At 58.1% G+C, this 115,343-nt stretch carries 102 protein-coding genes (1 of these 102 running past the window's edge); 44 read left to right on the forward strand and 58 right to left on the reverse strand.

Annotated features, from left to right (window positions below; all coding sequences use genetic code 11):
• From ABJT94_RS06910 to ABJT94_RS06935, 6 genes are all read right to left on the reverse strand, one after another.
• On the reverse strand, nucleotides 1–247 hold a 247-nt coding region (locus ABJT94_RS06910), incomplete at its 3' end, for a hypothetical protein (protein ID WP_348483223.1).
• Between the two features lie 89 nt (nucleotides 248–336).
• Entirely contained in the window at nucleotides 337–711 is a 375-nt protein-coding gene (locus tag ABJT94_RS06915; protein ID WP_348474500.1) for a hypothetical protein, read from the reverse strand.
• 100 nt (nucleotides 712–811) lie between these two features.
• On the reverse strand, nucleotides 812–1,180 hold the full coding sequence (locus ABJT94_RS06920) for a VOC family protein (RefSeq protein WP_348474501.1): 369 nt from the start codon (nucleotides 1,178–1,180) through the stop codon (nucleotides 812–814).
• An 85-nt stretch (nucleotides 1,181–1,265) separates the two neighbouring features.
• Complete coding sequence (locus ABJT94_RS06925; RefSeq protein ID WP_348474502.1) at nucleotides 1,266–2,147, reverse strand: hypothetical protein; 882 nt, start codon at nucleotides 2,145–2,147, stop codon at nucleotides 1,266–1,268.
• Between the two features lie 636 nt (nucleotides 2,148–2,783).
• A complete protein-coding gene (locus ABJT94_RS06930) occupies nucleotides 2,784–3,905 on the reverse strand; it encodes a Gfo/Idh/MocA family oxidoreductase (protein ID WP_348474503.1) in 1,122 nt (373 codons plus the stop codon).
• Nucleotides 3,906–4,021: 116 nt separating this feature from the next.
• Nucleotides 4,022–4,774 (reverse strand): GntR family transcriptional regulator, encoded by a 753-nt coding sequence (locus ABJT94_RS06935; RefSeq protein ID WP_348474504.1) that lies wholly within the window; start codon nucleotides 4,772–4,774, stop codon nucleotides 4,022–4,024.
• Nucleotides 4,775–4,905: 131 nt separating this feature from the next.
• Between ABJT94_RS06935 and ABJT94_RS06940 the strand changes: the two genes are divergently transcribed.
• Entirely contained in the window at nucleotides 4,906–5,811 is a 906-nt protein-coding gene (locus ABJT94_RS06940) for an aldo/keto reductase (RefSeq protein ID WP_348474505.1), read from the forward strand.
• Nucleotides 5,812–6,289: 478 nt separating this feature from the next.
• Here the strand turns inward: ABJT94_RS06940 and ABJT94_RS06945 are convergent, their stop codons facing one another.
• Nucleotides 6,290–7,270 carry a TauD/TfdA family dioxygenase gene (locus ABJT94_RS06945; RefSeq protein ID WP_348474506.1) on the reverse strand — a complete coding sequence of 327 codons (981 nt, stop codon included), beginning with the start codon at nucleotides 7,268–7,270 and terminating at the stop codon, nucleotides 6,290–6,292.
• Between the two features lie 261 nt (nucleotides 7,271–7,531).
• On the opposite strand from ABJT94_RS06945, the gene ABJT94_RS06950 reads away from it, so the two are divergent.
• From ABJT94_RS06950 to dctP, 3 genes are all read left to right on the forward strand, one after another.
• Nucleotides 7,532–8,095, forward strand: coding sequence for a TRAP transporter small permease (locus ABJT94_RS06950; RefSeq protein WP_348474507.1), 564 nt, complete (start codon nucleotides 7,532–7,534; stop codon nucleotides 8,093–8,095).
• Nucleotides 8,096–8,100: 5 nt separating this feature from the next.
• Entirely contained in the window at nucleotides 8,101–9,399 is a 1,299-nt protein-coding gene (locus ABJT94_RS06955) for a TRAP transporter large permease (protein ID WP_348474508.1), read from the forward strand.
• 95 nt (nucleotides 9,400–9,494) lie between these two features.
• On the forward strand, nucleotides 9,495–10,574 hold the full coding sequence (dctP, locus tag ABJT94_RS06960; RefSeq protein WP_348474509.1) for a TRAP transporter substrate-binding protein DctP: 1,080 nt from the start codon (nucleotides 9,495–9,497) through the stop codon (nucleotides 10,572–10,574).
• Nucleotides 10,575–10,901: 327 nt separating this feature from the next.
• Here the strand turns inward: dctP and ABJT94_RS06965 are convergent, their stop codons facing one another.
• Nucleotides 10,902–11,780 carry a LysR family transcriptional regulator gene (locus tag ABJT94_RS06965; protein ID WP_348474510.1) on the reverse strand — a complete coding sequence of 293 codons (879 nt, stop codon included), beginning with the start codon at nucleotides 11,778–11,780 and terminating at the stop codon, nucleotides 10,902–10,904.
• A gap of 90 nt (nucleotides 11,781–11,870) precedes the next feature.
• Between ABJT94_RS06965 and ABJT94_RS06970 the strand changes: the two genes are divergently transcribed.
• Complete coding sequence (locus tag ABJT94_RS06970) at nucleotides 11,871–12,866, forward strand: putative sulfate exporter family transporter (protein WP_348474511.1); 996 nt, start codon at nucleotides 11,871–11,873, stop codon at nucleotides 12,864–12,866.
• Between the two features lie 98 nt (nucleotides 12,867–12,964).
• On the forward strand, nucleotides 12,965–13,675 hold the full coding sequence (locus tag ABJT94_RS06975; protein ID WP_348474512.1) for a cupin domain-containing protein: 711 nt from the start codon (nucleotides 12,965–12,967) through the stop codon (nucleotides 13,673–13,675).
• Nucleotides 13,676–13,683: 8 nt separating this feature from the next.
• On the opposite strand, the gene cydB is transcribed toward ABJT94_RS06975, so the two are convergent.
• From cydB to ABJT94_RS07000, 5 genes are all read right to left on the reverse strand, one after another.
• Nucleotides 13,684–14,682 carry a cytochrome d ubiquinol oxidase subunit II gene (gene cydB / locus ABJT94_RS06980; RefSeq protein WP_348474513.1) on the reverse strand — a complete coding sequence of 333 codons (999 nt, stop codon included), beginning with the start codon at nucleotides 14,680–14,682 and terminating at the stop codon, nucleotides 13,684–13,686.
• Nucleotides 14,682–16,088, reverse strand: a complete 1,407-nt coding sequence (locus ABJT94_RS06985) for a cytochrome ubiquinol oxidase subunit I (RefSeq protein WP_348474514.1) — start codon at nucleotides 16,086–16,088, stop codon at nucleotides 14,682–14,684. The genes cydB and ABJT94_RS06985 overlap by 1 nt, the downstream gene beginning before the upstream one ends.
• Before the next feature lie 27 nt (nucleotides 16,089–16,115).
• On the reverse strand, nucleotides 16,116–16,685 hold the full coding sequence (locus ABJT94_RS06990; protein WP_348474515.1) for a MarR family transcriptional regulator: 570 nt from the start codon (nucleotides 16,683–16,685) through the stop codon (nucleotides 16,116–16,118).
• Nucleotides 16,686–17,038: 353 nt separating this feature from the next.
• Nucleotides 17,039–18,784 (reverse strand): ABC transporter transmembrane domain-containing protein, encoded by a 1,746-nt coding sequence (locus ABJT94_RS06995; protein ID WP_348474516.1) that lies wholly within the window; start codon nucleotides 18,782–18,784, stop codon nucleotides 17,039–17,041.
• Nucleotides 18,781–20,577 (reverse strand): ABC transporter transmembrane domain-containing protein, encoded by a 1,797-nt coding sequence (locus ABJT94_RS07000; RefSeq protein ID WP_348474517.1) that lies wholly within the window; start codon nucleotides 20,575–20,577, stop codon nucleotides 18,781–18,783. Before ABJT94_RS07000 ends, ABJT94_RS06995 begins: the two co-directional genes overlap by 4 nt.
• 282 nt (nucleotides 20,578–20,859) lie before the next feature.
• On the opposite strand from ABJT94_RS07000, the gene ABJT94_RS07005 reads away from it, so the two are divergent.
• Nucleotides 20,860–21,057 carry a hypothetical protein gene (locus tag ABJT94_RS07005; RefSeq protein ID WP_348474518.1) on the forward strand — a complete coding sequence of 66 codons (198 nt, stop codon included), beginning with the start codon at nucleotides 20,860–20,862 and terminating at the stop codon, nucleotides 21,055–21,057.
• Between the two features lie 96 nt (nucleotides 21,058–21,153).
• On the opposite strand, the gene ABJT94_RS07010 is transcribed toward ABJT94_RS07005, so the two are convergent.
• The gene (locus ABJT94_RS07010; protein ID WP_348474519.1) at nucleotides 21,154–25,833 is read right to left on the reverse strand and encodes a translocation/assembly module TamB domain-containing protein; all 4,680 of its coding nucleotides are present in this window, start codon (nucleotides 25,831–25,833) and stop codon (nucleotides 21,154–21,156) included.
• The gene (locus ABJT94_RS07015; RefSeq protein WP_348474520.1) at nucleotides 25,833–27,572 is read right to left on the reverse strand and encodes a BamA/TamA family outer membrane protein; all 1,740 of its coding nucleotides are present in this window, start codon (nucleotides 27,570–27,572) and stop codon (nucleotides 25,833–25,835) included. Before ABJT94_RS07015 ends, ABJT94_RS07010 begins: the two co-directional genes overlap by 1 nt.
• Before the next feature lie 357 nt (nucleotides 27,573–27,929).
• On the opposite strand from ABJT94_RS07015, the gene ABJT94_RS07020 reads away from it, so the two are divergent.
• Nucleotides 27,930–28,211 (forward strand): PA4642 family protein, encoded by a 282-nt coding sequence (locus ABJT94_RS07020; protein WP_127557513.1) that lies wholly within the window; start codon nucleotides 27,930–27,932, stop codon nucleotides 28,209–28,211.
• A 5-nt stretch (nucleotides 28,212–28,216) separates the two neighbouring features.
• Here ABJT94_RS07020 and radA read toward each other — a convergent pair whose 3' ends face one another.
• Entirely contained in the window at nucleotides 28,217–29,602 is a 1,386-nt protein-coding gene (radA, locus tag ABJT94_RS07025; RefSeq protein WP_348474521.1) for a DNA repair protein RadA, read from the reverse strand.
• A gap of 39 nt (nucleotides 29,603–29,641) precedes the next feature.
• Here radA and ABJT94_RS07030 point away from each other — a divergent pair, with 39 nt between their 5' ends.
• Nucleotides 29,642–31,054 (forward strand): deoxyguanosinetriphosphate triphosphohydrolase, encoded by a 1,413-nt coding sequence (locus tag ABJT94_RS07030; RefSeq protein ID WP_348474522.1) that lies wholly within the window; start codon nucleotides 29,642–29,644, stop codon nucleotides 31,052–31,054.
• Nucleotides 31,055–31,394: 340 nt separating this feature from the next.
• On the opposite strand, the gene ABJT94_RS07035 is transcribed toward ABJT94_RS07030, so the two are convergent.
• Both ABJT94_RS07035 and ABJT94_RS07040 read right to left on the reverse strand, forming a co-directional pair.
• Nucleotides 31,395–32,327, reverse strand: coding sequence for a stomatin-like protein (locus tag ABJT94_RS07035; RefSeq protein WP_127557516.1), 933 nt, complete (start codon nucleotides 32,325–32,327; stop codon nucleotides 31,395–31,397).
• A 51-nt stretch (nucleotides 32,328–32,378) separates the two neighbouring features.
• Nucleotides 32,379–32,828 (reverse strand): NfeD family protein, encoded by a 450-nt coding sequence (locus tag ABJT94_RS07040; RefSeq protein WP_348474523.1) that lies wholly within the window; start codon nucleotides 32,826–32,828, stop codon nucleotides 32,379–32,381.
• A 264-nt stretch (nucleotides 32,829–33,092) separates the two neighbouring features.
• On the opposite strand from ABJT94_RS07040, the gene ABJT94_RS07045 reads away from it, so the two are divergent.
• Entirely contained in the window at nucleotides 33,093–33,953 is an 861-nt protein-coding gene (locus ABJT94_RS07045) for a helix-turn-helix transcriptional regulator (protein ID WP_348474524.1), read from the forward strand.
• A gap of 15 nt (nucleotides 33,954–33,968) precedes the next feature.
• Here the strand turns inward: ABJT94_RS07045 and ABJT94_RS07050 are convergent, their stop codons facing one another.
• The 7 genes from ABJT94_RS07050 to ABJT94_RS07080 form a co-directional block, all read right to left on the reverse strand.
• Nucleotides 33,969–34,850, reverse strand: coding sequence for a hypothetical protein (locus ABJT94_RS07050; protein ID WP_348474525.1), 882 nt, complete (start codon nucleotides 34,848–34,850; stop codon nucleotides 33,969–33,971).
• The gene (locus ABJT94_RS07055) at nucleotides 34,847–35,560 is read right to left on the reverse strand and encodes an iron-containing redox enzyme family protein (RefSeq protein WP_348474526.1); all 714 of its coding nucleotides are present in this window, start codon (nucleotides 35,558–35,560) and stop codon (nucleotides 34,847–34,849) included. The genes ABJT94_RS07050 and ABJT94_RS07055 overlap by 4 nt, the downstream gene beginning before the upstream one ends.
• 14 nt (nucleotides 35,561–35,574) lie before the next feature.
• Nucleotides 35,575–36,687: a 3-oxoacyl-[acyl-carrier-protein] synthase III C-terminal domain-containing protein gene (locus ABJT94_RS07060; RefSeq protein ID WP_348474527.1), complete on the reverse strand. Its 1,113-nt coding sequence runs from the start codon at nucleotides 36,685–36,687 to the stop codon at nucleotides 35,575–35,577.
• Nucleotides 36,688–36,823: 136 nt separating this feature from the next.
• Nucleotides 36,824–37,300, reverse strand: a complete 477-nt coding sequence (gene greA, locus ABJT94_RS07065) for a transcription elongation factor GreA (RefSeq protein WP_127557528.1) — start codon at nucleotides 37,298–37,300, stop codon at nucleotides 36,824–36,826.
• A gap of 147 nt (nucleotides 37,301–37,447) precedes the next feature.
• Nucleotides 37,448–40,675, reverse strand: a complete 3,228-nt coding sequence (gene carB / locus ABJT94_RS07070) for a carbamoyl-phosphate synthase large subunit (protein WP_348474528.1) — start codon at nucleotides 40,673–40,675, stop codon at nucleotides 37,448–37,450.
• Nucleotides 40,676–40,746: 71 nt separating this feature from the next.
• A complete protein-coding gene (gene carA, locus ABJT94_RS07075; RefSeq protein ID WP_348474529.1) occupies nucleotides 40,747–41,883 on the reverse strand; it encodes a glutamine-hydrolyzing carbamoyl-phosphate synthase small subunit in 1,137 nt (378 codons plus the stop codon).
• 413 nt (nucleotides 41,884–42,296) lie between these two features.
• The gene (locus ABJT94_RS07080) at nucleotides 42,297–43,289 is read right to left on the reverse strand and encodes a hypothetical protein (protein WP_348474530.1); all 993 of its coding nucleotides are present in this window, start codon (nucleotides 43,287–43,289) and stop codon (nucleotides 42,297–42,299) included.
• 204 nt (nucleotides 43,290–43,493) lie between these two features.
• On the opposite strand from ABJT94_RS07080, the gene ABJT94_RS07085 reads away from it, so the two are divergent.
• Complete coding sequence (locus tag ABJT94_RS07085) at nucleotides 43,494–44,249, forward strand: helix-turn-helix transcriptional regulator (protein ID WP_348474531.1); 756 nt, start codon at nucleotides 43,494–43,496, stop codon at nucleotides 44,247–44,249.
• A 22-nt stretch (nucleotides 44,250–44,271) separates the two neighbouring features.
• On the opposite strand, the gene ABJT94_RS07090 is transcribed toward ABJT94_RS07085, so the two are convergent.
• Together ABJT94_RS07090 and ABJT94_RS07095 are read right to left on the reverse strand one after the other, a co-directional pair.
• Nucleotides 44,272–45,222 carry a putative metalloprotease CJM1_0395 family protein gene (locus tag ABJT94_RS07090; protein WP_348474532.1) on the reverse strand — a complete coding sequence of 317 codons (951 nt, stop codon included), beginning with the start codon at nucleotides 45,220–45,222 and terminating at the stop codon, nucleotides 44,272–44,274.
• A gap of 18 nt (nucleotides 45,223–45,240) precedes the next feature.
• On the reverse strand, nucleotides 45,241–45,477 hold the full coding sequence (locus ABJT94_RS07095; RefSeq protein ID WP_348474533.1) for a hypothetical protein: 237 nt from the start codon (nucleotides 45,475–45,477) through the stop codon (nucleotides 45,241–45,243).
• Nucleotides 45,478–45,717: 240 nt separating this feature from the next.
• On the opposite strand from ABJT94_RS07095, the gene ABJT94_RS07100 reads away from it, so the two are divergent.
• The 3 genes from ABJT94_RS07100 to ABJT94_RS07110 all read left to right on the forward strand — a co-directional run bounded on the left by ABJT94_RS07100 (nucleotide 45,718) and on the right by ABJT94_RS07110 (nucleotide 49,709).
• A complete protein-coding gene (locus ABJT94_RS07100; protein ID WP_348474534.1) occupies nucleotides 45,718–46,344 on the forward strand; it encodes a ComF family protein in 627 nt (208 codons plus the stop codon).
• A gap of 184 nt (nucleotides 46,345–46,528) precedes the next feature.
• Nucleotides 46,529–47,500, forward strand: a complete 972-nt coding sequence (locus ABJT94_RS07105) for a serine/threonine protein kinase (protein ID WP_348474535.1) — start codon at nucleotides 46,529–46,531, stop codon at nucleotides 47,498–47,500.
• Nucleotides 47,501–47,912: 412 nt separating this feature from the next.
• Nucleotides 47,913–49,709 (forward strand): hypothetical protein, encoded by a 1,797-nt coding sequence (locus ABJT94_RS07110; RefSeq protein ID WP_348474536.1) that lies wholly within the window; start codon nucleotides 47,913–47,915, stop codon nucleotides 49,707–49,709.
• Nucleotides 49,710–49,843: 134 nt separating this feature from the next.
• Here ABJT94_RS07110 and nusB read toward each other — a convergent pair whose 3' ends face one another.
• The 6 genes from nusB to ABJT94_RS07140 all read right to left on the reverse strand — a co-directional run bounded on the left by nusB (nucleotide 49,844) and on the right by ABJT94_RS07140 (nucleotide 54,521).
• Nucleotides 49,844–50,299: a transcription antitermination factor NusB gene (gene nusB / locus ABJT94_RS07115; RefSeq protein WP_348474537.1), complete on the reverse strand. Its 456-nt coding sequence runs from the start codon at nucleotides 50,297–50,299 to the stop codon at nucleotides 49,844–49,846.
• A gap of 3 nt (nucleotides 50,300–50,302) precedes the next feature.
• A complete protein-coding gene (gene ribE / locus ABJT94_RS07120) occupies nucleotides 50,303–50,782 on the reverse strand; it encodes a 6,7-dimethyl-8-ribityllumazine synthase (RefSeq protein WP_348474632.1) in 480 nt (159 codons plus the stop codon).
• Between the two features lie 90 nt (nucleotides 50,783–50,872).
• A complete protein-coding gene (gene ribBA / locus ABJT94_RS07125) occupies nucleotides 50,873–52,006 on the reverse strand; it encodes a bifunctional 3,4-dihydroxy-2-butanone-4-phosphate synthase/GTP cyclohydrolase II (RefSeq protein ID WP_348474633.1) in 1,134 nt (377 codons plus the stop codon).
• Between the two features lie 127 nt (nucleotides 52,007–52,133).
• Entirely contained in the window at nucleotides 52,134–53,240 is a 1,107-nt protein-coding gene (gene ribD / locus ABJT94_RS07130; RefSeq protein WP_348474538.1) for a bifunctional diaminohydroxyphosphoribosylaminopyrimidine deaminase/5-amino-6-(5-phosphoribosylamino)uracil reductase RibD, read from the reverse strand.
• Nucleotides 53,241–53,247: 7 nt separating this feature from the next.
• Entirely contained in the window at nucleotides 53,248–53,709 is a 462-nt protein-coding gene (nrdR, locus tag ABJT94_RS07135; protein WP_127557551.1) for a transcriptional regulator NrdR, read from the reverse strand.
• Between the two features lie 485 nt (nucleotides 53,710–54,194).
• Nucleotides 54,195–54,521 (reverse strand): cytochrome c, encoded by a 327-nt coding sequence (locus tag ABJT94_RS07140; protein ID WP_348474539.1) that lies wholly within the window; start codon nucleotides 54,519–54,521, stop codon nucleotides 54,195–54,197.
• A gap of 346 nt (nucleotides 54,522–54,867) precedes the next feature.
• Between ABJT94_RS07140 and ABJT94_RS07145 the strand changes: the two genes are divergently transcribed.
• The gene (locus ABJT94_RS07145) at nucleotides 54,868–55,740 is read left to right on the forward strand and encodes a hypothetical protein (protein ID WP_348474540.1); all 873 of its coding nucleotides are present in this window, start codon (nucleotides 54,868–54,870) and stop codon (nucleotides 55,738–55,740) included.
• Between the two features lie 159 nt (nucleotides 55,741–55,899).
• On the opposite strand, the gene ABJT94_RS07150 is transcribed toward ABJT94_RS07145, so the two are convergent.
• From ABJT94_RS07150 to ABJT94_RS07175, 6 genes are all read right to left on the reverse strand, one after another.
• Nucleotides 55,900–57,285, reverse strand: a complete 1,386-nt coding sequence (locus ABJT94_RS07150) for an L-serine ammonia-lyase (protein ID WP_348474541.1) — start codon at nucleotides 57,283–57,285, stop codon at nucleotides 55,900–55,902.
• A 143-nt stretch (nucleotides 57,286–57,428) separates the two neighbouring features.
• Nucleotides 57,429–58,340, reverse strand: a complete 912-nt coding sequence (locus ABJT94_RS07155) for a DMT family transporter (RefSeq protein WP_348474542.1) — start codon at nucleotides 58,338–58,340, stop codon at nucleotides 57,429–57,431.
• A 137-nt stretch (nucleotides 58,341–58,477) separates the two neighbouring features.
• Nucleotides 58,478–59,740 (reverse strand): serine hydroxymethyltransferase, encoded by a 1,263-nt coding sequence (glyA, locus tag ABJT94_RS07160; protein WP_348474543.1) that lies wholly within the window; start codon nucleotides 59,738–59,740, stop codon nucleotides 58,478–58,480.
• 244 nt (nucleotides 59,741–59,984) lie between these two features.
• On the reverse strand, nucleotides 59,985–60,362 hold the full coding sequence (locus tag ABJT94_RS07165) for a DUF2750 domain-containing protein (protein WP_348474544.1): 378 nt from the start codon (nucleotides 60,360–60,362) through the stop codon (nucleotides 59,985–59,987).
• Between the two features lie 172 nt (nucleotides 60,363–60,534).
• The gene (gene ushA, locus ABJT94_RS07170; protein ID WP_348474545.1) at nucleotides 60,535–62,097 is read right to left on the reverse strand and encodes a bifunctional UDP-sugar hydrolase/5'-nucleotidase UshA; all 1,563 of its coding nucleotides are present in this window, start codon (nucleotides 62,095–62,097) and stop codon (nucleotides 60,535–60,537) included.
• A 386-nt stretch (nucleotides 62,098–62,483) separates the two neighbouring features.
• A complete protein-coding gene (locus ABJT94_RS07175) occupies nucleotides 62,484–62,771 on the reverse strand; it encodes a GIY-YIG nuclease family protein (protein ID WP_348474546.1) in 288 nt (95 codons plus the stop codon).
• A gap of 235 nt (nucleotides 62,772–63,006) precedes the next feature.
• On the opposite strand from ABJT94_RS07175, the gene ABJT94_RS07180 reads away from it, so the two are divergent.
• Nucleotides 63,007–65,595, forward strand: coding sequence for an EAL domain-containing protein (locus ABJT94_RS07180; RefSeq protein WP_348493908.1), 2,589 nt, complete (start codon nucleotides 63,007–63,009; stop codon nucleotides 65,593–65,595).
• Nucleotides 65,592–66,278: an NAD-dependent epimerase/dehydratase family protein gene (locus ABJT94_RS07185; protein WP_348474548.1), complete on the forward strand. Its 687-nt coding sequence runs from the start codon at nucleotides 65,592–65,594 to the stop codon at nucleotides 66,276–66,278. Before ABJT94_RS07180 ends, ABJT94_RS07185 begins: the two co-directional genes overlap by 4 nt.
• On the opposite strand, the gene ABJT94_RS07190 is transcribed toward ABJT94_RS07185, so the two are convergent.
• Nucleotides 66,256–66,768, reverse strand: a complete 513-nt coding sequence (locus ABJT94_RS07190; protein WP_348474549.1) for a hypothetical protein — start codon at nucleotides 66,766–66,768, stop codon at nucleotides 66,256–66,258. The genes ABJT94_RS07185 and ABJT94_RS07190 overlap by 23 nt on opposite strands.
• A gap of 171 nt (nucleotides 66,769–66,939) precedes the next feature.
• Between ABJT94_RS07190 and ABJT94_RS07195 the strand changes: the two genes are divergently transcribed.
• Entirely contained in the window at nucleotides 66,940–68,436 is a 1,497-nt protein-coding gene (locus ABJT94_RS07195) for a YifB family Mg chelatase-like AAA ATPase (protein ID WP_348474550.1), read from the forward strand.
• Between the two features lie 474 nt (nucleotides 68,437–68,910).
• Here ABJT94_RS07195 and ABJT94_RS07200 read toward each other — a convergent pair whose 3' ends face one another.
• Complete coding sequence (locus ABJT94_RS07200) at nucleotides 68,911–69,672, reverse strand: exodeoxyribonuclease III (protein ID WP_213679701.1); 762 nt, start codon at nucleotides 69,670–69,672, stop codon at nucleotides 68,911–68,913.
• 326 nt (nucleotides 69,673–69,998) lie between these two features.
• Between ABJT94_RS07200 and pyrE the strand changes: the two genes are divergently transcribed.
• Entirely contained in the window at nucleotides 69,999–70,685 is a 687-nt protein-coding gene (gene pyrE, locus ABJT94_RS07205) for an orotate phosphoribosyltransferase (protein ID WP_348474551.1), read from the forward strand.
• 212 nt (nucleotides 70,686–70,897) lie between these two features.
• Entirely contained in the window at nucleotides 70,898–71,527 is a 630-nt protein-coding gene (locus tag ABJT94_RS07210; RefSeq protein ID WP_348474552.1) for a hypothetical protein, read from the forward strand.
• Between the two features lie 19 nt (nucleotides 71,528–71,546).
• On the opposite strand, the gene ABJT94_RS07215 is transcribed toward ABJT94_RS07210, so the two are convergent.
• Entirely contained in the window at nucleotides 71,547–72,143 is a 597-nt protein-coding gene (locus ABJT94_RS07215; protein WP_348474553.1) for an acyloxyacyl hydrolase, read from the reverse strand.
• Between the two features lie 187 nt (nucleotides 72,144–72,330).
• Between ABJT94_RS07215 and ABJT94_RS07220 the strand changes: the two genes are divergently transcribed.
• The 5 genes from ABJT94_RS07220 (at nucleotide 72,331) to ABJT94_RS07240 (ending at nucleotide 76,914) form a co-directional block, all read left to right on the forward strand.
• Nucleotides 72,331–72,480, forward strand: a complete 150-nt coding sequence (locus ABJT94_RS07220) for a lipoprotein (RefSeq protein WP_348474554.1) — start codon at nucleotides 72,331–72,333, stop codon at nucleotides 72,478–72,480.
• Nucleotides 72,477–73,757, forward strand: a complete 1,281-nt coding sequence (gene lysA / locus ABJT94_RS07225; protein WP_348474555.1) for a diaminopimelate decarboxylase — start codon at nucleotides 72,477–72,479, stop codon at nucleotides 73,755–73,757. Before ABJT94_RS07220 ends, lysA begins: the two co-directional genes overlap by 4 nt.
• Nucleotides 73,758–73,763: 6 nt before the next feature.
• Nucleotides 73,764–74,591, forward strand: a complete 828-nt coding sequence (dapF, locus tag ABJT94_RS07230) for a diaminopimelate epimerase (protein ID WP_348474556.1) — start codon at nucleotides 73,764–73,766, stop codon at nucleotides 74,589–74,591.
• Nucleotides 74,588–75,262, forward strand: coding sequence for a DUF484 family protein (locus tag ABJT94_RS07235; protein WP_348474557.1), 675 nt, complete (start codon nucleotides 74,588–74,590; stop codon nucleotides 75,260–75,262). Before dapF ends, ABJT94_RS07235 begins: the two co-directional genes overlap by 4 nt.
• Before the next feature lie 134 nt (nucleotides 75,263–75,396).
• A complete protein-coding gene (locus ABJT94_RS07240; RefSeq protein ID WP_348474558.1) occupies nucleotides 75,397–76,914 on the forward strand; it encodes a bifunctional diguanylate cyclase/phosphodiesterase in 1,518 nt (505 codons plus the stop codon).
• Here the strand turns inward: ABJT94_RS07240 and rimI are convergent.
• The 4 genes from rimI to ABJT94_RS07260 all read right to left on the reverse strand — a co-directional run bounded on the left by rimI (nucleotide 76,900) and on the right by ABJT94_RS07260 (nucleotide 80,660).
• On the reverse strand, nucleotides 76,900–77,358 hold the full coding sequence (gene rimI / locus ABJT94_RS07245) for a ribosomal protein S18-alanine N-acetyltransferase (RefSeq protein ID WP_348474559.1): 459 nt from the start codon (nucleotides 77,356–77,358) through the stop codon (nucleotides 76,900–76,902). The genes ABJT94_RS07240 and rimI overlap by 15 nt on opposite strands.
• A complete protein-coding gene (locus tag ABJT94_RS07250) occupies nucleotides 77,358–78,119 on the reverse strand; it encodes a hypothetical protein (RefSeq protein ID WP_348474560.1) in 762 nt (253 codons plus the stop codon). Before ABJT94_RS07250 ends, rimI begins: the two co-directional genes overlap by 1 nt.
• Nucleotides 78,116–79,669, reverse strand: coding sequence for a 2-isopropylmalate synthase (locus tag ABJT94_RS07255; protein ID WP_348474561.1), 1,554 nt, complete (start codon nucleotides 79,667–79,669; stop codon nucleotides 78,116–78,118). The genes ABJT94_RS07250 and ABJT94_RS07255 overlap by 4 nt, the downstream gene beginning before the upstream one ends.
• 79 nt (nucleotides 79,670–79,748) lie before the next feature.
• On the reverse strand, nucleotides 79,749–80,660 hold the full coding sequence (locus ABJT94_RS07260; RefSeq protein ID WP_348474562.1) for an SDR family NAD(P)-dependent oxidoreductase: 912 nt from the start codon (nucleotides 80,658–80,660) through the stop codon (nucleotides 79,749–79,751).
• A 148-nt stretch (nucleotides 80,661–80,808) separates the two neighbouring features.
• Here ABJT94_RS07260 and ABJT94_RS07265 point away from each other — a divergent pair, with 148 nt between their 5' ends.
• Nucleotides 80,809–81,117, forward strand: a complete 309-nt coding sequence (locus ABJT94_RS07265; RefSeq protein ID WP_348474563.1) for a 4a-hydroxytetrahydrobiopterin dehydratase — start codon at nucleotides 80,809–80,811, stop codon at nucleotides 81,115–81,117.
• A 1-nt stretch (nucleotide 81,118) separates the two neighbouring features.
• Nucleotides 81,119–81,349 carry a hypothetical protein gene (locus tag ABJT94_RS07270; protein ID WP_348474564.1) on the forward strand — a complete coding sequence of 77 codons (231 nt, stop codon included), beginning with the start codon at nucleotides 81,119–81,121 and terminating at the stop codon, nucleotides 81,347–81,349.
• On the opposite strand, the gene ABJT94_RS07275 is transcribed toward ABJT94_RS07270, so the two are convergent.
• The gene (locus ABJT94_RS07275; RefSeq protein WP_348474565.1) at nucleotides 81,300–82,460 is read right to left on the reverse strand and encodes a hypothetical protein; all 1,161 of its coding nucleotides are present in this window, start codon (nucleotides 82,458–82,460) and stop codon (nucleotides 81,300–81,302) included. The two genes, ABJT94_RS07270 and ABJT94_RS07275, sit on opposite strands and share 50 nt — an antisense overlap.
• A gap of 159 nt (nucleotides 82,461–82,619) precedes the next feature.
• On the reverse strand, nucleotides 82,620–83,696 hold the full coding sequence (locus tag ABJT94_RS07280) for a fibronectin type III domain-containing protein (protein WP_348474566.1): 1,077 nt from the start codon (nucleotides 83,694–83,696) through the stop codon (nucleotides 82,620–82,622).
• Nucleotides 83,697–84,352: 656 nt separating this feature from the next.
• Here ABJT94_RS07280 and ABJT94_RS07285 point away from each other — a divergent pair.
• Entirely contained in the window at nucleotides 84,353–87,442 is a 3,090-nt protein-coding gene (locus ABJT94_RS07285; protein WP_348474567.1) for a beta-galactosidase, read from the forward strand.
• 260 nt (nucleotides 87,443–87,702) lie between these two features.
• Here ABJT94_RS07285 and ABJT94_RS07290 read toward each other — a convergent pair whose 3' ends face one another.
• The 5 genes from ABJT94_RS07290 to ABJT94_RS07310 form a co-directional block, all read right to left on the reverse strand.
• The gene (locus ABJT94_RS07290; protein ID WP_348474568.1) at nucleotides 87,703–89,088 is read right to left on the reverse strand and encodes a cytochrome P450; all 1,386 of its coding nucleotides are present in this window, start codon (nucleotides 89,086–89,088) and stop codon (nucleotides 87,703–87,705) included.
• Nucleotides 89,089–89,236: 148 nt separating this feature from the next.
• The gene (locus tag ABJT94_RS07295) at nucleotides 89,237–89,998 is read right to left on the reverse strand and encodes an ABC transporter permease (RefSeq protein WP_348474569.1); all 762 of its coding nucleotides are present in this window, start codon (nucleotides 89,996–89,998) and stop codon (nucleotides 89,237–89,239) included.
• Nucleotides 89,999–90,012: 14 nt separating this feature from the next.
• The gene (locus tag ABJT94_RS07300; RefSeq protein ID WP_348474570.1) at nucleotides 90,013–90,936 is read right to left on the reverse strand and encodes an ABC transporter ATP-binding protein; all 924 of its coding nucleotides are present in this window, start codon (nucleotides 90,934–90,936) and stop codon (nucleotides 90,013–90,015) included.
• 220 nt (nucleotides 90,937–91,156) lie between these two features.
• Nucleotides 91,157–92,125, reverse strand: coding sequence for a TAXI family TRAP transporter solute-binding subunit (locus tag ABJT94_RS07305; protein WP_348474571.1), 969 nt, complete (start codon nucleotides 92,123–92,125; stop codon nucleotides 91,157–91,159).
• Nucleotides 92,126–92,176: 51 nt separating this feature from the next.
• Nucleotides 92,177–93,196, reverse strand: coding sequence for a pirin family protein (locus ABJT94_RS07310; protein ID WP_348474572.1), 1,020 nt, complete (start codon nucleotides 93,194–93,196; stop codon nucleotides 92,177–92,179).
• A gap of 337 nt (nucleotides 93,197–93,533) precedes the next feature.
• Here ABJT94_RS07310 and ABJT94_RS07315 point away from each other — a divergent pair, with 337 nt between their 5' ends.
• From ABJT94_RS07315 to ABJT94_RS07325, 3 genes are all read left to right on the forward strand, one after another.
• Nucleotides 93,534–93,974 carry a universal stress protein gene (locus ABJT94_RS07315; protein ID WP_348474573.1) on the forward strand — a complete coding sequence of 147 codons (441 nt, stop codon included), beginning with the start codon at nucleotides 93,534–93,536 and terminating at the stop codon, nucleotides 93,972–93,974.
• A gap of 91 nt (nucleotides 93,975–94,065) precedes the next feature.
• A complete protein-coding gene (locus tag ABJT94_RS07320; RefSeq protein WP_348474574.1) occupies nucleotides 94,066–94,764 on the forward strand; it encodes a VWA domain-containing protein in 699 nt (232 codons plus the stop codon).
• A gap of 2 nt (nucleotides 94,765–94,766) precedes the next feature.
• Nucleotides 94,767–95,507 carry a DnaJ domain-containing protein gene (locus ABJT94_RS07325; protein ID WP_348474575.1) on the forward strand — a complete coding sequence of 247 codons (741 nt, stop codon included), beginning with the start codon at nucleotides 94,767–94,769 and terminating at the stop codon, nucleotides 95,505–95,507.
• A gap of 97 nt (nucleotides 95,508–95,604) precedes the next feature.
• Here the strand turns inward: ABJT94_RS07325 and ABJT94_RS07330 are convergent, their stop codons facing one another.
• On the reverse strand, nucleotides 95,605–96,132 hold the full coding sequence (locus tag ABJT94_RS07330; protein WP_348474576.1) for a hypothetical protein: 528 nt from the start codon (nucleotides 96,130–96,132) through the stop codon (nucleotides 95,605–95,607).
• Between the two features lie 245 nt (nucleotides 96,133–96,377).
• Here ABJT94_RS07330 and ABJT94_RS07335 point away from each other — a divergent pair, with 245 nt between their 5' ends.
• Nucleotides 96,378–97,196, forward strand: coding sequence for a hypothetical protein (locus ABJT94_RS07335; protein ID WP_348474577.1), 819 nt, complete (start codon nucleotides 96,378–96,380; stop codon nucleotides 97,194–97,196).
• Nucleotides 97,197–97,214: 18 nt separating this feature from the next.
• Here ABJT94_RS07335 and ABJT94_RS07340 read toward each other — a convergent pair whose 3' ends face one another.
• Nucleotides 97,215–98,561 (reverse strand): methyltransferase, encoded by a 1,347-nt coding sequence (locus ABJT94_RS07340; RefSeq protein ID WP_348474578.1) that lies wholly within the window; start codon nucleotides 98,559–98,561, stop codon nucleotides 97,215–97,217.
• Between the two features lie 308 nt (nucleotides 98,562–98,869).
• Here ABJT94_RS07340 and ABJT94_RS07345 point away from each other — a divergent pair, with 308 nt between their 5' ends.
• Nucleotides 98,870–99,487, forward strand: coding sequence for a rhomboid family intramembrane serine protease (locus ABJT94_RS07345; protein WP_348474579.1), 618 nt, complete (start codon nucleotides 98,870–98,872; stop codon nucleotides 99,485–99,487).
• A gap of 7 nt (nucleotides 99,488–99,494) precedes the next feature.
• On the opposite strand, the gene trxC is transcribed toward ABJT94_RS07345, so the two are convergent.
• Entirely contained in the window at nucleotides 99,495–99,929 is a 435-nt protein-coding gene (gene trxC, locus ABJT94_RS07350) for a thioredoxin TrxC (RefSeq protein ID WP_348474580.1), read from the reverse strand.
• A 284-nt stretch (nucleotides 99,930–100,213) separates the two neighbouring features.
• On the opposite strand from trxC, the gene ABJT94_RS07355 reads away from it, so the two are divergent.
• Nucleotides 100,214–101,425 carry an MFS transporter gene (locus ABJT94_RS07355; protein WP_348474581.1) on the forward strand — a complete coding sequence of 404 codons (1,212 nt, stop codon included), beginning with the start codon at nucleotides 100,214–100,216 and terminating at the stop codon, nucleotides 101,423–101,425.
• A gap of 265 nt (nucleotides 101,426–101,690) precedes the next feature.
• On the opposite strand, the gene recQ is transcribed toward ABJT94_RS07355, so the two are convergent.
• Nucleotides 101,691–103,499 (reverse strand): DNA helicase RecQ, encoded by a 1,809-nt coding sequence (gene recQ / locus ABJT94_RS07360; RefSeq protein WP_348474582.1) that lies wholly within the window; start codon nucleotides 103,497–103,499, stop codon nucleotides 101,691–101,693.
• Between the two features lie 305 nt (nucleotides 103,500–103,804).
• On the opposite strand from recQ, the gene ABJT94_RS07365 reads away from it, so the two are divergent.
• The 9 genes from ABJT94_RS07365 (at nucleotide 103,805) to ABJT94_RS07405 (ending at nucleotide 113,889) form a co-directional block, all read left to right on the forward strand.
• On the forward strand, nucleotides 103,805–104,068 hold the full coding sequence (locus tag ABJT94_RS07365; RefSeq protein ID WP_348474583.1) for a hypothetical protein: 264 nt from the start codon (nucleotides 103,805–103,807) through the stop codon (nucleotides 104,066–104,068).
• A 64-nt stretch (nucleotides 104,069–104,132) separates the two neighbouring features.
• Nucleotides 104,133–105,722 (forward strand): AAA family ATPase, encoded by a 1,590-nt coding sequence (locus ABJT94_RS07370; protein ID WP_348474584.1) that lies wholly within the window; start codon nucleotides 104,133–104,135, stop codon nucleotides 105,720–105,722.
• A 70-nt stretch (nucleotides 105,723–105,792) separates the two neighbouring features.
• The gene (locus ABJT94_RS07375) at nucleotides 105,793–106,725 is read left to right on the forward strand and encodes a hypothetical protein (RefSeq protein ID WP_348474585.1); all 933 of its coding nucleotides are present in this window, start codon (nucleotides 105,793–105,795) and stop codon (nucleotides 106,723–106,725) included.
• Nucleotides 106,722–108,482 (forward strand): hypothetical protein, encoded by a 1,761-nt coding sequence (locus ABJT94_RS07380; RefSeq protein ID WP_348474586.1) that lies wholly within the window; start codon nucleotides 106,722–106,724, stop codon nucleotides 108,480–108,482. The genes ABJT94_RS07375 and ABJT94_RS07380 overlap by 4 nt, the downstream gene beginning before the upstream one ends.
• Nucleotides 108,483–108,485: 3 nt before the next feature.
• Entirely contained in the window at nucleotides 108,486–109,223 is a 738-nt protein-coding gene (locus ABJT94_RS07385; protein WP_348474587.1) for a hypothetical protein, read from the forward strand.
• 2 nt (nucleotides 109,224–109,225) lie between these two features.
• The gene (locus ABJT94_RS07390) at nucleotides 109,226–110,578 is read left to right on the forward strand and encodes a hypothetical protein (protein ID WP_348474588.1); all 1,353 of its coding nucleotides are present in this window, start codon (nucleotides 109,226–109,228) and stop codon (nucleotides 110,576–110,578) included.
• Nucleotides 110,575–111,156 (forward strand): nicotinamide riboside transporter PnuC, encoded by a 582-nt coding sequence (gene pnuC, locus ABJT94_RS07395; protein ID WP_348474589.1) that lies wholly within the window; start codon nucleotides 110,575–110,577, stop codon nucleotides 111,154–111,156. Before ABJT94_RS07390 ends, pnuC begins: the two co-directional genes overlap by 4 nt.
• Nucleotides 111,132–112,139 (forward strand): AAA family ATPase, encoded by a 1,008-nt coding sequence (locus tag ABJT94_RS07400; RefSeq protein ID WP_348474590.1) that lies wholly within the window; start codon nucleotides 111,132–111,134, stop codon nucleotides 112,137–112,139. Before pnuC ends, ABJT94_RS07400 begins: the two co-directional genes overlap by 25 nt.
• Before the next feature lie 58 nt (nucleotides 112,140–112,197).
• Nucleotides 112,198–113,889: an acyl-CoA dehydrogenase family protein gene (locus ABJT94_RS07405; protein ID WP_348474591.1), complete on the forward strand. Its 1,692-nt coding sequence runs from the start codon at nucleotides 112,198–112,200 to the stop codon at nucleotides 113,887–113,889.
• Between the two features lie 282 nt (nucleotides 113,890–114,171).
• Here the strand turns inward: ABJT94_RS07405 and ABJT94_RS07410 are convergent, their stop codons facing one another.
• Nucleotides 114,172–114,645, reverse strand: coding sequence for a hypothetical protein (locus ABJT94_RS07410; protein ID WP_348474592.1), 474 nt, complete (start codon nucleotides 114,643–114,645; stop codon nucleotides 114,172–114,174).
• Between the two features lie 478 nt (nucleotides 114,646–115,123).
• Here ABJT94_RS07410 and ABJT94_RS07415 point away from each other — a divergent pair, with 478 nt between their 5' ends.
• Nucleotides 115,124–115,343, forward strand: partial view of an alpha-glucosidase gene (locus tag ABJT94_RS07415; protein WP_348474593.1) — the beginning only. Its footprint extends 1,478 nt past the window's final position; 220 of the gene's 1,698 nt are visible here — the first part of the coding sequence; the start codon lies at nucleotides 115,124–115,126; its stop codon lies beyond the right edge, outside the window.

Consider the following 115,343-nt stretch of genomic DNA (forward strand, 5'->3'; position numbering starts at 1 on the left):
GATGCGGTAAATCGCCAACAGCCTGAACTCCCTTTGCATCCCAACAGTAGATCTCAAGACTCTTCAGGAACCCAAGCGAACCAAGGAATGAGAGGTCTTCGCCTTTAAACCCATAGTAATCGCTAAGGCGCAGAGCGCATATTCCGTGGTGCTGCATATAGGATGCGACTGACGGATCCCAATCTCCTTTTAGGATAAGAACCTCACCGATACCATGTTCATCTTGGCGGATCTCAAAATCAGTCACGTGCTAGACCTTCATGCATAACGACCAAGCTCACCCGACGAAAACCGCATCGCGGTTTTTGGTCGGGTGGAGCGCTTGGTTAGGTTGCGCTACTCGATATCTTTTAGAGGATTTTTGGATATCAAACCCCATGACTCTTCTCCGTCAGTTCGTTCCTTTTCTGATGCCCTTGCTCCAGTCTCTATTAAAAGCCTACGAGTCGTGTCTTCGTCAGCACCTATAACTCTGCTGAGGGTGGATAAGTATCTCCATTGTTTTTTGTTTAGCAATTTCAATAACAATTCTTTCCGAGCATTGTCTAGAGCGGATTCTTTTTTTGTTTGTAGCCAATGTAGTAGTACGTTCCCGGCAATAGTGATAAGCGACCCAATCACAACGCCGATGAGACCAACAATTGCGATCCAAAATTGCGTATCGTTTAAGACTTGTTTGGCTATTTTTTCGGCTAGCTCTGCTTCATTCATCGTGGGTTACTCAGCAACCTAACGCTCCGCTAAACGGCGAGCGTTAGCGAGTCCGGTGGAGGCCACGCTTTTTGTGGCCGGAACAAATTTGAGCGGCTTGTTAAGCATTTTTTCTATACGCTCTACTTGAAATTGACACGGTATTTTTATCAGGGTCTTTAGCATTAGAAAATGAATAACCATTTGCCTGATGTGTGGCTCCAAACACCAAGCCCAGCTCAGCACATTCGCGTTTAAACCCTTCAATATCCTGAACGCTAAATACGAGTTTAACCCCTGCTTGACCAAGCTTGATACTCTTGGCTGCTTGGTGAACCAGTATAGTGAGGCCGCGACCTTCTGAAGTAAGCTCGATCAAACCTTCTAGTACTTCACCTGTAGTTGTAAAGCCAAAATATTTCCGATAAAAATCGGCGGTTTTATCCATATTTCGCGCGTAAATTATAATTGTATTGAGTTCAGCGTCCATGACCACTCCGAATGCTTAACGCCCGCCTTTGCGGATGGTTTGGAGCGCAGCGGAAAACAAGTCCGACAACATGCGCATGTTAAAGCTATTTCTTGAAGCCTTCATACATATTACCAATAATTTCAAATTTACTTGAGTCGTACTCTCTATTTATGGGCAGCGTTTCTAAACCCTCTAGCCACGGCCATAATGGGTTTGTTTTATTCTCTTCCGCGTGCGAATCATGGAAGAAGGTAATTAGCTCAACTGGTGACCTGCATACGCTGAAGATACTTTGCTTAAAATAGACCTTATAGAACTCCGTATGAGAAATACTCTTTTGATGAATAATCTCATTTCTATAAAATTCTAGATTTAGAAAATTCCCCCACCACTTCTGAGAGTCAATTTTCTTAGTTTTATAGATTCCTGTAAGAATTGACTTTACTTTGGTTCTAAGTGGCAACCAGCGCTCAATCGCTTTTTTGTCATAGGCTTCAGATATACCCTTACTATTCTTTTCAGCGGTGTATTCGTAATCATCAGGGATGCTCAAATTCACGAATGCTTCTAATGCGGTATAACCGAATACAATCGATGTCTGGATACTTTCAAGGTAATCGCAAACTAAAGAAGATGCATTGCTCATCATCTCCTTTCGATCCCCTGTCATTTTTTCCAAGTCGAGCTCTATTTCTTTATTGGAAAAATACTTCGAGTGTATTTTCTTTGCTTCTTGCAGTGACTTATCACTAACAGAAAGCAGCAGAGCTATGTTATTTGGTACAAAGTAAGTGATATTGCTCGTTTTGTTCAGGGATACCTTATCAATATCCTGAATGAGCATACTGCCTTTTAGTGCTCCACCTTCATATGATTGGTGGCAGACAGGCTTCATCAATCGGTTATCAACAAGACGATACCTTTCAGGAGTAGTACCTACCACTAATCCTTGCTTTTCTTTAGTCACTTTTTGCTTCTTTGACATGGCACACTCTAAGTGGCATTAACAGCTAATTCATCGTCGACTCCGCCCCTTATTCCGGCGGAAGTTTCTGCCAACCCATACAGTACATTCGCTAAGGCCCAGCTATACAGGGCATTGAGCGACATTATGCTCCCACACCTAGGTGATATCAAAACCAGAAAAACCGTCGCTTCAGACGATGATTCCAGGCATCAGCGTCGTCTGCGACGCATATTCCGGTTTTTCACCGGAATATGCGTCGCGATTCAGTCTTTGGTTGTGATGAAGGACACACAGTCATGTTTTAGCTTGTAATGGCCAGCGTCGGTTTAACGGAATCTCGGGTCTTAGCTCGCGACTGAATGGAACAATAACGTTAAGTGTGAAAATCGATTAGATTCGCTACCGCCCGGCCGGTTACAGGGCACACCAAGGCAAAATAGGTTGTATCGACACCATGGCACTCTGTGGTGAAGTTGGCAAGTGGTTATGTGGTGAGGGTGTCGTTTGCGCCCTCTCTCCACACTTTGCTCTGGTTTGGTTGGGTTCAGGCCCTTGAAAAGAACCCTCTCCCCAGCCCTCTCCCATGTGATGGGAGAGGGAGCGTTTAGTGGGTCGCGAGTCGCACCCCTGTGGGAGTTTGGACAGGCTTGTGGTTTAAGCAGGTTCGAAACCAAAGCCGTTGTTGGTAATGCGCATGGTTTTGCCTTCCAATGCAGAGGCCTGGGCGGCCAGGCCGAGCACGACGGCTTTCAGTCCGTCTTCTACGGTCACTTCCACCGGGGCGCCTTCGGTGATGGCTTTGAAGAAGCCCAGATGCTGGTAGAAAGTAGAGCCGTTGTGGTCGCCGGCTTCTAGTAGCGCCGGGTCGACCGGGATGTCGGATTCCATTGGGCCTTTGGGGTCGCGTGGGCTCACAATCACCTTGGGTGTGGGAGGTTCGCCCAGGTGCTCGGGCCAGAAGCGGCCCGGGCCGGGCACCAGGCATTCGACCTTGGCGGTTGGCCCAACGGCGCTGATCTCTTCCTGGTAGCGCGAGCCTTCGGCGAACATGCACAGTTCCAACATGGCGCGTTTGCCGTTGGCGAAGTTCACGATCACGTAGGCGTTGTCGAGAATGTCGGGCGTTTGGCCGTTGTAGGCTTCATCGAGGTGGTTCACATCTTGCCCGGCACTGGCCATCACTGAGGTCGCTTCGCTTTCGAGCAGCAGCCGCATCAAATCGAAGAAGTGGCAGCATTTTTCGACTAGGGTACCGCCTGTGTTGGCATTGAACCGGTTCCAGTCGCCCACTTTCGGCAAGAACGGAAAGCGATGTTCGCGAATGCTGAGCATCGATACGGGCCCGGCATCACCCGCTTGTACGTGTTCGCGCAGGCGAGTCACCGGGGGCATGTAGCGGTATTCCATGGCCACCCAAACCGGGGCCGGGTGCGCCGCTACAGCCGCGCGGACGGGCTCTACATCGTCGATGCGGGTGACCAGCGGCTTTTCGATCAGAATCGGCAGTTGGGTGTGGGCCAGTAGGGTCAGTAACTGGTCGGCGTGGCAATGGTTCGGGCTGGCAACCAACAGGGCATCGAGATCAGACCGGGCACACAGGGCCTCGACCGAGTCGACAAAGCTGGCACCGGGCACCAGTTGAGCACAGGCATCGCGCATGGCTGCGTCGGGTTCAAAAATTGCGACAACCTCAGCGCCTTCTATTAACGCCAGATTACGCAGGTGTTCCTGCCCCATCATGCCGCATCCTAAAACGCCGTATCGAACCTGTGCCATTGCGTACTCCACTGTTGTGACTGTTTACTGAGACAAATAACTGCATTCAAGTGATGTTCAACCGTCGCCCACAGGCAACACAAACCATTCAACAGAACGGCCTGCTACCAAACGCCTTACGACAAACGGGAAATGTAACGAACCACGGCCGGGTCGAACCAGGTATAGGAAAACTCTTCAACCCGATCGTTGCTCGACCAGCTCAGCCGTTCAACAAAGCCCAGCATGGTATCGGGCGCTTTGCCGAGTAGGTCGGCCACCCAGTCTGGCGCGCCGGTGCAACTGATGCGGTCTTCAATGTGGGTGATCCAGAAATCGAAGTGATCGCGATAATGTTTGTACAAACTTTCCAGTAGCTTCTCGGCACTAAGCGCCGGGTCATGCTGCTGATCGAGCCATATTTCCTCGGCCGCCGCCGGGGTCTGGTTCAGGTAACGCAACCGGCGGATACACCACAGCGGTGTGTTACTCTCTAACCCGAGCTGACCGGCCACGTAGGGATTCTCGGCCGCTGTAACGCTGAGCGTATCGGCATTGGGCATGCCGCCACCTTCCAGCAGTTCGAGCCGGAATAGTTGATACACGGCCCGGTTGTTGAGTGTGGCTTTAACATAAGTGCCCGAGCCCTGACGACGCTCAAGCATGCCGTCGCCTTCCAGCTTGGACAGCGCCTTGCGCAGGGTTCCAATGGCCACCCCTAACTGGGTGGCGAGATCGGCCTCAATCGGCAGGCGTTCGCCAATCTGGTAATGGCCGGCGGCGATTTCGCGGTGCAGCAATTCGCTGATCTGAATATACAATGGCAGGCGTTTGGTCTGCTTCTTACCGGACGATGCATTGCCTGACATTTTCGGGGTTGTTGTGGTCATTGTTGTTACCCTGATCAGTGAAATTCATTCACTATTCATTTACATGTTGAGCATACCTTGTTAGGGTGCGAATGCCAACATTTCTGACTCATTGCCAACAATAAGGGCCTGATCGCCCAGTGGAGAACACCATGCAACGCATTCACCTTCCCAACACCGACGTCGAACTGAGCCGGCTGGTTTATGGCGTCTGGCGCCTGGCCGATGATCAGGATACCTCGGTCGACCATGTTCGTGCCAAAATCGATACGGCCCTGGCCGAGGGTATCACCACGTTCGACCACGCCGACATCTATGGCAACTACGAATGCGAGATCCTGTTCGGCACGGCTCTGGCGGCCGACCCCGCGCTGCGCGATAAAATGGAGTTGGTCAGCAAGTGCGACATCGCCCTGGCCACCGACAAGTTCCCGAACCGTCGCGTCAAACACTACGACACCAGCGCCGGGTACATTAACGCCAGCGTCGAGAACAGCCTGAGCCACCTGCACACCGACCACCTCGACCTGCTGCTGATTCACCGGCCAGACCCCCTGATGAACGCGGCCGAGACCGGTGCCGCCCTTGATGCGCTGATCGACAGCGGAAAAACCCGCGCCGTCGGCGTCTCCAACTTTGGGGTTCACGAGTGGCGTTTGCTGCAGGCGAACATGAAGCACCCTCTGTGCGTCAACCAGATAGAGATGAGCGTGCTCGAACGCAGCGCCTTCACCGACGGAACCCTGGCCGCGATGCAACTCGACCAGATACAGGCCATGGCCTGGTCACCCCTGGCCGGCGGCCAGATCTTCGGTTCTGATGACGCGGCTAAACGCGTACGCCCATTGCTCGAAGACGTCGCCCAATCCAAAGCCCAGGGCCGCGTCGACCTCGCAGCGTTCGCCTGGCTGCTGGCTCACCCGGCTGGCATTCTGCCCGTGGTAGGCACCAACAACATTGATCGCATCAAAGGCCTGGCCCAAGCCATGGACATCACCATCGACCGCGAAACCTGGTTCGAAATCTGGACGGCGGCTGCGGGGCAGGAAGTGCCCTGAGGGTTACTTCTTAAGGACGAAAAAAGGCGCGATTTCTCGCGCCTTTTTTATTGGGGGCTGCTTATCCTTATCTGGCATGAGCTCCGAAAGGTGGCCATGGTCCGCACCGGCCACCGGGCAAGCCCCTGTGGGGTCGGCGTGGATCCGTCCATGGAGCCTAGGCCGCAGCATCCCTGCTGCGGACTACCCCACAGGGGCTCACCCGGCAGCCGCCGCTTGCTTTGTCAGGAAACACCCATGAAGACGGATTAGGTCATACCTATATTGATCTGCTAGGAATTGTGGTCGAAGCAACCCCTTTTTAAAGGTCACCGGCGTTGCTTCACTGAACAGCAGGCAGGACGCCCGCGGTAGGTATGATGGGGCATGGAGGCCCTTCAGACCGGGAGAAGGGAAGCAACGGCGGGGACCGACGCGACTGGCACCAAAGCCAACCGCACGGGAAGCATAAGCAACCACCGCTACTAACGACCAACGCTTATTTGTAGGAAATAGACGCCAGAATACTGCGCTCGCCTTTAAAGGGCTGGCGTGCGTGGAGGACGGTGTAGTTGCTGATCCAGAGCACGTCGCCGTCTTGCCATTTGAAGTTGACGCACAACTCATCCATGGCTTTAACGGTGGCATCCATGACTTCGGGGTCCATGTACTCGCCGGAACCGGTGGTAACCGCCTTGGTGCCTACGTTGCGGCTGTCGTTCCAGCCGGTATAGACCGCCAGCACGGCGTTGAAGAATACCTTTTGTTGGGTTTCCTTGTCGAATTGAATGGCTGGCAGCACGCGGGTGCGCGTCAGCAAGTTGCCATTGTCGAGCCATTCCCAGTCCATGCCGGCTTCGGTCATCACGCGCTCGGCGTCTTCGCGAGTCTGTACCTGGAAGGTGTCTTTCCAGGAGCGGCCAATGGCCGAGCCTTTGTCGGTGACTTCCGGCATGACGCGGTTGTAGCGCACGCCTTCTTTTTCCAGGCGATCGGCGAATTCCGGGTTTATGTCGCTAAAGGCTCGATAGATCTCGCCCGAGTGCAGAATCGACGTTGCACCCCCCTCTTCGGCGGCTTTTTCGCAGTAGAAAAAGATGTAGCCCGGCGGGTTCGGTACCTGGGCCATTTCATGGTGAAAAGGAATGGTCTCAGACGCCGGTGATTCATTGGCCGTTACGATGCGCGACGCGGTGACCTGGTTGCGGGGAGCCGCACCGCCGACGTAGGGCATGTTCTTGAAGGAGGTGTGATCCAGGTGGCGTTCAAAGGCATCGGCATCGGTGACCGGGAAACCGCGAAACAGGATGGCACCGTGCTCGATCAACTGGGCTTTCAGGGCTTCCTGCTGTTCAGAGACCCAGGCATCGAAGGCGCCGACGTCGCTGGCTACGGCGTCGTTGTGCGGTGTTACCACCAGCGGAAAATCCCGGCCATTTACCTGTTTTTGTTCGGGTATGTGATCGATTTTTATTGTCATGCTGCCTCCTGGATGGACGGTCGGGCTGCCTGAAACCGGCACGCACCGCACTCTGAGCCTGTGATAACACCACTCTAGCAACCTGAATTTAAAAAGTAAATCAATAGTGAATGAATTTATCCCGAACACCATTCGTGAAAAAATTCATCTACTATTGATTTACATCAAGTAAAAGGGCTGTTAACGTTTTCACTGCCCTGATGAGTGAGGTTCAACAATGACAACAATGAACCGGCATCCGGCACACCATGGTGCATCGCTATGAATGCCCTGGTATTGCCGTTGAAAGCCCTGATGACCCTGAACACCGCTATTGCCTCGGTTGGCAAGTTCCTCGCGTGGATCTGCGTGACCCTGATGGTGTCGTCCATCCTGTTTCAGGTGGTGATGCGTTATGTGTTCAATAACGCCCAGCCCTGGCCCGAAGAAGTGGCCCGTGCCTTCATGATCTGGATGATGGCGCTGGTGGCTGCTGCGGCTTACCGGGAAGGCTCATTCGTTGCCATCGAAATGCTGCACGATTTTCTGCCACGCGTTGTCGCTGCGCTGCTGAAAATAGTGCTCTACGTCGCCGCACTGATCATTCTGTACTACCTGTTCACCATGGGGCTGGAGTTTTTTCAGCGTGGTTTTCGCACCCGTGCAGCCAGCTTCAACCTGCCACGCGCCTGGATCTACCTGGCCATGCCTGTCTGTTTTGGCACCATGATTCTGGTCAACATTGAACTGCTGCTGAAAGAAACCGGCGCGCTGCTGTTTCGTGATTTCAACGAGCGGCTCGGTATCAAACCCAAACACGGCAGAGCCCAGCTGGCGATGGAGTAAGCAGTATGTTGATTCTATTTTTACCTCTGTTTTTGATCGTACTGCTAATCGGTATGCCGGTGTTTTTTGCCACTCTGTTTGCCCCCGGTTTTATGCTGCTGTGGGAAGGCATGGACCGCGATTTGCCGTTGCTGTTTCGCAACATCTACAACGGCATCGACTCCTTTCCACTGATGGCGATTCCCTTTTTCATGCTCGCCGGTGAACTGATGAACCGGGGTGGCATTACTTTTCGGCTGGTGGATTTTTCGCAGGCGTTTATCGGCCATGTTCGTGGGGGACTGGCCCATGTGAACATCATGTCGAGCATGTTGTTTGCTGGCCTGTCCGGCTCGGCCGTAGCCGATACCTCGGCCATCGGTTCGATGATGATTCCGGCGATGGAAAAGAACGGCTATAAACGTAAGTTTGCGGCCGCCATTACCGCGGCCTCATCCGTCATCGGGCCGATCATTCCGCCCTCGGGCATTATGATTATTTATGCGTACACCATGGAGGTATCGGTCGCCTCCCTGTTCGCCGCCGGCATTGTGCCGGGTGTGTTGATGGGTGCTTCGCTGATGCTCATTACGGCGTTGATGGCCAAGCGCTATGACTTTCCTACCTCTGGTCACAAATACACCTGGCCCGAGCGTGCCGTTGCGACCAAGAAAGCGATTCTGCCCCTGCTGACGCCGGTTATTATTCTCGGTGGCATTCTGGGTGGTATTTTCACGCCCACTGAGGCCTCGGCGGTCGCCGTTGCCTATGCTTTGGTTCTCAGTGTGTGGGTCTTGAAGTCAGTCAAGTTAACCGATTTGCCACAGGTCTTTGTGCGCAGTGCTATGGGCTCAGCGGTGGTATTGCTGCTGGTCGGCTCGGCCATGGCATTCAAGACTGTCGTAAGCCTGTCTCAATCTGCACAGATGTTGGCCGAGTGGATGCTGACGCTGAGCGAGAACGCCTACATCTTGCTGTTTCTAATCAACATCATGTTGTTCATCGTCGGTATGTTTCTCGATGCCGGCCCGGCCATCATTATTCTCGGCCCAATTCTCGCGCCGATTTTCACGTCGATCGGGGTCGACCCGGTGCACTTTGCGATGATCATGAGCGTAAACCTCACTGTTGGGCTGGCGACACCGCCAATGGGGCTGGTGCTGTTTGTGGCCTCAAGCGTTTCCGGTGAGCGGGTGGAATCGATCGCCAAGGCTATCCTGCCGTTCCTGGCTGCCGAAATTGCGGTGATTTTCCTGATCACCTTTGTACCGGAGATTTCTCTGACCGTTCCCCGTCTGCTGGGCCTGATGCCATGGCCCGCATGACGAACGGTGCAACGTCTGTTGCACACTTAAAGTAAGACCGAAAGCACAACAACCAACAATAAATAACACTACAACGACAACAAGAGGTAAGAGCCATGCGTTTGAATCGCAAGCAAAAACTCATCGCAAAATGCGTTGGAGCCGTGACCGGTACCCTGTTAACCCTGGGCATGGGCATTGCCAGCGCGGAAGACTACCGCCTGCGCGCTGTCTCCAACGCCAATGAAAACGACGAAGACTACGATGGCCTGGTCGTGTTCAAAGACTTCGTTGAAGCCCAATCCAACGGTGCCATTGAGGTCGATATTTTCCTCGGCACCCAGCTGTGCGGTAACGGCACCGAGTGCATGCAAGCCCTGGAAGACGGGTCGGTCGACATCTACATCTCCACCTCCGGTGGTGTGGCCAACATGTACCCCTACGTTCAGGTGCTGGATCTGCCCTACATTCTGAGCAGCGACCGCATGGCTGAAACCGTGCTGCGCGGTGACTTCACCCGTGAAATGCGCGATGCCATTCTGGAAGATTCCAACGATCAGGTTCGTCTGATGACCATTGGTAACACTGGCGGCTGGCGCAACTTTGCCAACACCCAGAGAACCGTGCGTACCCCGGAAGATCTGGAAGGTTTGAAGATCCGGACGGTGGTCGCCGACCTGCCACAGGCATTGACCAGCGGCCTGGGCGCCAGCCCGACGCCGATCCCCTGGCCAGAGCTGTTCACCTCACTGCAAACCGGTGTGGTTGAAGGGTCCAAGAACGGCATCACCGACATTATGTCGATGAAATTCCCGGAAGCCGGCCTGCAGTACCTGACGCTCGACGGTCATGCTTACATGGCGGCCCTGTGGTACATGAACAATGACGTGTTCATGGACATGCCCGAAGACATGCGTCGCGTCGTTGTCGATGGTTTCGATGCCCTGCAGCAAGCGACCTTCACGTCACCAAAGCGCAAGTCGATTCAGGCGTATCGTGATTTCGCAGCAGCCGGTGGTGAAGTCTATGTACCCACCCCGGAAGAGAAAGAGCAATTCCTGCAAGCGGCCACCCCGGCGTTTGACTGGTTTGTCGAGAACATTGAAGACGGCGAAATGTGGCTGGACCTGCTGCGCAGCGAAGCCGAGAAAGCGGATGCCATGATCAACGAAAGCTACGAGCGCGACCTGAACTAACACCAAATTCGGAGTTTAGGCCAGCTAGGGGTATTGGCCCGCACCGGCCACCTGGGGCACCCCTGTGGGGTCGGCGTGAATCCATCCATGGCGGTCCGACGTCTCGGGCCTAGGCCGCAGGATATGAATCCCATCCGTGGGATTCACCCTCCGGGCTCGCTCCGCTCATGCTAAAACGCTCCTGGCGTTTTAGTCCATGCTGCGGACTACCCCACAGGGTGCCCCAGCCAGCCGTTGCTTATTTCGCCGTTAACTCCGAAAGCTGAGTGAACCCGAAAAGAATTATTGCTGCTTTGCCGCCAGTGCCTTATGGGCCTGGCGGTTTTTTTATGGCTGATGCATTGGGTTCAATGCCTTCATAAACGCCTGCACCAGCGGTGATTTAATCGCCTCGGGCGAACACACCCAAGAGAAAGACCGCACCAATGTCAGGTCCGTATTGAGCGGCACAAAACGACCCGACCCGTCACCATCAAGCGACAGGTGGGACAAACACCCTGCCCCTAGTCCGCTTAGTACGGCTTGTTTAATGGCCTCCTGACGACTCAGGGTTAAGCGTATTTTCGGCTGAATGCCCGCTGCCTGCATGGCGGTATCGAACACCTCCCGGGTACCGGAGCCGGGTTCGCGGACGATCCAGTCCAGGGTTTCCAGCTGTTCGACAGATACCTGTGTTTCATCGGCCAGTGGGTGACCCCGGGTTACAAACAGCGCCAAGCGGTCTTCCTGCCAGCGCCGAATCTGCAAATAATCATGCACGGCCGGCCCTTCGATCAGGCCAATCTGTGCCTGGCCGGTTTCCAGCTGCTGTAACACCCCCCGGGTGTTCTGGATATCGATGGCCGGGCGGATGCCCGGGTACTGCTCCGTTAGCTGGGCCAGCACCCCGGGAATCACATAGCAGGCGATGGTGGTGCTGGCGGCAATGCGCAGCTGGCCAGCCAGGTCATCGCCCGACCCTTCAGCCAGCCGCTGGCAATCGCTGAGTATCAGCCGCACCTGCGGTAACCGGTCGCGCCCAGCCGACGTAAGCACTAACTCCCGGCCGCGCCTTTCAAACAGCGCCAGCCCCATCTGTCGCTCCAGCTCCGTTACGGCCTGGCTGGCGGCAGACTGGCTGATGGCCTGCTCTTCGGCTGCCAGGGTGAGGCGCCCCAGGCGAGCCGTTGCTTCAAATATGCCCAGTTGGCGTAAGGTGAAATTCATAAGCTAGGCCGATCTTTAAGTTAAGTTATATCCATTATACTTATCATAGTCGCCGAACTACAGTAACCGCACTTGAATGGGAGTTAAGCGATGGTGTGGATACTGGTAGGTTTGGCAGGCGCAGCCTTGTTGCTGTCTCAACTGCCTTTGCTGGCGGGCATTGGCCTGAGCGCCCTGCCGTTGGCCGTGCTGATCGGTGCGCTCTATGGCAACTCACCGCTGGCGACCGAACCGACCGCCAAAACCAAAGCCGTGCTGGGGTTTGCCCAACAAAAGCTGCTGCGCCTGGGCATCATTCTGTTTGGCTTCAACCTGAGTCTTACCCAACTCGTTGCCGTCGGCTGGCCTGCCCTGGTGGCCGATGCAATCATGATTGTGGTGGTACTGAGTTTCGGCATCTGGTTTGGCATTCGGTGCCTGAAAATGAGCCCCGAGCTTGCTTCCCTGGCTTCAGTCGGCAGCGCCGTCTGTGGTGCCGCTGCCATTATGGCCGCCAACCCGGTGATTAAAGGACGAGACCAGGATGTGACCCTCGCCGTGGCGCTGGTGGTTATCTTCGGTACCCTGGCTATGTTCACCTACCCGCTGCTGTTTGCCTATTCCGGGCTCGACCCGGCCTGGTTTGGCATTTACATCGGCAGTACCGTGCACGAAGTCGCCCAGGCTGTCGCCGCTGGTCAATCCATGGGTGCGGAGACCATGGAATTTGCGGTCGTCACCAAGCTGGTGCGCGTGATGATGCTTGCCCCGGTTGTTCTGGTGCTGGCTCAGGTTTTCATTCGTTTGCGTCAGCATGAAATGACTGACGCTACCAGGGCCCCACTGCCAATCCCCTGGTTTGTTTTCGGTTTTATGCTCGCTGCTGGCATTGGCAGCCTGGGTTGGTTGCCGCCGGCTGTTATCACGGCATTGCAATGGCTGGCTCAACTGGCCCTGGCACTGGCTATGGTCGCCCTCGGCATCAAGGCGCGCTGGTGCGACCTGAAGACCGCCGGTTGGCGCCCGGTGGCTCATGCGGGGGTTTTGTTTGTGCTGTTGCTCGGTGGTGGGCTTGGGTTGACGTCGGTTTTGGTCACGGTGTTCTAACGGCCTGTTGATATTCATAGAGCCTTCCTGTCACGCCGGGCATCCAATCAGCGCGTCTGTGAGTATACTGATGTATACATGCTTGCACGGACTGGTTAATGAACGCTTTGGATCCCTTCTGGCGGCGGCTCTATGAAACCCGCCCCAATCTTACTCAGAACGCTGACGACCTGCCTGTAACTGCCCTAAACGCAGACCTTACCCAACCGGCCATCATCAATACCGAAAAAGCCCAGTGGGTGCCTTCCCCGGCTCCGGGGGTTCAGCGAATATTGCTGGAACGCAACGGTGGCGAACAGACGACACGGGCCACCAGCCTGGTAGCCTATGAACCAGACAGCCAGTTTGCAGGGCATGAGCACCCGCTGGGTGAGGAATTTCTGGTATTGGCGGGGGTGTTCTCTGATGAGAGCGGGGATTACCCGGCTGGTACCTATGTGCGCAACCCGCCCGGGTCACAGCACAAACCACACAGCCAGCCTGGCTGTCTGATTCTGGTGAAGCTGCAGCAGTTCCGGCCGGATGATCGGAATCACCTTGTGGTCAGTCCGAGCCAGTCAACGGAATCCACCATTCTGTTTAACGACTACGAACAGGTGCATTGGTTGCGTGCGCAAGACAACCTGAAACTGACCGCAGAAGATCACCCCGGTGGCATCGAGTTGCTGTTGCTGAGCGGTGCCTGCGACTACGCAGGGCGCCCCTGGGGTGCCGGCACCTGGATTCGGTTGCCGGCGACCTCTATATCGACCGTGGAACTGGCGGCGGGTGCCGAAGCCTGGGTCAAGACCGGGCACCTGGGTCAGTAAGCCGACCCTCAATAATATTTGAGTTCGGTCGACTTACCCCAGAACACCCGATAGGCAAACGCCGTGTAGGCCAGAATCAGCGGCAGTACAATGGCAACGCCTACGCCAATGAACTGTAGCGAGGCAGTCGCACTGGCCGCTTCTGCCGCCGTGAGTTTGCCGGGTACCACGTAAGGGAAAAAGCTGTACGCGAGGCCCAGAAAGTTCAGCAAAAACAGCAGCGCTGCGGCAACAAATGGAAACCAGCAACCCACATCGTCTCGCGTGGGCACCTGCTTCAGGTACTGATCGACCAGCACCACCAGAATCAGGCACACCAGCGGAATCGGTATCAGTAAAAATACGGCCGGCATGCTGAGCCAGCGTTCGGCCACATCGGCGCTGACCAGAGGGTTCATGACGCTGATGGCGGCTATGCCCAAGGCAGCAAACCAGCCAGCACGACGCGACCAGTAGGCCGCCCGAATCTGCAACTCCCCTTCCGCTTTCATCACCAGCCAGGCACCGCCAATATAAGCGAATGCCGCGCTGACGCAGATGCCGCTGAGCACGGCAAACCCCTGCGCCACCCAGCCGGTCTGAAACGCCAGCACATATCGGCCCAGCATGTAGCCGAGTGTTAGTGAGGTGATCAGCGAGCCCGCCTTGAAGGCGTGATCCCACTGGCGGCGATGGCCGGTAACGGCCTTGGCGCGGAAGTCGAAGGAGACGCCCCGCAGAATAAGCCCAATCAGCAAGAAGGCGGCGGGCAAATACAGTTCACGCAACACCAGGCTGTGGGCTTCGGGAAAGGCGATCAATAAAATGCCCACGGCCAGCACCAGCCAGGTTTCGTTGGCATCCCAGAACGGGCCTATGGAGGCAATCATCTGGCTGCGCTGGGGTTCGTTATCCATTGGCAGCAGCAGACCAACGCCGAGGTCGAAGCCATCGAGCACGGCGTAGATCAGCACCGCCAGGCCCATCAGGACGAGAAAAATTTCAGGTAGCCACTCGGTGATGCTCATCAGCGTGCCTCCTGGGGGTTGGCAGTGGGTTCGGCGGCAGCGCGAGCTTGCAGCTCATCGAGATCAACATCGGCGTCGCGTTCAAACTCTTCGACTTCAACCGATTTGCGCGCCATGTAAAACAGGGTCTGCAGGTAGGCAAACAGCAAGACGGCGTAGAGCAGCAGATACAGCGTCAGTGACAACCCCACCTGAGCACCGGGTACGGTCGTTACCGCTTCGGAGGTTCGCAATACACCGGATACCAGCCAGGGCTGCCGGCCTATCTCTGTCACGTACCAGCCCGCCAGAGTCGCCAGCCAACCCGAGAACGTCATGCCGACCAGGGTGCGTTGCATCCACACCGGCACCGCGCCCCGGCGCCACAAGAACCAGCTGCCAAGCCAACTGACCGCGAGCATTAACAGCCCCAGACCCACCATGATGCGAAACCCGAAAAACAGGGGTTTTACCGGCGGATGACCTTCTTCTTCAAATTCATTCAGCCCGCGAATTTCGCCGTTCATATCGTGGGTCAGAATAAAACTGGCCAGCCCGGGCACACCGACTTCAAAGGCGTTGGAACGGGTTTCTTCATCGGGCCAGGCAAACAGCAGCAACGGAGCACCGCGCTCGGTTTCCCATACGCCTTCCATGGCAGCCACTTTTTGCGGCTGGTGTTCAAAGGTGTTCAGACCATGCAAGTCACCGACAAATATCTGCACCGGAATCAACAGAGCCGCCACAACGATGCCAGCACTCATCGCCTTACGCGGTGCCAGTTTGGTATCGCCTTTCAACAGACGGTAGGCCGACAGGCCGGCAATCAGAAACGCCGCGGTCAGGCCAGAGGCGATCATCATATGCGTCAGCCGGTAAGGCATCGAGGCGTTGAAAATGATGTCCCACCAGCTAACGGGATGGGCCACGCCGTTGATCATCTCAAACCCATCCGGTGTGTGCATCCAGCTGTTCAGCGCGATGATCCAGAAGGCAGACAGAGAGGTGCCAATGGCCACCAGAAAGGTCGACAGTGTGTGCACCCAGCTCGGCACTCGCTGGCTACCGAACAACATGATGCCGAGGAAGGTCGCTTCCATAAAAAACGCGGTCAGCACTTCATAGCCAAGCAACGGCCCGGCAATGTTACCCACGGTTTCCATAAAACCCGGCCAGTTGGTGCCGAACTGAAAGCTCATGGTAATGCCGCTGACGACACCCAGTGCAAAGCTCAGCGCAAACACCTTCACCCAGAACCGATAGATCCGCATCCACACCGGATGCCCGCTGATTTCATGCCGTACTTTGAAGTAAACCAGAAACCAGGCCAGTGCGATGGTGATGGTCGGGAATAGAATGTGAAAGCTGATGTTGGCGGCGAACTGAATGCGCGACAACATCAATACATCGGCGAGTTGTGACTCCATAATTCCTCCAGACAAAACATTGAATAGTCAGTCATTGCCGATGGCTTTCTTTTTTGTTTTCGGTCGCAACCGATCGGTCATTTCGAGCACCTTGCCCACGCCGGAGCCCAACCGCATCAGCGCCTGCAGGTGTTCGGGTTTCATGTGTTGCATGTCATCAAACCAGTGGTTAAAGAGTTCCAGCAGATCATGAATTTCCTGCATCTGCTGGCGGGCGTGTTGCGGCATTTCATCCTGTTCGCTGGCCATCAGTTGGCTGCGCAGCATGGACAGGGTTGGGTCGACTTCCCGTTTTTTGCGTTCTTCCAGTACCTGTTGCGACAGCTCCCAGATGGTGCCGTTGGCCAAAAAGTAGTCTTTGCGGTCGCCCGGCTCACGGTGCGTTCGAATCAGCCGCCAGGAATGCAGTTCCTTCAACGCCATGCTGACGTTACCGCGTGAAATGCTCAGCGAAGCGGCAATATCATCGGCCGACAGGGGTTCGTCGCTGAACACCAGCAACGCCAGCATCTGCCCTACGGTGCGGTTAAAACCCCAGCGACTGCCCATTTCGCCAAAGTGCAGAATCATGTTTTCCAGTTCAGTGGTCAGCTTCATCGCGCCCTCTATCAGAACCCCGATCCCACACCCATGATGCAGATCATCAAATTATTGAAGTTTCAGTATTTTCTGAAAGTTTAGAAAGATCTGTGCAAGATGCAAGAATTTTCAGGGGGCAGGGACGTAAAGGTGGCTGGATGTGCTGGGTCTTTAGCCATGGCCAGCTTTGTCCACGCCCGATGGTAGCCAGAGGGGCTGCCGGGTATGCTCATTGGAGGCACGCCGTAAATACATCCATGTAGGCTCGACAGCCCGCGTCCTGCGGTCTGACGGCCTCCAATGAGCATACCCGGCAGCCCGAAGCTTCTCCGTGCCGATTCAAATAGAACCAAATTCAAAGGCCCTGGCACCTAAGCAGAAACAACAGGGTCCTTCTGCTGCTGTAACTCATACATGTGGCGATAGAGGCCTTCTTCGGCCATCAGCGCCTTGTGGTGGCCCTGTTGCTGGATGTGGCCCTGGTGGAGCACGACGATCTGGTCGGCTTCCATGACGGTGCTCAGGCGGTGAGCGATGGCGATGATGGTGATGTGGCCACGCAGCGCCATCAGCGACTGCTGAATCAACGCTTCGGTGTGGCTGTCGATGTTGGCGGTGGCTTCATCGAGAATCAGAATGTCCGGCTTGCGCGCCAGGGTTCTGGCCAGGCTGAGCAGTTGGCGCTGGCCGTTGCTGAGGTTGCCACCGCGTTCGGTCAGTACGGTCTGGTAACCCTTTGGCATGCGCAGGATGGCGTCGTGCAATTGAGCCTGACGGGCAGCCTGCTCTACTTCCGCATCGGTTAGGTCCCATTCCAGGCGAATGTTGTCGGCAATGGTGCCCATGAAGATGAACGGGTCTTGCTGCACCAGGCCCATGCGCCGGCTGCGCTCGGCCGGGTCGATACGGTCGAGCGGGATTTCGCCGACGCGCACGGTGCCGAGTTCAACCGGGTAGAAGCCCATCAGCAACGACATCAGCGTGCTCTTGCCGGAGCCGGTGTGGCCGACGATGCCGACAAACTGGCCGGGTTCGATGGTGAGGTTAACATCGGTTAGCACCGTGCTGCGGCCATCGTAACTGAAAGCCTCGATCTCGAATTTAACCGACGCATCGCGCGGGCTTTCCGGATGGGTTGGCACTGGAACCGTCGATTCGTCGAGCAGTTTAAACACACGGTCGGCCGATACCAGCGCCTGCTGAAACATGTTCAGCCGCGAGATCATGTCGATGACCGGCTCGGTCAGATTGCCCAGGTAATTCAAAAAGGCGTAGATAACGCCCACCTGAATCGCCCCGGCGGGGCTGAGGAAATCCCAGCCGAAGGCGAACAGCAAGCCAGCGAGCAAGGCCATGTAAACCAGGTCGACCAGGGCGCGCAGCATCAGGCCGTCGATCATTACATTGCGGATCTTGGCCTTGTAGTGGTCGGTGCTGGTGGTTTCAAAGGCGCGGCTGAAACGGCCTTGCTGATTCATCAGCTGAATCACCGACATGCCCTGAATGCCTTCGTTCATGCGCGCGTTAATGTCGCTGAGCAGGGTACGCACTTGCTGGAACACCGGCGTAGAGAGCTTCTGGTAAATCAGCATGATGCTGATCACCGTTGGCACCAGAACCACACAAATCAGCATCAATTTCAGGTTCAGAAAGGCCATCGCAATCAGAATGCCGGTCATGCGGATGCTGTTTTGAATCACCACGGAAATGACGTTGACGTACAAGTCTTTGATCGCTTCGGTGTCGTTGGTGATGCGGCTGATCAGGCTGCCGGTCGGGGTGTGGTCAAAAAACGCGAGTGGCAGGCGCATTACTTTGGCGAACACCTGCTCGCGAATGGTCTGCACCACGTTCAGCGCAATGCGGTTAAAGCGAATGGCCTGCTGGAAGAAGCACACCGCGGAAATCAGTTGTGCGGTCAGGTACGCCAGCACCAGACCCACCAGCGGTGTTACCGCCCAGTAACCCGGTGTCAGGAAGCTGTCGATAAACACCTTAATCAGGTAGGGGCCGAGCACGTTACCGGCGGTTGCCAGGGTGAGCAACAGCACGGCCTGAATCAGCATGGGCCGGTACGCCAGACCGTAGCGCAACAAGCGGGTAAAGGTACCTCTCATTGGCCGGCCTCCACGACTTGTTCCAGTTGCTGGTAGGCAAAGGTGCGCTGATACCAGCCCCCCAGTGCCAGCAGTTCCTGATGCGTACCGCGTTCGATGCAACGCCCCTGGTCCAACACTAGTATCTGGTCGGCTTCTTCGATGGCGGTTAACCGGTGGCAGCTGATCAGCGTTGTGCGTCCGGAGCGGGCAGCTTTCAGGTGCGAGAGAATGCCCTGCTCGGTGCGCACATCAACAGCAGAGAGCGCATCGTCGAGCACCAGTACCGGGGCGTCGGTCAATAGGGCCCGGGCAATGGCAACGCGTTGCTTCTGACCGCCAGAGAGCGTTACGCCACGCTCACCCACAAGCGTTTCATAGCCGTCGCTAAAGCGCAGAATGTCTTCATGAATCTGGGCAATGCGGGCCGCTGCTTCGATCGCATCGCGGTTTGCATCCGGCTGACCCAGCGCAATGTTTTCCGCCACGGTGGCGGTAAACAAAAACGGCGTTTGCGGCACGACCGACAGATGCCGGCGCAAGTTGTCGAGTGTGAAGTCGGCGACCGGCCGGCCCCCCAATTGTACATCTGCGCCCTCCCCCTCCTGCAGACGGGCCAGTAAATCCAACAGCGTTGATTTGCCAGCACCGGTTGGGCCGACAATGCCGATCAGCTCACCGGCTTGAACCGATAGTGACAGGTCCTGTAATACCGGCGCCTGTTCAGGTGTGTGCTGAAACGCGTGAATGGTCATGTTAATGGCGGCATCGGCATCGCCGGTGAAGGTGCCGTTGTCTTTGATGTCCGGTTCGGTGTGCATCAGTTCATCGATGCGTTCATAGGCCGCCTGGCCGCGCTCCACCAAATTCAGCATCCAGCCGACGGCGAACATGGGCCAGATCATAAAGCCCAGATACAGCGTAAAACTGGTCAGCTGCCCCAGGGTTAACTGGTCGTTCACAATGAACCAGGCACCGCCGGCTACGCTCAGAAAAAATGACATGCCAACAGCCAGTGAAATGGCCGGGTCGTATTTGCTGTCAGTGCGCGCTACCGCGAGGTTAGCGGCATTGGCTTCGCGGGCAATGGCGTTGAACTGAGCGTCTTCGACGTTTTCGCGACCGAAGGCACGAATCAGCCGGATGCCGGAAATGCTTTCCTGGACCTTGTCGTTCAAGTCGCTGAAACGGGCTTGAGCCAGCCGGAAGGAGGCATGCAATTCCTGACCGAAACGCCACATGAAAAAGCCGACAATGGGCCAGGGCACCAGCGCAATGAGCGTGAGTTGCCAGCTGATTTGAGTGGTCATCACGGTTAATACCAATATGCCGGTCAATGCGCCATCAAACAAAGCAAGTACGGCTTCACCGGCCGTCATTTCCACCGCCTGAATATCATTGGTGGCACGCGCCATTAAATCGCCGGTATTGTGTTTCTGGAAAAAAGACGAGGACTGGCGAGTCAGGTGCCGGTAGATATCGCGACGCAGTCGGTTCGAGAGTGCATAACTGGCACCGAACAACGACACCCGCCAAATGACACGCATCACATAACTGACGACGGCAACGCCCAGCACAATACCGACATTCAGCCAGAGCTGATTCAGTGTGAGTGTCCCTTCGGCAATGCCATCAACCACCCGGCCGGTGATCCAGGGGGGAATCAAAACCGCAAAGCCGACGATGACCAGTGCGCTCACTGCAATGCAGTAACGGCGCCATTCGACTTTGAAAAACCAGCGTAATTTCCAGAAAACCGACACAGTAACCTCAATAACCGGGTTAGGCAGGCGGGCCAGAATAGGCAAAACCAACGGTTTTCGCTACTGCCGGAAGCACTATTTAATACACCCCTCACGTTCTGATTCTGTGACGCCCGCCGGACAAGGGTCAGCGGTTTGTACCCCTACAATGATAAAGCCGATAATTTTTCGTCAAACAGATCCATCCGTTCAATCGCGTGGCGTAAAACTGTGCACTCTGTCGCAGCCTCGGGTATCCGTAGCTGTGTATTAGCGAACATCCCTTGGGTTTTGCAATCGGGCCCTCAAGTTGCTAGCAGGTTATCGATTCATCAATGTAAAACTGGAGTGTTTATGAAAAACCCAATCTTAACGACGTTACTGGCCCTGATGTTTGCAATGGGTCTTGCCGCTTGCGATGAACCAAGCGAAGGTGAACAGGCAGCCGATGCCGTTGAAGAAGCTGCCGACAATGCAGGCGATGCACTGGAAGAAGGTGGCGACGCGATCGGCGATTCCATCGAAGAAGCTGAAGACGAAATTGAAGATTAACTGGTTTCTAGTGTGAGTTCGGCGGCCAATTGGCCGCCTTTTTTATGCCTGAATTTATTCAGGAACCTCTGAATAACCCTGACAACAACCTCGCCATCAGTAATCGTTTTTCCAGTTCAATTCAACGCCACCGGCACCAAATTGGCCGCGGGTATAGAGTTCAGCGTTGATGCGAGGTGTTAGTTGAAATTGCAAGCTGCCTTCCAGACCCTGTTCAGCCCCCACTCCCGATTCCACTTCCAGATAAATGCGATCGCTAAGATACTTGCCCGCTTGCACATTCACACCCGATTCACCTTCCTCGTTGGTGCCACTGTCGAGTGTCAGCGCATCGAGGCCGAGCAGATCGCGGGTGGTGCCAAAGACATCAAGCCCACTGCCGGGGTTGCGCAGACTGTTCAGTGCTGCCGCCAGTTGCACCGCTTGCAAGGCTGACATTTCAGCAATACTGCGGCCAAAGAGTAAACGCGCCAGTAATTCATCATTCGACAACGACGGGGTTGATGTCAGGTTCAGGCTTAGCTGACTTTGCGTGCCCTGAATGTTCAGGTTGACGGTGAGGTCGGGCCCTTCATAAACGGCGAGAATATCCAGCAGCAACTGACTGCCCTGCACTTGAATGTTGCCACGCTCAATCTCGAAGTTTTTCCCGAATGCGGTGTAGGTACCGCGAATAACCTGAAAGCGCCCGCCTATCTGCGGGTTTGCCAGGTCATCGGTAATGTCGAGTTCACCCGACAGTTCCGCCGCCAGGCCCTGTCCGTATATTTGCGCACGGCGCTGGGCCCGAAGCCGAACTTCCCATTGCCCGTCTGGCGCGAAGGCACTGCGTTGCCGCGCTTCTTCCTCGGCGGCTTCCTGTTCGGCATCGCGAATGACATTCAGCGTTGGAGCGCCACTCTGCAGCAGTGAATTGAGTTGAATAATCAGCGGAGAGACATCGAGCAAGCCTTCGATGCGCAAATCACGCCAGGGGCCGGTGACGGTAATGGCACCGTCGATGGTGGCATCAACATCGGCACGGCGCACCAGGCGCGCGTTGTTGGCGTCGAATTCCAGATCCAGTTCCGGCATCCACCAGACGTCACGATTTTCCGGCCAGTTCACATCACCGCCCAGGGTGACGTCGCCGCCGTTGGTATCGTTGGCGTTCATATTGAACTGCAGCGTGCGATTACTGGCCGTGAGCTCGGCACTCATGTCGGCCAGCACGGCGCCACTCGCTGCGTTTTCATAGCGGCCATTGCTGAGTTGAATGCTGCCCACCCATTCCGGACGTTCCAGTGTGCCCGAGACCGACAACTGGCCATCTACATTACCGGTGAAATCCTGATCGGGCCGGTTGCGCAGCAGCGGTTCCAGCACGGTGGCATTCAAGGCCAGCTCGGCTTCGGCGGTAAAGGGTCTCTGGTAAAGAGGGCCTGCCCAGTCAGCCAGTGCGGTTTGCTCAGTACTCAAATCGAGCAGTAGGCGCTGCACTTGTGATTCACGAACCCGTGCCTGCAGGTGGTGGCGACCCGAGTCGGTTGACACGTCTACTTGCACGTCCAGTGGCCACCGGTTCGATGCCCATTCCAGGACGGCGGACACCGCTGGCTCATCGGGGGTTCCCGACACCTGCAAGACGCCCTCGATGCTGCCAGCCCAGGTGCTGTTGCTGCCCAGCCAACGCTCGGTTTCTGGCACTGACAGCTCCGCCTGCAAGTCGACTGAACGACGCGTGCCCTTGCCACTCACCCGAACCTCACCGCCCGGGCCAAGGTCTGCATAGGCGGTGGTGATCTGCCAGTCATCCATTCTGCCGGCGGCCACCAGATTTAGCTTCCAGCGATCGTTGCCACTGCCGTTCACCATAAATCCGGCCCACTCACCGCCGGCGTTCAATTCGACATCGACTTCAGGGTCGGTCATGGCGCCTGTAATACTCGCCTGCCCGTTAATTTCACCATTGAGTTCGTCGTTGAGGGGCAACCCCAGGACTCGCAGCCGTTGCAACGACACCCTCGACAAACGGGCATCGCCTTCAATCTGATCGCCCTGGTTTTCCAGGTCCAGTTGCAGCAAGGCCGCGCCCCAGGTTACCTCGGCCTGATGCATGAGCCGGTCGCCCAGGGTACCGCTGCCCTGCCAGTCGAGGTCGTAGTCATCACCCAGATACTGACCGCGGGACTGAACCTGACCTTCAATGGCGAGGCTCGGCCAGCTGCCTTGTACGCTGACGCGAGCAGAGCTCTCGCCGCTCAGGGATTCCAGCGACAGGCCGTCACTCTCGGGCAGCCAGGGCGTTATCTGGTCCCAGCCGAGGTTGGTCAGCTCGGTCTCGATATCGAACCTCAGTGGCGACAGCTCAATCACACCGGAGGCCGTTAATTCGCTGTTACCCGATTGCAGCCCCAGCGAAGCAAGTGTCAGCTGCTCGGGCGTCAACTCAGTGACCGAGGCCGTTAACGTCAGCGCAGTAGCCTCGAACTCGCCGTCGAAGTTAAGCTCGGCGGTAACCCTTGGTGCGGTTAAATCGCCTTCGATGCGGCCTTCTGCCCCGGCACGGCCGGTCAATGGGGCTAGGGTTTCAGGCAGGGAAAAAGGCAGGCGGCGAACATCGTCGAGCGTTAGATCGCTGATGGCATAGTCACCGTCAATCTGGCGGGCAAAGGGTTGCAGCTCACCGGTAAAAGACACACCGAGTTCCGACCAGTCGAGACTGGCCTGTCGAATCTGCCAGCGCTCACGGTTCTGTGCGGATATATCGGCCGCTGCACGGACCGGCTGGTCGAGCCAGCGACCCTCGAACACCAGATCCGCCGTTACCGCCGGCTCCAGCCAGGCGCCCGATACCTGAACCTCACCAGTGGTGTTGCCGGTGAGGTCAGCAAGCTGGTCGGGCAAGGCCGGCAAAAAGGGGCGAAGGGTCGCCAGGCGCAAGGCGCCGACCCGGGCGTTCAAATCCAGTGATTGCTGCTGCCAGTTAATCTCCCCGGCCAGTTCTGTATCGGTGTCGGCCAGTTGTATCCGGCTCTGACCGAGTTGCACCCGGGTCAGGTCGAAGCGCTCTAACTGCAACGCGGCTGCCAGTGTCTGGTTTTGCCACCGGCCTTCCAGGTTCAGGTCGCCGCTGGCGACCGGGTCGGTCGCGGTACCGCTCCATTGCAGTTGGCCGCTGACTCCCCAGTCCTGTTCAACGGGCAGATCAACACCGGCCACTTGCAACCAGCTGGAGCGGATATCGAGCAGTTCGGTCGTCGCATCCAACGCCAGGGTATCCAGCTGCAGCTGGCCCTGAGCGTTGATGTCGCCCGCCTCGGTGGCCAGGCGGGTACCGCTCAGTTCAAGCTGTTCCCGGCTGGCGCTCAGGTCGGTTGATAATTCGAAAGGCTCCTGCTGGTAGCTCCCCGCGGTTTCGATACGCCCACTGAACTGCGGGTCGTCGAACGTGCCTGTCAGGCGGCCCTCGCCCCCGGTATTCAGGGTCAGAGCCTCCGGCCAGGCAGCTACCCAGGGCTGCCAGCGGCTTTGATCGAGATTTTCCCAGGCCAGTGTCAGATCCAGCTCCCGGGACGCCCACTGCACCTGTCCATCGGCCTCGACATTGGCCTCACCCCAACTTATTTCGGCGGAATCGATCTCGACCCCGGTGGCCGTAGCGCGGCTTTCTGTGTGAATGCTAAGCGGATCACCGCGCAGACGTCCCTCCAGCTGTGCATTGCCGTCGAACTGGGGTTGCTGCCAGCCACCGGTCAATTGGCCGGCAACGGACACCGTGCCAGAGAGGTCGGATACCGGGATGACATCGTTCAACAGCGCCAGCGGCAACGCATCGGCCTCAATGTCGAGATCGGCCCGACGTGGCCCGACGTAGCCACTGAGCCGCGCTGTCTGACCGTCGATATCCGCATTCAGTGGCGACAGATAAAGGCGTGAATCGGCCGGGCTGTAACTGACCTGACCGGTGATGCCCAGGCGGTGTTCGCGCCAGGGTAATGTCAGGGTTTCGATGTCTGCACGCCACTGGGATTCGACCTGGCTCAGGCGCAGATCCCATTCGCCGACCAGGGGTTCGTCCAGCGGCCAGTCAATCCAGCTTGCCCAGGAGCCGTCAGCGGCGGCATTCAGATCGCCCCGGACGCTGAGCGAATCCACCGCATCCACGGTGACCGATGCCGACACGGCCTGATTATCGCCTTCCGTCAGTGCCAGCGACAGGCGCGCCGGCCAACTGCCCCAGTTGACCTCCGCATCGGCGTCAATGGCGGTACGCACTGGCTCCCGGCCAGGCAGCTGAAGTTCAAAGTCGGCAATCGACAGCTGTGCCAGCTGAATCGGCGGAATGCGATTCCAGACTGCCTGTAACTGACCGAGTGGATCGGCGGGTGCCGCAGCACCCGGTTCCGGTTCGGCGCCCGCGCCCCCGGGCACCTCGACGCGCACCTGGTCTGCCGTCAGTGCATCGATCCAGACCCGGCGCTGCCAGCCGTATTGTGGCTGCCATTGCAGGTTACCGGCCACGACATCAACGCTTAGGCCGTCTTCGCCGGCTTGATAGGTGAGGAGATCGAAGCTCAGTTCATCCAGCGTCGTCCAGCGTGGATTTTCGATCCGCAGTGTCTGGCCGACGAACACCGGCAACCAGCGCTCAGCTTGCGCCAGCAGCGTTAACCGGCCGGTCTCGGTGCCGAGCAGAAACGCCAGACTCAGGGCCAGAATCAGAACCAGGCCAGCAAACGTGCCCAGGGCAATGAGCCAGGCGCGACGGGCAACGGTGCGCAGTCGAATCGCCATCAGAACGACTGCCCGAGGCTGATGTAGATCTGAAACGCCGGATCACTGTCGCGCCCGTTAATGGGGAAGCCCAGGTCAAAGCGAATGGGCGCAAAACGGGTAAAATAACGCACGCCAAAGCCGGCGCCGTAGTACCAGTCGGGCTGTTCGGCCGGGTTCCAGTCTTCACTGATGCTGACGGCATCGCCAAAGAGGACTGCGCCCCAGTTCTCGCTCAGCTGACCGCGCAACTCCAGGCTGCCCTGCCATTGATGGGTACCGCCCACATCACCGCCGTCAAGACCAATAGAACGGTAGGGGTAACCCCGCGCGGAACCGCCACCACCGCCCAGCAGGCGATCTGAGGTGGGTATGCGGTCGAGGTCGGCCGAGTCGTTGAAGGGCCACAGCGATGTCCACTCCAGCCGGTTGGCGAGCACCAGCTCATCGGTCAGGTCGCGAAAACTGGACCAGCCCAGGTTGCCGACATAAAACGGGTCGCTTGAACCGTTCAGACTCCAGACCGGCTCAAGGCCAACGCTGTAGCGCAACCCTTTCTGGGGGTTAAAGTCGTTGGGGACTGAATCGTATTCATAGGCCAGCGGGATCCGGATCAGGCTGAAGGTATTCCATTCATCGCCGACCCGCTCGTCACTGCGCCGGTAGGCCACGCCGTAGCGGTAGGTATCGTTGCGCGAGGCGCGCCGGTCGATGGTGGCCCGGCTCTCGCCGATGTAGAACTCATCGTCGTCCGGTGTTTCGTGGGTAAGGGTGTTGTTCCACACCAGGGTGTTGCGCGCGTCCAGAAAACCGGGCAGCGTCAGCTGAATATTGCCGCTCTGGCGATCCCGTTGCCATTCGGCGCCCAGTTCAAGCCATTGCGCCCGCCCCGCCAGATTGCGGTGCTCCCAGCCGGCTCTCAGGCCAATGCCCTGGTCTGTATCCCAGCCGATACCGGCGCTGAGGGTTCGGGGCTCGCGCTGGGTCAGCTCAAAACTGACATCGACCGAGCCATCCTCAGAGCGGTTCAAATTCCGCCGGACTGAGGCGAATAACTGGGTTTCATAAAGATTGATGATGGCCTGGTCGATATTGGCGCGGCTAAAACAAACGCCCTCCCGCAGGGCTGTCTGCCGACGCAAAAACGCCTCATCGACCCCTTCCTGGCCAGTAAAAGTTACCTTGCCCTGAGTTGAGGGGTCGGCCGCACTGACCTGGTAGGTAACCTCGCCGCCGTCATTCTCTGGCTGCAGGCGCACCTCATGGCTGACGTTCAGGGTGAAGTAACAGCTGTCGTTATCGATGATGGATTGCAGTTCGGACTGGTCGGCCAGAATCGCCTCGGCGACCAGTGGCTCACCTTCGCCGGACACTGGCCAGGTGTCGGGTAAATTCACCTCGACGCCCTCAACCCGAACGGTCAGTACCTGATACTCCGGACCGGTATCAACGCGGTATTGAACTCGCTCCTGGACCTCGCCTTCGGTCTCACCGGCTTCCTCAATGACCCGATGAATGATCTCGGCTTCATAGTAGCCGTTGGATTCCAGTACCTGGCGCATCTGCTCGCGTTCGCCCTGGGCCAGACGGCTGGCACGTGGGTTCAGGCCAATCGAACGCAAGGAGTCCCGATAGCCCTGTAACTGATCGCGCAGGTCGTTACGCAGGCCCCGGTTACCCGGTGACACCTCGATATCATTGCGCGCGACCGTGGGCAGTTCAGCTGCCTGAGTCGGTACCAGCGCCGCAAACGACAGCAACGCGCTCACTCCCAGAGCCCGAATGCTGCGGTATCGACTGTTGTGTCGACGATGAAAAATAATGTCAGCTCCTGAACCAGAACGCCCGGCGCTCTGAGCATTGAAACACAGCTACCAGCCTACCAGACTGTGCTGAACCCCGGCTGAAGCACCTGCTCTCGCCGGATGATATAGCGGCTCCCTCTTGCCATATTCTTAAAAGTAATTTCACGCCAATCATTTATAACCTTAAACTTCAATGCCTTATACTCTGACGAGCCGGACCGGTTACCGGCGTTCCGGGCCAAATACACTCGTTTTCGAGTCCAGAGACTGCGACCGCTGCGCGCTCCCTGGCCAAACCAGCAAGGACCTTTCATGAAACGCGATAAAAAACGGGTAGAAGGTGAAGTCTGGGGTGAAGCCCACCTTGAAGACTACCTCAATTTCACTACTTATGATGGCACAGACCCGGATTTCCACTGCCTTTACCGGGCTTATACTCGCATGAACGAGGAGACCTTCGAACGCTTTGTCACCCTGTTCCGGGAGCGGGGCCGCAACCTGAATGCCACCAATCTGGAAGGCCAGACCCTCGCCGACATTCTGCAAGACCACACCCAGGCACAAGCCTACCGGGATGCGCTGCTGAAGGGTTAACGCGGTTACACATCCGCCCAGGCACTGAACACCTCATCGAGCCGATTCGCGCCGATCACCGTCATGCCCTCGATCGGCTTTTTCGGCGCATTGGCCTTCGGAATAATGGCCTTGCGAAAACCATGCTTGGCCGCTTCGGTAATCCGCTCCAGGCCATTGGGCACCGGCCGCAATTCACCGTTCAACCCCAATTCGCCGAACACCACCCAGTCTTTGGGCAGGGGTTTGTCGCGCAGACTCGATACCACCGCCAGCAGTGTCGCCAGATCCGCACTGGTTTCGGTGACGCGAACACCACCGACCACGTTCAGAAACACATCCTGATCTCCGGTAAACACTCCGCCGTGACGATTCAGAATGGCGAGTATCATCGACAAGCGGTTGGTATCGAGTCCCACTGCAATACGCCGTGGGTGGCCCATGCTGGTGCCATCAACCAGCGCCTGCAGTTCGATCAGCAACGGCCGGGTACCTTCCCAAACCACCGTCACCACCGAGCCGGGCGATGGCTCGCTGCTTTTATTCAAGAAGATCGAGCTCGGGTTTTTCACCTCTTTCAGACCTACGTCGAGCATGGCGAAAACACCCAACTCGTTGACGGCGCCGAAGCGGTTCTTGATGGCGCGCAAGGTACGAAAACGGCTGTCGCCGGAACTCTCGAGCATCACAGATGCGTCAATCATATGCTCCAGCACCTTGGGCCCGGCCAGGCTGCCATCTTTGGTGACATGACCGACCAGAATCAGCACGGTACCGGTCTGCTTGGCAAAACGGGTCAGCCAGGCGGCCGATTCACGCACCTGAGACACACTGCCCGGGGCCGATTCAACATCCGGCGCATGCATGACCTGAATGGAATCGATCACCAGAATTCGCGGCCGGGTTTCCTGAGCGGTTTCGGTAATGGAGGCCACCGAGGTTTCGGCCAGAATCGACAAGGCATCCATCGGCAGATTCAAGCGCTGGGCGCGTAGGGCAATCTGCTGCACCGACTCCTCACCGGAGACATATAGCACCGGCAACTGGCGCGCCAGATGACAGAGGGTTTGTAGCAACAGGGTCGACTTACCCGCACCCGGATGCCCGCCAATCAGCACCGCACTGCCGCCGACCAGACCGCCACCCAGCACCCGGTCGAATTCACCCATGCCAGTCGGGATGCGCGCCTGCTCTTCCAGGCTGACGTCCGAGAGCTTCTGAATCTGACTGCGACTGCCACTGAAGCCAGTGCGCTTGTCGTCCTGAAAATTAGGCTGACGCGCGGCCGCACCGGTGGCTTCACGAAACTCCTTCAGTGTATTCCAGGCCTTGCATTCACCACACTGGCCCTGCCATTTGGAATAATCGGCGCCGCATTCGGAGCATACAAATTGTGTTTTCGATTTGGCCAAGCCTTTGCCTCTTTGCTAACAGTATGAATGATAACGCGTATGAATGATGAAGCTGTTGGGCGCTGCATGGCTGACGATGATACCCTATCTGCCGTCAACGACCACGCACAGGATAACCAGATGGAATGGGCACAACTGCTGACCACCGAACGCTACGGCCACCAGGCATTGGGGGCTGAAGAAGTGGGGCGCAGCCACTTTCACAAAGACCATGATCGCATCGTCTTCTCCAGCGCCTTTCGCAAACTGGGCGGTAAAACCCAGGTGCACCCGCTGGCCAAGAACGATCACGTTCACAACCGTCTGATTCACAGCCTGGAAGTCGGCAGCGTCGGTCGCAGCCTGGGCATTCGCGTCGGCGAGCGCATTCGCAGCCAACTGCCCGACTGGATCGAACCCGACGACCTGGGCGTGATTGTGCAGAGCGCCTGCCTGGCGCACGACATCGGCAACCCACCCTTTGGCCACGCCGGCGAATACGCCATTCAGGACTGGTTCAAGCAACCGGAAAACGCCTACTTGCTCGAACCGCTCAAGGCGACAACCAAGCGCGACCTGACGCACTTTGAAGGTAACGCCCAGGGCTTTCGCATCATCGCCCAGGTAGAATACCACCTGAACCGGGGTGGCCTGCGTTTAACCCACCCCACCCTCGGCGCCAGCATCAAATACCCCTGGACCGCCGAACACGCGACAAAAAAAGGCAAGTTCAGTGTGTTCGAACCCGAGCTGGCGATCATGCAAAAACTCGCTCACAGTCTCGGCCTGCAAACCCCTGAACCGAATCGATTCCAGCGGCACCCGCTCAGCTACCTGATGGAAGCGGCCGACGACATCTGCTACGCCCTGATCGATCTGGAAGACGCGGTAGAACTGCACATCATCGACTTCGAAGAAGTCAGCAAGGTGTTCATGAACATTCAGGGTGGGTCCGGGCTCGACCTCGACGACGGTGACAACGGCATTTCACCCAATCGCCAACTGGCCGCGTTGCGCGGCAAAACCATTGGCATCATGGTCGATGCTGTGGTCGACACCTTCGTGCGGCATCAGTCGGCCATCATGAACGGTATTTTCGAAGGCGACCTGATCAGCCAGTGCCCCGATCACATCCGCAATGGCATCGCCCAGGCCAAAGCCCTGGCCCACACCAAGGTGTTTCTCGACACCCAGAAAACCGAAACCGAAATCGGCGCCTACGCCGTGCTAAGCACTTTGTTACAAGCTTTCATGACCGCCGGTTTCGAATTGCACAACAAGCAGGATTACCAGCAACTGAGTTACCGCGCCAAACGGGTTTTCGATTTAATGGGCATGGAAGCGCCGTCAGCAACCTGGTCTCCGGATGAGATTTACCACCGGCTGATCGATCACATCGCGGGCATGACAGACAATTACGCCAGCTACCTGGCCAGACAAATCGGCGGGCCTTCGCAGCCGCATTTTGTTTAGAGGTCCAGTTGGCTGCATCGCCTTGAGTCCGCGAGGGGTGGCAGGGTTGCTCTGGCGGGGGCGCCGTGAATACATCCATGTAGGCTTAACTTCGGCATCCATGCCTCAGATACCCCCGCAAGAACAACCCTGCCACCCCTCGCTATTCCTTCCAGCTGCCTAGACCTCCTGCAAAAGATAGGAGTCTGGTAGAAACAACCGCCGAATCAAGTGATGGCTGCCGGGTAGGTGTATCCGGGGTAGTCCGCAACAGGGATGTTGCGGCCTAGTCTCCATGGAGGGATTCACGACGACCCCGGATACACCTACCCGGTGGCCATCACGAACTCTCGGCACAGACTCAACTTTTGCCGTGTTTGAGGACTTCGGCGAGGCCGGCGACGGCGCCGCCGACGTTGGACAGTTCGGCTGGCAGGATCAGGGTGTTGTTGGTTTTGGCGAGGTTGCCGAATTCTTTGACGTACTGTTCGGCGATGCGCAGGCTGACGGCGTCTTTGCCGCCCGGTGTCTGAATCGCTTCGGCGATTTTGCGCAGGCCTTCGGCGGTGGCGGTGGCGATCAACTGAATTTCTTCGGCGCGACCTTCCGCTTCGTTGATCTGCTTGAGTTTCTCACCTTCAGACAGGTTGATGACTTCCTGTTTCTGACCTTCGGAGACGTTGATCATCGCCTGACGTTCGCCTTCCGATTTGGCAATGGCGGCCCGACGTTCACGTTCGGCGCGCATTTGCTGTTCGAGTGCATCTTTGATGCTGTTGGGCAGCTCGATGTCGGAGACTTCGTAGCGCAGCACCTTGATGCCCCAGGGCGCAGCGGCTTCATCCAGTGCACGAACGACTTCTTCGTTGATCTTGGCCCGTTCTTCAAAGGTTTTGTCGAGATCGGTCTGGCCGATCACTGAACGCATGGTCGTTTGCGCCAGCTGGCTGGCTGCGTTGCGGTAATTGTCGACCCCATAACTGGCCTTGTGTGCGTCGATGACCTGAATGTACATAACGCCATCGATGCCCACCTGAATGTTGTCTTTGGTGATACAGGCTTGCTGCGCCACGTCGATCACTTCTTCTTTCAGGGTGTGGGTATAGGCCACCTTGTCGATGAATGGAATCAGCAGGTGAAAGCCCGAGTCCAGTGTGCGCGAATACTTACCCAGACGCTCTACCACGAAGTTGCTTTTTTGGGGCACAACCCGAGCCGTCTTGAAAATAACAATGATCACGGCCAGTGCAATACCGCCCGCAAACCAGGTTCCAAAATCTGCAAAAAGATCCATCTTACTTTCCTTATTGAGTGATAAAAAACGTTAGCGTAGCGTGAGTCTGTTTCAGCGGTGCGACTTGTTGCGAGAGACGGTCAGGCGGATCCCTTCGTTGGCAATCACCCAGGCTACCTCACCGGCGCGCAGGTCATCTTCCGACAGGGCATCCCAGGCAACGCCATTGAGAATCACCCGGCCGGCCCCCTGATCGAAATCATGTTCAACAGTTACCCGTTCACCCAGCTCTTGTTGAAAGCTGTTTTGCGACGAACCGCGGTCGGCGGTCGAGCCGTGAAACCATTGCTTCAGTTGCTTGCGCGCCAGAACCAGACTCAGTACGGATGCCAGGCTGAACGTCAGCAGTTGCACGGGAACCGATGAAATCAACCCCATTTGCAGCAGCAGCCCGGTAACGATTGCACCGATTCCGATAAACACAGCCACGATGCTGGTGGCGATCAATTCTGTCAGTATCAGTACGATGCCGGCAATAATCCAGACGAGGGCGGCACTCATGGTGTTCTCCTTATGATTACAGACCCCGGGCCGGGCCTGGTCGGCTGCCAGTCTACCCCATCGCTCTGGCCCGGGTCATGCCTGATTGGCGTGGGACGACCAGACTGATCGGTGCATCACAGGCCCCTGCCTTTACTGGCGATTAATTGATCCGCAGTTAAGCGGTTTCAACCAGTGTTGGACGGCCCGCGTATCTGGTCCTAGACTCCGAACAATAATCGCTTACATCCAGCCAGGGACGTAGTAACCAAGGAGTCCGCAACCATGGATGCCAGTCGACTGAAGGAGGTACGTCGCAAGACGCGTGACGTTCTGGGCGATGCCCCCGAGGCATTTATTAAGGCCTTCCCTACCCTCGACAGCCAACAGCTGGGCCAGGTTTTCAGTGAGAACCTGCGCAGCCGTCGTACCGCACTGGGCTTGTCACAATCGGCCACAGCACACTGCATGTCGTTGTCGCTGACGGCATTCCGGCGCTATGAAACCGGGCATTCACTGCCCAAACTGCACACGGCCATTCGCTGGTCGCTGAGCTGTGGCGTGCCCACAGAGTGGCTCCTGCTCAATCCGCGACAGTTGGCCGAACTCCCCCCGATTCATGCGTTGAAATGGCAGCCACTGGTCAGCTACATCAGCCTCGCCAACCCGGATCAGCTGCACAGCCTAACCACCCTGGTCCGCCACCAGAACCCTGACTTCCCGGCAAACCTGACAGCACCCGAAGAACGGCCTCTGACACTCTTTCCCGACGCCCCGAACTACTATCGCCTGGTTGCCGAGAACCTCAAGCCCTTTCGCCTGGCCATTGGTCTGTCGCAATCGGAAGCCGCCGGCCTGATCGGCATCAGCGAGGCCAGCTACCGGTTGTACGAATCGCCCCAACACAACACCGCCATTGGCCTGCAGAGCATGTACGGCATGGTATCGGCACTGAACATCGACCCGACCACCATGTCCATCAATTCCAGGCTGTATGATTACCGGTGTCAGCAGCGGGCCAATCTATGGCAACTGAACGATTGGGTATCGGGCCTCGAGTCAAAGCAGGTCGACGACACCCTGTTGCTGGTGCGCTCCTGTCTGAACCACTTTGAGCTACTGCAGGCCGATGAGCCGGCTGGCTAGTGCCATGAGATAGACTCATTCTGCGGCCGACTGCGCCCGCTTCATCTGGCGCAGATAGGCGTGCATCAGCTCGGCATCCAGACCATGCAGCATTAACCGGAAACCGGAGTGCAGGGTGATCACCGGCACCATAGGGTGACGGTTATTGACCAGGCTGACCGGCAAGGGGTCATTCAGCAGGCGGCTCAGGTAGATGGCGATGGTTTCATCGAGCTGCAACGAGTTGGCGGCGCGCCAGAAGTCGTGGTCGGTCAGCATCAGCGAGTACATGGGCACGTAGGATTCGATGGCGGTTTGCAGGTCGATCACGTTAAAGCGCCCTTGCTTGCCCGGGTCCATCTCGAACTCGCCGTCGGTGATGGCGTCGAAGTTCAGACGCTCGGGTGGTGTCAGCGCCCGGCCCTCGGCCTTCAGTGTGCTGTTCAATTCCAAGAGAAAATTGTAGATGTTCAGGTCGTGCACCAAAAAGGCGTCTTCTTTCAGATCGGCCAGGGTGCGCGGGCGCAACGGATCCGTCGTGGTGATGGTGACCCCGGCGTTGTCGGCGATAAAACGCAGAATTTCGGTGCCGATGTGGAAATGACGCAGGATCAGATAGTTGCTGTCGCGCCGCACAAAGTGCTTCAGCCCCCAATAGATGGTGCGGTGCAGCGCACGCGGCCAGGCCCAGTGCTTGGGCAGCACCATGCGCACCAGTTTGACCAGAATAATGCTCAGCCGGGCGAAGGGGCGAACCAGCGGCAGCAGATACCGGCGGGACTTGGAGTTATAGCCGCGCAACAAAGCCCGTTTGGCGGGTTCATGCAATTCCAGGCTCTGATCCAGATACAGCGCCAGCCAGGGGTTGGGGTCGTGCGGGTCGATGCGCTGATGTTCAAAATCGAGGTCCCAGTTCATCCGTAATGCCCCACTTCTTCCAGTTGCAGCAAATACAGCCGTGCGGTCACGGCTGCGGTTTCCACCAGGGTGTCGGCCATGCCCGGAAGATCGAGCACGCCACTGCCCAATACGTCTTCCAGTTCGGCCAGGTGGTCCGGATCGTGATCGGCGTGGTAGCGATAGAACCCGGTCTGGGCGTCGCTCAGCGACAGGCTTTGCGTTACCGCATCCGCAAAGGAGCGGGCAAACCACTGGCCCAACCCTTCAATGATGAACATGGCACCGAGCAGGTCGAAAGGGTTGGGCTGACTGGCGCGGTGATACATCCAGGCTGAGAGCGCCATTGAGCCGAGGTTTTTGCGGGCATCGGTGAGTTCGTCCGGGTTTCCGTCACAGGCCGCGTAATCCCGGGCCAGCATTTCATAATCCCGGTGTTCGGTGACCGCGTGTCGCAGAAACAATGAACGCTGCTCCAGATAGGGCCGGCTGACCGAGGAGGCAGCCCGGCTGATCCAGCCGCTGCCCTCGATGACCTGGGCGTAGTGGTCCTTGAGCAGGGTGCGGTAGTCCGACAGTCGAATCCGCCCGGCGTGAGCATCGGCGATGATGGGGACAGCGCGCAGGCGACCTTCAAAGTCACCCCATATACGCGTCAGTTGACGCATTACCTGCTGTACCTGTGGATTGGTGGCGGGCGCGTGTGTGTCGGTCGGTTGGGTTACTGTCATGGTAGGCTCTCGTTTCAGACCACAGTCAGATGCATGAAGGCCGCCAGTGCACGACCACTTTCCGGCACAAAACACAGCAGACGCTGTCCGGGTTGCGGCTCGTTCCGCTCAAGCCAGTCGTTCAGCATTACAAACAACGACGCGGACCCGGTATTGCCACGTTCGCTCAGGGTGTTGAACCAGCGCTCTGGCGGGATCATGGCGCCAGTCGCCTGCAACAGGCGCTGCATTTCCTGCCCGAGCGATTCGGCCGAATAGTGCGGTAAAAAGACGTCGATGTCGCTTGGGCTCAACTGGCGCCGGTCGAGCAGTTCCAGGTAATAGCCAATCCAGACCGGGAACAGTTCATAGAGCAGTTTGAAATCCTGCTTCAGGGCGATGGCACCGGCCTGGTGCGCTTCGCTTGGCGAAACATACACACTCCAGGGCGTGGCCTCTGCCCCATTGGTGGCTGCTCCGGCGTACATGCAATTGGGGAAACGGTCGGCGAAGGAGCGCTGTTCGATCCAGTCGATGCGCAATGCGCGACGACCGGGTAACGTCTCGGGCTCAACAATGACGGCCGCACCGCCATCGGACAGGGTATAGCGCAGGAATTCGATGCCCGGATCCGGGTTGTTGCGGTAGTCATCCGCGTAAAACGAGGGTTGAAACCAGCGACTGGAATACTCGCTGCCACTGACAGCAGCGGCGTCTGACTGACCGGTCTGCACCGACATCATGGCGGTTTTAAGCGCCATCAGACTGCTGGCGCAGACCGATTGAAACGATGCTACTTCCAGGTTGCTGATGCCCAGTTCAGCCTGAACAGCACTGGCGAAGCCCGGCACCAGCAAATCGCCCTGGGTGGTACCGGTACAGAGCAGATCGAGCCGGTTATCCCGGCACCGGGCCGAGTGCAGCGCCGCGCGAATGGCGGCCGTGGCCAGTTGCGCATTGCTGTGGGTGGTTTGCCCCTCGGCGGTGCGCGCGTAGTGGCGCTGCTGTATGCCATTGTGGCGCAAGGTAGCCCGGCCCAGCCGGCTGTGTACCGGGCTGAGCGTACCAATGTAAGTTTCCATGGCATCGTTGCCGATGGCCGGTCCGGGCAGGCAAGTGCCGGCCCCGGTGATGTAGGCGGATCGCATCCCTGGCGTACTCCTGTTTACGGGCTAGCGGCTTTAATGGATAGCCTGACTATACCATTCAAGGCAAGCATTCGATAAAGAGTGATATTGAGAATACTATTGTGCCAAAAGGTCCCTTCCAGTTGCCCAGGCCGGATCAGGTGTGCTGAACCTGTTCGATCTCGTATTCCACATCGCCACCCGGTGTTTTAACCACCACAACATCCCCTTCTTCTTTGCCGATCAGAGCGCGGGCTATGGGGGAGGTGACCGATATCTTGTTGACCTTAACGTTGGCCTCGTCTTCACCGACGATCTTGTAGGTGACGCCCTTGTCGGTATCGAGGTTCAACAGGGTGACCGTGGTGCCAAAGATGACCTTGCCCGTGTGTGGAATATCGTGAATGTTGATCACCTGAGCATTGCCCAGCTTCATTTCGATTTCCTGAATACGGCCTTCGATGAACCCCTGCTGTTCCCGGGCCGCGTGATATTCGGCGTTTTCTTTCAGGTCACCGTGCTCGCGTGCTTCGGCAATGGCCTTGATTACCCGCGGCCGCTGATGGGTCTTCAGGTCGCGCAGCTCATTTTGCAGAGCCAGTTCGCCCTCTAGTGTCATTGGATAGCGTTGCATACAGTTACCCTGCCTGATGAACCGGCCGCCTTGGCCGGCATGATGAACTCGGGCGGACAGGCGAGTAGGCTCTACCCGACTATCCGGTTATTAACAGAATAAAAAAAGGGCGCCGTTAAGCACCCTCTTGTAACGCCAGCTCGCCGGTCAGGCGGTTGACGTTTGGGTGGCGTGCAAGTCCTGCAGCCGACGTACCGGTGTATTCTCGGCAAGGCGCATGGCCATTACAGACGCTTCAGCCCCTGCCATCGTCGTAGTGTAATAAACCTTGTGCTGCAATGCACTACGACGAATTTCAGAACTGTCGATGATCGACTGACGCCCTTCTGCGGTGTTGATGATAAACGCCACTTCGTGGTTTTTGATCATATCCACCAAGTGTGGCCGGCCTTCCTTAACCTTGTTCACCACCGACACCGACACCCCATGCTCTTCGAGGTAACGCGCCGTGCCCTGGGTAGCGCGAACATCGAAACCCATCTCGCTGAGCGATTGGGCGACGCCGAGTATGGCTTTCTTGTCGCGGTCTTTCACCGAAAGGATCACCGTGCCTTTCTGCGGCAGGGTGGTGCCTGCGCCCAGAATCGCTTTGGCAAAGGCCTCGGCGAAGGTATCGCCCGTGCCCATGACTTCTCCGGTCGACTTCATTTCCGGGCTGAGGATCGGGTCGACCCCCGGGAACTTGTTGAACGGCAGCACCGCTTCCTTGACCGAGTAGTAATGCGGGATGATCTCGGTGGTAAAGCCGATTTCAGCCAGCGTTTTGCCGGTCATCACCTGAGCCGCGACCTTGGCCAGGGAAACACCAATGGCCTTGGAGACAAAGGGCACTGTCCGCGAGGCACGCGGGTTGACCTCGATGATGTACAGCTGTTCATCCTGCCAGGCCATCTGCACGTTCATCAGCCCGATGACGTTCAGTTCCAGCGCCATGTCGGTGATTTGCTGGTGAATCAGATCCAGCGCTTTTTGCGGCAGACTGTACGGCGGCAGTGAGCAGGCTGAGTCACCGGAATGAACCCCGGCCTGTTCGATGTGCTGCATGATGCCGCCAATCACCACCTGCTGACCGTCGCTGACCGCATCGATGTCGATTTCAATGGCTGAATCGAGGAAGTGGTCGAGCAGCACCGGTGAATCGTTCGAAACTTTCACCGCATCGCGCATGTAGCGCTCAAGCTCGGCTTCTTCGTAAACGATCTCCATCGCCCGGCCGCCCAATACATAGGACGGACGCACCACCAGCGGGTAGCCGATGCGGCGGGCAATGGTCAGCGCCTGCTCCAGACTGCGTGCCGTGCCGTTCTCCGGCTGCAGCAGGTTCAGCTTTTCGATCATTACCTGGAAACGTTCACGGTCTTCCGCCCGGTCGATCGCATCTGGCGAGGTGCCGATGATGGGTGCGCCGGCGGCTTCAAGTTCACGCGCCAGTTTCAGCGGCGTCTGACCGCCAAATTGAACAATCACGCCCTTGGGTTTTTCCAGATCGATGATTTCCAGCACGTCTTCCAGCGTGACCGGCTCAAAATACAAGCGGTCGGAGGTGTCGTAATCGGTCGATACGGTTTCCGGGTTGCAGTTGACCATGATGGTCTCGAACCCGTCTTCACGCGCTGCCAGAGCGGCATGCACACAGCAGTAGTCGAACTCGATGCCCTGGCCAATCCGGTTCGGGCCACCGCCAATCACCATGATTTTATCGCGGTCGCTCGGTGCCGCTTCGCATTCCTCATCGTAACTGGAATACATATAGGCGGTGCTGGAGGCGAACTCGGCCGCACAGGTATCCACCCGCTTGTACACCGGACGCACGCCCTGAGCCCAGCGCTTCTTGCGCAGTTCTTTTTCGCTGACGCCCATGAGGTGAGCCAGCCGCTCATCGGAGAAACCCTTGCGCTTGAGGCGACGCATCGCATCGGCATCCAGGTCTTTCATGCCGGATTCCTGCAGGGCTTTTTCTTCGTTGATCAGGTCTTCAATCTGCACCAGATACCAGGGGTCGACACCCGTCAGGCGGTGAACTTCCTCGACGCTGAAATCGGCCCGGAACGCATCGCCGATGTACCAGATACGCTCGGCGCCGGGTTCTTTCAGTTCGCGCACGATGATGTCGTTGGCTTCATCGGTGTTCAGGTCGACCTTGCTGTCAAAACCGGCGGCGCTGACTTCGAGTCCGCGCAGGGCTTTCTGCATCGATTCCTGAAAGTTGCGGCCAATCGCCATGACTTCACCGACCGACTTCATCTGGGTGGTCAGGCGGTCGTTGGCTTGCGGGAATTTCTCGAACGCGAAGCGTGGAATCTTGGTAACCACATAGTCGATGCTCGGCTCGAACGAAGCCGGCGTAACGCCACCGGTAATGTCGTTCTGCAGTTCATCGAGGGTGTAGCCCACCGCCAGCTTGGCGGCGATTTTGGCGATCGGGAAACCGGTCGCTTTGGAGGCCAGGGCTGATGACCGGCTGACCCGCGGGTTCATTTCGATCACCACCATGCGACCGGTTTCCGGGTTAACGCCGAACTGGACGTTGGAGCCGCCGGTTTCCACACCGATCTCACGCAGCACCGCCAGGGAGGCGTCGCGCATGATCTGATATTCCTTGTCGGTCAGTGTCTGGGCCGGGGCCACGGTGATGGAATCACCCGTGTGCACGCCCATAGCATCGAAGTTTTCGATGGCGCAGACGATGATGCAGTTGTCCGCTTTGTCGCGCACCACTTCCATCTCGTATTCTTTCCAGCCGATCAGGCTTTCGTCGATCAGCAGCTCGCGCGTTGGTGACAAGTCGAGGCCGCGCTCGCAGATCTCGACAAACTCTTCGCGGTTGTAAGCAATGCCGCCACCGGAGCCACCCATGGTGAAGCTAGGGCGAATGATGCACGGCAAACCAATGTCTTCGAATATTTCCCAGGCCTGTTCAATCGACCGAGCGATGCCATGGCGGGGGGTTTCCAGACCAATGGCAATCATGGCGTCGTCGAACCGCTCGCGGTCTTCGGCCTTGTCGATGGTGTCGGCGTTGGCACCGATCATGGTGACCCCGAATTTCTCCAGCACGCCTTCGCGCTCCAGATCCAGCGCGCAGTTCAGCGCCGTCTGGCCGCCCATGGTGGGCAACAGGGCATCGGGCCGTTCTTTTTCAATGATCTTGGCGACTTCGCTCCACACCACCGGTTCAATATAGGTGGCGTCGGCCATGGTCGGGTCGGTCATGATGGTGGCCGGGTTGGAGTTGACCAGAATGACGCGATACCCCTCTTCACGCAGGGCCTTGCAAGCCTGGGCGCCGGAGTAGTCGAATTCACAGGCCTGGCCGATAACAATAGGGCCAGCGCCGAGGATCAGAATGCTTTTGATGTCAGTACGTTTTGGCATGATTCGCTTCGCTCATAGCAGATGGCTGGACGGAATACGGGAGACGTTTGCTTGCGTCTGGCGTGAACCGTTCATCGGCGATCCGCTTGCATCAGTTCGATGAAGTGATCAAACAAAGGGGCGCAATCGCGCGGCCCGGGGCTCGCTTCCGGGTGCCCCTGAAAACTGAAGGCGGCCTTGTCGGTGCGGTGCACACCCTGCAATGAGCCGTCGAACAGTGAGCGGTGGGTGGCGACCAGATTGTCAGGCAGCGTATCACCGTCGATCGCAAAGCCGTGGTTCTGGCTGGTGATCATCACCGTCTTGTCTGACATCACTTCCACCGGGTGGTTGGCACCGTGGTGGCCGAACTTCATCTTCAGCGTTTTGGCGCCACTGGCCAGGCCCAGCAACTGATGGCCGAGGCAAATACCGAACACCGGAATGTCGGTTTCCAGCAGCTCGCGAATGGCCGTGATGGCGTAGTCGCAGGGCTCCGGATCGCCCGGGCCGTTGGACAAAAACACGCCGTCGGGCTTGAGCGCCAGCACCTCGGCCGCCGGGGTTTGCGCCGGTACCACCGTCAGCCGGCAACCGCGGTCGACCAGCATGCGCAGAATGTTGCGCTTCACACCGTAATCGTAGGCGACGACATGCAGTGGCAATTCATCGTCACCGCGCACCTGGTGACCATCGTTCAGTGACCAGCTGGTTTCCCGCCACTGATAAGTCTCCCCGGTAGTGACTTCTTTGGCCAGATCCATGCCCTTGAGGCCGGCAAAGCCGCGCGCCAGTTCCAGCGCCCGCGCCTCATCGAGATTGTCACCGGCCATAATGCAGCCGTTTTGCGCACCTTTCTCTCGCAGCAGGCGGGTCAGGCGACGGGTGTCGATGTCGGCGATGGCCACGACGTTATTGTCGACGAGATACTCCTGCAGTGACTGCTCGCTGCGGAAATTGCTGTGCAACAGGGGCAAATCGCGAATGACCAGACCGGCGGCCCAGACATGGTCCGATTCTTCATCTTCGGAGTTGGTGCCGGTATTCCCGATGTGCGGGTAGGTGAGGGTAACGATTTGGCGGGCATAGGAGGGGTCTGTCAGAATTTCCTGGTAACCGGTCATGGCGGTATTGAACACCACCTCACCGACCGATTCTCCCGGGGCGCCAATGCTGACCCCCCGAAACAGACTGCCGTCAGCTAGTGCGAGTATGGCTGGCGTACTCAAAGATCCGTTCCTCTATCTTGCAGTGCGAGTGGGCAATGACCCCAGGGTCATTGGCAAGGCGCGGCCTGGTCTTTTTCGCGGAGGGTAACCGCTAAACTGACCAGTCAGACAACTCTCCCAGCCCCTTTCGCAAAAAAGCGAGATGAAGAAACCCTCATCTCGCCCATCAATCAATTCTGCGTTTTCGAAACTGAGACGCTGTCGTTTACGTTCGTCATCAACAGGGTTCTTGCAATAGCAACCGGCTGGACCTGACTATAGCAGCCTGCTGATTTTGTGCGTTAAACGATCTGGGTGCCGTGCCCAAATTTCGGGGATTTTACCGAACAAGCACCGGCAGTGTCCAGGCAATTGACTGCCTGTGCCTGAATCAGGCAGCCACCACTGGCTGGAGTCGCCATAGCAGCGACTGATTAATCGAAATAGTTCACCATGCGTTCGCGCACCGAACGCGACCCTCCGAGCTCATCCTGTTGCAGAATGGCATCGGCCAGACGCCCGAGTGGTTGCAACCCCATGGCGATCACGATGCCATACAACCAGGCCCAGGGCCCGAGAAACACCGCCAGTGACACCCAGATTACGGCATGGTTGATCAGATACAGCGGTCCCAGCCAGGCAATCTGCCGCTCGATACGCCATTGCTGGGCACTGTGACTGACGCCATAGGCAACCAGCAACGGCACGGCATTGAACAGGGCCGAGATCAGCGCTCCGGGCAACCAGAGCCAGGCAACCGGTTTCGGCCAGCGCCAGCGACGCTGCGCCCGAACCTCGTGCCAGGACAACAACAAGCTGGACGGGACCCTGCCAGACTGGGATATCAGCGGCCATTGCGGCAGCGTCTGGTAACCCTTAATCGACCAGGCCAGCTTCTGCAAACGTTGCAACTCTTTCAGGATATGCAGCGGCTCAACCACCATATCAATGGCACCGGGACGCCAGATCCAGTGAATCGGACTGCCCAGAGTGTGGCGGAAATCGTAATTGAAGGTCAGCACCTGCACGCGCAAATGGCGGTGATGATCGTGCAGACCACGCAGCAGTCGCTGAGTGTCGTCTATTTCTTCGGGCGACTCGCCATTAATGGAAATCACCAGACAGCGACCCGCATTCAAAAATGCGGCAAGACGCTCTTCCATAATGCCCCCGCCGGTACGCGGGTTACGTCCACTTAACCGCCACCAGCGACCCCAGCCATTGGACGTCTGATCACTATCCACAAAAAGCGGCGGGCGTTTCAGGCGGGACCAGAACAACCAGCCGTCAGCGGGGCTCAGGCTGCGTGGCATCAGTATTACATCCACATCGGTTGCTCTCGGGTCACTGCCATGCACATGCACCGGGCCCAATAAGGCACGACTGATCAGCCGTCCCAGCCCTGTCATTATTCTTAGTTTCAGCATGGTTCACTCCGTAAGACCTGCCGTTCGCTCGCAGACGGCGCTGTCCGTTGCCGCCTGGTAAATGGGCCTGCGACTTTGTTGCAGGCCGTCATGTCGGTGCAAGAGCCATAGTAGGCGCGTTCTGGGTAACCACAAGCGCTGTACATGAAGTTGAAAGATGTGCGACTATTGGTAGCATATTGCGCTACCTTCACCAAGGACGTCATGTCTCAGACTGTACAACTCGTCGACACCCTTAAGAAACTGCTGCGTGAGCGAAAAATCACCTACGCCGAGGTTGCCGAGAAACTCAATCTCAGTGAAGCCAACGTTAAGCGTATGTTCTCCAAGCGCCATTTTACGCTGAATCGCCTGGAAGAAATCTGCGACATGGCCGGTGCCGACCTCGGTTACCTGATGGCACGCATGCATGAAGGCACCATGGTGCTGGATGAGCTCAGTGAAGAAGACGAACGAGAGCTGGTATCAGACCCCAAGCTGTTGCTGGTGGCGCAATTACTGGTCAACCGCTGGGAATACGAAGACATTATCTCGACCTATGTGATCGACGAATTCGAAGCGACCCGATTGCTGGCCCGGCTCGACCGACTCAGCATCATCGAACTGCTGCCCGGCAACCGGGTGAAAACCAAACTGTCACGCGATTTCCGCTGGATTCATAACGGCCCGGTGTACCGCTTTTTCGAACAGAATGTGGCGCGCGACTTCTTCAACTGCAAGTTCGACCCCAAATCCGGGGAGTTGCTGGTGTTTGTTGCGGGTATGTTGTCGCGTCAGTCGAACATGCACCTGCAAAACAGCATTCGCCGGCTGGCCCGGGAGTTTGACGAACTGAGCAAGGAAGACGGTAAACTGCCGCTGGAAGATACCTTCGGCACCGGCATGGTATTGGCCATGCGCCCCTGGGAACTGAGTATTTTCGCGGAAATGCGACGTGGACCCAACCTGAAGAAATTCTGACCCGACCAGCCGTACCCGGTAACTACACCATGAAGTCGAGCTGGCGACCCAGAGTGTCGGCCCGGGACTGAGCCTGGTATTGCGCATCGAGCAAGCTGCGGGTCACCGCCGCCAGATCGGCACCAGTACGCGCCGTGTCGGCTTCGCGTTCAGAGGTGTCTTCATCGCCACTCGCTTCCGACGCGGAACGCTCAGCACCTGAAATGGCTGGCGCACTGTCATTACGCTCAGAAACGGCATCACCCTCAGCCTCGGCCTCTTGCGGTGCCAGGTCTTCGCGTCGTTCCTGGCGCACGTCTATCTGGGCGTCCATTTTCAGTTGCATCGCAGCGGCCGCGACCGACCGATCCTGCGCTGAAGGTTCAGCCGGTGCCAGTGCCGCCCGGCGAACCTGCTCGGCCTTGAGCAGGGTGGCTTCCGGGTTACCCGGCACCGGACTGATATCGATCGGTACCTCACCGGCCACCGCATAACGCTTGCCATCCGGCCCGCGCTCGAACGTCAGGGACATACCACCGGCATACTGACCGCCAATGGCCTGGTGTGCCTGTTCGTGCGCCCGAACCTCCCGGTCGCGCGCTGCCAGCTCGCGGATGGTTTCCAGATCCTGATCCAGCTGGCGTTGTTCGGCCTGCTGCCGCGCCGCACGACCTTCGTCACGCTGGCGTGCAAAGGCACTGGTGTCGTCGGCTGGTGTTGTTTCGCTGGAGGCCTGCACCTCGCCTTCAGACGGGGAAGACGAGGCTGTATTAACGCTAGCGGCCACGTTGGATGGCGAGCTCTGGCCGGGTTGAGGCTGGTTATCGCGCCGGTCCGAACGATTCTGACCCGGTGCGGTTGTTTCGGTTTCTTCAACCGGAGCAAACACGGCCGCGTCGTTATCCCGGCGCTGTTGCGCGCGCTGGGCCAAATCCCCGAACGGACTGACCGTTGGGGTGATGGCATTGGGATAAAGACCACTGACCGTAGACATCGTTATCGCTTCGCTCCGTTAAACCCGGATATCAATCAGGGTACCCAGGATTTCAGAACCCGCTTCAACCACGCGAGCACTGGCCTGGACCTGATTCTTCGCCTGAATCTGATTCACCAGAGGTTCCACAATCGACTCGGGCCCGCCTTCACTCGGGGGCACATTCGCCTGGGCGATCTGCTGACCACTGCGGTTCAGTGAGTACAAACCTCCCTGAATGCCGGCAACCCCTGCGTTCATGACTGAGCTGATCATTCCACCTCCACTAGCCCGCCCTGACCGGGGCGAACTGACTTCCGTTCCGTGGCCCTGATACAGGAAACAGATACGGTCATTTAATCGGATAACGTGGTTACATTTTAACCAACCTACCCTGCCAAGCTGTAACATTTTGTAAAAACTGTTCACAATACCCTGCAGGTGGCCGACACCTTTGAAGCTTCGCCCCCATTTTCCGGGCGGAAACAGCCACCGGAGGTCAGGGAGCACCCCGGAATGCCAGGGAATCACGTCAAACTTCGGCCTTTCACAGCGGCCTTTACCCCCTTGCTGGAACAGGTAATGAGCAGCCTGTGTCCACTGTGCGAGCAGCGCTCGACCAAAAGCCATCTTTGTGACGTGTGTGCTGGCTGGCTACAACCTTTACCCGACCCTTGCCCGGGCTGCGCCGCACCCAATACCCTGAACACCCTTTGCGGCCGATGCCAGCAACGACCCCCACCCTGGCAGACAGCGACGGTCGGCTGGGTTCTGGAAGGGGCGACCCGCTTCCTGATTCACCGCATGAAATATCACCGGGATCTGGCCAGCGCCCGGGCCCTAGCACGCCAGTGGTGGCTGCATCAGGGCATGCATGACCCTGGGGTTGACGCCCTGGTACCAGTTCCCCTGCATCGGGCCAAAGCCCGCAAGCGGGGCTTCAACCAAGCAGAATGGCTGGCAGACTTTTGGGCCAGGCAGGCTGGCCTGCCGGTCTGGACCAACCTGGTCAAGCAACACCCAACCCCACCCCTTGAAGGCCTCAACCGGATTCAACGCCGGCAGACTCTAAGAGATGCCTTCCGAGTTCTGAAACCACCCCCAAAACGGGTCGCCATAGTCGACGATGTGCTGACCACCTGAGCCACGGCCGCCGAGCTGACCCGCACCCTGCAGCGCGCCGGGGTCATTCATGTCGAACTGTGGGCGCTCGCCCGAACTCCACTGGGAAATCAATAACCGCACGCCAGAAGTCCGCTGGCCAGAGTAACAATGACAGGCGCTGCAAATACTCTACAATGGGCGCTCTTTTCAGCCTGGGTTCATCATGTCTACCTCTTCACACCCGTTCGACACCCTCAGCCAGGACCGCATCATCGACTGGCTGGAATCGCTCGGAACCCTGTCCGATTACCGCATTTACCCACTTAACAGTTACGAAAACCGGGTCTACCGGGTGGGCATAGAAGATGCCAAACCGGTGGTGTTGAAAGCCTACCGGCCAGGACGTTGGAGCGAGGCGCAGATTCGCGAGGAACTGAGCTTTACCGACCAGTTGTTCGAGGCTGAAATACCGGTGGTCCCGGCGATGAAACTGGGCGACGACATTGTCCACCTGCGCGATGGTTTTTGGTTTGCCTGTTTCGAAATGCGCGCCGGCCATGCTTTTGAACTGGATAACCCGGACCAGATGTACCGCATTGGCCAGCACCTGGCCCGACTGCACAACGTTGGCGAAACCGAAGTATTCAAGTATCGGCCCAGCCTGTCGCTAAGCGAACCCATCATTCAGGCACAACGCTTCTTTGCCGACAGCCCGTTGCTGCCCGACGACCTGCGCGCCAACTACCTGGCCACCCTGGCCCCCATTGCCGAGCTGATTCAGCGCCGCTTCGAGCCGCTGTTTCGACAGGCTGCCTCCATTCGCATACACGGCGATTTTCACGCCGGCAACATCCTCAGCCGTGACGACCAGCTACTGATCGTCGACCTCGACGACACGGTCATGGGCCCCGCAGCCCAGGACATCTGGAAGCTGCTATCGGGTGACAAACAGGAACAGGCGCGGCAGATCAACGAACTGGAAGAAGGCTACGAGCAATTTCGGCCCTTTCCGCGCAAGGAGCTGTCGCTGCTCGAGCCCCTGCGTACCGTGCACATGATCCGCCACACTCTCTGGATAGCCCAGCGCTGGGACGACCCGGCTTTCCCGCGCGCCTTCTCCTGGTTCGACAGCCAGCGTTTCTGGAGCGACCACCTGCTCGCTTTGCGTGAGCAATGGGCGTTATTGCAGGAATAAGAAACTTCAGGTTCGCACGATTCGAGCGTCGGCACCCGGTGGTGCCTCTGCGGGGGAGTCCGCAACATGGATGTTGCGGCCTAGGCCCGAAACGTCGGACCGCCACGGACGGATTCACGCCGACCGAGTGTCGCACCACCCGAGAGGTTCCACCGGGTGCTGACGCGGGCCATAGCCACTGAATCGAATTCCAAAAAATGAGAACCACTGATCGAACCGGGCCAGGGCGACTGGACCCGGCTTTAAAAGCGCCCTATAGTGCCGATTCTTGCCCGGTGGTGCTCCGACTGCATTGGGTTGTCCGGTTTGAGCGTGTGACCAGGAAGTCAGACGAACTCCTTACCCGGCAGCTGGCTTGACCGGAGTGCCGACTGAACAGGCAGGTTTTCAAGTAACGTATGGAGACGTAATAGTGACTCATTCTGCACCTCGATTATTCCCTGGCACGGCCCGCTGGCTGCCCGCACTCACCGCCCTGGCAGTGGCCAGTGGTTGCGCGACCACCGGTTCGGACCGCTTTGTGGATGCTCCGGCACTGGTCAGCGGCGAAGGCCTGCAATCAGAACTGAATACCGCCAGCCCCGCCAACCTGAACAATGGCGCTCGCTACTCGGCACACTGGTTTTGCGCCACCGATGTCGAGCCCCGGGCTTTCTATCGCTTTCAGGCACCCTTTGCCGCTGAATTGACCCTGTTTAACGAACAAGGCTGGTTGATTGACCACGTCAGCGTCGATCCGGCAAGCAGCGAATCCGTCAATATCCTGATGGGTCCGGACGCGGGCCAGTGCTCGCTGCTGGTCGTCAACGGCGTCAGCGACGAAGCCTATGGCCCCTACCGTTTGATCGATCAGCCCATTGCCGGGCGCAGCGACACCCTCGGCACCGACCAGTCGCTGGTTGGCTCGCTGGCATCAGACAACAGCCCGACCCGCTACCCGCTGAGCATCGACTCGCCCACCCAGATCAGCTTCACCCTGAACGACGCCAGTCGCTCACTGGGCATGCAACTGACCGGACCGGCCGTCAACACCGAAGCCACCGCCTGCGGCGACAGCACCCTGACGCTCGATGCCTATCTTGAGCCCGGTGAATACGAACTGATTCTGCAGCCCGGCCGGCGGCCGACGTCTGAATTTGAAGCCTACAGTGAATACGACTACTACGAGTCCGAATCGCCCCTGTGTGCCGATGCTCTGGTCGATGAAGGCCAGTTCTATCAGTTGGACACCGCCAGTACGACACTGCCGGATGGGATTCGCAACGGCGGCCTGCTGGAAGCCGGTGAGACACTGACGGGCCTGATGCTGTCAGCCGAAGGTAACCGTTACACCCTTGAACTGGAACACCCGTCAGAAGTTGTCGTCAGCCTCGCTTCCGAAGATTTCGACACCATGCTGTCGATCACCGGTGACGACGTTCAGCTCGACAACGATGACTACGGCGCCGGCACCGATTCACAGGTGTCTTCCATCCTGATGCCTGGCACCTACACTGTGAACGCAATGAGCTATGACAGCTACCCGGTCGACGGCATCTACAGCCTGAACACTCAGGTCACACCGTTCGAAGGCGACCTGCGCAACAGCGGCATTATCGCCCCGAACAGCAGCCTGATTGGCATGCGCGCCGACTACGATAACGACTATTCACTGACCATCGACGAGCCATCGGAAGTCAGTATCGCGCTGAACTCTGCCAGCTTCGACACCACCCTGGCGCTGTCGGGCAATGGCGTGGACTTCAGCGATGATGATGGCGGCGGCGACACCAATTCGCTGATCACCACTCTGCTGCAACCCGGTACCTACACACTCACCGTCGGCGCCTACTCCGGCAACGGCCTGTATGACCTGACGGTCAACAGCAGCGCTGTCCAGGGCGAGATGATGAACAGCGGTAACCTGAGAGCCGGAGACATTGTCTATGGCAACCTGGAAGCGGGTAGCAGCCTGACCTACACCATCAGTCTGGACGCAGCGCGCACCGTGAGCATTGATGCCTCATCATCCTCCGTTGACACCCTGATCTCGCTGGTCGGCCCAGGCTTGTCTCTGGAAAACGATGATGGTGGCGACGGCACCAACTCACGCCTGGAAGAGTACCTGCCAGCAGGTACCTACACCCTTGACGTGCGTGGCTACAGCGGCTCGGAAAGCGGCCAGATTCGCGTCGAAGTACAAATGGATTTGTCTGACGCGCAGTCCTGATTAGCAAAGCGTCAGTGCATTAAAAAACCGCCTTTTGGCGGTTTTTTTTGGCTAGTCGTTTAGGTTGGGTCGGTGGCAGGTGGCATTGGACCGCAGCGGCAACCGGGTATGCCCGGTTGCCAACACGCACACACTCAGTCCCGGGGAGCCCGGGAAGCAGTCACTTCCGTCGCCCGAAGCCGCTGCGACAGTTTGTCCAGCACGCCATTGACGTAGCGGTGGCCTTCGCTGGCACCAAACAGTTTCGACAATTCGACACCTTCGTTGATGATGACCTTGAACGGGACATCGATGCGGTGCACCAGTTCGTAGGCGCCCATACGCAGAATCGACAGTTCGACCGGTGTCATTTCCCGGACCGAGCGATCGGTAACGGATTCAATGTAGCTATCAAGTTCCGTCAGCGTGCTGGGCACGCCGCGCAGCACTTCGCTGAAGTATTCCTGATCGACCTTGGCCATATCGTGATCAGTGATGAATTCGGCTTCAATCTGATTGACCGGAGACGACGACAAATGCCACTGATACAAAGCCTGCATGGCCAGTCGACGGGCCTTGCGGCGGGCTGCCATGTTGGGACGCTGGGTCATGCCTTACCCCTCGATCTGCTTGAACAGATTGACCATTTCCAGCGCCACCAGGGCCGCTTCGGCGCCTTTGTTACCGGCTTTGGTGCCTGCTCGCTCAATGGCCTGCTCGATCGAATCGACGGTCAACACGCCGAACACGACCGGCATGCTGGCTGTCAGCGCCACTGAATTGAGGCCGCCGGCCGCTTCACCGGCCACGAAATCGAAATGCGGTGTCCCGCCGCGAATCACCGCGCCCAGGGCGATGATGGCATTATAACGCTCTGTTTCCGCCAGTTTCTGGCAAACGATGGGCAGTTCATAGGCACCCGGCGCACGGATGACCGTCAGTTGCTCGTCCTTGATGCCATGGCGCTTGAGCGCATCGAGTGCACCGTCCAGCAGACTTTCAACCACGAAGCTGTTCCAGCGGCCCACCACGATGGCGTACTGGGCGTCGTTGGCGGAAAAGTCACCTTCCAGGGTAGTAATGTTTGAAGTCATAGCAGTCATTGTCTGATCCTGTCTGAACGGCGACCCGGGTCGGGTCGCCGTCGGTTAATCATGTGTCGGTTGTGAACAGGTTAGTCGCCTTCAGGCTTCATCGCCTGCGGCCGGAATGTACTCGACCACTTCCAGGTCGAACCCGGAAATGCCGCCGAATTTAATCGGTGAACTGAGCAGGCGCATCTTGCCCACACCCAACTCGCGCAAAATCTGCGAGCCGGTACCAATGGTGGTGTAGGTGCCGTACTTGTCGACGTTCGGGTTACGCGTGTTAGCGCGGTCATCGCCCTGCATCATTTTCAGTTCGGTCATCACATCGGGGGCCTCCTGAACATCCAGCAAGACCACCACGCCTGCGCCTTCTTCAGCGACCCGGTGCATGGCAGCATCCAGTGTCCAGCCGTGGCCACGGGCGGGGTTAACCCCCAGCAGATCGCGCAGGGTCTGCGCCACGTGTACCCGCACCAGCGTGGGGTTCTCGGGTTTGAAAGGCCCGCCCAGCGTCAGTGCAATGTGAGTGCCGCCACAGAGGCTGTCACGATACACCTGGACGTTGAAGTCACCGGCGCGGGTGCTCAGTGACCGTTGCTCGACTTTCTCGATGGTGCGCTCGTTCAGAATGCGGTAATGGATCAGGTCGGCAATGGTGCCTACCTTTAGCCCATGTTCTTCGGCAAAGGCTTCCAGATCGGGCCGGCGCGCCATGGTACCGTCTTCTTTCATGATCTCGACAATGGCCGCCGCCGGAATCAGACCGGCCATGCGGGCCAGATCACAGCCCGCCTCGGTATGGCCAGCCCGGCTGAGCACGCCGCCTGGCTGGGCGCGCAGCGGGAAAATATGCCCGGGCTGCACGATATCGGTAGGCTCGCTGTTCGGGTCGACCGCAACCTGAATGGTGCGGGCCCGGTCAGCCGCAGAAATGCCGGTCGTGACCCCGTCAGCCGCTTCTATAGAGATAGTGAAGGGCGTGCCGTAGGCCGAGCCATTGTCTTTCTTAACCATGGATTCCAGGCCAAGAAAATCGCAGCGCTCGCCGGTCAGCGTCAGGCAGATCAGCCCTCGGGCCTTGCCGGCCATGAAGTTCACGATCTCAGGGGTGATTTTTTCCGCCGCGACGATCAGATCGCCTTCATTCTCACGGTCTTCATCGTCCATCAGGATAACCATTTTACCCTGACGAATGTCTTCAATAATGTCTTCGATGCTGTTCAGCGCCACGTTCAATTCCACTGCCGGGTCCATCGTCACCGCCGGTGCAGACAGCCCGGCGTTCACAAGTCGTCATCATACCAGAAGCGCGGGCGATTCGCCGTGCCAGGCTGCGTTTTCCGGTGTTCTTACCGTGTTACAGGTTAGGGGGCCCTGGCCGTAACTGCAGGCGCAAATCCGGACCGACCGCCCGGGAGTCCACCACAGCAAAGGACAGGCCCTCTGACAGTTTGCTCAGACTCGCCGAAAACAGCGGCCGGGTGGCAGCCCCCAGCAGTACAGGCGCCTGATAGAGCCACAATTCATCGACCAGGTTCATCTGTAACAGAGTGGCTGCCAGGGTAGCGCCAGGCTCTGCCCAGACCTCGTTGTAGGCTTGCTGGCCCAGCCAGATCATCACCGCGGTCAGATCCAGACGCCCGTCTGCATCGCGTGGCATGACCACAAGGCGGGCGCCGGCCTCTGCGAGGGCTGCCTTGCGCTCTTTGGGGGCCTCATTACCATGCAATACCCAGGTCTTGCCGGGCAGGGAAAGCATTTTAGCAGTAGCCGGTGTGTTCAGGTGGGTATCCAGGATCACCCGGTCCGGCTGCCGGTCGATGCCTTCCAGGCGAACCGTCAGGCTGGGGTCGTCTGACCGAACAGTGCCGGCGCCGGTCAGAATGGCGCAACGTTCGGACCGGGCCCGCTGCACATCGGCACGAGCAGCCGGGCTGGTTATCCACTGGCTTTCACCACTGGCCATCGCCGTTGCCCCATCGAGACTGCTGGCCAGTTTGAGCGTCAGCCAGGGCCGGCCGGTGCGCATGCGTTTCAAAAAACCGCGATTCAGGGCTTCGGCATCCTGGCTCAGTACGCCGGAGCGTACCGCCACACCCGCTGCCTCAAGCAGCGCAAGGCCCCGGCCGGCAACCTTGGGGTTAGGGTCTTCGATGGCGCAGACAACACGCGCGACCTTCGCGTTTATCAATGCCTCGGCACAGGGCGGCGTGCGGCCGTGATGACTGCAGGGTTCCAGCGTCACATAGGCAGTGGCGCCACGCGCCCGATCACCTGCTGCCGCCAGAGCATGCACCTCGGCATGGCCGGTACCGGCCAGCACGTGGTACCCCTCACCGACGTTCTGGCCATCGCGGACAATAACGCAGCCAACCCGTGGATTGGGCATGGTCGTGGTGACACCGCGGGCTGCCAGCCTCAGCGCATGTGCCATCCAGAATTCGTCAGACTGAGTCTCCGTCACACTATCCTCATTCGGTCCGCTTTTTTTCGAGCCGGTCAATTTCACTTCTAAATTCGTTCAAATCCTGGAAACTCCGATAAACCGACGCAAACCGAACATAAGCAACCTGGTCCAGCTCACGCAGTTCATTCATCACCACCTCGCCCAGCCGGCGTGACGGCAACTCACGCTCACCGGTTGCCCGCAGGCTTTGTTTGATGCGCGCCAGCGCCGCCTCGACCTCCTCAACACTGACCGGTCGTTTTTCCAGTGCCCGCTGCAGGCCGGCACGAAGCTTCATTTCGTCGAAGGGTTCACGGTTGCCGTTTTGTTTGACAATGCGCGGCATCACCAGCTCGGCCCCTTCATAGGTGGTAAAACGCTCGCCACACTGAAGGCATTCGCGACGACGCCGCACCTGCTCCCCTTCGGCAACCAACCGGGAATCGATGACCTTGGTGTCTTGTGCTTTACAGAATGGACAGTGCATCGGTTAGAACTCATTCGGACAATAAGGAAGGACGGTGTCTGAACCGTGTTTCAAGCCGCTAAAGTGTACTCTGCTACCGACTATTTGGCGACACGCCTACTGCTACAAAATCGTTGACTTTTTAAGAAGCTGATAACCACGCGGGTTCCGGAGAAGGTGTTTATTCACAAAATCGAATGCACTCAAAACGGGCACAGCGAACCAGGCCACTTGACCAGAAAACAACCAGAACATGACTATAACTGATTGTTTTTATTAGTGTTTTTTTAATGTGTCTATTTTTTAACCAAGCCCGGGTAACATGACTGTCATGCCGATTCGGGACAGCTGTAAAGAGTATACCCACAGACTTATCCACAGTAACTGTGGGCACCTTAGTGGAAGCCAGAGCCCATCAGGCCGGGCATAAAAAAGGGGCGCCAATGCACCCCCTGAACTTAAGTTCGATAGTTACAACAAATACCGCAAAAATACGGCACCTGTCTTTAACCGCCAGCCGGCAAACTCGCATAGTAGGCAGCCAGATTGGCGATATCCTGCTCCGACAGTGGCGTCGCAATGCCCCACATCACCGCCGCATTGGCCCCCTGGCGTTCCTTGGATTTATAAGCCGCCAGCACATTGGCCAGGTACGCCTCTTTCTGACCCGCCAGATTCGGGTAAATGGGCACCGCCGAGATGCCATTAGCTCCATGGCATGCCGCACACACGGCTGACTTGGCCTGACCGGCCGCCGCATCCCCTTCAGCCCAGGCACTCGCTGCCGCCAGAGCCGCCACACCCACCAACATCGCCTTTACAGATTTCTTCATCAGTACTCTCTCTTATTGCCTGAGCGCTCTATCACTGCGCTGGTTGAAGGTATTCTTGTTGTGCTACCGAGCAGGGTCGCCACTCGGGCCAGTCTTCGCGCCGGACACCAAGTCATTCGATCCGGCCCCTGGCACTCCCGTGATTGCCTGCCCTACTCCTAACCCCAATAAAAAGGCCAAATATGACGCAATTTAGCGACAGCAATGCTCCAAACCTAGAACCCGGTCACCGTTTCGAACTCAGTAAAGCATACAATGACTTTACCTTCATACCTTGATGTAGAGCATGCTTACCATGTCTGATCGCCCTTACTTGCTGTCTAAGGCGTCTACCCTGGCCATTTCAATGACCGCCCTCTTGCTGGCTGCCTGTGGCCCTGAATCCAATAGCCGATACGGCGATCAGTACTGGGACCCCTGGACCACCAAAGACACCTTCGACCCCATTGTGGCCCCCGAGTTTTCCGTAGAATTCGTCAGAACCAGTGCAGAAGGTGAGGACCCTGAAGTGTACGAGGCGATGATTACTCTGGATGCCAGCGAAACCTACGAACGACTCTATGCCTACAGCTGGGGCTTTCAGCGCGGCAACAAGGAACGTGAAACCTTCAGCTCACTCGGGGCCAGCAGTGATTTGCAGCTGGTCTATGCTGAAGACCCCGATGACCCGGGCAACGATGAGCGCCTGGAGGCAACAGTACCGGGCGATTACCGCATGTTTCTGATTGGAGAATCCGACGGGCCACTGGGCAAAGTGACTTTGCGCTTCGACGATATGGCGTTTGCACTGCCTGGGTGTCAAACAACCTTCGAATATTATGAAGATAACATCGACGATACGCTGGAAGGGTGCGCAGAATGTCACCAGAGAACTAGAGCGGGGATGGACGACCCTTTACAACCGGGAGACTACCTGCGGTTGCCAACCAATAATTATAATGTTCGTCGGGAAAATTTTCTGGAGCACGTAAACTCGAGAATCGACGAAGACAACCTTAGTTTGCCAAATTGGATAGTTAATCCTAGCCACCCAGGAAATGGAACCATTAGCGAAAATTCAGCAGCTTATCAGAGCATTGTAGAGTTCATAGATATGCTTGAAATCATCAAATCCGAAAACAGCACGATATCGAGTGCGAACAACTCAGGTGGAGACACGATTCCAGAAAATTACTGTGTCACCAAACCTGCTGGTTTTACATTTACCGCTGAAGAGTAACTGAGACCCCCAAACCAAGTGCTGGCTGCCGGGTAGGCCTGGCCGGGGTAGTCCGCAGCAGGGATGCTGCGGTCTAGGCTCCATGGAAGGATCTACGCCGACCCCGGCAAGGCCTACCCGGTAGTCAGCACGAACTCCAGGCACTCAATCAACCCAGCCTCAACAAACCACCACATTGACCGCGAGACCACCCTGGGCGGTTTCCTTGTATTTAGAGGCCATGTCTTCGCCGGTCTGGCGCATGGTTTCGATCACCTCATCGAGCGATACACAGTGATCGCCCGGTTCCCGCAATGCGATGCGTGCGGCCTGTATGGCCTTGACGGCGCCAAAGGCATTACGCTCTATGCAGGGCACCTGAACCAACCCCCCGATGGGATCGCAGGTCATGCCCAGGTGATGTTCCATGGCGATTTCCGCCGCATGCTCAGCCTGGGCCGCCGTACCGCCCATCACTTCAGCCAGACCGGCCGCTGCCATTGAACTGGCCACGCCAATCTCACCCTGGCAACCCATCTCGGCTGCGGAAATCGACGCATTGCGCTTGTAGAGCCAGCCAATGGCAGCCGCCGTCATCAGAAAGCGTCGCTCATCGTCTGCGTTTAATCGGGGCATATGATGGTGAATGTAAGCCAGTACCGCAGGGATCACACCGGCTGAACCGTTGGTGGGCGCCGTGACCACCCGACCGCCTGCCGCGTTTTCCTCATTGACCGCCAGCGCATAAACACTGACCCAGTCGATTACACCAAGCTGGTCTGCTTCGGCCTGCTTGCGCAGCGAGCGGGCCATGCGGGCCGCACGACGCTGTACCTGAATACCGCCCGGCAAAGGACCTTCCAGATCCATCCCCCGGTTCATGCAACTGACCATGGCCTCATTGATGTGATTGGCCCAGGCTAAGACGTCCTCTTCCGAACTCCCCAGCCCCACTTCATTGGCCAGAGTGATGTCGGCTATGGTCAGATTGTGGGTCTCAGCCTGATGCAGCAACTCAGTTGCGTTGAAGAAGGGGTAAGGCCTTTGGTCCGGAAACTCGGTCAGCAGGTCGCGCTTGGCTGAGTTTTTCGCCAGTTCGTTGGCGATGGCGCCCCCACCCACTGAGTACCAGGTTTCACTGAGCAGTACGATGCCGTGCTCATCTTCAGCGGTAAAACGCATGCCGTTGGGGTGTTCGGGCAGAAAAATATCGGTGAAAAAGCGGACGCATTCCCCCATGGTGAAACGCAACACCGGCCCGCCAGGCAAAGGCAGCCGCTCATCTGTTCTCACCTGCAAAAACGTATGGTCCGCCACTTCGGGATCGACGGTTGCGGGATCCAGCCCGCACAGACCCAACACAACCGCTTTATCAGTGCCATGGCCAATACCGGTCAGCGCTAACGAACCATAGAGATCCGCTCGAATCTGCACCACCGCGTCCAGCTTGCCCTGCTCTTTCAGGTGTTGCACAAAACGTTCGGCGGCCCGCATTGGGCCAAGGGTGTGTGAGGAAGACGGCCCCAGGCCGACTTTAAACAGATCCAGTACTGAATAGGGTTGCACGCTGTCATCTCCGCCGATTGGGTCGAGCCCATCTAAGGTGACCCAGACCCTTCCGGAGGGCAATGCACCGGCGTTAATTAGCCGACCATTGCATTGTCCCGACGATTTTACAGCGCTTTATGGCAACCCGGTGGCTGGCCAGCTTAACCCGTCACCGGGGGTGGCACTTCAGGCGGCAACCGATGGTTGCGATCCTGACTGAGAATGACACCGACAAATACCAACCCAATGGCCAGCCACTGGCTGAGCACCAATCGTTCACCGAGCAATAGCATGGAAAACAGCAGAGTGAATACCGGTAACAGGTTGGTGTAACCGGCAGCAACTGTCGCCTTCAAATGCGTCAGCGAATAATTGTAGAGGCCATAGGCACCCAATGTAATGATCAGACCCAGATAGATCAGCAGACCAAAGGTCGACAGGGAAATCTGTTCCGGCCACGGCGATGCCAGTGCCAGCGGAAAAAAGAACAGCGTGCCGACAAACGACTGCAGGGCGGTCAGCAGAAAGGCGGAATATCGCCGTGTCAGATGCTTGACCAGCAGGGTATAACCAACGGCACTGACCATGGCCAGAAACTCCAGGAAGTTCCCCAGTAACGCATTGGGCGCTTGCTCACTGTCTTCCCCGGTCAGGGTCATCCAGACGACACCGACTACCGCAATCCCAAACCCCAGCCACTGGCGCCAGCCGCTGCGCTCTTTCAGAATAAAGAAAGCGGCGATGGCCACCATCAATGGCAGCATGGCGGTAATCATTCCGGCCTGACCGGCGCTGGTATAGCGCAGCGCCTGAGCTTCGAAGATGAAGTACAGGCACGGCTCGAACAAGGCCATACCCAGCAGGTATTTCCAGTCACCGGCCTGATACACAAAACCGTGTCGCAACCAGGGCCAGACGGTCAGAAAGGCCACCGCACCAATCGCCATACGCATGAAAATCACGATCATCGGCGACAGATCATACACTGCTAGCTTCAGGGCAATAAAGGAACTGCCCCACAGCAGCATCGCTAACAGCAACGCCAAATGGCTGCGTAACACCAGGTTATCCATCGTCTGTTCATTCCTTAATACTGGTAACTTGAACGCTTCAGTTTAACTGCAAAGGGTTAGCACCGGACGTGAATTAAGAATCACCTACAAAAAAGGGAGGCCGTTGGCCTCCCTTTTTCCATTGCTGGAGCAGCGAATCAGCGATATACCGGCAGCTTGGCGCAAATGGCCAATACCTTAGCCTTCACCTCGGCGATTGCAGCGCTGGCATCGCCTTTTTCCAACCCGTCGAGTACGTCGCAGATCCAACCCGCCAATTCACTGGCTTCGGCTTCTTTAAAGCCGCGGCTGGTGATCGCCGGGGTACCGATGCGCAAACCCGAGGTCACGAAGGGGGAGCGCGGGTCGTTGGGTACGGCGTTCTTGTTGACGGTGATGTTGGCGTCGCCAAGGGCGGCGTCGGCTTCTTTACCGGTGTATTCCTTGCCGATCAGGTCGACCAGGAACAGATGGTCATCGGTACCGTTTGAGACAATGTTGATGCCGCGCTCGATAAAGACACTGCACATGGCCTGTGCGTTTTTGACCACCTGACCCTGATAGGCTTTGTAATCATCCGACATGGCTTCTTTGAAGCAGATCGCCTTCGCCGCGATGATGTGCATCATCGGACCACCCTGGCTTTCCGGGAAGACCGCAAAGTTCAGCTTCTTGTTCAGCTCTTCGTCTTCACGCGCCAGAATCAGGCCGCCGCGTGGGCCGCGCAGGGTCTTGTGAGTGGTGGTGGTGACCACATCGGCAAACGGTACCGGGCTCGGGTAAACCCCGGCAGCTACCAGGCCAGCCACGTGAGCCATATCAACCAGCAGGTAAGCACCCACCTCATCGGCAATGGTGCGGAAACGGGCCCAGTCAACGATGCGGGAATAGGCCGAGAAACCGGCGATGATCATCTTCGGCTTGTGTTCGCGCGCCAGAGCTTCCATTTGCTCGTAGTCGATCTCGCCAGTGTCGGCGTTGAGACCGTACTGCACGGCATTGTAGATGCGGCCCGAGAACGAGACCGAAGCACCGTGCGTCAGGTGACCACCGTGTGCCAGGCTCATGCCCAACACGGTGTCGCCCGGCTCGCACAAGGCCATGAAAACAGCAGCATTGGCCTGTGAACCGGAATGCGGTTGCACGTTGGCGTAGCCGGCACCGAACAATTGCTTGGCGCGTTCGATGGCGAGGTTCTCAACCACATCGACGTGCTCACACCCGCCGTAGTAACGCTTACCCGGGTAACCTTCGGCGTACTTGTTGGTCAGTTGTGAGCCCTGCGCCTGCATGACTCGTGGCGAGGTGTAGTTTTCTGAGGCAATCAGCTCGATGTGCTCTTCCTGACGCTCGCGCTCCGCTTCCATGGCATGCCAGATGTCGGCATCAAAATCGGCGATGGTTTGGTTTTTCTCAAACATGTCACTCTCCACAAGTATAGATGGGCTGCCGATACCGACCCCGACCCGGGTCGCAACAACTCAATAATCACTGACTGAAACTGACCGCAAAGACAGCTTTAGATCAAGGATCTCAAGGGTTTCAGAGGGCGGCTATTGTACCTAAAGCGAGGCGGTTTCCCACCGCTGGGGCGGAAAATTGATCAAACAAAGACCAAAAAGTCAGCCATTCCATGGCAACCTGAATGGACTGACTTCCGGGAAGTTAATCGGCGGACAGCGATGCTGCCATGTCGTCGGGCTCGACCACTACGCCTTCATCATCCTGGCTCGGAAACACCGCCAGAGCAATGCCATCGGCCTGCAATCCGGGCAACCAGCGTTGCTCCCAGGCAGCGGCATCAATGGCAATAGGGGTGCAATCAGCCCAGTCACCGTTAACCCAGGCTTGGGCAAACTCGGTATGTGGCCAGACGGGCAGGCAATCCTGACCATCACTGGACATCAGGACCGTGCCCTGGTCGCTGCGCAGGGACCAGATGCTCTGGCCCGCCTGCAACAATTCGATCAGGTAATCATAACGCTCAGCGGCGGACAGTGCCTGAAGGTCTTGAAACTCTTCCGGGGAAAGGGAGTGGGTCATGTGCAGAACTCTGATGGACGAATGGAAAACGGTCAGTGTTCGCCGCCAATGGGCATCTCCACTGAAAGGCTGGCCATAGTAGCAGCACGCCTGAAAAAAGCCATGCCGGAACGCAGGACGAAAAAAAGGGCCGCACTTGGCGGCCCTTTCCATACTAAAGGCACTGAGTCGTTTAGCGACGAACGACCGACAGACCCGGGTTAAAGTTGGAAATGTTCAGCGGGCTGTTTTCCTGAATGAACTCAACCATGACATCCGCGTCAACAAAGCCGGTGTTCACATAGTTCGGGTGATCGGTAAGTACCGGGTAGCCATCACCGCCGGAAGCCATAAAGGCATTCACCGCAAGACGATAGGTACCGTTCGGATCAATTTCCCGACCGTTGACAATGGCCCGCGTTACTTCACCGTTGTTGATGCGCAAGTTAACGCCATCAAACTGAGCAAAGGCGCCACTGCCTGCCTGCTTGGAAGCGGCCACGTCGAGGTAGTCCAGCAACTCGGAACCGCTCAGATCGACATAGGACACCATGTTGCCGAAGGGCTGCACGGTCAGCACGTCTTTATAGGTGAGCTCGCCACCGTCCATGTCGGCACGGATACCGCCGGAGTTCATGACGGCCACGTCAGCCTGGGTTTTTACGCGCTGGGCGCGTGCGACCAGCACACCAAGATTGGTTGGCTGGTTACGGACGACACTGCGGTCACCAATGAAATCACCATTTGCGGAACCGATGACGGTATCAAGCGCAGCACTGCCTGCTTGCTGGTATGGTGCCAGCATGGCAAGCATTTCCAGGTTCTGGGCAATTTCCGGACGCAACAGTTGGTCGTCTTCTTTCAGGTTGACCGGAATCAGGTCGTATTCGTAGTTGACGATTTCACCATTGCGAATGGTCAGGTCCAAACGGCCAACGTACTTGCCCCACTCATGAGCCTGCAAAATCAGCGTGTTATTCACAACATCGGGTTCGAACAGTGGATTCTGGCTGTGACCACCGACAATCACATCGATACCGTCGACATTGCGCGCCAGTGTCACGTCACCCGGAGCGTTGCCACCGTAGTTGCCATTGGCATAGTGACCCATGTGAGTGACGGCAATAACCAGCTCGGATTTGGCATCCAGCTCGGGAATCAGCGTGCGACCGACCGTGGACGGGCTCAGAAAGTCGAGGTCACCGATGTACTCGGGGTTGCCAATTCTAACCGTATCTTCGGTGGTAAAACCGACAACGGCGATGCGGTTGCCCTGGACGTTGAACATTTCATAGGGTTCGAACAGCGCTTTTCCATTGTCTTTGTAGACAATGTTGGCCGACAGGAACGGGAAACCGGCCCAGTCTGCCTGCTGCATCAGCACGTCGCGCGGGTTATCGAATTCGTGGTTACCCACGGCCATGGCGTCGTATTCAAGCATGGCCATGCCTTTAAAATCGGGCTCGGCATCCTGTAAATCCGATTCAGGCACACCGGTGTTGATGTCGCCACCAGACAGCAGCAGCACTTCGCCACCTTCAGCAGCCACTTCAGCACGAATGGAATCGATCAGGGTTTTACGGGCCGACATACCGTATTCGCCGTCGCTGTTGCGCCAAAAACGGCCGTGGTGGTCATTGGTATGCAGGATGGTCAGTTGATAGTCGGTGTCCGGCTCGTAGCTCGGACCCATCATGGCGCAGCCGCTAAGGAGGACGACCGTCAAGCCCAGCGAGGCAGGTACTAGCGTTTTCATGTTTGAGTCTCCTTTCATTCTTTTTTTGGCAGGACCTGACCTTTTGGTCAACCCTGAATTTCCACTTTAACCCGTTCTTTGGCAAACCGAAACCCGAAAATGACGGCTTTGTTACCAGGCCTCAGAACAGTGCAAAGCATTCAGTCTGTAGCCCCAATGCAGTGCTGAACCCCGGCAATGGATGACCCCGTGGGTGATCCCCTGTCGGGCACTCGCCCCAGGCCAGAGCCGTGGTGTACGATCATTCTGTTTGTGCTGTTGGGTTGCAGCAACCAGAGTGCCGGGCCGCCTCCAGAGTGTAGGCAAGAACCCCGCCAGCGCCAGGGAGGCTAACCCCCTTTTATGTCAGCCTGGTGACAACGGACTACGGCCCGGAGCTATGTACATCAGAGGTGAGTTGCGAGTGCCTGCTTGTGTGACCGGCTAAGTTTGCGCACAACGGCTTCCCGCTGGCCGGCATGGCTGCGATCACGACAGGGCTCCTGGTAAACGAGAATGACCGGCCGGCGCGGCCGCGTATAGCGGGCTCCTCCAACCAGTTCACCATTGTGCTGGCGCAGCCGGCGCTGCGGGTCAGTGGTGATGCCCGTATAAAAAGTGCCATCACAGCATTGAACCAGATAGACCCACCAGGGTGACGCCTGCTCCGGCTCGCTTGACGCCTGTGTCGGCATGACGGGGGCACCCCTGACGTCAGGAGGGTTGGAGGGACTGTCTACAGGCTTCACGGAGGCACTCGGTGATCAACGGCACATGGTCTTCAGCCCGTTATGGTTACCGGCATGGACGCCGCCGTCAATTAGCGAGGGCTAAATCGTCAATTGCGACTCAGTTTCAAGAAGCAGGGGTTTCCTTCAAACGGTGCTTTACCCTAAACTGCGAGAACTCAATCACAAACTTGCCCAAAATATGGCAGTGAGCATTCACACCCTCCTGATTCAAATCGACACTGACGATGGCCTGGCCCAATTGGCGGCGCTTCAGAAAGCGATTGAGGATGACGCTCGCCTGCTTATTCTGGCTTTCTCCAGCGCACAACCGGACCAACTTGCCAGCCTACTGCCCTGGGTCGAGGCGCTTTGGCCCATGGCTACCGTGGCCGGCGCTTACGGCCCGCAACTGATACACGACGGGAAAGTCCGCGAACAGTCCCTGCTGCTGCAGTTCATGACATTTGAACGTACCGACCTGCGCCTGAACTACCTGCGCTGGGAAGGTGATGAACGGGAACTCGGTGAGCGGCTGTTTGACCCGGTGTGCCGAACCGACAGTCGACTGGCGCTGACGTTTATGAGCGCCGAGCAGGGCGACGTGCCCGCCCTGGCACATTGGGTCAACCGGAAGTATCCGAATCTGGCGCTGATCGGTGGTTGCTGCTCCGCTGATGGCCAGGGGTGGCTCTATACCGATGGTCAGTTTCTGCAGCACCATGCCCTGACCATCACCCTGAGCAATGAAACCCTCGACGTCATGACCCAATCCTACTCGGAATGGCACCTGATCGGTCGAACCTGGAGCGTCACCAAAGCTGTTGGCAATACCCTCTATGAGCTCGACCAGCAATCGGCGCAGACATTGTATGAGCGCTACCTGACCGAGACACTGATCGATAACCGGATGACCAGCCCAGCGCCAGCCGAGGATGTGCATTATGAAAACTTCCCGTTAATGCGCGTCAACGACAAACAGAACACCCTGAGCGCTCCGATACGCCGACTGGATGACGGCGGCCTGATCATGAGCACGCCCTTGCTGGAGGGCGACCGGGTTCGCTTTGCCTACAGCCACCCGTCGATGACATTGGAGCAGGTCAACCGGGGCGCCGAGGCGTTGCATTCGCGGCGTCCCGAGCTGATATTAAGTTTCAATTGCGCCTCCCGGCAACGCTTCGACCGCCGGGAGACCGCGCGGGAACTGCAACCGTTTCAGGCCATGGCCCCGCTCAGCGGGGTCTTTTGCTATGGCGAACTGATGCATGAAAAGGGGCGCACCCAATTGCTGCAACACAGCCTGGTTACGGTCGCCATTGCCGAAGACCCGGCAGTGGAGCGCCCCATGCCGGTGCTGGAACGCCACGCCCTGGCTCCGCTGTTTCGGTTAATACAAGCCTCGGTCGAGGATCTCGACCAAGTCAACCGCAACCTGGAAGATGACATCCGCCGGACCACCCAGGAACTGCTGCGCAAATTCGAAACCGACAGCGTGACCGGGCTGGCCAACCGGGTGGCCCTGTTGCAGTGCCTGCGTGACGACGACCCCTGGCCCATCGTTCAGGTCTGCAGTCTCAAGATCAACAATCTGCGCCAGATCAACAACCTCTATGGGTACAGCGTGGGTGACCAGTTGCTGCGCAGTCTCAGCGCTTCCATCCAAACCGACATCACCGAATTACTGCCAACCACAGCGTTGGTGTTTCGCGGCTCACCCAACGAGTTTCTCGTTGTGGCGCCCGATGCCTGCCCGATGAACAGCTTCTACAAAGGCATGGCCCAGCTCACCGAGCGCATGCAAAACCAGTCGGATCTGTTCAGTGACAAGGTGGTGCAGAACGTATTGCCCATTCTGCTGACCGCAGGCACCGCCCACCGGGCTGAATTGCCTACAGATATGACGCACAGCACGGAAGATTTACTGATCAAGGCCTCCGAAGCACGGCGCCATGCATACCGGCACCAGCTCCCCATCGCCCGGGCAATCGATCTGCCGGGAACCGACCGGGGCAAACGCGACGGGCTGATCTGGCTAAGCCGCATTCGCACAGCGCTTGGCAGTGGCGACATTCTGCCCTATGTGCAGCCGTTGTTTGATCGCCAGGGCCAGGTTCACCACGTCGAGGCGCTGATGCGGGTGCGCCACGAGGGCGTCATTTACAGCCCGGCCAGCTTTCTCGATCTGGTCAAACCGACACAGCTTTACCCGCGCCTGTCGATGGTGATGATCGACGAAACCTTCCGCCTGATGAAGCCACACAACATTGGCTTCACGCTGAATTTTACCGCCCGCGATCTGGCCAATGAGGCCCTGATTGACCGGCTGAAATTCTGGCTCAAGGGGGGCGTTGACGCCGAGCGGGTGACGCTGGAAATTGTCGAATCGGACAGTCTGCGCGATTTCGACCGCTTCACCTATACCCTGCATGAACTGCGACGACTGGGTTGCAAGCTGGCGATTGACGACTTCGGCAGCGCCTATTCAAACCTGGAGCGGGTAATGCGGTTAAAGCCGGACTGGATCAAACTCGACGGCAGCCTGATCCGCCACCTGGTCGACAGCGAGGTCAACCGCATCCTGGTCAAGCGGGTGGTGCAGCTGTGTCAGGACCTGCACATTCGCACCGTAGCCGAACACGTTCACGACGAAGCCACCATGTCGATTCTCATGGGCATGGGAGTGGATTTCTTCCAGGGCTTCTATCTCGCCAAACCGGAACCGGCCGACACCTTCAACGTACTTAAACTGCAACAACCTGGGACCGACTATGAGGAGAGCCTGGCATGAGTAGCGTCAGCACAGGTCAGCACCCTGCTACAGCGCTGGTGGTGGGCGGCACCGGTCTGGTTGGCAGCGCCTTGCAGCACCGCCTGACGCCGGCACTGTTCGACCCGGTCTGGTTACTGACGCGCCGGCCCCAGCCTCAACGCCAGCCCCATTTGCACTGGGTAAACACCGACTTCAAGACCTGGCCCGATGCCTCGGCCATGGATCTTCAGGGCGGCACCCTGTTCTGCGCGCTGGGGACAACCCTAAAAAAAGCGGGCTCGCCCGATGCCTTTGTGGCGCTGGACCGGGACTTGGTGGTCAATACCGCACACTGGGCGCGGGATCTGGGCGTGCGAAATTGCCTGTTCGTATCCAGCCTCGGTGCCAACCCGCAAAGCCGCCAACTGTATCTGCGCACCAAAGGCGAAGCCGAGCAGGAGCTGATCGCCCTCGGGTTCGATCGCCTGGTGATCATGCGACCTTCGCTGCTACTCGGTAACCGCGAAGAATTCAGGCTCGGGGAACGCCTGGGAGCGGCGTTCGGTGCCCTGATCAAGCCGGCGCTGTCTGGTCCCCTGCTGAAGTACCGGCCTGTAGCGGCGGACCAGGTTGCCGCGGCCATGGTCGCTGCGGCCAGCTCACCCGGCCCGGCGATTGATATCTGGGAATCGGAGAGAATCAGTCGGTTTCGCAGCGACTGATCGAGGTCCAGCGCCAATAGGCTTCGTCGGTGCCACGATCACGCAATGTCAGGCAGGTGTCACCCACCAGCAGTTCCCAGTGATCGGCAGCAACAACGGTCTTCTGCCAGTCAGTCTGAGGCAGGGCAAGCAACCTCCGCGTCAACGCCGCCAGCAGCCCTTCCGTCGTTGCCACCAGCGAGACGGCCCCCGGCGTCAGCAACGCCACCGCCTGGTCCGGTTCGGGATGCGGCGTTTGCATCAGATCCTGTGCCAGCAACTGGCGGATGCGGGCCTCCTCCTGCGCCCGCAATCCGGCCTGCTCGAGATCCTCTGCCTGCAAGGTACCGTCGCCCGCCTGCACCGACATCAGCCGTTGCTGCAACCGCTCGGGTGCGTGGGTCTCCCGTTCAAGCCGGTCCTGATAGCGCTGAACACCCCAGACAACCAGCAATAACAACAAAACACCTGATACGGCGGCCGTCAGCCCCCATTTGATTGGTTTGGTCACAGAAATTCCTTTACGTCGGGGTGGAATACCCGCGGAAGTGAAAACAGGGGTCATCATACCAATGAAGGTCGACTCGATCACAGAGCCAGGCACCCTGACTTGCCCGTCCGCCCGGGCTGACGTAGCGTTCGGAACAACGAACACCCTTCAGCATAATAGTCAGGGAAGAAGATGACACTCGCCGTCCTGTACAGCCGGGCCCGCGTCGGGATGGACGCGCCGCTGGTTACCATTGAAGTACACCTGTCGAACGGTCTGCCCGCCTTCAATATGGTTGGCCTGCCAGAAACCGCCGTCAAGGAAGCACGCGACCGGGTTCGCTCCGCCATCATCAACAGTCAGTTTGACTTCCCGGACCGGCGCATCACCGTCAATATGGGACCGGCCGACCTGCCCAAGCAAGGGGCACAGTTCGACCTCGCCATTGCCCTGGGCATACTGGTCGCCAGCAATCAGTTGCCAGCCGACAAAATCGAGGAATTCGAATTCCTGGGCGAGCTGGCACTGTCCGGCGACCTTCGGCCCGGCCCTGGCGCCTTGCCCGCTGCCATCGCCTGCACCGACGCCGGGCGCAGCCTGGTCACCAGCAAAGACAACGCCGCCGAGGCCGCACTGGCCAGCGACAGCGACGTCCGGTACGGCGAACACCTGTTGCAGGTCACCAGCCATTTCAGCGGCCAGAAGCCCCTGCCGCAGGCTCAATATGAGCCAGCCAGCGAACGGCTGCCACAACCCGACCTGGCCGATGTCAAAGGCCAGCACAGCGCCAAACGCGCGCTGGAAATCGCGGCAGCCGGACGCCACAACTTACTGTTTTTCGGCCCACCGGGCACCGGTAAAACCCTGCTCGCCTCCCGCCTGCCGGGCCTGTTACCAGCCCTGAGCGAGCGCGAGGCACTGGAAGTCGCCAGCGTACAAAGCATCTGCGGCCTGCCCCTGAACTGGGGCCAGCGTCCGTTTCGCTCACCTCACCACACCGCCTCGGGCGTCGCACTGATTGGCGGCGGCTCCATCCCACGGCCCGGCGAAGTCACCCTGGCACACCGGGGGGTGCTGTTTCTGGACGAACTGGCCGAATTCCCGCGCACCGTGCTCGACGTCTTGCGCGAACCCATGGAAAGCGGTGAAGTTCACATCGCCCGGGCCGCGCGCCAAACCAGCTTCCCGGCTCGCTTCCAACTGGTCGCAGCCATGAACCCGACTCCCGGCGGCTACAGCCCGGACGACCCGCGCTCGCAACGCTACACCCGCGAACAAATGCAACGCTACCTGGCCCGCCTGTCGGGCCCGTTTCTGGACCGCATCGACCTGCACATCGAAGTGCCGGCCCTGCCCAAGGCGCTGCTGACCCGCAATACCGAGGAGGAATCCAGCGCCGTCGTCCGCGCCCGGGTCGAACAGGCCTGGGCCCGGCAACTGGACCGCCAGGGCTGCGCCAATGCGGAGTTATCCGGCAAGCAACTGGAGCAAGCCTGCCAGTTGGGTCAGGCCGAACAAACCCTGCTCGACTCAGCGCTCGACAAACTCGGACTCAGCGCTCGCGCCTACCACCGCGTACTCAAAGTAGCCCGCACCCTCTCCGACCTGAACGGCCGCCCGACACTGGAGCGCACCGATCTGATCGAAGCGCTCAATTGTCGGCAGTTGGAAAAATTAATGCGGGTTTAGTGGCTTGTTATACTGATTAGCCATAAAGCCGTGCTGGCCACCGGGTAGACCAGACCGGGGCCGGCATAAACCCATCCATGGGGCCTAGACTTCGGCATCCATGCCTCAGACTTCCCCGGTCAGGTCTACCCGGTAGCCAGCACTGGTCTCAGGCTTCTTTCGACTCAGCAAAAAAGCTCGGATCCACGAGCTTAATAGCTCTCAATATCGGTAATGGAGGGCATTGAGGAGGTAAGTGCCGGGTTTGCCTTTGTGGGGGGTAACACAATAAGCAACCACTGACCGAGTGACGGCTACCGGGTAGACCTATCCGGGGTAGTCCGAAGCATGGATGCTGAGGCCTAGGCTCCACGGACGGATTTACGCCGACCCCGGATAGGTCTGCCCGGTGGCTGGCACGCACTCAGGCTATCTTTGGGCGAAACTAAAAAGCCCGCGATCAGCGGGCTTGATGGGGTTTGATCTTTAAATGGGCTAAAAATCGATGTCGTATTCGATGACTACGGGCAGGTGCGGCGAGATTCGAGGCTCGCGCAGAATGCCGACGTCGAGTACAAAGTCGGCAATGTTGGGGGTGATCATCTGGTAATCGAGGCGCATGCCATTGGCCTGGGCTTCATCGAAAGGCCACCAAGTGTGCTGGCGATCCTTGCGGTTCATCAGGCGGAACGCATCGACAAAGCCGATGGGGCCAGTCACCTGGTCCATCCAGGCGCGTTCTTCGGGTAAAAAGCCCGATTCGCGCTGATGAGTTTCCCAGTTGCCCAGATCGATTGAACGATGAGCGATCTGATAGCTGCCCGCAAAGATAAACTCGCGACGCTTGCGCCGGGTTTTCTTCATGTGCTGCTGCAACACCTCCAGAAAGGCCAGCTTGTGTTCAATCTCATCTTCAGTCTGAGCGTAAGGCACGGCAATGGACGCGATGCTCACGTTATTGAAATCGGCCTGAATAAAGCGGCCTTCCAGATCCCATTGCGGCGAGCCCAGCCCGCGAATAATGGCTTTGGGCATAACCCGGCTATAGATGGCAGTACCAGAGTAGCCGTCTTCTTCGGCATCGAAGAAAAAGGCATGGTAGCCCGGCACGTCGAGAAACGCCTCGGGCAACTGATATTCCTTGGCACGGACCTCCTGAACACACACCACATCCGCGTCCAGCTTTTCCAACCATTCGAAAAAACCGCGCTGGGCAGCGTTCACCAGGCCATTTACATTAAGGGTGACGACTTTCATCCTGTCTATCCAGTCAACAAGCGCGCGTATCATATCGGCGCAAACCCGCACTGTCACGGCTTTGAACGGCGATCGCGTCACTGATTTTAAAGGTTTTTCCGGCTTTTACCTTTTGTTGGGGCAAAACCGCCGTATGCAATCGGCATCGAGCCTGTCCCGGTGCCCTGGGACTCACTTTTTTTTATTTTTTGCGCGTTCTGTCATTCTGCTTTTTAATCGAAACGGCCTTTCCGCTATACTGCCGCGCCCAGCGGGAGTCCAAAGCCTCTCGCCAGCAGGTCCGACCGGGCCTCTTTCGAGATCAGCCGATACAAGGGCCTAACACCATGGATAGACCATTTTCGACCGGAAGTACAGCCTCGACCCCTCAATGGCAACAAGATTTCATCCGTTTCGCCATCGATGCCGGCGCCCTGACCTTCGGTGAATTTACGCTGAAATCGGGCCGTGTCAGCCCCTATTTTTTTAACGCCGGCCAATTCCAGACCGGCGAGGCACTGAGTCGGCTGGGCCAGGTCTATGCGCGGGCGCTGGTCAGTTCCGGCCTCGATTTCGACCTGGTGTTCGGCCCAGCCTATAAAGGTATACCGCTGGCCACCACTACCGTTGTGGCATTACAGCGCGATCATGAACGCAACGTTCCCTATGCGTTCAATCGCAAAGAAGCCAAAGACCACGGTGAGGGGGGCCAGATTGTCGGGGCGCCGCTGGAAGGGCGCATCGTGATTGTCGACGACGTGATCACCGCCGGCACCGCCATACGGGAAGTTCAGGCACTGATGCAACAATTCCCGAAGGCGCAACTGGCCGGCGCGGTTGTGGCAATGGACCGCCAGGAAAAAGCACCCGGCGAAGAACGGTCGGCCATTCAGGCGCTTGAAGCCGAGTTTGGCTTGCCTATCATTCCGGTGATTACTTTTAGCCAGGTCATAGACTACGTTGCCACCCAGCCCGATTTCGCCCGGCACCTGGCCGCCGTTGAAGCTTACCGGGCGCGTTACGGCGTGGTGTGATTCAGGATGAATTCAGCAGACTGAACTAAACTGATCAGGAAGCTGGAACCCGTTGACTTGGCCGACCGATGACAACGCTGGAACTTCTAGGCACAATGGAATAATCAGGCTCACCGGTTAACAGGCGTACAGGCGGTGTTTGCCACACCGACAGCCCAGCCCTTGCGGCCCGGTGGCCACCCATGATCTGAATACACACGAGTCAGTATCCTATGTCCAATCGACTGATCGCCCTGTTGCTGACGCTGAGCCTGATACCTCTGGCGGCCGAGGCGCGCCAGTTCTTCCGCTACAAGGATGCCGACGGCCAGACAGTCATCAACAGCAGCATCCCGCCGGAATTTGTCAAAAACGGCTATGAGATCATTGATGACAAAGGCGTTGTGTTACGCGAAGTTGCGCCTCAGCTCAGTGACGAAGAGATCCGCAATCGCCGGGCAGAAGAGCAACGGGTTCAGGAAGAGCGGGTGCGTGACGCCGAGCTGGTCAAACTGTACCGCAGCCCGGGCGATGTTGACCGGGCCATGCGTACCTGGCTGAGCCGTCTGGATATGGAGATCCGGCTGAAAGATAACCGTATCGACATTCTGCGCACTGAGTTTAATGCGCTGCAATCGCAGGCGGCCAATCAGGAACGGGCCGGGCAGGCGGTGGATGCCGAATTGCTGACGCAAATGGCCGACATAGAAGCGGAAATCGCAGAGTATCAGGCTGAAATCGATCACGTTGAAGCGCGCAAAACCGAAGCCCGGGAAGACTTCGCGGCTGATCGCGAACGCATGGAAATCATCTACGAACGCCTGAACGGCCGCCCCTGGGAAGACACCAGCGCTTCAAACTAGGGCGTTACTGCAAAATGCCCTAGTAATGGTATTTCAACACCAGGCCATGAAAATTCTGGCCATTGTTGGGCTTCTCGATACTGCCGTTGGAAATGTGCTGATAACGCCAACCCAATTGCCAGTTCTGATAGACATACCCCACCCCTAAGATCTGACTGAAGTGCCAGTAGGTGCTGTACTGGTCTGGCCCCAGCGAGGTTGAACTGAGATAAGCCGCACCCAGACCCGTTTCCAGCACCGCATGGCCCGGGCCGGCCGGCAGTGACCAGTCAAACAGCGGCGTCAGGTTCGCCATGGGTTGCTCTTCATCTTTATAGGTACTCGACCCCAGGGCCAGTTCCAGCCCAGTCGTGACTTGCAGTGGCCCATAGGTGCGCTCAACGGGCAGTGACCAGTTCAACAACAGCCGGGCGCGTTCCTTGCCGTCGTCCCAGCCGAAATCCAGCCCCGCCTGGCGGGCGTTGACCAGGTTCACCACCAGGGCCGAACCGACCGAGGCACCCACCGCCAGGTTGTACAGTTTGATTTCTTCAGCCAGTACACCGCCTGAGCACAGTGCCAGTGCCGCGCCCAGCCCGATCGCTGGGGAAAAGCCCGTTTGCCTTGCCATTAGCATGGTTCGTTCTGCTCCTTAACTCTTTGATACCACACAGTATACCCGGCCCGGGCGCTGAAGGCGTTGGCCTTAAACCCGAACACCTCCCTACCCGTTCTGACAGGATTCCTATCTGCATCGTCAGGGTGGGCGAGGCCCGGGAGCTCGCGTATACTCCTGTTTTACAGCCACCAAGCCAGTCTTACGCATGAAGCACAGGTCCCTGACATTGCTCGCCGTGATCTTCAGCGCCACCGCGTTGCTGGCTGGCTGCGGGCAAAAGGGTGACCTGTACCTCCCCGCTGACGACGCCCGGACCACCCTCACACTGACTTTGGACACTGACCAGCGACCATGACTCAAACCGCATCACCGACCAAACCCGTCTCTGCCTTCTCCTATCAACAGGGTCAACTGACCGTTGAAGCGGTGCCGCTGATGCATCTTGCCGAGCAGTACGGCACGCCGCTGTATGTGTATTCTCGCACGGCCATCGAGTCCCAGTTCAAACAGTACCTGGCCGGCCTGGGCGAGCACCCGGGGCTGATTTGCTACGCCGTTAAAGCCAACTCTAATCTGGCCGTGCTCGATGCACTGGCCCGGTGTGGTGCCGGCTTCGACATTGTCAGCATTGGCGAGCTGGAACGAGTGCTGGCCGCGGGCGGCGACCCCGCCAGGGTGGTCTTCTCTGGTGTGGCCAAGCAGAGCCATGAAATGCGCCGCGCGCTTGAAGTGGGCATCCATTGCTTTAACGTTGAGTCCGAAGGCGAGCTGGAACGGCTGAACCGGGTCGCCGGTGAGATGGGTACCACCGCCCGCATTTCGTTGCGGGTCAATCCGGATGTCGACGCCCAGACTCACCCCTATATTTCCACCGGTCTGAAACAGAACAAATTTGGCGTTGCCATCGACCAAGCGATACCCGTGTACCAGCACGCCCAGCAGTTACCCAACATAGAGGTCGTCGGCGTAGACTGTCACATTGGCTCGCAGATTCTTAACACAGCGCCTTTTGCCGACGCTCTGGGCCGATTGCTTGCGCTGATTGACGACCTGGCCGAACTCGGTATCCAGATCCGGCACCTCGACCTTGGCGGCGGCCTGGGCGTAAAGTACCAGAATGACGATGTGGAACCCGACGTCGCCGCCCATGTCCACTCCATCGTGACGGCTCTGGGCGAACGGTCGCTGTCGCTGATTCTCGAGCCCGGTCGCAGCATCGTGGCCAATGCCGGTGTCATGCTGACCCGGGTGGAATACCTGAAATACAACGGTGATCATGCCTTTGCCATTCTTGATGCTGGCATGAACGACCAGATTCGCCCGGCACTCTACCAGGCCTGGATGGACGTCAAGCCGGTGGTTGAAGCCCGCCAGGGCACCGATGCCCGCTGGGACCTGGTTGGCCCCATCTGTGAAACCGGAGATTTTCTCGCCAAGGACCGCCGCATGACGCTGGCGCCCGGCGATGTGCTGGCGGTCATGTCGGCCGGTGCCTACGGCATGGTCATGGCCTCGAACTACAACACCCGAAACCGGGCAGCTGAAATCATGGTGCAGGGCAGTGAATCCCAACTGGTGCGCAAGCGCGAGACACTGCAAGATCAACTGCAACTCGAATCACGGTTAAGCTGAGGGTCTATGCGGCTGAAATTCACCAAAATGCACGGTCTCGGCAATGACTTCATGGTCATTGACGGCGTCACCCAGCCGGTTGAGTTCAACGCGGCCGATATCGAGCGCTGGGCCGACCGCCATACGGGCATCGGTTTCGATCAACTGTTGCTGGTCGAACCCCCGACCCGGCCGGACCGCGACTTCCGCTACCGGATCTTCAACGCCGACGGTACCGAGGTTGAAAACTGCGGCAATGGCGCCCGCTGCTTCGCCCGATTTGTCGTGGACCACCAACTGATACACGCCGAGCGCATTCGCGTGGAAACCGCCGGCGGCGACCTCGAACTGATCCTGCACGCCGATGGCCAGGTGACCGTCGACATGGGCCGGCCACGCCTGTCGCCCGACCGCATTCCCTTTGAGGCCGACAATCGGGCCAACCTGTACCCGGTCACCCTGAACGATGGCCGCGAAATCAGCCTGGCTGCTGTCAACATGGGCAACCCGCACTGCGTCATTCGGGTCGACAACGTCGACATCGCGCCGGTCGACACCCTGGGCCCGGAGCTGGAAGGCCACGCCCGGTTTCCACAGCGCGTCAACGTTGGCTTTCTGCAGGTGATCGACACCCATAACGCCCGCCTCCGCGTCTTTGAACGGGGTGTGGGCGAAACTCTGGCCTGCGGCACCGGTGCCTGCGCCGCCATGGTAGCCGGCGTAATCAACCAATGGTTCCAGGACCATGTACGCATCACCTTGCCCGGTGGTACGCTGCTGGTTGAATGGTCCGGTGAAGGCAACGTACTGATGACCGGGCCAGTAGAGACCGTATACGAAGGAGTGATTGGGTGACTGAATCGGTGAATACCGAAACGCTGGACCTGGAGGCGATCGTAACCTACCTGCGTCGCCACCCCCGCTTTTTTGAAGATCATCCCAATCTTCTGAAAAAGCTGCATCTGCGCCATGAAAGCGGCGACGCCATTTCGCTGATCGAGCGTCAGAACCAGATATTGCGCCAGGAAAACCGGCAACTGATCGACCGCCTGAACCAGTTTATCCAGGTGGCGCAGCGCAACGACCGCCTGTTTCTGAAGCTGCAACGGCTGATTCTCGAGCTGCTCCCTGAAACCCGTCTGAATGGCTTGCTGGAACGGTTGCAACGGGGCTTGCAACGCGACTTCGACGTTCATGAAACCACCGTCATCCTGTTTGATCGCGCGCCCGGCGACGGTGATGGATGGCTGCAAACCTCCCGCGATCAGATCGCCGACGCGTTTCCGGCCGTCGTCGACCAGGGCAAAGCGGTCTGTGGCGCACTGGAACCAGCACTGACCCAGTTGCTGTTCGCCAACACTGAAGTCGGCTCCATCGCGCTGGCCCCGCTCACCCGAGATCAGGCGGTCATCGGTGTGCTGGCGCTCGGCCACACTAGCCCGGAGCATTTCCGCAGCGGCACCGAAACCCTGTTCCTGACCCATCTGGCCCAGGTCACCAGCCTGCAGATGGAGCGGACCGAGTAACCTTTCGGAGTCTGGCGTAAAAAGACGCCTCCCAAACCATCAGCTACACTCAAGGCACTGATGTTTCAGCGGCTCTGACGTGGCAGTCTGTTGCCTGTCTACCACCGCACCCTTGCGCAAGGATCTCTGGTTTCATGCGACATCGCTTTACCCGACCCGCTGGACGAATCGCCCTGACCTATCTGGTCATTGCCTTACTGTGGATTGCCTTTTCCGACCGGGCTGCCGAAGCGCTGTTTAATGACTCCCAATTGCTAAACCGGGTGCAGACCATAAAAGGCACTTTATTCGTATTGGCCACGAGCATGCTGCTGTACATTCTGATGCACCGCACCCTGCATAAAATTGAGATTGTCGCCCTTGAAGACAGTCTGACCGGTCTACCCAACCGGCTGGCGTTCACCCGGGAGCTTGCGCAACGCTGCCATATCGGCAAGGACCGTGATCAGCGCTTTACCCTCACCCTGATGGACATCGATCAGTTTACCGATCTCAACGACGAACAGGGCCACGCCCGGGGCGACGAACTGCTCAGGCTGGTTGGCCACCAACTCAGACACCTGCTGGGTAACGACTGGTACATCGCCCACATCGGCGGCGACGAATTCGGGCTCTTGTCGCCCGCCGACCTTAATATCCAGGAAACGCGTGAACGGCTCGACTGGCTGCAACACGCCGTTATGCGACGCGGCAACCACGATTTGATGCTCAGCAACACACTCAGCGCCGGTTCCTGTGAATTCCCCAAGGATGCCCGCACCGGCCAGGACATGCTGCGCCAGGCCGATATGGCGCTGTCTCGGGCGAAACACCAGGGCCGGGACCGCCATTCGTTTTACCATGAAGAGCTGAAACGTACCCTGCTGGAACGCCTGTCGCTGGCAAAAGACTTGCGCGTTGCCATCGAGCAACAAGCCTTTACCCTCGTTTATCAGCCGCAATGGTCGGTGTCGACATCGCAATGGGTGGGTGCGGAAGTGCTGGTGCGCTGGCACCACGCCGAACGGGGCTGGGTACCGCCCGACCAGTTCATTCCGCTGGCGGAGCGTGAAGGTCTGATCCACCGGGTGACCGAATGTGTGGTTGAAAAGGCACTGACGGAACTGAACCGGGCTGGGCTGGGCCGAACATCACTGCCCTCGCTGTCGATTAACCTGTCGCACCTGACGTTGCTAAACGACAACACCATGACGCTGTTGCATCACCTGATTGATCAGCGCACAGCAGATCTGCCCGCAGTGATGTTCGAAATCACAGAGACCGCCACCATGGAAAACCTGGATCGCACCCTGAAAGCCATGCGTAGCTGGCGAGAACGGGGCATCGATTTCTCCATTGACGACTTCGGTACCGGCTATTCCTCGTTGTCCCGGTTGAAGCAGTTGCCGCTGAAAGAACTGAAAATCGATCGGAGCTTCATTATGGACTTGCCCGGCGACCAGAACGACGCCGTCATCACCCAGGCGATTCTGGCCATGGCAAAAACACTGTCGCTGAACGTGGTGGCCGAGGGAGTGGAAACCCTGGAACAATCGGATTTTCTACAAACCCATGGCTGCACCATTATGCAGGGCTATTATTACGCCAGGCCCATGCCCATTCAGGAACTGAACGTTTTGCTCACAGAGTCAGTGGATTCACCGGTAGGCTGACTCGTCGGGGCTCAGATCGAGCGCCATAACCAGTGCATCCTCAACGCCATCAGTCGTCACATAATAACCGCGGCGCTGACCAAGGGTGTCGAAACCCAGTGACCGGTATAGGGAAATAGCAGCCTGATTAGACCGTCGCACTTCCAGCAACAGGCGTTGCTGACCGGATGATCGCTGCTGCGCCAGCCAGCCTTGCATCATCTGCCGCCCCCACCCCTGGCGCTGATATTCACGGGCGACCGCCAGGTGCATCAGGGTGGTTTCGTCCAGAACGGGCTGACTGACGAGAAAACCTACCTTGGCGCCGTCGACGTTGGCGAGCAACACCTCTGAGGCTTGAAGGGCGCGCCGGAGTGCCGATTCAGGCCATGGATGGCGACCGGCCCAGAGATTAATCTGCAACACCCGCTCGATCGACGCTGGGCCTGCCTGAACCAGTTGCATCAGGCAGGCCGGTCGATGGACCGGACCAGCGGCTTGATTCGATGCCAGCAGATCGCCTTTTTCATCGGTTCGTTCAGCATCTGGTACAGGGACGGTAACCCCACCCAGGGCAAATCCCCATATTCACCCTGAGGCTGCTGCCAGCCCTGTAGCTTGGGCATCACCGCGCCAAACGAGAGCATCATCGAGGGTTGATACTGGCGAATGAACTGGTCGAGTTTTTCATCCACGTACACCCGAGCCTGGTCCAGCCCCTGATCCACCTTGCGGTTGGTAAACAGGGGCCATTGCACCACATGATGAGTGCGCACGTCGGCCGCGCCCACCCCGAGTGTAGCCAGGATATTCAGCAGCAACTGCTGGCCGCTGTCGGTCGGCTGGCTGAGGCCCCGAGCCAGGGTATCGGCAATCAGGTAATCGCCCACCACACTCAGCGACAAAGCAAACCGGGGTACCGGGGCCGCCTTGCTGCGCACCACCTGGGGGCCAGCAGGCTCTGCCCCGGGGTCGGCAGCACTGGCTGGCCCAGTTGGGGGTGCCTCAGCCGGTTGTTGCGCAGTGGCGGGCATGGTTTCCGGCACTGGCTGAACCGCCACCGAACCGGTTTCAACGGGCGGTGCTGCGTAATCGGTGTCATCCAGATCAAATACCAGCGGCTCCGGCGCGGCCGGTAGCCGCACTCTGGGGTACCAGCTGTCGATACCCATCGCCGACAGGTACTGCTGGCGACTGGCTTCTGGCAGGGGCGTAAAATCGGTCATACGGTGGTTTGCGGGTGAGGTTTGGCGGGGGCGTTGAGGATAAGGTTCAACGCCTTGATGTAAGCCTTGGCCGAGGCCACTACAATATCGGTATCGCTGCCTGCCCCGTTTACGATGCGCCCTGCCTTTTCCAGACGCACCGACACTTCACCTTGCGCCTCAGTACCTGCGGTAATGGCATTCACCGAATACAGCTGCAACTGAGTGCCGGAATGCACCAGACTGTCGATCGCCTTGAAGCTGGCATCGACCGGGCCGTCTCCGGCGGCGGTGGCCTCGTGCGACTCGCCTTCAATGTCCAGCACCACGGTTGCCAGTGGCGATTCGCCCATCACGCTTTGGCTGACCAGATGTTTCAGTTGAATCCGGTCGGGTACGGCGGTGTCCTGCTCGACCTGAGACATGAGAGCGTGCAAATCTTCGTCGAAAATGTCGTGTTTTTTATCGGCTAGCGTCTTGAAGCGGGTAAAGGCGTCGACCAGATCGGCATCCGATTCAAACTGGTAACCGAGGTCGACCAGGCGGGTTTTGAAGGCATTGCGACCCGAGTGCTTGCCCAGCACCATGCGGTTGGCGTTCCAGCCGACCGCTTCGGCCGACATGATTTCGTAGGTTTCACGGTGCTTGAGCACACCGTCCTGGTGAATGCCGGATTCGTGGGCAAAGGCATTGGCCCCGACAATGGCTTTGTTCGGCTGCACCGGGAACCCGGTCACCGAAGACACCAGCCGGGAGGCCGGAACAATATGCCGGGCGTCAATACCGGTATCGACCGGGAACAGATCCTGACGGGTGCGCACCGCCATCACGATTTCTTCCAGCGCGGCGTTGCCCGCACGCTCGCCCAGGCCATTGATGGTGCACTCAACCTGGCGGGCGCCCTGCAACACGGCTGCCAGGGAATTGGCCACGGCCAGTCCCAGATCATTGTGACAATGCACCGAGAACACCGCCTGGTCGGCATTGGGTACGCGCTGCAGGATGTCGTGAATCAGTTGGCCAAACGCCTCGGGCACTGCGTAGCCGACGGTGTCTGGGATGTTGATGGTGGTTGCCCCGGCGGCAATGGCCCGCTCGATGATGCGGCACAGAAAATCCAGCTCACTGCGCCCGGCGTCTTCACAGGAAAACTCGACATCGTCCGTGTACTGGCGGGCTTTGGTCACCGCCCGCACGGCTTGCTCGACCACCGCATCCGGCTGCATCTTCAGCTTGTATTTCATGTGGATGGGCGAGGTGGCGATGAAGGTATGAATGCGTGCCCGCTCTGCGCCTTCAAGCGAGCCGGCTGCCGCTTCAATATCAGCGTCAAGCGCCCTGGCCAGAGAACACACTGTGCTTTCCCTTACCGAGCGGGCAATGGCGTTAATGGCGTCGAAATCGCCTTTGGAGGCGGCGGCGAAGCCAGCTTCGATGACGTCAACCCGCATCTTCTCCAGCGCCCGGGCAATGCGGACCTTTTCGTCCCGCGTCATGGATGCGCCAGGGCTTTGCTCGCCATCGCGCAGGGTGGTATCGAAGATAATGAGATTGGAAGTCGGGGCAGTCATGGCAACACTCCGGTCGGCCGGTTTACAGACCGCTAGTGTACACCAGAATCGCCCCGGGCCTCATCGACTGGCGCGCTTTTTAACTCGTTGTCGTGGCGTTCCGTTGCCAGGCATCTTCACACAAATCGAGCAGTGATTGCCGGGTCTCAAACGATTCACGGGTCCAGAAGAATGGATAGACCTTGCGTGCTTTCCGGTCAAACCAGAATTCGCCGGCGCGCAGTGCTTTGCCCTCGGCCAGACACCAGTAGATGGTATCCGCCCCTTCCTCGCTGGTACGCAACCGGTCGCCCATTTTATTGGAAAACCCGGGTAAGGCTTCACGCAGGGCCTCGGTGCCTACCCAGCCCGGATGCGAGGCGGAAAAGGTGTAGTTTGGAAATTGCCGGGCCAGTTCCTGGTTCAGAATAACCTGGGCGCGTTTGGCGTTAGCATAGGACTTAACCTTGTCGTAAGGTCGCTGCTGCCAGCACAAGTCGCCCAGTTCCAGTTTCTGCAAGTACATCCCGCCGCTGGCGGTCAGATGAACTGGCGCCCCTTCGGGCAAAAGCGATTGCTCGATGCAGCGGCGAATCAACAGGTAGTGGCCGACAACCTGGGAGGCAAAGATCACATCGTATCGGTCTTCAACCAGCATCAGCTTGTCGGGCATGCCTCCGGCGTTGCACACCAGGGCATCGAGTTCGGGCAGCGGTTGTGACAACACCTGATCAAACCGGGTCATGTCGAGCTCGATAAACTCTACACCGAGCTCGGCCAGACCCGACTCGTTGAATTTACCTTTTCCCCGGCCGGTCACCAGCACCGTCGCACCTGCAGCCGCCAGCCGCTGCGCCAGTGCCGCCCCAATACCACTGGTGCCACCGGTGACCAGCACTCGCTTACCCGCCACCCGCGCGTTGTCTATTTCACTGAAGTGCCGGGCATGCCGCTGATAACCGGTCCGGTCAAATGAATAGACAATGCTGTAATCCTTCAGGGTGTCGAACATGCTGTCTTTCTCGCTCGTCGGGTTAAAGTGGTTGCCCTACTTTACGGACCCGGGCCCACCGTGGGTCACTTTCCAGACTAGCAGCAATTCACACCGGAAGGTGACCTTGTTATGGTGAGCGCACACTTGAACATCAGGAGGCTCCACCATGACAGAGGCCTACACACCGGTTGAATGCAAGTCTGAACTGGCCGCGCTGAATACCGATCTGGCGTTCCCCTGGGAACTCGAAGACGACAAGCTGACCAAAACGTTCACCTTCTCGAATTTTGTCACCGCCTTCGGTTTTATGACGCAAGCGGCCATCGTGGCCGAGAAGAGCAACCATCACCCGGAATGGTTCAACGTGTATAAAACGGTCAAAGTACAGCTGACCACCCACGATGCCGGCGGCATCTCGGAAAAGGATTTTGACCTGGCCCGGCGTATGGAAAAACTGGCCACCGGGCAACGCTGAGATGGGGCTGACCTTGCACCTTAATTGCCTCGGCGAGATTGTCGAAGGCAATTATTACCGCGGTTACTGCCTGCTCAGTGAAGACCCCGATGAACCCGGCGCCCTGTTCCTGGTGGTCTACGCCGAACCGGACCGGGCCTCCGACGTCCTGTTGAGCGAGTGGTTTCCGTCGATTCAGGCCGTCAATCACTTTGCCCGGGATCAGAACTGGTCGATTGAGTGGCGTCAGTAACCGGCTCACACGCTTGGGGCCGGGTGTCGCAAACAGCTTCGGTAGCAATGCGCACATCGACCAGATAAAACAAGGAATCGAGCCCCAGACTGATGCGCCCCAGGTTGTGAAACACCAGCCCCAGAGCAATGTCCTCAGCGCTGTACCGTCCTGCATCAGCGGCAAACTGCTGGGCGGCGGCCCCCGGTTCTTCGTCACCCAGCAATTGCATTAGCCGCCCGATCCCGCCGTGGTAGGCCTGTACCAGCAGCAATGAATAAAGCTGTTCACGCTGGGCTTCCGGCAAATGCCCAAAGCGCTCATCAAAAACGGGCCTGAGGTTCCGGTCGTTTTGCTGATAGAGCCTGACGGCACAATCGACCTGTGCCATGCGGTGCAGGTGAAAACGTTCATCAATTTCGCAATCGGCCAGCACTTCCGGCCGCAATTGCAACAAGCCGACAGCCCGGGCTGCGGAAAAGCTCTCTTTGCGGGCGCCGCTTTCTATCAGAATCTGACCAGTAAACGCCTGCACAACCGCCTCACCTGGCTGATACCCCTGGCGCTCAGCCTTGTCGTTGAACACTTGCCGGACCAGCTCAATCAGCGGGATCGGCTCGTCCTCGGAGCCGGCCACCATGCCATCCCAGGTGCCCCACACCCGGTCCGCCGGGTCGGTTCCCAACAGGCGATCAATGGCGGCGCTCAAATCAACGTGAGGCTGGTCACAGCGCAGTGCAAAGGGATAGCCCGTTTCCGTAGCCGACCCTCCGATCCACCGGTGTACCCGGTCATCCCGGTAAAGAATTTCCCGAATACGATTGAGTCGTTGCTGATTTTCAGCAACCGTATCTTCGTTCTCAAACCAGGTCAGGAAGCGGCCGCGCTGATCGAACAGGATATGCCGGTCCGGTTGCTCGCAGTAACTTTGCTCGAGCAACACCCAACGTCGGATGATGGATATGTTCTGGTAAAAGCCATCGCTGAATACGTAAGGTGTATCGCGAATCACCTGCAACCAGGGCGCGGGCGGCTGAGCGGTATCCGATTCAGCGTGCAGCATGCTGGCAGCAAGCACCATCATGATGCCAAACAGCCACCGCCTTAATACCCAACAAGAACCTTCTCGCATAACACGCTCTCAAACCAGACAGACTGATCAGTCTACTCAAGACGGCTGTGGTTGCCAGCGCCTACCAGCAACCCGGTAGCGTTCGTGCATACCTATTCCGATCGCGCAAAAAAAACCCCGGCACGGGCCGGGGTCAATCGAGTGTACATCCTTACTCACTCACTGGGCTGTCACGAAATCGCTGTAGATGCCGTTGCTGTCGAACGTGGCCACCTGAAACTCATAGTCAGCGCCGGGTAAATCTTCAATCAGATACTGGTCGGTCCCCGCGTCGTCGATGACCAGTGTGACGTAGTCTTCAGTACCGGTTTCGCGGTAACGAATTTCATAGCCACCGATTTCATCCAGACTCAGTGGGTCACCATTGGCGCGCTCCATCGGCACACTCCAGTACAAGGTTACCGACAAAGTATCTGGCTCTGGTTCTGGCTCGGGCGTTGGTTCGCTCATTACCAGGGTTACCGTTGAATGGGCAACCACCGTACCATTGACGCGAACCGTCAGGGTGTTGGTTCCCTCCTGCAACTCGTTCAATGGCAAGGCATTGGCTGAGTCGTAATTGCCACCGGCAAAATCGTACGGATACACATCGTCTTCGCCAAACCAGCCGCCGTTGACATAGAACTCTACGCGGCCCGCGTCAATATCATTGGTTGTCAGTGTCAGGAAGTAGGCTTCGCCTTCCATCAACGTCAACCCTTCTACTTCCTGACCGTTGCTACGCGAAGCTTCCAGCGAATAGTCCAGCGAGTAGCTGATTGGCTCCGGTTCCGGAGTCGGCTCTGGTTCCGGCGTCGGTTCTGGTTCCGGGGTCGGTTCTGGTTCCGGCGTCGGCTCCGGTTCCGGGGTCGGCTCTGGTTCCGGCGTCGGTTCTGGTTCCGGGGTCGGTTCTGGTTCCGGGGTCGGTTCCGGTTCCGGGGTCGGTTCCGGGGTCGGCTCTGGTTCCGGGGTCGGTTCCGGTTCAGGCGTCGGCTCATTGCTGTCTACCACAAAGCGAGAAGTCGCCACTATTTCTCCGTCGACGCGAGCCAGAACGATGTTTTCACCGGGTTCAAACCATTCCATATTCTGAATATTGGCCGCAATATTATTGCCACCATTCAAATCATACGGATAACTTGAATCGGCGTTCATCAACACATCGTTAACATAAAACTGGACGACGCCAAGCGCCGCGTCGTTCGACGTCAAATAGACGTAATAGCTGCCCGCTTCATTCAGTTCTGCATTTTGCAAACTGGCACCGGATGCGCGGTCTGCACGGACTGAATACATCAAGTCAAAGGAACGGGAATTTGTGTCTGAGTCATCGCCGATAAATTTAGAAGTTCCTTCTTCTAGTTGGCATCCTGCCAGCGCCATCGAGGCGACGACCGAACATGAAAGAGTGAACTTCGTCATAAGCTTTTCAGTTACCTTTTGCGGTCATGGATGAAAGTGAGCGCATGGTAACGAGGCAGGACACGAATAAATGTGAGCGAGTTCCGACCGAATTTTTTATTACAGTTACAGTATGATTTGACGGTTTACGATTAAAAAACCGTCAATTCGAAGCAGCATTTTTGAATATGTTCTCTCATAGAAATCTCTGTCACAGAATTCATCTCGACCCTGTCACACGAATAGATCAGTCCCTTCAAAGTTTTGACGGTTTTTAACCCGGCCAAGCCATCGTACTGCGTTCAGCTCTTGCAGAGTGCCTAGGCAGACTGTGATGGTGATCACCAATTCACAGCATCTTTACACAGCGTCAGGCCGATTAAGGACGATTGACCTTGCCCGGGCGATCACTGACAATCCTTGAAAACGTTATCAAAGCCTCCGGGTACCCAGGCGGACAACCACAATGAAGACGCCGCGTACCGTCATAACCCCCTGAAGGAGTAGGCTCAATGAGCACTTTCACCGACCTGTTGTCACGCCGCGACTGGGAAAACCCACTGGTCACCGGCCAGAACCGGCTACCCGGGCACAGCCCGCTGCGGGCCTATGCGAGTCACGACGACGCCCGTAACGGCCTGACATCGGCCCGGCAGTCGCTCAATGGTGACTGGGATTTCGTATTGTACGACCGGCCTGAGCTGGCTGAGGCCGACTTCTTCGAATCACCGACCACCGTGCCCACCGGCCACAGCGTGCGTGTTCCGGGGAACTGGCAATGCCAGGGGTATGACCGGCCTATCTACACCAATGTTCAGTATCCGTTTGCGGTCAATCCGCCCTTTGTGCCGTCGGACAACCCGACCGGGGGCTACGCCCGCACGTTCGCGCTTCCGGCCGAAGCCATCGACGGGCAAACCCGGGTCGTGTTCGACGGCGTCAATTCCGCCTTTCACCTCTGGTGCAACGGCCGCTGGGTGGGTTACAGCCAGGACAGCCGGTTACCGGCTGAATTTGACCTCTCCGACTTCGTTCATGCTGGCGACAACCGCCTGGCAGTGATGGTGCTGCGCTGGTCGGATGGCAGTTACCTCGAAGACCAGGACATGTGGTGGCTGAGTGGCATATTCCGCGACGTCACCCTGGTCACCAAGCCCCGGCGCCAGATCACCGATGTTCATTTCGACACCGAACTGGATGCCTGCTACCGCGACGCCACGCTGAACTTATGCGCTGAAGTGTCTGACCCGGAAACCCACATCCGTGCCTGCCTCTACGACGGTGACCAATTGGTCGCCGAGGTCAGTGACATCGCTCCGGGCCAGCGGGAGGTCGACGAACGCGGCGGATTCCGTTGTCGTGCCTATGCCAAACTGGCCGTGACCGCGCCTCACCTGTGGTCGGCAGAAAAGCCTTACCTGTACCGACTGGTGGTCAGCCTGAGCGACGCCGAGGGCCAGGAACTGGATCATGAGGCGTACTGGGTTGGTTTTCGCAGTGTGGAAATCAGCAACGGCCTGTTGAAAGTCAACGGCCAGCCGGTGCTGATTCGCGGGGCGAACCGGCATGAGCATCACCCCGAGCGGGGACATGCCGTCAACCGGGCGGATATGGAAGCCGACATCCGGCTGATGAAGCAGTTTAACTTCAACGCCGTGCGCACGGCCCATTACCCCAACCACCCGGAATTCTATGAGCTGTGCGACCAATACGGGCTCTATGTGGTCGACGAGGCTAATATAGAAACGCACGGCATGAACCCCTCGAGCCAGCTGTCGGACGACAGTCGCTGGCTGTCGGCCTATATGGAACGGGTGACCCGCCTGGTGCAGCGCGACCGCAACCATGCCTCGGTGATTATCTGGTCGCTCGGCAACGAATCCGGCTTAGGCGCCAACCATCACGCCGCTTACCAATGGGTGAAACAGACCGACCCCAGCCGCCCGGTTCAGTATGAGGGGGGCGGTGCCGATTCAGCCGCCACCGACATCATTTGCCCGATGTATGCGCGAGTTAACACCGACATGCCACTGCCGGAGTCGGTACCCAAGTGGGCGATTCAGAAATGGATCGGCCTGCCCGGTGAAGACCGACCGCTGATACTGTGCGAATACGCCCATGCCATGGGCAATAGCCTGGGCAGTTTTGATGAATACTGGCGCGCCTTTCGCCAGTACCCGCGCCTACAGGGCGGCTTTATCTGGGACTGGGTCGACCAGGGCCTGAGCCACACCAGCCCGGACGGTCACCGCTTTTGGGCCTACGGCGGCGACTTTGGGGACCAGCCCAACGACCGTCAATTCTGCATCAACGGCCTGGTCTTCCCCGACCGCAGCGTGCACCCAACGCTGTACGAGGCAAAACGGGCCCAGCAGTTTCTTCAGATCAAACTGATCAGCACCGACCCGCTAACGGTTCAGGTAGACAGCGAATACCTGTTCCGCCACACCGACAACGAGCAGCTTAACTGGGCGGTACTGGAAGACGGCCACATCACCGGCCAGGGGCAAATGCCATTGAGCGTTGCGCCCCAGAGCCAGGCCCAATACACCATCGATGCCGTGCTTCCAGCCGCACAACAAGGCAGCGACTACCACCTCGATATCTGGATTACCCAGCCCGAGGCAACCCCCTGGTCTGAACCCGGGCATGAAACGGCACGCCAGCAACTCAGCCTGCCAGTCAGCGCACAGCTGGCTGATGCAGTAACAACGGCAGCCCCGGCGCCGGCTTACACAGAAACAGACGACCTGATCATCGTTGAGCATGACGGTGGCCAGTGGCAGTTCGATCGCACCACCGGCCAGTTGCTCGACTGGCAGCACCAGGGCCAGCCACTGTTAATGGCCGCACCGCGAGACTGCTTCTGGCGTGCCCCGCTCGACAACGACATCGGCATCAGCGAGGCCGACCGGGTCGACCCCAATGCCTGGGCAGCGCGCTGGGCTGCGGCCGGACTGGATCGCCTGGCGACGACCAGCACACTGCTGGCGGTTACCCCACGGGCCGATTGTGTGGAAATTTGCGTTGCTCATCGGCACCGGGCAGACGACGAAACCCGACTGCGCAGCCACTGGCGTTACGGTTGTTATCAGGACGGTTCACTGACCCTGCAGGTAGCGGTCGAAGCAGCGGCCGGCGTGCCACCCCTGGCCCGGGTCGGCCTTGAATGGGCGTTAACCGAAACACCCGAGACCTTCAACTGGTGGGGACGCGGCCCGCATGAGAACTACCCGGACCGGAAACTGGCGGCCGACATGGGTCGCTATTCGCTGCCGCTGAGCGCCGCCCATACGCCTTATATTTTCCCAAGCGACAATGGCCTGCGCTGCGATACCCGGTCACTGCAACTGGGCAGCCTGAGCGTCAACGGTGACTTCCACTTCAGCCTGAGCCGGTATTCCCAGGCCGCGCTGGCAGCCGCCAGGCACCAGTACGAACTCTCAGAGGAAGACGGAGTCTATGTGCACATCGATGCGGAGCACATGGGTGTAGGTGGGGATGATTCCTGGAGCCCGAGCGTACACCCTGAATACCAGATAACGCAGCATCGCCAGACCAAGCGACAGTATCGATATGAGGTTACGCTTAAGGCGGGTTAAGTTTGCAACCGCAGCGGAGTGTCAGGTGCCGGGGGTACCTATCCGGGGTAGTCTGCAGCACGGACTAAAACGCCTGGAGCGTTTTAGCACGAGCGCAGCGAGCCCGGAGGGTGAATCCCATGGAGGGGATTCATATCATGCAGTCTAGGCCCCATGGACGGGTTTACGCCGAGCGATCTGTCGCACCACCCGGATCGGTACCCCCGGTGCCTGACACGGACTCATGGCACCAATGAACAACCATTGGACTCTTAAGTCGACTAAGTTAGCGCAACCAGGCGCCCCATCAGTTTGCCTTTGGGGTGCCAGACCGGCGCTTTTTGCCAGCGTACGGCCGGTTTCGGGTCGCGCTCGATGCGCACCCGGGCCAGCACCTCATGCAGAATGCATTTGATTTCCATCTCCGAGAAATGCATGCCGATGCATTTGTGGGCGCCACCGCTGAAGGGGGCAAAGAGAAACGGATGCTGTTTGTCTTCCTGACGGTCGGGCGAAAAACGCTCCGGATCAAAGCGTTCCGGCTCGTGCCAGTACTCGGGCAGGTAGTGATTGTGCACCGGCGATACCGAGACGATGGTGCCGGCGGGTATCCGGTAGCCCTGGTAAGCGACATCGTGCAGGGCGCGGCGTGGAATGACCGCACCCGGAGTAAAGAGGCGCAACACCTCTTTAAACACAGTAGCGGTATCGGTCAGCTGCCCAAGGTCCTCATAGGTCAGGGGTTTAAAGGCGGCGTGCTCTTCCCGCAATCGCTCCTGCCATTGCGGGTATTCGGTCAGGGCATAGAACAGACTGGTCAGGGCGCTGCTGGTGGTATCCTGAGCGGCCATCATCAGAAAAATCATGTGATCGGCGATGTTCTGGTCGGTGAAATTGTGGCCGTCTTCATCCTTGGCGCGGCACAATTGCGCGAACAGGGTATCGCCACCCCGGGCTCGTACTTCACTCACCTTGTTCAGGAAATACCGTTCCAGAAAAGCCCGTCCCTGCAAGCCGCGGTTGTATTTGGTGCCTGGCCAGGGCTTGCGTACCAGCGCCATCGTGGCTTCCACGTTGTTGCGAAACGCCTGTTGCAGTTGTTGCAGCTGTTGATGATCGGTCTCGCCGATAAACACCCGGGAGGCCATATCCAGCACCGTTTGGCGGGCCAGTTGCGCAAGATCGACCGGGGTATTCAGTGGCCAGCGTTTAACAATATCGGGCAATGCACAGGACATCAGCGCCTGGTAGGCCACCATGGCGTCTTTCTTGAATGCGGCCTGCATGATGCGACGATGGTAGCGATGCTCCTCGCCATCCTTAAGCATCAAACCACGCGGAAAGAGTTCACCAACAAAGCTGGCCCAGCCCTGAGCGGTGGAAAAGTGGTTACCGCTATCCTGCAACAGGAACTGACATCCCTCCGGACCTGTCAGCCGAATCCAGGTTTCACCCAGAAATTGTGTTGAAAACACCGGGCCGTAGCGTCGGGTTTTGCGATCGAAGAAGGCCTGAATATCCTGCAGCACTTCAAGGGTATGGCCGACCAGGGGCAGGCCCTTGTCTCCGGGTATTTCGATCAGAGGCGCCTCTTCGTTGATATCGATCCGATCAACTGCCAAGGAGGCTTCATTCGTTGTGCGGGGTATTGACGACTGCGCCTTCATGCTCGGTCTCCGGCAAAGGCATCCAAAACCTGTCACCGCTTGCAGTGACGACTCACTGAGAGTGAGTCGTCCTGCGGCCAAGGTAAAGGCCTTAGCAACAGGAGTGTGAACTGGTTATCGTCAATATTGGCGGTAGTCCGCGTGTTGGTTAACTCTTGAGCTTATAGCCGGTCTTGAAGATCCACCAGACCAGGCCAACAAAGAGCACCAGAAAACCAAAGGTCATACCCGTGCTGACGGCAATATGCACATCCGACACGCCATAAAAACTCCAGCGGAATCCACTGACCAGATACACCACCGGGTTTAACAGGGTCACCCCTTGCCAGAAGGAGGGCAGCATGTCGATGGAATAAAAGGTGCCCCCCAGAAACACCAGCGGCGTTACGATCATCATTGGCACAATTTGCAGTTTCTCAAAACCATCGGCCCAGATACCTATCACAAACCCGAGAAAACTGAAGGTGATCGACGTCAGCACCAGAAAGCTGAACATCCAGATCGGATGTTCAATGCGGTAATCCACAAAGAAAGTCGCGGTAACCAGAATAATCAGACCGAGAACGACCGACTTGGTCGCGGCTGCCCCGACATAGCCAACCACAATCTCGACGTAAGAAATCGGTGCCGACAGCACTTCATAAATGGTGCCGGAAAACTTAGGCATATAAATGCCAAAGGAGGCATTGGAAATACTTTGCATCAGCAGTGTGAGCATAATAAGCCCGGGGATAATAAAAGCCCCATAGCTGACACCATCGATGTCGACCATGCGAGAGCCGATGGCCGAACCGAACACCACAAAATAGAGCGAGGTTGAAATAACCGGCGTCGCAACGCTTTGCAGCAATGTGCGCCAGGTGCGCGCCATTTCAAACAGGTAGATGGCACGAACAGAATAGAAATTCATTTAGGCAGTATCCTTTATTGACCGTGAACCAATCCCACGAAAATATCTTCCAGCGAGCTTTCCCGGGTGCGCAGATCCCGGAATTCAACGCCCTGGCTGTCGAGTGCTTTCAGCAATTCGGAAATGCCACTGTGTTCCTGCTGCGAGTCGAAGTTGTAATTCAGTTCGCGACCGTCATCACTCAGTGTCAGCGGCATGGACGCCAGTGAATCCGGTACTTTCGTCAACGGATCACGCAGCGACAACGTCAATTGCTTTTTACCCAGCTTACGCATCAGTGCAGTTTTTTCCTCAACCAGAATGATTTCCCCCTGACTGATCACCCCGATCCGATCCGCCATTTCCTCGGCTTCTTCAATATAGTGGGTGGTCAGAATGATGGTCACACCCTGCTCGCGCAGGCCGCGTACCATCTCCCACATGTCGCGCCTCAACTCGACATCGACACCTGCCGTTGGCTCATCCAGAAACAGGATTTTTGGTTCGTGTGACAATGCCTTGGCGATCATCACCCGGCGTTTCATTCCGCCAGACAGCGCTTTGATTTTCGTGTCGCGTTTATCCCACAGCGAGAGTTGCCGCAATATTTTTTCCAGATGCTCTGGATTCGGCGCCTTGCCGAACAGGCCTCTGGAAAAGTTCACCGTGGCCCAGACCGTTTCAAACGCATCGGTCGCCAGTTCCTGCGGAACCAGCCCGATTTTGGCACGGGCCTGACGAAAGTCGGTCAGAATATCGTGGCCATCGGCGGTGACCGTTCCCCGGGTGGGGTTGGCAATGCCACATATAATGCTGATCAGCGTGGTTTTACCGGCCCCATTGGGGCCAAGCAAGGCGAAAATCTCTCCGGTATTGATGTCCAGATCGAGGTTCTTGAGGGCTTCGAATCCTGATGCGTAGGTCTTGTTCAGACCCTGCACAGAAATAATAGGGGGCATGAGTGCTCCTAGTGGTTAAAACTCAAATGTTGGAGTTAGCACAATTTGAGCGTTGGATGCCGGTGGTGCCTCTGCGGGGAAGACCGCAACATGGATGTTGCGGTCTAGGCCCCATGGTCGGGTTTACGCCGACCCCTCAGAGGCATCACCGGCAGCCGACGCGGACCACAGCCACAGATTCCAACTTCGAAACTTGAGCTAATAAAAGGTGCCGGTCACTTTACAGTAATCCGGCTTCTTCGTAATAACGCCTCGCACCCGGATGCAAGGGGGCTGACAGGCCGTCCTGTACCATGGTCGCCGGATCCAGGCCGATAAAAGCCGGGTGCAGCCGGGTCAGGGTGTCGAAATTGTCAAAGACCGCCTTGACGATCCGGTAGGCAACGTCATCGGGCATGTTGGCGGTGGTGACCACTGTCGCGGCCATGCCCAGGGTGGTCACCGGGTCCGGGTTACCCGGGTACAGGCCGCCGGGAATACTGGCCAGGCGGTAATAGGGTTTCTGATCCAGCAGCCGGTCAACGGCATCGCCCGTCACCGGCACCAGGACGGTCTCGCAGCGCTGCGTAGCTTCGAGAATGGCCGGGTTGGGGTGACCTGCCGCGTAGGTAATAGCATCAACGCGATAGTCGCACAGGGCCTCGCCCTGACGCAGCGGCGGTAACTCAGCGGTTCGCTGGAAATCGTCATAGGTCCAGCCGTAACTGGCCATCAGCACATCCAGTGTACCGCGCTGTCCGGAGCCTGGTTCACCCAGATTCACCCGACGACCTTTTAGATCGCTGAAGGTTGCAATACCGGAGTCAGCTCGCGCCAGCACGGTAAAGGGCTCGCTGTGCAGGGAAAACAAGGAACGAAGCGAATCAAACGCTTCGGGTTCGTTGTATTCAGGCTGGCCAGTGTAAGCGTAATGCTGCCAGTCGGACTGAACCACGACGAGGCTAAAGCGGCCATCACGCAACCCGGCCAGATTATCGATCGACCCACCGGTCGCCACAACCTCACAGCGTTCATCATCACTGGCTTCACGCTCGTAAAAGCGGCAAATAGCACCGCCTGTCGGGTAATAGACGCCGGCAACCGAGCCGGTGCCGACCACCAGATTCGACTCAGCCTGAACACTGGCCAAGGCACTGAGACTGCTCAGCACGACCAACAAACCCATTTTCTTTAACGCAATACGAATCACCCTGTAACCTCGGCGTTTTAGCAACGCCTTCAGTGTAGTGTATTACTGTCATTATTCCGTTTTGTGCTCTTCACGACCGTCGGCATGCCGTGCAAAACGCCCGCGCCCCCGGTCGTGCACCTGATCGTGACGCGGCCAGGGCCAGCCACCGAACTCGTCTTTGCGGAAGTCGGCAAAGGTCTGGCGAATTTCGGCTTCGGTGTTCATGACAAAGGGGCCGTACTGGACGACTGGCTCGTTGATGGGCTTGCCCTGCAACAGCAACAGTCGCACTTTCTGCTCACCGGCTTGCAAGGTGACTGCCTGGTCCGGCACCAGGCGCGCGCCTTGCTTCGGTGACAATTCGGTGTCGTCTACCTGAATCGCACCCCCTTCAAAACAGTAGAGTGTCCGGTTAACGCCCGTGCGAGTCGCAGGCAAAGTCCATTCGGCACCCGCGTCGACGTCGATGATCCACACCGCCACGTCGTTGGCCGCGTCCGACGCCCAGGAATCCGGCGGCGGTGGCGGGGCTTTGTGACCGTCGAGCTCGCCCGCCACCACGGTCACCGAAGTACGGTGGCCTTGGGCATCCTCCGTGGTCACCACGGGCGTCTCTTCGCGCCAGAGCATCGAAAAGTGCGGTGGCACCGCCTTATTCTTGCCTGGCAAGTTGATCCAGATCTGGAACAACTCCATCGGGTTTTCCTCAGCTTCGCTCAACAGCGGAAACATCTCGGAATGTTGCACGCCGTTACCGGCCGTCATCCACTGAGTGTCGCCGCCGCCATAGCGCCCGGCAGCCCCCAGGGAGTCGGCATGATCTACCATACCTTTGGTGACGACCGTTATGGTTTCGAAACCACGATGCGGATGCGCCGGAAAACCGGGAATCCGGTCGCCATGATACATGCGCCAGTTCTGGCTCCAGTCGAAATCCTGCCCGATCTGGCGACCCGCCAGCGAAGCCTGGGGGCCCATCTCGGCGTTGCCCTTGGGGAACGCATCGTTGTGATGGACACAAAACAGAAAGGGATCGGCCGTCTGCCAGGGAAACCCCAGCGACAGTACTTCTTTAACCGCATTACTCATCAGACACCTCACTTGATCGGCTGGGTGCCACGCCTTTGGCGGCCCGGCCCCGGGTTTTCTCAGGCTGCATCGTCAACCCTGTTTACGACAATCACTATGGGGGCACCCAAGCCGTATTTCACTACCCGATTCGAGGGTGACCTCCCGGGTAGCGGCGGCCAAACTTTGACAATAGTTAAACTGTCTACCAAGGTGAGGTCATCGAGAGGGCGCCTCTGACCAATCTTGATGCAGATCAAGACCTGCACCGCCCAATAGTGCCAAAGTAGTTTCATCGACTCGACTCTACGGGCGTCAGCCACCACCGGATGACGCCTGCCAAACAGGAGAGATCACTATGAGCAAACTAATACTGGTTCCCGTTGACGGTTCAGACCCCGCAAAAAAAGCCATTGAATTCGCGGCCGACTGGGCCAAGCACCACGATGCGGGTCTGCTGTTATTGCACGTGCCCGAGCCCCCGGTTGGCGATGAGGTCATGGTGATGGGCGGTGCGTCCATCTACATGCATGCGACGCCTGACGAACTGAGAAAAGTGGGCGATTCCATCGTTGAAGCCGGGGTCAAACTGGCCAATGAACTCGGCTGCAAAACCGTGGAGACTGCAGTCGAGATCGGCGATCCGGCCCGCAAGATCGTTGCCGTAGCGCAGGACCGCAAGGTCGACATGATCGTGATGGGTACACGCGGCCTGGGTGATTGGAAGAGCCTGCTGCTGGGCAGCGTCTCCCACAAGGTTAGCAACCTGGCTGAATGCACCTGCGTGACAGTGCGCTGATCAACCGCAAGCGGCTTTTACGGTCGCTTGCATGGTCAATCCCGCCCGGGCTTTGTATCCTTAGGAGACATTATTCAGGCGGGGTTACCCCTTGTCCGACCGGAAACTGACGACACACTCCAACACGCAGGCGATTGATCAGTTCATTGATCAGGCCGCCAAACTCCCGGTTGCCAGCCGGCAACAGGGCCGCATACTCTTTGCGCTCGACGCCACGGCCAGCCGCCAGCCCACCTGGGATATGGCCTGCAATCTCCACAGTGAACTGTTTCTGGCCACCGAATCGGTCGATGGCATTGCCATTCAGTTGTGCTACTACCGCGGGTTCCGGGAATTCAAGGCAACCGACTGGGTCACCCGGCCAGAGCGTCTGCTCAATGCCATGAATCGCGTACAGTGCCTCGGTGGTCAGACCCAGATCGGGCGCGTGCTTCAGCATGCCCTGAAAGAAACCCGGGTAAAGGCCATTAAGGCGGTGATACTCATTGCCGACTGTTGCGAGGAAGGCGTTGACCCGCTCTGTCAGCACGCCGGTGAACTGGGCCTGCTAAACACCCCACTGTTCATTTTTCAGGAAGGCAATGACACCCAGGCGCGCAACGCCTTTCAACAGATGGCCAAGCTTTCCGGCGGTGCCTGGATGCCATTTGATAACCGCGCCGCGGCGCAACTCAAAGACCTGCTCGGTGCCGTGGCGGTCTACGCCAGTGGCGGCCAACGTGCCCTGGACGACCTGGCCCGCTCTGGCTCCGCCGATGTTAAACGTTTGACCCAACAGTTGAAGCGCTGACCGTGACACCCATTTCAATACTCTTTCTGTTTGTTATTGTGCTGGTCTTCGGCATCGCGTTGAAGCGCATGTCACCGGCACAGCGCAAGCGACCCATCATTGTTGGTCTGATCACGCTGCTGATTGCGGGCCTGCTGTTTCTGGCGGCTACTCACCGTCTGTATTTGCTGGGCGTGTTGCTGGCCGCCCTGCTGCCCTGGGCCCGCCGCCTGTTGCCGCTGCTGATTCGTTTTTTACCCTCGATCCTGTCTCGCCGCCAGTCCGGCAAGACGACCGGCGCCACAGGCCAGACCTCTCGCGTTCAATCGGCGCTGCTCGACATGGAGCTGGAGCACGACAGTGGGGTCATGCACGGCACGGTGCTGGCCGGGCCCTTTGAAGGCAAAACCCTGGCCGATCTGGAGGAAAAGGAGTTTATTGACCTACTCGCCTATTGCCGCCAAAACGATGCCGATTCTGCCCGCCTGTTGGAGACCTACCTCGACAAACGCTTTGGCGATCGCTGGCGTCAGGATGACCCGGGCGCCCGGCAAGACGATGCTCAGCCTCCCCCGGAGAACGATTCAGGTGCCATGACCGACGCCGATGCCTACAACATCCTCGGCCTGGAACCCGGCGCCGACCGCGATGCGATCATCCAGGCCCACCGCCGCCTGATGCAAAAAGCCCACCCCGACCGCGGCGGCAGCGACTGGCTCGCCGCCAGGATCAACGCGGCGCGCAGTCACTTGCTGGGGGATTAATGACTCAGGTTGCATGGACGGGTTCACGCCGACCCCGATGGGTCTGCCTGGCACCCGGTGCTCAACCTGTGCCTGAATACTCCAAAACGTGAATTTATCAGATCACCTCAAAACTCAGCGACAACGCCGAAGCCGACTGCCCGCTTACCTGCTCAACATCGTGCCAGTGGCTGCTGGCAAAGCTGAGCACCTGCTGGAACCCGCCTTCCCGATTTAGATCCGCCAGGGTGTAGCCCGTCTTTCGGGTCAAATAAGGCCGCTCCGAATCCAGTCCGTCAGACTGCACGGTCGCCCTTACCTCGACCCGCTGATCCGGCTGTGCCACGGCGGAACGTCCAATCCAGTTCACCTCAAGACGCGGCAACGCTTTCTGCTGAAGGGCTCTGGCACCGGCCGCTACCCTGGCGGCATCGGCCAGCAGGGTTACATCGAGCTTTAACAGGGCTGCCCAGCGGGCAATGACATTCGAATCCACACTGCCATTGAGAATGAAGTCATCCACGTCTTCGCGGGAAAAACCGTGATCGGGTGAGAACATCAGTCGGCTGCGGACCACGTTGTGGACGTTGTCCAGGCTGGCACAGCCCAGCACCTGAGCCAGAAAGTGGGAAAACAGCGTTGTCATGGTGCACCTCGATCACGTTGGCAATGTCATTAAAAAGACCAGGCTGATCGGGAGAGGATACAGGTGCAGAAAGGCTTGGAGCGGAGGCGCTTTAGCTGCATTTGTATACCGCTCGCAAGTTACACATTAAATCAGCGGGTCATCTGGCCGAAACTATATCAATATATTTTGATATAGCAATACCAAAACGCTTGCCAACCTTGAAATTCCGGTTAATATTCCGCCACTTCACACGGCGACCCAGCATGAACCTGATCTCCTTCGATGTTTTTCGTACCCTCGGATTCCCGGATGTTCAGGTCATCAAGCCCGAACATTTCTTCCGCCACAAAGACGTCATTCGCAACGCCGACTGGGTGCTATTTCCGGAATACTGGCAGCTCAACGCCCTGCTCTTTGGCCTGGATGCGCGAATCTTCCCGAGTGAAGCGAGCTACCGAATAGGACACGACAAGGTCGAGATGACCCGTGCCTTTGAAATGGTCGCCCCGGCTAACACGCCGTTGACACTGATAGAGCCCAACGGCCCACTGCAACAAGAACAGCTGTGGGACCTGATGACCCTGCCATTCGTCGCCAAAAACCCCAAAGCCAGCATGGGAGAAGGCGTCTGGCTGATCAAAGACCGGGCAGACTGGCGCCGGTATTGCGACCAGGCCAGCGTGCTCTATGTTCAGGAATATCTGCCGATTGAAAAAGACCTGCGCATCGTCGTCATCGGTGACCGGGTGCTGACAGCCTACTGGCGCCACCAGGCAGACCAGGGCTTCTACAACAACGTTGCTCGTGGCGGGTGGGTTGAATACGGCGAGGTGCCGGCATTAGCCATTGAGCTGGCGTTAACTGTAGCGCGAGACCTGGGCGTCAACCACGCTGGCTTCGACATCGCCATGGTGGGTAGCCACCCCTTTTTGCTGGAATTCAATCGATTGTTTGGCAACCAGGGCCTGAACAAGGGCTCTGAACTTCAAGACGCCATTCTCGGTTACCTGCGCGATGAACATACCCCCAGAACCCCGGATGGGCCTACCACCCCACCGCGGACTTTTCCGGTGGCGGTTTAATGACTTCGAACGCCTGACTCAGGACACCAGCACCAGCCACCGCCCAATCACTGTCTTGCCAGCCTCGACCCTTAACGGTGCCGTCTCATCGTGCAGGCACCGGTGCGGTGGCAGCGCTGCCATCAACTCATCGCCATCGTGCTGAATCCGGCCTTGCTTGTGAATCCGTTCGTGGTGGCCCTGTTCCAGCGTAATCACCCAGCGACAGCCCTCGGGCATCCGCGTCATCGCGTTGGCCAGCCAACGGCTGGCATCCGGCACATAGATCAGCACGTCCATTAACAGCACCAGATCAGGCCTCTGTTGATCGGCTGGCAGCGCGTCAAACACCTCAGGATCACGAACATCCATTTGGTGCAGTGCCCGGTAATGCCCTTTCTGTTTGGCCTGATTCAGCATTGCTGCACTCAGATCAAAACCGATCAGGTCGGCTTCGGGATAGGCCTGTTTGACTGGCCCGGCAGCCAGGCCCGTACCACAGCCAATATCCCAGACCTGCCTTACCGGTACCCAGTCAGTCAAGTGACGGGTCAGCCAGGCCGGTGCCTGGTAATCTAGCGGGCCCAGCAAATGCTGGTCAAACTGCTCCGCCGCACCGTCAAACACAGAGGCAACATAAGCCGCGTTAGCTTCTCTGGATACCCGGCCGGTCAGCGCTTCCAACAAATAACGGGCACTCGTATCGCCCGGATGCTGCTGGAGGTGCCGTCGGTAATAGGTCTCAGCTGGCTCACTCAGGCCGGCTTTCACCAGTGCACCGGCTAGGCTGTCCCAGTTATCCTGGCAGAGGGGTTCCGTGCGGGCCACGGTGGCCCGGTCAGCACTGGCATGTGCCAGCACCAAGGTTTCCGTTAGCACGTCCGGCTCCGTCAATGGCAAGGAAGCAAGCGCCGAGCGCGCTTCGCTCCACTGCTGCAGGTGTCGACGCGCTTTGGCGATGGCCAGACCACATTCTAGCCCGTCGCCCCCCAGCGCTAACGCCCGCCCGAACGCATCCGCCATGGCCTCATAATCCCGCAGGGCTTCGCAGGCGTAGCCGAGGTTGGCCAGGAAACCCGGCTCATTGGGCTGCCGGGCTATCGCCGCTTCCGCTTCCCGACGACTCTCGCCGGCCCGACCCAGGCGCAACAACACCAGCGCCCGATTATTCCGGGCATAGCCGTCAGTCGGGCTTATTTGCAGCGCTTGCTGCAGCGCCGCTTCAGCCGCGCTATAGTCGTTACGGTGTAAATGAGTAACGCCGAGTAGGTGCCAGGCAGGCGCACTGCCCGGGTCTTTTTTAAGCCACAGCTTCAAACGGGCCAGCGCCGGGCTCAAGCGCCCTTGTTGTATCAGAGTCAGGATTTCGGCAGATCGATCAAGCATAAAGGCGCCACTTCAATGGGTCAGTGATGGGTTACTTGTATAAGGGTTCAAAACACGCGCAGTAAACTAGCCCCGGGTGCCGGGGCGAGCCAACTCCCTGGAGATGACCCGCTCTCCAGACTTAAGCCTTAACTGTTTGTTTTTTAACGTCTTTTCGCAACAAGCACAAGCATCGCCTGAACCGGTTTGGCTACCAGTTTGCACACAGCCTTATCCACAGATTTTGTGGGTAAGCGCAACGCAAACACCCTTGCAGCAAACACGAATGACCCCAATAGCCTACACCACATGACCAATGAGACCGCTGAATGAACCTACTGACCCCCACCAAGGGGTATTGGCTTACCCCGGCCATTATCTACATCAACGCTGCTTTGTTTGTGCTGGTGGCCCTCTACACCCAGAGCATCATGTGGTTTCCCGCCCGGGAGCTGGTAGTGCTGGGCGGAAATTTCGGGCCACTGACGGTCGATGGTCAGTGGTGGCGTTTGCTGACCAGCGTTTTTCTGCACGGGGGCCTGTTGCACCTGATCTTCAACGCTGTGGTACTGGCCAACATCGGCATTTTTCTCGAACCGCTGCTTGGCCGTGTCTCCTTTGCCATTGTCTATCTAATTACGGGCGTACTGGCGAGCCTGACCAGCCTGATGTTCAACTATGGCGTTGTCTCGGTCGGCGCTTCCGGCGCCATTTTCGGCATGTATGGCTTCTTTCTGGCTCTGCTGACCACCAAACTGTTCAAACCGGAGTTTCGCACTACCTTCCTGAAAAACACCCTGGGTTTTATTGCGCTTAACATCGCCATCGGTTTTTTTGGACCAATCGACAATGCCGCTCATATGGGCGGGCTGGTCAGCGGTTTCATTCTGGGCTATGTCTGGCTTCCCTTTGTACGCAAGCGGATACTGAAGACGGCGCGAGTCTAAAGGGTGGCTAAAGTTGGCTGCGCACCCAGCGAATGATGTCGTTCATTCCCATCGCACCAGCCTGGCGCGCAACCTCACGCCCGCCTTTAAAAACGGCCAGGGTTGGAATGCTGCGAATGTTATAGCGGGCACCCAGCGCCTGATGGGCTTCTGTATCCAGCTTGGCCAGCCGCACAGCAGGCTCCAGTGACTGGGCTGCCTGCTCATATTGCGGCGCCATCATCTTGCAGGGCCCGCACCAGGGTGCCCAGAAATCCACCACCACGGGAATGTCACTGCGCCCGATGTGTTTTTCAAAATTGGCGGCGGTCAACGCCAGCGGCTTGCCGGTAAACAGCGCCGACTTGCACTGACCACACTTAGGCCCATCGGCCAGGCGCGCAGCCGGAATGCGATTCACCGCATCGCAGGCAGGGCAAACGACATGGACTGAATCACCCATCTTAACCACTCCAGACTCATTCAAAATAAACGCCACGCTCCAACTCACAGCTCACAGCTCGCAGCTCAAAAACTCTCACTTACTATCCCAACATCACAGACCACCATCATGACCCAGATCAACCCTGACGCTGGTCGGCTGAACGGCCTGTCCCATCACTGCGCTTTGTCAGCATAGCTTAACCTGTGCTAACGTTAATCACACTTCCCACGATGTGTCTCATCGTTTAGCGGTTAACCGCTGTATTCGCCCTCTGTGGCACTCATTATTCCAGGAATTTTCTCGTGATACGTGGATATGTTGACGTGCTTCGGTCGTACTGGCCGATGCTGGTGTTCGGTTTGCTGACGGTATTCTTTGGCAACTTTGGTCAGTCGTTCTTTATCAGCTGGTTCGGCGCGCCGATTCAGGAAAAACTCGGCTTGTCGGCATCGGCTTACGGGTCAGCGTATTCGGTGGCAACCCTGGTCAGTGGCCTGACCATCATGGCCATCGGCGGCCTGGTCGATAAACTGGCATTGCGGCTCTTCGTCACCCTGATCGCACTGGGCTTGTTTACCGCCAGCCTGCTGATGTGGCAAATGAACTCGCTTTTCAGCCTCGTTATTGCCCTGTTCATGCTCCGCTTTTTCGGCCAGGGCCTGATGCCCCACACGGCCATGACCGTCATGGGTCGCTACTTCTCGGTTAACCGGGGTAAGTCGATCAGCATTGCCGGTAATGGCGTACCGCTGGGTGAAATGATTCTGCCCAGTTTGTTGGTACTGATCATCGCCCTGGTCGGCTGGCAGAACAGCTGGCTGGTGGTGGCCATCGTGATTATTAGCGTCTACCTACCCACAGCCCATTGGCTGCTACACCGGGCAGGCCCTAGCGAAGTGGACCGGCTGGGTATGGAAAAACGTCTCCGCCCGGATAATGTACCCGACGGCTCCCGCCGCACCGTTTTGAAAGACAAACGCTTCTGGCTGGCCTTGCCACTGCTATTGGCACCCGGATTCATTGTGACCGGCATCTTCATTCAACAGGCGTTTATTCTGAGTGAAAAAGGCTGGAGCACAGGCCTGTTCGCCACCAGTTTTATTGTTTACGGCGGCGTTCACTGGATAGCTTCGCTGATAACCGGCACGCTGGTCGACCGTTTCTCAGCGGCACGCCTGTTGGTATTTCTCGGCGTTCCACTGTTTGTTGGCTTGGCCTTTGCCGGCACCTTTGAAGGCATCTGGGTCGTCTTCATCATGATGACCATGCTCGGCACCGGCATCGGCATGACTGGCACGATCATGAACGCACTCTGGGCTGAAATTTACGGCACCACCCACCTAGGCGCCATCCGCTCACTGGTCACCGCACTTGGGGTGATGAGTACAGCTGCTTCACCGGCGTTATTCGGCCTTATGATTGATGCTGGCATCAGTGCTTCTGCACTGCTCTGGACGATGGCGGCTTATGTTTTGGTCGGTTTGATTCTGGCGCGGCAGTCCTTTCGGGTTTAATAACCACAGGCCTGGCTGACTCTTTAGCCATTCGTTCGTTCCAGCAACCGGGTATACCTAGCCGGGGCCGGCGTAAACCCATCCATGGGGCCTAGACCGCAGGATATGAATCCCTTCCATGGGATCCACCCTTCGGGCTCGCTGCGCTCATGCTAAAACGCTCCTGGCGTTTTAGTCCGTGCTGCGGACTTCCCCGGCTAGGTATACCCGGTCGCCGGAATTTAGACAGTTGCATTCTCTGAGCAATAAAAAGCAGTGCGGCTAATTAAGCTGGCTGCTGGTCCGTAAACACAGCCAAAAACGCCTCCCCATAACGCTCCAGTTTACTGTCGCCCACACCCGACACTGCACTCAGCTCGTCGAGGCTTTGTGGTCTCAATGCCAGCATGTCTTTCAGGGTTTTATCGTGGAAGACCATAAAGGGAGCCAGGTTGTGTTCGAGAGCCAACTGACGGCGTACTTCGCGCAGGGCTTCCCAGAGTGGCTGGTCTTGCTCGGCAACGTCGTCAGCGACGCGGGGCTTGCGTTCACCACTGGATTTGACCGGGGTGGCATCGCGTCTCAGTGCCAGGCTTTGCTCACCCTTGAGGACTGGCCTGCACGCATCGGTCAGTTGCAGCCCGCCGAAACCTTCCGGGTCAACGTTCAAATAGCCCAGTGCCACCAATTGGCGCATGACCGATCGCCAGTCATTGGCGCTGAGATCTTTGCCAATGCCATAGGTTGAGAGCTGATCGTGGCCGAAGCGACGCAGCTTTTCGTTTTCACTGCCACGCAACACATCAATGATGTGGTTAGCACCGAAGCGTTGGCCCGTCCGGTACACACAAGACAACGCCTTGCGCGCGGCATCTGTAGCATCCCAGGTTTCAACCGGTTCGATACAGGTGTCGCAATGCCCGCAGGGCTCCTCAAGGTGTTCATCAAAATAGCGCAACAGCACTTGCCGGCGACACGTAGTCACCTCACACAGCCCCAGCATGGCATTCAGCCGTTGCTGTTCGTAGCGCTGGTGCTCATCGCTGCCGGTCGACTGAGCCATCATCTGGCGCAGCTTCACTACGTCTTCAAACCCATAGAGCAACAAGGCCGTTGACGGTTCGCCATCGCGACCGGCACGACCGGTCTCCTGATAGTAGGCTTCAATGCTTTTCGGCAAATCCAAATGCACCACGAAGCGCACATCCGGTTTATCGATGCCCATACCGAAGGCGATGGTCGCTACCATAATAATGCCGTCTTCACGCAGAAATCGGGACTGATGATCCTGGCGAATATCGGCCGACAAACCCGCATGGTAAGGCAAGGCGTTATAGCCCTGGGTACGCAACCAGTCGGCGGTTTGCTCAACTTTCTTGCGCGACAGGCAATAGACGATGCCCGCCTGTTCTTCAGGTGTTTGCTTTAAAAACGCCAGCAGTTGTTTGCGCGGTGTTTGCTTGGGCTGAATCCGGTAAAAAATATTGGGCCGGTCAAAGCCGCTGATAAAGGCAGGGGCATCCAGCAGGCCAAGCCGCTGTTGAATGTCTTGCCGGGTACGCTGGTCGGCGGTTGCGGTCAGCGCGATGCGCGGCACCGACGGGAATTCACGCTGCAACACGTCCAGTTTGAGATAATCGGCCCGGAAATCATGCCCCCACTGCGATACGCAGTGCGCTTCATCAATGGCAAACAGGCTGATATTGGCTGCTTTTAGCAACTCAAGCGTCCGTGGCTGCAACAGTCGCTCCGGCGCGATGTAAAGCAGATCCACCTCACCGGCGAGCAAGGCGGTTTCGGTTTGCTGCACCGCATCGAACGAGAGCGTCGAGTTCAGAAAGCCGGCTCGAACGCCCAGGGTGCGTAGCGCGTTTACCTGGTCCTGCATCAGGGCGATCAGCGGTGAGATCACCACGCCGGTTCCAGGCCGAACCAGGGCCGGAATCTGGTAACACAGGGACTTGCCGCCCCCGGTTGGCATCAGCACCAGCGCATCCTGCCCCGAGACCAGCGCATCAATCACGGCTTGTTGCGGGCCACGGAAGGCATCGAAGCCAAAGACGTGGTTGAGAACGGAGAGAGGAGTCTGTGTCATAACGGCAGTATACCGAAAGCCGGAGTCGCCAACAGGGCCGCAACCCAGGTATTCGTGTCAATTCGATCACAGGACTATACTTAAACCACAAGCCTCGGAGGTCGGGCCAGCTGCATCGCCAGGAAATCGTATCAGTCACCGGACATGCCGCTCCGGGGTCGGCGTGAACCCGTCCATGGGGCCTAGATCGCAGCATCCATGCTGCGAACTTCCCCGGAGCGGCATGTCCGGCACCTGATACTTGACCGGTGGCAACTTCTAAAAGTTAAAGCGCTGGCGCAAAGATGAAAGGAGTAAGTTAACCAATGGGCATTGCAGGCGTAGGCGCCATCATGCTGGTCCTGGTGTTGATCGTGTACCTTCGATCGATCAGCAGCGGGCCGAGCCGGAAGGATCGGGCTCGAAAAAACGATCGCTGGTTACTGGAGCAGGTCGATGCACTTGAGGGGTTTGGCCGTCGTCAGGATGCCATCAAGTTGCTGGAAAGAGCTCTGGTGTCCGACCCTGAAAACCAGGTACTCAAAGCTAGACTGGCATTGCTGGAAGAGGATTCGCCCACGCATTCCTGAATTCGCCAAATGAACCATTTCTGGCATACTGCGGCCTTTCAAAGCCATCACCTCGTGGGTAGCCATGAAAGGACTCAATCCGTTTTCCCGTATTTCAGCGTCTCCAACGCGCCCCGCTGCGGGCACTTCGAAGGAGGCGGCCTTTGATGTGACCTCTCTGGTCAATGGCCCCTTCGGTGAGGCTAACGATGAAGCAGAGGATACTAAAGCCCCGCTGGATGAAAAGCTGCGCCAGGCCTACTTCTGGATCGTTAATCATGCCGTCATCAGCCCGCATTACGACGTTGAATACAACCAGACTGCGCCTCAGCCCATTCATTTCGGTGACAGCCAGACACCGCTTTACCTGCCAACAGACCAAAGCTATTCCAGTTTTATCCTGCTCCCGCTGCTGACCTTCGCCGCGCGCAGAAAGTGTCTGTTCATTGGAGGGCCGGGCCGTGGCAAGACGGCCTCCGCCTTGTTGATGGGGTTGCTTGGCGGTTACAGCCCCAAGGAAGTCCGCCGTGCCATGCAGCACGGGCACCCGCAAATGACCGTTGCGGATTTGCTGGGCAACCCGATGCCCATGGACCTGATGCAGGCCGAGCAGGAATCCGACATCCGCATCAGCTGGCGCCGCTGGCTGAACATGCGCGTCAAGATCGTCGATGAATACAACCGCATTCCGACCCGCACCCAAAGTGCCTTGCTGACCGTCATGGGCGATAACTACGCCGAGATGTTCAATCAGATTCACGAGTGCCCGCCCGCAGCCTGGTACCTGACCGCCAACGACGATCAGGGCGGTGGCACTTACCCGGTGATTGAAGCGCTGAAAGATCGCATTGACGTCGTTGTTCAAGCACTGCCATTCAACCCGAGGTTTCTGGATGAATTGCTGTTGCGCATTGAAGAAGGCGTCGACCCGGCCGATTGCCTGCCCGATGCACTGCAGTTTTCCGAGGCGGAAATGGACCAGATGGAGCGATCCATCCGCGCGGTTACCCTGCCCGCAGAGTTGCGCCAACGACTGGAATTCTTCGCCAGTCAGTTCGAGTTCAGTGAGTATTCCGGGCAGCAGTTCGAATACAAAAGCAAAGATACCTCCCGCCTGGCCGGCGTGCCAAGACACCAGCTGGCCATGCTCGAAGACGGCCGTGACCGACTCGCCGATCTCGGCTGCCAGACGCGTAATGGCCTGTCGGTGCGCAGCCTGATGTCGCTGATTGTCTATGCCAAAGCCATGGCTTTTTTCCGGGGCAACACCGAAGTTGAACTCAACGACCTGACTCAGATGCTGCCTTTTGTGTTGCACTCGCGCCTGTTCGCCGATGCCGATGCTCCCTTCTTTCAACAGCCGGAAAATGCCGCACTGCTCAGCGACAAAATAGGCTGGTTGCGTCATCTGTTCCAGCTCAGCTGCGCCGAATTTGAGCGCCAGGGCCGGCACCGGAAAGATGCGGTTGCCGAGCTGAAAGCCGAGCTCGACGAAGGGCTGGAAGGCGTTTCCGACAAGCAATGCCGCAAACGGCTGGAACAGATTGAACGCGCCCTGCATCAGATGGCGGCTGGCAACAAACTCTCTGGGGCGGTGCACGATGATGCGATGACGCTTAAATACCTGCACCAGCGCTACAGCAATTATCAGCGCTGGCTTAGCAGTCAGGGTTAATGGCTGATGCAGAACCCGGAATTAGATTGGAACGGTCGCTCTGCCAGGTCACGGATGCCGGATAGATGCCATGAAATCTGAGTGGCTGGCACACTACCTGACGCGTCAGGCCGACCCGCTTAATCAGGCTTACCGACTCGCACGCCAGGGTGATCCGGTGCAATTTGCCAGCGCCTTTGGCCGCTTTGTTCAGCAAGATCTCGATTCGTTGCTAACAAGTCTGGATCACTGGTCACCTTCAAACAAAGCCGCGTTGTGCGAAACCGCCTACCAGTGCGGCCTGACCCTGACTCGCCACGGCTGGCTAAGAGCCGAGCAACAACCGGTCACCGACCGGCTGTTTCAACAGCTGTTGCCAATCTGGCTGTCGCCCTACCCGGATGCAGCACCCAGGCTGCTGACCCAGCTGCTAAATGCACTGTCCCATCTGCCCGGAGCCGGTCAGCGAACCGGGCTGCTCGACCAATGGCAACGCTGTTTGCCTGCGCCCGACGCCACCCCCGATGGCCTGCTGGTGTTCAGCTGGATGGCCGGGTTACCGCAGTATCGTGAAGCCGCCCTGCAAGCCTTACACCGGCATCCCGACTGGCTGAAAACTCTGGCACTGGGCGACCCTGAGGCGTTCGAACACCCCTGGTGGCAAGGGTCGACACAGGGTTGGCACAGCGCCCCGGTGCAATTCGGTGCTTCTCATTGGCTGGGCGGTGACTTTACCGCCAGGCCCCGGTTGCTGATTGCCCCGGGGCAGACGCTGGTTCAGGCAGGCCGTGAGTGCTGGCATCTGTACATAGACGCCTTCGGCCAGGCGTTACTGCCCGCCACGAGCCACCACCCGATGCAGCTTCCCGTCCCTGAGTGCACGGGTCTTCCGACCGGTCTTGCCCGCTTGCCCCAGGGCACTGAAACACCACGCCAATGCCTGGAACGCCGCCATGACTGGGTTGTCAGTTTTCACGACAGCTACGCCCTGCGGGTGATCCCGAAAACCGGGGAGCAGCCATGAGCGAACTGGACACCTGGCAACACCACTGGCACCCGGCGTTGCAGTTGTGGAGCGAGCATCTGCAATTGCAGGAGCCGCTCTGGCTGTTTGATGTTGAAGCAACACAGTCTGCCGGGCTGACCGATAACATTGCCGCCATTCGCCTGGCCTCGCAACGCGTTATGGTCAATCTGCCCATGGTGATCGAGCGCGACCTGACTGACTTCGCTCTGGAAATTCTGGCGCACGAAATCGGGCACCATGTGTATGCCCCGGCCAACATGACCCGGCATTTGCAGTTACTCGCGGTCATTCGCCAGGCGTTGCCCAGTGTCGAACAACAGGCGCCACTGGTCGCCAATCTGTACACCGACTTGCTGATCAATCATCGCCTGCAGCGCCACACCCGCTGCCGGATGGACCAACTGTACCAGCGACTGAACACCGGCCAGGGCAGCCCGCTCTGGACGCTGTATATGCGCATTTATGAGCGTCTCTGGCAACTGGCACCCGGCACGCTGACACCCGCTGACATCAGCCCCGAAATGGAAGGAGATGCCTGGCTGGGCAGCAGAATCATCAAGGTCTACAGCAAGGATTGGCTGACCGGCGCCAGCCGCTTCGCCAGCCTTCTGCTCAGTTACCTCATTGAAGAAGCCGAATCGGCCGCCGCCACCTTCGCCACCCTGCAGGATACCGCCGAGGCGGGGCAAGGGTATCAGGGCTCCGGCGTGCTTCAGGTGCCGCGCATCGATAGCCTGCACCCGAGTCGCGACACGGAACTGACCGACCTGCCAGCCACAACAGACGGGGAAAACCCGGCGCACGATGGCGAACAAGGCGTGAGCTCCCGGGGCCAGGCAGTGGAGCCTCAGGATGCGTTCGAAGTCCTCAAAGCCGCCGGTGTCGACATAACCCGGCATGATGCGGCCGTGCGCTATTATCGAGATGCCGTCCGCCCTTATTTATTGCCGTTTCCCTCCCGGGTCACTTCCAGCCCGGGCGAGTTTCTGCGTGAAGGCGTCGAGGTCTGGCAAGCCGGAGACGACCCTGCCGACATCGACTGGTTTGCCACCTTACTGGCAGGTAACCCGCCCATTCCGGGGTTTACCACCCAGAAAGCCGTGTACGGACAAGACAGCCCCGAGTCACAGCAACATCAGACGTGTGATCTCGATCTCTACGTCGACAGTTCAGGCTCCATGCCCAACCCCCAGCAGCGCATTTCCTATCCGGCACTGGCCGGTGCCCTACTCTGTGTATCCGCCCTTAGAGCCGGAGCAGCGGTGCAGGTAACCCTGTGGAGCGGAGCGCATCAGTGCCTGGCCACTGAAGGGTTTATTCGCAACGAGACCGCTGCCTTGCGGGTGCTGACGGGCTTTTTCGGCGGTGGCACCAGCTTTCCGCTGAAACAGCTGCGCACCACCTATGCCCAGCCCCGGCAAACCCCGACCCAGGTGGTGATGCTGTCCGACGACGGCATCAGCTCGATGTTTCAGGACGACGAAACCGGCACCCCCGGTGAGCAGATCAGTGCCCGAACATTACAGCACTGCCAGGGCGCCGGACACTGGGTACTGGACCTGCCCTACGACCTGGATGACCCCCGACTGCAACAGTCATCCTGGCTGAAATCGGCCCTGGAGCGCATCCAGCTGGGCCAGCAACAAGGCTGGCAGGTGTATCGGGTTAACGGGCTGGAACCCATGCTCCAGTTCGCCCGCGAGTTTTCCAGACAACACTATGGCGCCGACGCTACATCACAGGGAGAGCGCTGACGCATGTCTGAAATGCAATGTGGGCCATCGATGCATCTCCTGCACCAGCGCCTGCTGGCTTACCCCGAATCCCCCAGCCCACGAGGACTGGACCTGCTCGCCTTGTTGCACGATTTGGTGCGGCGGCTTGATTCTGAGGCCACCCCGGATGCGCTGGCCGCGCTGGCAGGCTTGCCGCTGTGTCAGGCAGGCACTGTTGAGAGCACTGTCGTCGACCTGGATGAAGCTGAGTTCGCCCGGCTCTATCAGCAATACGAGAACCTCGATGCCGCCGCACTCGACACCCTGGAACAAGAGACCCGGACAGCATTGGATCAGCACGGCCTGGCAAACATAAATACACCAGACCAGCTCAAAGCAGAAACAGCCGAGCCTCCCAGCGCGCTGCTGCAGATGACCTGGCTGCTGGCCGATGACGCCTTTACCGGGGCCACCCTGTTCGCTTCCGACCTGGTCAGTCTGCTGTGCTCGGCCGACACCCTGATGGCGCAAGCCCACCCCAACCGGCAAGATGAAGACCAGCGCGAGGAACTGATTCGACTGGCACTCAATGGCCTTCGGCTAAAAGCTCAGGGTGAAACCGATCGTCAAGCACGGGACCGGCTGTTGATGGTCAGCTCAACCGAACGCGCCCGCGTGGTGGCTGCCTCGCGCGCTGCCGAGGAACGCGCCGAAGCCATCCGCCAGGCACTGGCAGAACAGCGTGCGCGGGAAGCCGCCGACAAATACACCCGCGAATGACGATGAATCCGGACCAACGCCCGTTAGAAGTCGCCCCCTGGGTCGACACTGACCGCCTGCCCGGACTAACCCCACGGGCGGCGGCCCGCTTGCGTCAGTGCCTGGAGCACCCGGCTGCCCCCCGCTTTACCGGGCGCAGCGGTCATCGGCTTACGGCTCAGGCGGTCAGGCAATTACACGCCGACAAAGCGGCCATGCAGCAGCCAGATCCACGCTGGATGGCGACTTTTCTGGCCCACTGCCGGCAGCAGGTGCCGCACTACCGGCACTACCCCTGGCACAATGACGTATCGGCCCTGCCGACCACCAACCGCCATGACCTGAGCCGCAACCTCACCGCCTTCGTTCCGGATGACATCGACCCGGCACAACTGATCGCCTATGAAACCAGTGGCACCACCGGGCACCCGCTTACAGTACCGTCATTGCCCCTGGTCGCAGCGCGCTATCACTGCTTTCACGAACGCATCCTCAGCTGGCACAGCATTGACCTGCAATCGCTTTCGGGCGACACCGGGGTGATGCTGGTCGGCGACCAGCAACGCTGCTTTACCTATGCCTCGGTGTTGCCTTACTGGGACGATAAAGTCCTGCTGAAAACGAACCTGAACCCGGCCGACTGGCCCGAGCCGGACGCCCGTGGCCGCTACATCGATGCCTGCAAACCCCTGCTGATCACCGGCGACCCGCGCAGCCTGAGCACGTTACTGAGTCTGGCGTTCAGCCATCGCCCGGCGGCGATACTATCGACGTCCATGACGCTGTTGCAGGGCCTGAAAGATCGGCTGGTGCAACGGTTTCAGTGCCCGGTTATTAACCTGTATTCGATGAACGAAGCGGGCCCCATCGCGGCCGACGACGGCAGCGGCAACGGCCTGCGCCTGGTCCAGTCGACGCTTCGGGTAGAGATTCTGGATCGGCAGGGCAAGCCGGTAATAACGCCTACCGATCGCGGCGAAATCACCCTGACCGGCGGCTTTAACCCCTGTCTGCCTCTGTTACGCTACCGAACCGGAGACTACGCCAGCCTGACCGAAGATGCTCAGGGCCGACGCTACTTGCAACAATTGGATGGCCGCCCGCCCGTCCGGTACAAAACCGCTAGAGGCTGGCTCAACAACGTCGACATCACCCATCTGTTGCAGCCCTTCGGCCTGGCGCAGTATCAATTGCATCAGGATCAGCACGGCGGATTGACACTCGGCGTGCTGGGAGACGCCGATCGTGCTGATCTCGAACGCGCCCTGAGTAACGCCTTTGGCAGCGGTTTCCCGGTTCGCATTGGCCGGCTGCAACCAAAAGCCGACAAACTCATTCAATACACCAGCCACTACCCCGGAGCCCATAACGGATGACCAGCCTGACTTTGCTGGAATACAGCGCCAACGCTTTTTTCCTGAGCAGTGTGTTTCTCGCCGCTCGCAACCATCGCCACACCTGGACACTGGGCATCATCGGTTGTGTGCTGTTTGGCGTGTTGTTCTATCAGGTGCAACTCTACGCCGATGCCACCCTGATGGTGTTCTACATCGGCACCAGTGTCATTGGCTGGCAACAATGGCAACGCGGCGGTGCTGCCGCCGAGATTCAGCGCACGCCCTGGCCAATGCTCGGGCTGTTCAGCCTGATCGCCATTGGCACCTTGCTGGGCTACGGCTACATCCTGTACCTGAACACCGATGCCTATGCCCCCTTCGCCGATTCAGCGGTGCTGACTTTCAGTGTGCTGGCGCAGCTGTTGTTAATGAAACGCCGCCTTGAGACCTGGTGGTTCTGGCTGATCGTCAACACCGTTGCCGTCCCGCTCTACGCCTCGCGCGGCCTGAGCCTGACGGCGATTGTTTATGTGGGCTTCTGGCTTAACGCCTGCTATGGCCTCTGGCGCTGGCATCGGGAACTGAGGGCGGAATGTCTCGCTTCCGAACCGGCCTAGTCGTCGGCAAGTTCTCGCCCCTGCACGCCGGTCATCGCTACCTGCTCGAATGCGCTGAATCGGCCTGCGACCGGCTTGTCGTAATCAGCTATTCGCGTCCCGAATTCGCCGGTTGCACCGCCGACTTGCGACGCCTCTGGCTGGGGCAAGCAATGCCCGGTACCGGACACCAGGTACTCGATGCCGCCGATGCGGTTCGCCTGGGCCTGTCGATGCCCGGGAACGACGCGAGCGATGAGCGCCAGCGCCAATTCTGCGCTAACCTGATCGACCGCAGCCTGCAATCGCCGGTGGATGCGGTGTTCAGCAGTGAGGACTATGGCCAGGGATTCGCCGAATTTCTCTCGGCCCACTGGCAACAGCCGGTCGAGTCTGTGGTGGTTGACCGGCACCGGGTGCGGTTTCCGGTCAGCGGCTCGGAATTGCGCGCCCAGCCCAATAACGACTGGGTCGAGCCATCGGTCTACGCCGCCCAGACCTGTCAGCGCATTGCGCTGATTGGCGCTGAGTCGACCGGAAAAACGTGCCTGAGCCAGTGGCTGGCCGAACAACGCGGCTGGCCCTGGGTCGCTGAATTTGGGCGTGAGTTCTGGCATGAGCGTGGCGGTGTTCTCAAGTCAGATGACTTACTGGCCATCGCCCGCACCCAGGTAGACCGCGAAAACCAGGCCGTACAACTCGCCCTGGCCAACGGCCAGACAGGCATCGTCTGCGACACCACCCCGCTGACGACGTTGATTTACCATCAACTGATGTTCGACGCTCCCCCACCGGCCGAACTGGTGGCGCTGGCCGAACGCCCCTACCACCAGGTATGGCTCTGCGCTGCCGATTTTCCGATGGTGCAGGACGGCACCCGCAGTCCGGAAGCCTTTCGTCAGCAACAGCAGGCCCGCTACCACACCGAACTGGCTGAGCGCGACCTGGAGCATCGTCACCTAACGGGTTCGCTGACCCAGCGCCAGCACCAGCTGCTATCGTGACAAGGCCCGGCCCCCGGCGTTAGGATGAACCGACCCGTGCCGATCAGCGAGGCCAACGATGAAACGACCAGACACCCAGCCGTTCGACCGCGACCGCCACCTGGCTCAACCGGATACGCACGAGGTGTTCAATCAGCCATCACCTCTGGCTGACTACAATCTCTACCTTAGTGACCGTGCCCTGCAACACTGGGTTGGCGTCTTTGGCGGCAACTGGGCCGAGGCGGACTTAACCGCCTACGGCGCTCGCTGCGGTGGTGATCTGATCGATGCCGGTTTTGCCGCCAACACCGTCGAGCCGACCTTTCACTCCCACGACCGCTTCGGCCAACGCATCGACGAAGTCCGCTTTCACCCGGCCTACCACGAATTGATGAAAACCGCCGTTGAAGCGGGCGTTCCATCCTTGCCCTGGCGCGAGCCTAAAGCCGGTGCTCACGTGGCCCGGGCCGGGCTCGAATACCTGCACATGCACGCTGATGCCGGTTCTGCCTGCCCGCTGACCATGACTTTCGCAGCGGTTCCGGCCATCGCCGGCACGGAATCGGTCGCCAAAGACTGGCTACCGAAAATAACCGCCCGCCACTACGACTCGAGAAACGTCCCCTTCTTTGAAAAAGAAGGTCTAACTATCGGCATGGCGATGACCGAGAAACAGGGCGGTTCCGACGTGCGCGCCAACACTACGCGAGCCTACCCCACTGGGGCACGCGGACCGGGCGAACGCTACGAGCTGATCGGCCACAAATGGTTCTGTTCTGCCCCCATGTGCGACGCCTTCCTGACTCTGGCACACACCGAAACCGGTCTGTCCTGTTTCCTGCTGCCGCGCTGGCGGCCCGATGGCACCAAGAACGCCCTGTTCATTCAGCGCCTAAAGGACAAACTGGGCAACCGCTCCAACGCCTCTTCCGAAATCGAATTTCGCGGTGCTGAAGCCTGGTTGCTCGGCGAGGAAGGCCGGGGCGTATCGACCATCATTGAGATGGTCGCCATGACCCGTTTCGACTGCACCGTTGGCTCCGCCGCCCTGATCCGCGCGGCCACCGCCCAGGCCCTGTACCACACCTCGAGCCGGTCAGCCTTTGGTAAACCCCTGCACGACCAGCCGCTGATGCAAAACGTACTGGCGGATCTGGCCATCGAATCCGAAGCGGCGCTGGCGCTCGCCCTGCGCATCGGCCATTCACTGGACCAGGCGGCCTACTCAGAACACGAAAACCTGCTGGCCAGACTGACCAACCCGATTGGCAAATACTGGGTCTGCAAACGCACGCCACACCTGACGTACGAGGCCATGGAATGCATTGGTGGAGTGGGATATGTCGAAGAAAACGTCTTGCCGCGTCTCTACCGGGAGGCCCCGGTCAACGCCATCTGGGAAGGCTCGGGCAACATTCAATGCCTGGATGTCCTGCGTGCGGTCCGGAAAACCCCGGATGCCCTGACCGCCCTGTTCAAAGAGCTGGAGCAAGCCCGCACCCAATCGCCCCGCTACGATGCTCATCTGGATCAACTGCAGCGGGACTGGGCCAACACCTCAGACCTCGAATACCGGGCCCGCGCCCTGGTCGACCCCATGGCCCTGGCACTCCAGGCCAGCATCCTGCTGCGCCACGGCACCCCCGACATCGCCGATGCCTTTATCGCCTCACGGCTGACGCCGGGCACCCAAGTAAACCTCGGTGGGTTACCCACGGGAATCAATTACAAGAGGATCATTGACCGGGCAGTGCCCATGGTGGGCTAGTGGCTGCCTGCTTTGCGGCACGGTCTTATTCAGTGGCGGGAGTTCGTGCTGACCACCGGTTAGGTCTGACCGAGGCCGGCATGAACCCATCCATGGGGCCTAGACTTCGGGATATGAATCCCATCCATGGGATTCACCCTCCGGGCTCGCTACGCTCATGCTAAAACGCTCCCGGCGTTTTAGTCCATGCCTCAGACTTCCCCGGTCAGACCTACCCGGCAGCCAGCACTTGGTTTGGCAGGCAATTAGATGTCCGGGTAGCTAAATTGATTGGCTCGTCAATTAACGAGTACAAGTCACCGTCGTCGCATCGGCTTCATTAGTCCGCTCTACAAGACGATTCCGGGTCAATTCAACAATGGTGCTGACAGACTCGGATTCCTGCATCATGCCGGCTTCCATCTGCGGGATCATCATATCCACCATGGGGTTAGGTTCACCCAGATTTTCAGCGCTGACTTCAGTAGTGGTCGTGGTCAGCTGATCGCCCTCAAGTGACCAGTTGCCGCTGCCAGCAACACCCAGATTCATCGGGTCCATCGACGGCACTTCCATGTTCATGGTCATGTCATATACAGCGGTTCGGTCAGCGCGATAGTTGACCTTCAACTGCATATCGAGCTCCACACCATCGGTGGTTTCCGAGTAATCACAGTTCCAGGTACCCACCAGCAAATCAGGGTCGGGCTCAGCCAGTGCCAGAGGGGCCAGGGAGGCGATGAACAGGCCTGCGGTGAGCTTTGCAATCGGTTTCATGTGTCTTCCTTAACGGATAAATGAACCCGGAGTATACCCATTCAACTGTGATTTGTTCAGGATCCGCCTCACAATAGTCGCATTCGAATCCGTTTGGTTATTTAACCCTGTTTGGGGTTGATTCTGCACAAGGTTGAGCGTTGGAGGCTTCATTTTCCGGATCTGCTTCATTACTCTGCATGCAACTTGATTTCGAGGTCTGTCGGAGTTGACTCTCTATTTGGATTTATTGAGTTATATTTGATGACACTCAAAGTGCCAGGCGCTGGGTAGGCCTATCCGGGGTAGTCCGCAGCAAGGATGCTGCGGTCTAGGCTCCATGGAAGGATTTACGCCGACCCCGGATAGGCCTACCCGGTGTCTTGCACGACTTTCAGCCGATAGGTCAAAGCAACCACAGACCCGCACTTGATCAGCCTGCGAGCGTCATTTTCACCAGCCGACTTAACGCAACGCACCAACCTCACAGGAACACCACTTGAATACAGTTTTGCCAACTCAGACATCCGATCGCACCTGGTGGAAAGAAGCCGTGGTGTATCAGATTTACCCGCGCAGCTTTATGGACAGCAATGGCGATGGCATTGGTGATCTGAACGGCATTATCAGCAAGCTCGACTACTTGCAGAAACTGGGCGTTACCGTGCTCTGGTTGTGCCCGATTTTCTCGTCACCGAACGACGACAATGGGTATGACA

It is taken from the genome of Saccharospirillum sp., from assembly GCF_039982735.1.
Taxonomy (GTDB): Bacteria; Pseudomonadota; Gammaproteobacteria; order Pseudomonadales; family Natronospirillaceae; genus Saccharospirillum.

Excerpts from the sequence above, each read along its gene's own strand:
- ABJT94_RS07195 (WP_348474550.1), top strand. The coding sequence starts at position 66,940 with ATGACACTCGCCGTCCTGTACAGCCGGGCCCGCGTCGGGATGGACGCG.
- ABJT94_RS07330 (WP_348474576.1), bottom strand. The coding sequence starts at position 96,132 with ATGACAACGCTGTTTTCCCACTTTCTGGCTCAGGTGCTGGGCTGTGCC.
- ABJT94_RS06955 (WP_348474508.1), top strand. The coding sequence starts at position 8,101 with ATGTTGATTCTATTTTTACCTCTGTTTTTGATCGTACTGCTAATCGGT.
- ABJT94_RS07200 (WP_213679701.1), bottom strand. The coding sequence starts at position 69,672 with ATGAAAGTCGTCACCCTTAATGTAAATGGCCTGGTGAACGCTGCCCAG.
- ABJT94_RS07045 (WP_348474524.1), top strand. The coding sequence starts at position 33,093 with ATGGATGCCAGTCGACTGAAGGAGGTACGTCGCAAGACGCGTGACGTT.
- ABJT94_RS07255 (WP_348474561.1), bottom strand. The coding sequence starts at position 79,669 with ATGACTGCCCCGACTTCCAATCTCATTATCTTCGATACCACCCTGCGC.
- ABJT94_RS07400 (WP_348474590.1), top strand. The coding sequence starts at position 111,132 with ATGTCTCGCTTCCGAACCGGCCTAGTCGTCGGCAAGTTCTCGCCCCTG.
- rimI (WP_348474559.1), bottom strand. The coding sequence starts at position 77,358 with ATGCAACTGGTTCAGGCAGGCCCAGCGTCGATCGAGCGGGTGTTGCAG.
- ABJT94_RS06985 (WP_348474514.1), bottom strand. The coding sequence starts at position 16,088 with ATGGAGTCACAACTCGCCGATGTATTGATGTTGTCGCGCATTCAGTTC.
- ABJT94_RS07030 (WP_348474522.1), top strand. The coding sequence starts at position 29,642 with ATGAATGATGAAGCTGTTGGGCGCTGCATGGCTGACGATGATACCCTA.
- carB (WP_348474528.1), bottom strand. The coding sequence starts at position 40,675 with ATGCCAAAACGTACTGACATCAAAAGCATTCTGATCCTCGGCGCTGGC.
- ABJT94_RS07100 (WP_348474534.1), top strand. The coding sequence starts at position 45,718 with ATGCCAGGGAATCACGTCAAACTTCGGCCTTTCACAGCGGCCTTTACC.
- ABJT94_RS07095 (WP_348474533.1), bottom strand. The coding sequence starts at position 45,477 with ATGATCAGCTCAGTCATGAACGCAGGGGTTGCCGGCATTCAGGGAGGT.
- ABJT94_RS07275 (WP_348474565.1), bottom strand. The coding sequence starts at position 82,460 with ATGCGAGAAGGTTCTTGTTGGGTATTAAGGCGGTGGCTGTTTGGCATC.
- ABJT94_RS07260 (WP_348474562.1), bottom strand. The coding sequence starts at position 80,660 with ATGTTCGACACCCTGAAGGATTACAGCATTGTCTATTCATTTGACCGG.
- ABJT94_RS06950 (WP_348474507.1), top strand. The coding sequence starts at position 7,532 with ATGAATGCCCTGGTATTGCCGTTGAAAGCCCTGATGACCCTGAACACC.
- ABJT94_RS06990 (WP_348474515.1), bottom strand. The coding sequence starts at position 16,685 with ATGAAGCTGACCACTGAACTGGAAAACATGATTCTGCACTTTGGCGAA.
- ABJT94_RS06995 (WP_348474516.1), bottom strand. The coding sequence starts at position 18,784 with ATGAGAGGTACCTTTACCCGCTTGTTGCGCTACGGTCTGGCGTACCGG.
- ABJT94_RS06930 (WP_348474503.1), bottom strand. The coding sequence starts at position 3,905 with ATGGCACAGGTTCGATACGGCGTTTTAGGATGCGGCATGATGGGGCAG.
- ABJT94_RS07090 (WP_348474532.1), bottom strand. The coding sequence starts at position 45,222 with ATGTCTACGGTCAGTGGTCTTTATCCCAATGCCATCACCCCAACGGTC.
- ABJT94_RS07155 (WP_348474542.1), bottom strand. The coding sequence starts at position 58,340 with ATGGATAACCTGGTGTTACGCAGCCATTTGGCGTTGCTGTTAGCGATG.
- ABJT94_RS07050 (WP_348474525.1), bottom strand. The coding sequence starts at position 34,850 with ATGAACTGGGACCTCGATTTTGAACATCAGCGCATCGACCCGCACGAC.
- ABJT94_RS07020 (WP_127557513.1), top strand. The coding sequence starts at position 27,930 with ATGAAACGCGATAAAAAACGGGTAGAAGGTGAAGTCTGGGGTGAAGCC.
- ABJT94_RS07175 (WP_348474546.1), bottom strand. The coding sequence starts at position 62,771 with ATGCCGACACAGGCGTCAAGCGAGCCGGAGCAGGCGTCACCCTGGTGG.
- ABJT94_RS07265 (WP_348474563.1), top strand. The coding sequence starts at position 80,809 with ATGACAGAGGCCTACACACCGGTTGAATGCAAGTCTGAACTGGCCGCG.
- ABJT94_RS07165 (WP_348474544.1), bottom strand. The coding sequence starts at position 60,362 with ATGACCCACTCCCTTTCCCCGGAAGAGTTTCAAGACCTTCAGGCACTG.
- ABJT94_RS07010 (WP_348474519.1), bottom strand. The coding sequence starts at position 25,833 with ATGGCGATTCGACTGCGCACCGTTGCCCGTCGCGCCTGGCTCATTGCC.
- ABJT94_RS07385 (WP_348474587.1), top strand. The coding sequence starts at position 108,486 with ATGTCTGAAATGCAATGTGGGCCATCGATGCATCTCCTGCACCAGCGC.
- ushA (WP_348474545.1), bottom strand. The coding sequence starts at position 62,097 with ATGAAAACGCTAGTACCTGCCTCGCTGGGCTTGACGGTCGTCCTCCTT.
- nusB (WP_348474537.1), bottom strand. The coding sequence starts at position 50,299 with ATGACCCAGCGTCCCAACATGGCAGCCCGCCGCAAGGCCCGTCGACTG.
- ABJT94_RS07410 (WP_348474592.1), bottom strand. The coding sequence starts at position 114,645 with ATGAAACCGATTGCAAAGCTCACCGCAGGCCTGTTCATCGCCTCCCTG.
- nrdR (WP_127557551.1), bottom strand. The coding sequence starts at position 53,709 with ATGCACTGTCCATTCTGTAAAGCACAAGACACCAAGGTCATCGATTCC.
- ABJT94_RS06975 (WP_348474512.1), top strand. The coding sequence starts at position 12,965 with ATGAACGCTTTGGATCCCTTCTGGCGGCGGCTCTATGAAACCCGCCCC.
- ABJT94_RS06965 (WP_348474510.1), bottom strand. The coding sequence starts at position 11,780 with ATGAATTTCACCTTACGCCAACTGGGCATATTTGAAGCAACGGCTCGC.
- ABJT94_RS06945 (WP_348474506.1), bottom strand. The coding sequence starts at position 7,270 with ATGACAATAAAAATCGATCACATACCCGAACAAAAACAGGTAAATGGC.
- ABJT94_RS07040 (WP_348474523.1), bottom strand. The coding sequence starts at position 32,828 with ATGAGTGCCGCCCTCGTCTGGATTATTGCCGGCATCGTACTGATACTG.
- ABJT94_RS06935 (WP_348474504.1), bottom strand. The coding sequence starts at position 4,774 with ATGACCACAACAACCCCGAAAATGTCAGGCAATGCATCGTCCGGTAAG.
- ABJT94_RS07405 (WP_348474591.1), top strand. The coding sequence starts at position 112,198 with ATGAAACGACCAGACACCCAGCCGTTCGACCGCGACCGCCACCTGGCT.
- glyA (WP_348474543.1), bottom strand. The coding sequence starts at position 59,740 with ATGTTTGAGAAAAACCAAACCATCGCCGATTTTGATGCCGACATCTGG.
- ABJT94_RS07300 (WP_348474570.1), bottom strand. The coding sequence starts at position 90,936 with ATGCCCCCTATTATTTCTGTGCAGGGTCTGAACAAGACCTACGCATCA.
- cydB (WP_348474513.1), bottom strand. The coding sequence starts at position 14,682 with ATGAGCATCACCGAGTGGCTACCTGAAATTTTTCTCGTCCTGATGGGC.
- ABJT94_RS07060 (WP_348474527.1), bottom strand. The coding sequence starts at position 36,687 with ATGCGATCCGCCTACATCACCGGGGCCGGCACTTGCCTGCCCGGACCG.
- ABJT94_RS07215 (WP_348474553.1), bottom strand. The coding sequence starts at position 72,143 with ATGCTAATGGCAAGGCAAACGGGCTTTTCCCCAGCGATCGGGCTGGGC.
- ABJT94_RS07240 (WP_348474558.1), top strand. The coding sequence starts at position 75,397 with ATGCGACATCGCTTTACCCGACCCGCTGGACGAATCGCCCTGACCTAT.
- pyrE (WP_348474551.1), top strand. The coding sequence starts at position 69,999 with ATGGATAGACCATTTTCGACCGGAAGTACAGCCTCGACCCCTCAATGG.
- lysA (WP_348474555.1), top strand. The coding sequence starts at position 72,477 with ATGACTCAAACCGCATCACCGACCAAACCCGTCTCTGCCTTCTCCTAT.
- pnuC (WP_348474589.1), top strand. The coding sequence starts at position 110,575 with ATGACCAGCCTGACTTTGCTGGAATACAGCGCCAACGCTTTTTTCCTG.
- ABJT94_RS07375 (WP_348474585.1), top strand. The coding sequence starts at position 105,793 with ATGAAATCTGAGTGGCTGGCACACTACCTGACGCGTCAGGCCGACCCG.
- ABJT94_RS07290 (WP_348474568.1), bottom strand. The coding sequence starts at position 89,088 with ATGAAGGCGCAGTCGTCAATACCCCGCACAACGAATGAAGCCTCCTTG.
- ABJT94_RS07315 (WP_348474573.1), top strand. The coding sequence starts at position 93,534 with ATGAGCAAACTAATACTGGTTCCCGTTGACGGTTCAGACCCCGCAAAA.
- ABJT94_RS07390 (WP_348474588.1), top strand. The coding sequence starts at position 109,226 with ATGAATCCGGACCAACGCCCGTTAGAAGTCGCCCCCTGGGTCGACACT.
- ABJT94_RS07140 (WP_348474539.1), bottom strand. The coding sequence starts at position 54,521 with ATGAAGAAATCTGTAAAGGCGATGTTGGTGGGTGTGGCGGCTCTGGCG.
- trxC (WP_348474580.1), bottom strand. The coding sequence starts at position 99,929 with ATGGGTGATTCAGTCCATGTCGTTTGCCCTGCCTGCGATGCGGTGAAT.
- ABJT94_RS07295 (WP_348474569.1), bottom strand. The coding sequence starts at position 89,998 with ATGAATTTCTATTCTGTTCGTGCCATCTACCTGTTTGAAATGGCGCGC.
- greA (WP_127557528.1), bottom strand. The coding sequence starts at position 37,300 with ATGCAACGCTATCCAATGACACTAGAGGGCGAACTGGCTCTGCAAAAT.
- ABJT94_RS07370 (WP_348474584.1), top strand. The coding sequence starts at position 104,133 with ATGAAAGGACTCAATCCGTTTTCCCGTATTTCAGCGTCTCCAACGCGC.
- ABJT94_RS07380 (WP_348474586.1), top strand. The coding sequence starts at position 106,722 with ATGAGCGAACTGGACACCTGGCAACACCACTGGCACCCGGCGTTGCAG.
- ABJT94_RS07340 (WP_348474578.1), bottom strand. The coding sequence starts at position 98,561 with ATGCTTGATCGATCTGCCGAAATCCTGACTCTGATACAACAAGGGCGC.
- ABJT94_RS07055 (WP_348474526.1), bottom strand. The coding sequence starts at position 35,560 with ATGACAGTAACCCAACCGACCGACACACACGCGCCCGCCACCAATCCA.
- ABJT94_RS07085 (WP_348474531.1), top strand. The coding sequence starts at position 43,494 with ATGTCTCAGACTGTACAACTCGTCGACACCCTTAAGAAACTGCTGCGT.
- ABJT94_RS06915 (WP_348474500.1), bottom strand. The coding sequence starts at position 711 with ATGAATGAAGCAGAGCTAGCCGAAAAAATAGCCAAACAAGTCTTAAAC.
- ABJT94_RS06940 (WP_348474505.1), top strand. The coding sequence starts at position 4,906 with ATGCAACGCATTCACCTTCCCAACACCGACGTCGAACTGAGCCGGCTG.
- dctP (WP_348474509.1), top strand. The coding sequence starts at position 9,495 with ATGCGTTTGAATCGCAAGCAAAAACTCATCGCAAAATGCGTTGGAGCC.
- ABJT94_RS07285 (WP_348474567.1), top strand. The coding sequence starts at position 84,353 with ATGAGCACTTTCACCGACCTGTTGTCACGCCGCGACTGGGAAAACCCA.
- ABJT94_RS07220 (WP_348474554.1), top strand. The coding sequence starts at position 72,331 with ATGAAGCACAGGTCCCTGACATTGCTCGCCGTGATCTTCAGCGCCACC.
- ABJT94_RS07335 (WP_348474577.1), top strand. The coding sequence starts at position 96,378 with ATGAACCTGATCTCCTTCGATGTTTTTCGTACCCTCGGATTCCCGGAT.
- ribE (WP_348474632.1), bottom strand. The coding sequence starts at position 50,782 with ATGACTTCAAACATTACTACCCTGGAAGGTGACTTTTCCGCCAACGAC.
- ABJT94_RS07080 (WP_348474530.1), bottom strand. The coding sequence starts at position 43,289 with ATGCTGAAACTAAGAATAATGACAGGGCTGGGACGGCTGATCAGTCGT.
- ABJT94_RS07145 (WP_348474540.1), top strand. The coding sequence starts at position 54,868 with ATGACCGCCCTCTTGCTGGCTGCCTGTGGCCCTGAATCCAATAGCCGA.
- ABJT94_RS06970 (WP_348474511.1), top strand. The coding sequence starts at position 11,871 with ATGGTGTGGATACTGGTAGGTTTGGCAGGCGCAGCCTTGTTGCTGTCT.
- ABJT94_RS07180 (WP_348493908.1), top strand. The coding sequence starts at position 63,007 with ATGGCAGTGAGCATTCACACCCTCCTGATTCAAATCGACACTGACGAT.
- recQ (WP_348474582.1), bottom strand. The coding sequence starts at position 103,499 with ATGACACAGACTCCTCTCTCCGTTCTCAACCACGTCTTTGGCTTCGAT.
- ABJT94_RS07185 (WP_348474548.1), top strand. The coding sequence starts at position 65,592 with ATGAGTAGCGTCAGCACAGGTCAGCACCCTGCTACAGCGCTGGTGGTG.
- ABJT94_RS07365 (WP_348474583.1), top strand. The coding sequence starts at position 103,805 with ATGGGCATTGCAGGCGTAGGCGCCATCATGCTGGTCCTGGTGTTGATC.
- ABJT94_RS07210 (WP_348474552.1), top strand. The coding sequence starts at position 70,898 with ATGTCCAATCGACTGATCGCCCTGTTGCTGACGCTGAGCCTGATACCT.
- ABJT94_RS07270 (WP_348474564.1), top strand. The coding sequence starts at position 81,119 with ATGGGGCTGACCTTGCACCTTAATTGCCTCGGCGAGATTGTCGAAGGC.
- ABJT94_RS07250 (WP_348474560.1), bottom strand. The coding sequence starts at position 78,119 with ATGACCGATTTTACGCCCCTGCCAGAAGCCAGTCGCCAGCAGTACCTG.
- ABJT94_RS07310 (WP_348474572.1), bottom strand. The coding sequence starts at position 93,196 with ATGAGTAATGCGGTTAAAGAAGTACTGTCGCTGGGGTTTCCCTGGCAG.
- ABJT94_RS07105 (WP_348474535.1), top strand. The coding sequence starts at position 46,529 with ATGTCTACCTCTTCACACCCGTTCGACACCCTCAGCCAGGACCGCATC.
- ABJT94_RS06920 (WP_348474501.1), bottom strand. The coding sequence starts at position 1,180 with ATGGACGCTGAACTCAATACAATTATAATTTACGCGCGAAATATGGAT.
- ABJT94_RS07035 (WP_127557516.1), bottom strand. The coding sequence starts at position 32,327 with ATGGATCTTTTTGCAGATTTTGGAACCTGGTTTGCGGGCGGTATTGCA.
- ABJT94_RS07005 (WP_348474518.1), top strand. The coding sequence starts at position 20,860 with ATGAAAAACCCAATCTTAACGACGTTACTGGCCCTGATGTTTGCAATG.
- dapF (WP_348474556.1), top strand. The coding sequence starts at position 73,764 with ATGCGGCTGAAATTCACCAAAATGCACGGTCTCGGCAATGACTTCATG.
- ABJT94_RS07345 (WP_348474579.1), top strand. The coding sequence starts at position 98,870 with ATGAACCTACTGACCCCCACCAAGGGGTATTGGCTTACCCCGGCCATT.
- ABJT94_RS06925 (WP_348474502.1), bottom strand. The coding sequence starts at position 2,147 with ATGTCAAAGAAGCAAAAAGTGACTAAAGAAAAGCAAGGATTAGTGGTA.